This is a genomic window from Clavibacter vidaverae (assembly GCF_047529985.1).
GTDB lineage: Bacteria > Actinomycetota > Actinomycetes > Actinomycetales > Microbacteriaceae > Clavibacter > Clavibacter nebraskensis_A.
Window position 1 is genome coordinate 1,191,115 of sequence record NZ_JBLJAM010000001.1, and the last position, 115,343, is coordinate 1,306,457.

At 73.0% G+C, this 115,343-nt stretch carries 96 protein-coding genes, 3 tRNA genes and 1 other RNA gene (2 of these 100 only partly in view); 21 read left to right on the forward strand and 79 right to left on the reverse strand.

The window, feature by feature from the left end:
- A protein-coding gene (locus tag ACMT9T_RS05505) for an MFS transporter (RefSeq protein WP_414744600.1) crosses the window boundary here: on the forward strand, nt 1-723 show its 3' portion. Its footprint begins 600 nt before the window's first position; only the last 723 of its 1,323 coding nucleotides appear in the window; the start codon falls outside the window, past its left edge; it ends in the stop codon at nt 721-723.
- Here the strand turns inward: ACMT9T_RS05505 and ACMT9T_RS05510 are convergent.
- The 8 genes from ACMT9T_RS05510 to ACMT9T_RS05545 all read right to left on the reverse strand — a co-directional run bounded on the left by ACMT9T_RS05510 (nt 686) and on the right by ACMT9T_RS05545 (nt 7,400).
- Nucleotides 686-1,528, reverse strand: a complete 843-nt coding sequence (locus tag ACMT9T_RS05510; protein ID WP_414744601.1) for an ABC transporter permease — start codon at nt 1,526-1,528, stop codon at nt 686-688. The two genes, ACMT9T_RS05505 and ACMT9T_RS05510, sit on opposite strands and share 38 nt — an antisense overlap.
- Nucleotides 1,525-2,409, reverse strand: coding sequence for an ABC transporter permease (locus ACMT9T_RS05515; protein ID WP_414744602.1), 885 nt, complete (start codon nt 2,407-2,409; stop codon nt 1,525-1,527). Before ACMT9T_RS05515 ends, ACMT9T_RS05510 begins: the two co-directional genes overlap by 4 nt.
- Nucleotides 2,406-3,332, reverse strand: a complete 927-nt coding sequence (locus ACMT9T_RS05520) for an ABC transporter ATP-binding protein (RefSeq protein WP_063072062.1) — start codon at nt 3,330-3,332, stop codon at nt 2,406-2,408. The genes ACMT9T_RS05515 and ACMT9T_RS05520 overlap by 4 nt, the downstream gene beginning before the upstream one ends.
- 71 nt (nt 3,333-3,403) lie before the next feature.
- Nucleotides 3,404-4,150, reverse strand: coding sequence for an ABC transporter permease (locus tag ACMT9T_RS05525; protein ID WP_414744603.1), 747 nt, complete (start codon nt 4,148-4,150; stop codon nt 3,404-3,406).
- On the reverse strand, nt 4,147-4,908 hold the full coding sequence (locus ACMT9T_RS05530) for a hypothetical protein (RefSeq protein ID WP_414744604.1): 762 nt from the start codon (nt 4,906-4,908) through the stop codon (nt 4,147-4,149). Before ACMT9T_RS05530 ends, ACMT9T_RS05525 begins: the two co-directional genes overlap by 4 nt.
- Complete coding sequence (locus ACMT9T_RS05535) at nt 4,905-5,645, reverse strand: ABC transporter ATP-binding protein (RefSeq protein ID WP_414744605.1); 741 nt, start codon at nt 5,643-5,645, stop codon at nt 4,905-4,907. The genes ACMT9T_RS05530 and ACMT9T_RS05535 overlap by 4 nt, the downstream gene beginning before the upstream one ends.
- A 61-nt stretch (nt 5,646-5,706) precedes the next feature.
- The gene (locus ACMT9T_RS05540; protein ID WP_414744606.1) at nt 5,707-6,375 is read right to left on the reverse strand and encodes a response regulator transcription factor; all 669 of its coding nucleotides are present in this window, start codon (nt 6,373-6,375) and stop codon (nt 5,707-5,709) included.
- Nucleotides 6,372-7,400: a sensor histidine kinase gene (locus tag ACMT9T_RS05545; protein WP_414744607.1), complete on the reverse strand. Its 1,029-nt coding sequence runs from the start codon at nt 7,398-7,400 to the stop codon at nt 6,372-6,374. The genes ACMT9T_RS05540 and ACMT9T_RS05545 overlap by 4 nt, the downstream gene beginning before the upstream one ends.
- Before the next feature lie 330 nt (nt 7,401-7,730).
- Here ACMT9T_RS05545 and ACMT9T_RS05550 point away from each other — a divergent pair, with 330 nt between their 5' ends.
- Nucleotides 7,731-9,653, forward strand: a complete 1,923-nt coding sequence (locus ACMT9T_RS05550; protein WP_414744608.1) for an ABC transporter ATP-binding protein — start codon at nt 7,731-7,733, stop codon at nt 9,651-9,653.
- Between the two features lie 3 nt (nt 9,654-9,656).
- On the opposite strand, the gene ACMT9T_RS05555 is transcribed toward ACMT9T_RS05550, so the two are convergent.
- The 15 genes from ACMT9T_RS05555 to ACMT9T_RS05625 form a co-directional block, all read right to left on the reverse strand.
- Entirely contained in the window at nt 9,657-10,025 is a 369-nt protein-coding gene (locus ACMT9T_RS05555) for a DUF2834 domain-containing protein (protein WP_414744609.1), read from the reverse strand.
- Between the two features lie 27 nt (nt 10,026-10,052).
- Entirely contained in the window at nt 10,053-10,871 is an 819-nt protein-coding gene (locus ACMT9T_RS05560; RefSeq protein ID WP_414744610.1) for a TrmH family RNA methyltransferase, read from the reverse strand.
- Nucleotides 10,871-12,346 carry an NAD-dependent succinate-semialdehyde dehydrogenase gene (locus ACMT9T_RS05565; RefSeq protein WP_414744611.1) on the reverse strand — a complete coding sequence of 492 codons (1,476 nt, stop codon included), beginning with the start codon at nt 12,344-12,346 and terminating at the stop codon, nt 10,871-10,873. Before ACMT9T_RS05565 ends, ACMT9T_RS05560 begins: the two co-directional genes overlap by 1 nt.
- A gap of 61 nt (nt 12,347-12,407) precedes the next feature.
- A complete protein-coding gene (locus ACMT9T_RS05570) occupies nt 12,408-12,998 on the reverse strand; it encodes an isochorismatase family protein (protein ID WP_414744612.1) in 591 nt (196 codons plus the stop codon).
- Between the two features lie 64 nt (nt 12,999-13,062).
- The gene (gene dacB / locus ACMT9T_RS05575; protein ID WP_414744613.1) at nt 13,063-14,547 is read right to left on the reverse strand and encodes a D-alanyl-D-alanine carboxypeptidase/D-alanyl-D-alanine endopeptidase; all 1,485 of its coding nucleotides are present in this window, start codon (nt 14,545-14,547) and stop codon (nt 13,063-13,065) included.
- 154 nt (nt 14,548-14,701) lie between these two features.
- A tRNA-Thr gene (locus tag ACMT9T_RS05580) sits at nt 14,702-14,777 on the reverse strand.
- A 109-nt stretch (nt 14,778-14,886) separates the two neighbouring features.
- Nucleotides 14,887-16,461 carry an alpha/beta hydrolase gene (locus tag ACMT9T_RS05585; protein WP_414744614.1) on the reverse strand — a complete coding sequence of 525 codons (1,575 nt, stop codon included), beginning with the start codon at nt 16,459-16,461 and terminating at the stop codon, nt 14,887-14,889.
- A complete protein-coding gene (locus ACMT9T_RS05590; protein WP_414744615.1) occupies nt 16,461-17,690 on the reverse strand; it encodes a DNA polymerase III subunit delta' in 1,230 nt (409 codons plus the stop codon). Before ACMT9T_RS05590 ends, ACMT9T_RS05585 begins: the two co-directional genes overlap by 1 nt.
- Nucleotides 17,687-18,322 (reverse strand): dTMP kinase, encoded by a 636-nt coding sequence (tmk, locus tag ACMT9T_RS05595; RefSeq protein WP_414744616.1) that lies wholly within the window; start codon nt 18,320-18,322, stop codon nt 17,687-17,689. Before tmk ends, ACMT9T_RS05590 begins: the two co-directional genes overlap by 4 nt.
- Nucleotides 18,319-21,300 carry a type I DNA topoisomerase gene (gene topA / locus ACMT9T_RS05600; protein WP_414744617.1) on the reverse strand — a complete coding sequence of 994 codons (2,982 nt, stop codon included), beginning with the start codon at nt 21,298-21,300 and terminating at the stop codon, nt 18,319-18,321. Before topA ends, tmk begins: the two co-directional genes overlap by 4 nt.
- Before the next feature lie 336 nt (nt 21,301-21,636).
- Nucleotides 21,637-21,996 (reverse strand): Rv3654c family TadE-like protein, encoded by a 360-nt coding sequence (locus tag ACMT9T_RS05605; RefSeq protein ID WP_414744618.1) that lies wholly within the window; start codon nt 21,994-21,996, stop codon nt 21,637-21,639.
- The gene (locus tag ACMT9T_RS05610; RefSeq protein WP_414744619.1) at nt 21,986-22,357 is read right to left on the reverse strand and encodes a TadE family type IV pilus minor pilin; all 372 of its coding nucleotides are present in this window, start codon (nt 22,355-22,357) and stop codon (nt 21,986-21,988) included. Before ACMT9T_RS05610 ends, ACMT9T_RS05605 begins: the two co-directional genes overlap by 11 nt.
- A gap of 38 nt (nt 22,358-22,395) precedes the next feature.
- Nucleotides 22,396-22,584 (reverse strand): DUF4244 domain-containing protein, encoded by a 189-nt coding sequence (locus tag ACMT9T_RS05615; protein ID WP_414744620.1) that lies wholly within the window; start codon nt 22,582-22,584, stop codon nt 22,396-22,398.
- A gap of 389 nt (nt 22,585-22,973) precedes the next feature.
- Nucleotides 22,974-23,969: a type II secretion system F family protein gene (locus ACMT9T_RS05620; RefSeq protein WP_414744621.1), complete on the reverse strand. Its 996-nt coding sequence runs from the start codon at nt 23,967-23,969 to the stop codon at nt 22,974-22,976.
- A 17-nt stretch (nt 23,970-23,986) separates the two neighbouring features.
- Nucleotides 23,987-25,234, reverse strand: coding sequence for a TadA family conjugal transfer-associated ATPase (locus tag ACMT9T_RS05625; protein WP_414744622.1), 1,248 nt, complete (start codon nt 25,232-25,234; stop codon nt 23,987-23,989).
- 359 nt (nt 25,235-25,593) lie between these two features.
- Here ACMT9T_RS05625 and acs point away from each other — a divergent pair, with 359 nt between their 5' ends.
- Entirely contained in the window at nt 25,594-27,633 is a 2,040-nt protein-coding gene (acs, locus tag ACMT9T_RS05630) for an acetate--CoA ligase (RefSeq protein WP_414744623.1), read from the forward strand.
- A gap of 74 nt (nt 27,634-27,707) precedes the next feature.
- On the opposite strand, the gene ACMT9T_RS05635 is transcribed toward acs, so the two are convergent.
- Complete coding sequence (locus ACMT9T_RS05635; protein ID WP_414744624.1) at nt 27,708-28,172, reverse strand: RidA family protein; 465 nt, start codon at nt 28,170-28,172, stop codon at nt 27,708-27,710.
- The gene (gene sp36, locus ACMT9T_RS05640; protein WP_116052735.1) at nt 28,172-28,351 is read right to left on the reverse strand and encodes a Sp36 family protein; all 180 of its coding nucleotides are present in this window, start codon (nt 28,349-28,351) and stop codon (nt 28,172-28,174) included. Before sp36 ends, ACMT9T_RS05635 begins: the two co-directional genes overlap by 1 nt.
- Before the next feature lie 105 nt (nt 28,352-28,456).
- Between sp36 and ACMT9T_RS05645 the strand changes: the two genes are divergently transcribed.
- The 3 genes from ACMT9T_RS05645 to ACMT9T_RS05655 all read left to right on the forward strand — a co-directional run bounded on the left by ACMT9T_RS05645 (nt 28,457) and on the right by ACMT9T_RS05655 (nt 32,094).
- A complete protein-coding gene (locus ACMT9T_RS05645; RefSeq protein WP_414744625.1) occupies nt 28,457-31,000 on the forward strand; it encodes a transglycosylase domain-containing protein in 2,544 nt (847 codons plus the stop codon).
- Complete coding sequence (locus ACMT9T_RS05650) at nt 31,000-31,944, forward strand: metallophosphoesterase (protein ID WP_414744626.1); 945 nt, start codon at nt 31,000-31,002, stop codon at nt 31,942-31,944. The genes ACMT9T_RS05645 and ACMT9T_RS05650 overlap by 1 nt, the downstream gene beginning before the upstream one ends.
- Before the next feature lie 76 nt (nt 31,945-32,020).
- Nucleotides 32,021-32,094, forward strand: a tRNA-Pro gene (locus ACMT9T_RS05655).
- Nucleotides 32,095-32,216: 122 nt separating this feature from the next.
- On the opposite strand, the gene ACMT9T_RS05660 is transcribed toward ACMT9T_RS05655, so the two are convergent.
- The 3 genes from ACMT9T_RS05660 to ACMT9T_RS05670 all read right to left on the reverse strand — a co-directional run bounded on the left by ACMT9T_RS05660 (nt 32,217) and on the right by ACMT9T_RS05670 (nt 36,923).
- The gene (locus ACMT9T_RS05660; protein ID WP_414744627.1) at nt 32,217-33,422 is read right to left on the reverse strand and encodes an acyltransferase family protein; all 1,206 of its coding nucleotides are present in this window, start codon (nt 33,420-33,422) and stop codon (nt 32,217-32,219) included.
- 145 nt (nt 33,423-33,567) lie between these two features.
- On the reverse strand, nt 33,568-35,799 hold the full coding sequence (locus ACMT9T_RS05665) for a transglycosylase domain-containing protein (protein WP_414744628.1): 2,232 nt from the start codon (nt 35,797-35,799) through the stop codon (nt 33,568-33,570).
- Nucleotides 35,800-35,891: 92 nt separating this feature from the next.
- Nucleotides 35,892-36,923, reverse strand: coding sequence for an LLM class flavin-dependent oxidoreductase (locus tag ACMT9T_RS05670; RefSeq protein ID WP_414744629.1), 1,032 nt, complete (start codon nt 36,921-36,923; stop codon nt 35,892-35,894).
- Between the two features lie 69 nt (nt 36,924-36,992).
- On the opposite strand from ACMT9T_RS05670, the gene ACMT9T_RS05675 reads away from it, so the two are divergent.
- Nucleotides 36,993-37,544 carry a VanZ family protein gene (locus ACMT9T_RS05675; RefSeq protein WP_414744630.1) on the forward strand — a complete coding sequence of 184 codons (552 nt, stop codon included), beginning with the start codon at nt 36,993-36,995 and terminating at the stop codon, nt 37,542-37,544.
- Nucleotides 37,545-37,583: 39 nt separating this feature from the next.
- Here ACMT9T_RS05675 and ACMT9T_RS05680 read toward each other — a convergent pair whose 3' ends face one another.
- From ACMT9T_RS05680 to ffs, 19 genes are all read right to left on the reverse strand, one after another.
- The gene (locus ACMT9T_RS05680) at nt 37,584-38,126 is read right to left on the reverse strand and encodes a sortase (RefSeq protein ID WP_414744631.1); all 543 of its coding nucleotides are present in this window, start codon (nt 38,124-38,126) and stop codon (nt 37,584-37,586) included.
- A gap of 304 nt (nt 38,127-38,430) precedes the next feature.
- Nucleotides 38,431-39,021, reverse strand: coding sequence for a sortase (locus tag ACMT9T_RS05685; protein WP_414744632.1), 591 nt, complete (start codon nt 39,019-39,021; stop codon nt 38,431-38,433).
- An 88-nt stretch (nt 39,022-39,109) separates the two neighbouring features.
- Nucleotides 39,110-40,930, reverse strand: coding sequence for a DUF4012 domain-containing protein (locus tag ACMT9T_RS05690; RefSeq protein WP_414744633.1), 1,821 nt, complete (start codon nt 40,928-40,930; stop codon nt 39,110-39,112).
- Entirely contained in the window at nt 40,927-41,940 is a 1,014-nt protein-coding gene (locus ACMT9T_RS05695) for a hypothetical protein (RefSeq protein ID WP_414744634.1), read from the reverse strand. The genes ACMT9T_RS05690 and ACMT9T_RS05695 overlap by 4 nt, the downstream gene beginning before the upstream one ends.
- A 294-nt stretch (nt 41,941-42,234) precedes the next feature.
- A complete protein-coding gene (locus ACMT9T_RS05700) occupies nt 42,235-43,629 on the reverse strand; it encodes a tyrosine-protein kinase domain-containing protein (RefSeq protein ID WP_414744635.1) in 1,395 nt (464 codons plus the stop codon).
- 261 nt (nt 43,630-43,890) lie between these two features.
- The gene (locus ACMT9T_RS05705) at nt 43,891-44,565 is read right to left on the reverse strand and encodes a thymidine kinase (protein WP_414744636.1); all 675 of its coding nucleotides are present in this window, start codon (nt 44,563-44,565) and stop codon (nt 43,891-43,893) included.
- Nucleotides 44,566-45,270: a DNA-binding response regulator gene (locus ACMT9T_RS05710; RefSeq protein ID WP_414744637.1), complete on the reverse strand. Its 705-nt coding sequence runs from the start codon at nt 45,268-45,270 to the stop codon at nt 44,566-44,568. It abuts the gene before it with no gap.
- A gap of 78 nt (nt 45,271-45,348) precedes the next feature.
- Entirely contained in the window at nt 45,349-46,527 is a 1,179-nt protein-coding gene (locus ACMT9T_RS05715; protein WP_414744638.1) for an Rv2578c family radical SAM protein, read from the reverse strand.
- Between the two features lie 70 nt (nt 46,528-46,597).
- Nucleotides 46,598-48,076: a malate:quinone oxidoreductase gene (locus ACMT9T_RS05720; RefSeq protein WP_414744639.1), complete on the reverse strand. Its 1,479-nt coding sequence runs from the start codon at nt 48,074-48,076 to the stop codon at nt 46,598-46,600.
- Between the two features lie 86 nt (nt 48,077-48,162).
- Nucleotides 48,163-49,257, reverse strand: coding sequence for an aspartate-semialdehyde dehydrogenase (locus ACMT9T_RS05725; protein ID WP_414744640.1), 1,095 nt, complete (start codon nt 49,255-49,257; stop codon nt 48,163-48,165).
- Nucleotides 49,258-49,289: 32 nt separating this feature from the next.
- Entirely contained in the window at nt 49,290-50,555 is a 1,266-nt protein-coding gene (locus ACMT9T_RS05730; RefSeq protein WP_116052761.1) for an aspartate kinase, read from the reverse strand.
- 102 nt (nt 50,556-50,657) lie between these two features.
- The gene (recR, locus tag ACMT9T_RS05735) at nt 50,658-51,257 is read right to left on the reverse strand and encodes a recombination mediator RecR (RefSeq protein ID WP_012297640.1); all 600 of its coding nucleotides are present in this window, start codon (nt 51,255-51,257) and stop codon (nt 50,658-50,660) included.
- 6 nt (nt 51,258-51,263) lie between these two features.
- Complete coding sequence (locus tag ACMT9T_RS05740; RefSeq protein WP_414744641.1) at nt 51,264-53,756, reverse strand: DNA polymerase III subunit gamma and tau; 2,493 nt, start codon at nt 53,754-53,756, stop codon at nt 51,264-51,266.
- A gap of 45 nt (nt 53,757-53,801) precedes the next feature.
- Nucleotides 53,802-55,013, reverse strand: a complete 1,212-nt coding sequence (locus ACMT9T_RS05745; protein ID WP_414744642.1) for an HTTM domain-containing protein — start codon at nt 55,011-55,013, stop codon at nt 53,802-53,804.
- Nucleotides 55,010-55,846, reverse strand: coding sequence for a DUF5819 family protein (locus ACMT9T_RS05750; RefSeq protein ID WP_414744643.1), 837 nt, complete (start codon nt 55,844-55,846; stop codon nt 55,010-55,012). The genes ACMT9T_RS05745 and ACMT9T_RS05750 overlap by 4 nt, the downstream gene beginning before the upstream one ends.
- Before the next feature lie 179 nt (nt 55,847-56,025).
- On the reverse strand, nt 56,026-60,579 hold the full coding sequence (locus tag ACMT9T_RS05755; protein ID WP_414744644.1) for a choice-of-anchor G family protein: 4,554 nt from the start codon (nt 60,577-60,579) through the stop codon (nt 56,026-56,028).
- A 290-nt stretch (nt 60,580-60,869) separates the two neighbouring features.
- Nucleotides 60,870-62,060: an acetate/propionate family kinase gene (locus tag ACMT9T_RS05760; protein WP_414744645.1), complete on the reverse strand. Its 1,191-nt coding sequence runs from the start codon at nt 62,058-62,060 to the stop codon at nt 60,870-60,872.
- Nucleotides 62,061-62,131: 71 nt separating this feature from the next.
- Nucleotides 62,132-64,249, reverse strand: a complete 2,118-nt coding sequence (gene pta / locus ACMT9T_RS05765) for a phosphate acetyltransferase (RefSeq protein WP_414744646.1) — start codon at nt 64,247-64,249, stop codon at nt 62,132-62,134.
- A 78-nt stretch (nt 64,250-64,327) separates the two neighbouring features.
- Nucleotides 64,328-64,424, reverse strand: an RNA gene (gene ffs, locus ACMT9T_RS05770) — signal recognition particle sRNA small type.
- An 85-nt stretch (nt 64,425-64,509) separates the two neighbouring features.
- On the opposite strand from ffs, the gene ACMT9T_RS05775 reads away from it, so the two are divergent.
- The 3 genes from ACMT9T_RS05775 to ACMT9T_RS05785 all read left to right on the forward strand — a co-directional run bounded on the left by ACMT9T_RS05775 (nt 64,510) and on the right by ACMT9T_RS05785 (nt 68,475).
- A complete protein-coding gene (locus ACMT9T_RS05775; protein WP_414744647.1) occupies nt 64,510-65,163 on the forward strand; it encodes an SDR family oxidoreductase in 654 nt (217 codons plus the stop codon).
- Nucleotides 65,164-65,558: 395 nt separating this feature from the next.
- Nucleotides 65,559-68,342: a helix-turn-helix transcriptional regulator gene (locus ACMT9T_RS05780; protein ID WP_414744648.1), complete on the forward strand. Its 2,784-nt coding sequence runs from the start codon at nt 65,559-65,561 to the stop codon at nt 68,340-68,342.
- Nucleotides 68,343-68,387: 45 nt separating this feature from the next.
- Nucleotides 68,388-68,475, forward strand: a tRNA-Ser gene (locus ACMT9T_RS05785).
- A gap of 82 nt (nt 68,476-68,557) precedes the next feature.
- On the opposite strand, the gene ACMT9T_RS05790 is transcribed toward ACMT9T_RS05785, so the two are convergent.
- On the reverse strand, nt 68,558-68,767 hold the full coding sequence (locus tag ACMT9T_RS05790; RefSeq protein ID WP_414744649.1) for a hypothetical protein: 210 nt from the start codon (nt 68,765-68,767) through the stop codon (nt 68,558-68,560).
- A 454-nt stretch (nt 68,768-69,221) separates the two neighbouring features.
- Between ACMT9T_RS05790 and ACMT9T_RS05795 the strand changes: the two genes are divergently transcribed.
- Complete coding sequence (locus ACMT9T_RS05795) at nt 69,222-69,872, forward strand: hypothetical protein (RefSeq protein WP_414744650.1); 651 nt, start codon at nt 69,222-69,224, stop codon at nt 69,870-69,872.
- Complete coding sequence (locus ACMT9T_RS05800; protein ID WP_414744651.1) at nt 69,869-70,753, forward strand: aminoglycoside phosphotransferase family protein; 885 nt, start codon at nt 69,869-69,871, stop codon at nt 70,751-70,753. The genes ACMT9T_RS05795 and ACMT9T_RS05800 overlap by 4 nt, the downstream gene beginning before the upstream one ends.
- On the opposite strand, the gene ACMT9T_RS05805 is transcribed toward ACMT9T_RS05800, so the two are convergent.
- The 3 genes from ACMT9T_RS05805 to ACMT9T_RS05815 all read right to left on the reverse strand — a co-directional run bounded on the left by ACMT9T_RS05805 (nt 70,750) and on the right by ACMT9T_RS05815 (nt 74,337).
- On the reverse strand, nt 70,750-71,829 hold the full coding sequence (locus ACMT9T_RS05805; RefSeq protein ID WP_414744652.1) for an acyltransferase family protein: 1,080 nt from the start codon (nt 71,827-71,829) through the stop codon (nt 70,750-70,752). The two genes, ACMT9T_RS05800 and ACMT9T_RS05805, sit on opposite strands and share 4 nt — an antisense overlap.
- Before the next feature lie 40 nt (nt 71,830-71,869).
- Nucleotides 71,870-73,105, reverse strand: a complete 1,236-nt coding sequence (locus tag ACMT9T_RS05810) for a multidrug effflux MFS transporter (RefSeq protein WP_414744653.1) — start codon at nt 73,103-73,105, stop codon at nt 71,870-71,872.
- A 131-nt stretch (nt 73,106-73,236) separates the two neighbouring features.
- Entirely contained in the window at nt 73,237-74,337 is a 1,101-nt protein-coding gene (locus tag ACMT9T_RS05815; RefSeq protein ID WP_414744654.1) for an aminotransferase class V-fold PLP-dependent enzyme, read from the reverse strand.
- An 81-nt stretch (nt 74,338-74,418) separates the two neighbouring features.
- Between ACMT9T_RS05815 and ACMT9T_RS05820 the strand changes: the two genes are divergently transcribed.
- The 3 genes from ACMT9T_RS05820 to ACMT9T_RS05830 all read left to right on the forward strand — a co-directional run bounded on the left by ACMT9T_RS05820 (nt 74,419) and on the right by ACMT9T_RS05830 (nt 76,401).
- Complete coding sequence (locus ACMT9T_RS05820; protein ID WP_414744655.1) at nt 74,419-75,375, forward strand: LysR substrate-binding domain-containing protein; 957 nt, start codon at nt 74,419-74,421, stop codon at nt 75,373-75,375.
- A gap of 128 nt (nt 75,376-75,503) precedes the next feature.
- Nucleotides 75,504-75,839: a hypothetical protein gene (locus ACMT9T_RS05825; protein ID WP_414744656.1), complete on the forward strand. Its 336-nt coding sequence runs from the start codon at nt 75,504-75,506 to the stop codon at nt 75,837-75,839.
- A 124-nt stretch (nt 75,840-75,963) separates the two neighbouring features.
- Entirely contained in the window at nt 75,964-76,401 is a 438-nt protein-coding gene (locus ACMT9T_RS05830; protein WP_414744657.1) for a MarR family winged helix-turn-helix transcriptional regulator, read from the forward strand.
- Between the two features lie 42 nt (nt 76,402-76,443).
- Here ACMT9T_RS05830 and ACMT9T_RS05835 read toward each other — a convergent pair whose 3' ends face one another.
- Together ACMT9T_RS05835 and ACMT9T_RS05840 are read right to left on the reverse strand one after the other, a co-directional pair.
- On the reverse strand, nt 76,444-77,010 hold the full coding sequence (locus ACMT9T_RS05835) for a GNAT family N-acetyltransferase (protein ID WP_414744658.1): 567 nt from the start codon (nt 77,008-77,010) through the stop codon (nt 76,444-76,446).
- Complete coding sequence (locus tag ACMT9T_RS05840) at nt 77,007-78,512, reverse strand: GH1 family beta-glucosidase (protein ID WP_414744659.1); 1,506 nt, start codon at nt 78,510-78,512, stop codon at nt 77,007-77,009. Before ACMT9T_RS05840 ends, ACMT9T_RS05835 begins: the two co-directional genes overlap by 4 nt.
- Nucleotides 78,513-78,721: 209 nt before the next feature.
- Here ACMT9T_RS05840 and xylA point away from each other — a divergent pair, with 209 nt between their 5' ends.
- On the forward strand, nt 78,722-79,915 hold the full coding sequence (gene xylA, locus ACMT9T_RS05845) for a xylose isomerase (protein WP_414744660.1): 1,194 nt from the start codon (nt 78,722-78,724) through the stop codon (nt 79,913-79,915).
- Nucleotides 79,916-80,000: 85 nt separating this feature from the next.
- Here the strand turns inward: xylA and ACMT9T_RS05850 are convergent, their stop codons facing one another.
- The 8 genes from ACMT9T_RS05850 to ACMT9T_RS05885 form a co-directional block, all read right to left on the reverse strand.
- Nucleotides 80,001-80,525, reverse strand: a complete 525-nt coding sequence (locus tag ACMT9T_RS05850) for a helix-turn-helix transcriptional regulator (RefSeq protein ID WP_414744661.1) — start codon at nt 80,523-80,525, stop codon at nt 80,001-80,003.
- Between the two features lie 241 nt (nt 80,526-80,766).
- The gene (mmsB, locus tag ACMT9T_RS05855) at nt 80,767-81,954 is read right to left on the reverse strand and encodes a multiple monosaccharide ABC transporter permease (protein ID WP_414744662.1); all 1,188 of its coding nucleotides are present in this window, start codon (nt 81,952-81,954) and stop codon (nt 80,767-80,769) included.
- A gap of 5 nt (nt 81,955-81,959) precedes the next feature.
- Nucleotides 81,960-83,489, reverse strand: a complete 1,530-nt coding sequence (gene mmsA / locus ACMT9T_RS05860) for a multiple monosaccharide ABC transporter ATP-binding protein (protein WP_414744663.1) — start codon at nt 83,487-83,489, stop codon at nt 81,960-81,962.
- Between the two features lie 177 nt (nt 83,490-83,666).
- Entirely contained in the window at nt 83,667-84,794 is a 1,128-nt protein-coding gene (chvE, locus tag ACMT9T_RS05865; RefSeq protein WP_414744664.1) for a multiple monosaccharide ABC transporter substrate-binding protein, read from the reverse strand.
- Between the two features lie 77 nt (nt 84,795-84,871).
- Entirely contained in the window at nt 84,872-86,389 is a 1,518-nt protein-coding gene (gene araA, locus ACMT9T_RS05870) for an L-arabinose isomerase (RefSeq protein ID WP_414744665.1), read from the reverse strand.
- Nucleotides 86,386-87,096, reverse strand: coding sequence for an L-ribulose-5-phosphate 4-epimerase (locus ACMT9T_RS05875; RefSeq protein ID WP_094126168.1), 711 nt, complete (start codon nt 87,094-87,096; stop codon nt 86,386-86,388). Before ACMT9T_RS05875 ends, araA begins: the two co-directional genes overlap by 4 nt.
- Nucleotides 87,093-88,799 carry a ribulokinase gene (gene araB / locus ACMT9T_RS05880; protein ID WP_414744666.1) on the reverse strand — a complete coding sequence of 569 codons (1,707 nt, stop codon included), beginning with the start codon at nt 88,797-88,799 and terminating at the stop codon, nt 87,093-87,095. Before araB ends, ACMT9T_RS05875 begins: the two co-directional genes overlap by 4 nt.
- Nucleotides 88,800-88,977: 178 nt before the next feature.
- Nucleotides 88,978-89,997 (reverse strand): LacI family DNA-binding transcriptional regulator, encoded by a 1,020-nt coding sequence (locus ACMT9T_RS05885; RefSeq protein ID WP_414744667.1) that lies wholly within the window; start codon nt 89,995-89,997, stop codon nt 88,978-88,980.
- A 176-nt stretch (nt 89,998-90,173) separates the two neighbouring features.
- On the opposite strand from ACMT9T_RS05885, the gene ACMT9T_RS05890 reads away from it, so the two are divergent.
- Complete coding sequence (locus ACMT9T_RS05890; RefSeq protein ID WP_414744668.1) at nt 90,174-90,926, forward strand: RNase H family protein; 753 nt, start codon at nt 90,174-90,176, stop codon at nt 90,924-90,926.
- A 42-nt stretch (nt 90,927-90,968) separates the two neighbouring features.
- Here ACMT9T_RS05890 and ACMT9T_RS05895 read toward each other — a convergent pair whose 3' ends face one another.
- Complete coding sequence (locus ACMT9T_RS05895) at nt 90,969-92,141, reverse strand: cystathionine gamma-synthase (protein ID WP_414744669.1); 1,173 nt, start codon at nt 92,139-92,141, stop codon at nt 90,969-90,971.
- Nucleotides 92,142-92,194: 53 nt separating this feature from the next.
- A complete protein-coding gene (locus ACMT9T_RS05900; RefSeq protein WP_414744670.1) occupies nt 92,195-93,559 on the reverse strand; it encodes a cystathionine beta-synthase in 1,365 nt (454 codons plus the stop codon).
- Nucleotides 93,560-93,728: 169 nt separating this feature from the next.
- Between ACMT9T_RS05900 and ACMT9T_RS05905 the strand changes: the two genes are divergently transcribed.
- Complete coding sequence (locus tag ACMT9T_RS05905) at nt 93,729-94,472, forward strand: thioredoxin-like domain-containing protein (protein ID WP_414744671.1); 744 nt, start codon at nt 93,729-93,731, stop codon at nt 94,470-94,472.
- Between the two features lie 2 nt (nt 94,473-94,474).
- The gene (locus ACMT9T_RS05910; RefSeq protein WP_414744672.1) at nt 94,475-95,242 is read left to right on the forward strand and encodes a DUF305 domain-containing protein; all 768 of its coding nucleotides are present in this window, start codon (nt 94,475-94,477) and stop codon (nt 95,240-95,242) included.
- 87 nt (nt 95,243-95,329) lie between these two features.
- On the opposite strand, the gene ACMT9T_RS05915 is transcribed toward ACMT9T_RS05910, so the two are convergent.
- From ACMT9T_RS05915 to ACMT9T_RS05930, 4 genes are all read right to left on the reverse strand, one after another.
- Nucleotides 95,330-97,210, reverse strand: a complete 1,881-nt coding sequence (locus tag ACMT9T_RS05915) for an ABC transporter ATP-binding protein (RefSeq protein WP_414745860.1) — start codon at nt 97,208-97,210, stop codon at nt 95,330-95,332.
- Nucleotides 97,211-97,333: 123 nt separating this feature from the next.
- Entirely contained in the window at nt 97,334-98,320 is a 987-nt protein-coding gene (locus ACMT9T_RS05920) for a carbohydrate ABC transporter permease (RefSeq protein ID WP_414744673.1), read from the reverse strand.
- Nucleotides 98,317-99,288 (reverse strand): carbohydrate ABC transporter permease, encoded by a 972-nt coding sequence (locus ACMT9T_RS05925; RefSeq protein WP_116052823.1) that lies wholly within the window; start codon nt 99,286-99,288, stop codon nt 98,317-98,319. Before ACMT9T_RS05925 ends, ACMT9T_RS05920 begins: the two co-directional genes overlap by 4 nt.
- 124 nt (nt 99,289-99,412) lie before the next feature.
- A complete protein-coding gene (locus tag ACMT9T_RS05930) occupies nt 99,413-100,777 on the reverse strand; it encodes an ABC transporter substrate-binding protein (protein ID WP_414744674.1) in 1,365 nt (454 codons plus the stop codon).
- A 311-nt stretch (nt 100,778-101,088) separates the two neighbouring features.
- Here ACMT9T_RS05930 and ACMT9T_RS05935 point away from each other — a divergent pair, with 311 nt between their 5' ends.
- Nucleotides 101,089-102,108 carry a LacI family DNA-binding transcriptional regulator gene (locus ACMT9T_RS05935; RefSeq protein WP_414744675.1) on the forward strand — a complete coding sequence of 340 codons (1,020 nt, stop codon included), beginning with the start codon at nt 101,089-101,091 and terminating at the stop codon, nt 102,106-102,108.
- 48 nt (nt 102,109-102,156) lie between these two features.
- Here ACMT9T_RS05935 and ACMT9T_RS05940 read toward each other — a convergent pair whose 3' ends face one another.
- Nucleotides 102,157-103,389 carry an MFS transporter gene (locus ACMT9T_RS05940; RefSeq protein WP_414744676.1) on the reverse strand — a complete coding sequence of 411 codons (1,233 nt, stop codon included), beginning with the start codon at nt 103,387-103,389 and terminating at the stop codon, nt 102,157-102,159.
- A 63-nt stretch (nt 103,390-103,452) separates the two neighbouring features.
- Complete coding sequence (locus ACMT9T_RS05945; protein WP_414744677.1) at nt 103,453-103,905, reverse strand: MarR family winged helix-turn-helix transcriptional regulator; 453 nt, start codon at nt 103,903-103,905, stop codon at nt 103,453-103,455.
- Between the two features lie 155 nt (nt 103,906-104,060).
- On the opposite strand from ACMT9T_RS05945, the gene ACMT9T_RS05950 reads away from it, so the two are divergent.
- The gene (locus ACMT9T_RS05950) at nt 104,061-105,698 is read left to right on the forward strand and encodes a helix-turn-helix transcriptional regulator (protein ID WP_414744678.1); all 1,638 of its coding nucleotides are present in this window, start codon (nt 104,061-104,063) and stop codon (nt 105,696-105,698) included.
- A 97-nt stretch (nt 105,699-105,795) separates the two neighbouring features.
- Here ACMT9T_RS05950 and rplL read toward each other — a convergent pair whose 3' ends face one another.
- From rplL to ACMT9T_RS06000, 10 genes are all read right to left on the reverse strand, one after another.
- The gene (gene rplL, locus ACMT9T_RS05955; RefSeq protein WP_012037546.1) at nt 105,796-106,179 is read right to left on the reverse strand and encodes a 50S ribosomal protein L7/L12; all 384 of its coding nucleotides are present in this window, start codon (nt 106,177-106,179) and stop codon (nt 105,796-105,798) included.
- Nucleotides 106,180-106,253: 74 nt separating this feature from the next.
- A complete protein-coding gene (gene rplJ, locus ACMT9T_RS05960) occupies nt 106,254-106,769 on the reverse strand; it encodes a 50S ribosomal protein L10 (protein WP_015489565.1) in 516 nt (171 codons plus the stop codon).
- Nucleotides 106,770-107,070: 301 nt separating this feature from the next.
- Nucleotides 107,071-108,048, reverse strand: a complete 978-nt coding sequence (locus ACMT9T_RS05965) for an aldo/keto reductase (protein ID WP_414744679.1) — start codon at nt 108,046-108,048, stop codon at nt 107,071-107,073.
- Nucleotides 108,045-108,932, reverse strand: a complete 888-nt coding sequence (locus tag ACMT9T_RS05970; protein WP_414744680.1) for an NAD-dependent epimerase/dehydratase family protein — start codon at nt 108,930-108,932, stop codon at nt 108,045-108,047. Before ACMT9T_RS05970 ends, ACMT9T_RS05965 begins: the two co-directional genes overlap by 4 nt.
- Nucleotides 108,933-109,096: 164 nt before the next feature.
- A complete protein-coding gene (locus tag ACMT9T_RS05975) occupies nt 109,097-111,607 on the reverse strand; it encodes an ATP-dependent Clp protease ATP-binding subunit (protein WP_414744681.1) in 2,511 nt (836 codons plus the stop codon).
- Nucleotides 111,608-111,748: 141 nt separating this feature from the next.
- Entirely contained in the window at nt 111,749-111,931 is a 183-nt protein-coding gene (locus ACMT9T_RS05980) for a hypothetical protein (protein ID WP_116052838.1), read from the reverse strand.
- A gap of 21 nt (nt 111,932-111,952) precedes the next feature.
- Complete coding sequence (locus ACMT9T_RS05985; protein ID WP_268745656.1) at nt 111,953-112,078, reverse strand: hypothetical protein; 126 nt, start codon at nt 112,076-112,078, stop codon at nt 111,953-111,955.
- A 7-nt stretch (nt 112,079-112,085) separates the two neighbouring features.
- Nucleotides 112,086-113,621, reverse strand: a complete 1,536-nt coding sequence (gene lysS / locus ACMT9T_RS05990; protein ID WP_414744682.1) for a lysine--tRNA ligase — start codon at nt 113,619-113,621, stop codon at nt 112,086-112,088.
- 128 nt (nt 113,622-113,749) lie between these two features.
- A complete protein-coding gene (gene panC, locus ACMT9T_RS05995) occupies nt 113,750-114,628 on the reverse strand; it encodes a pantoate--beta-alanine ligase (protein ID WP_414744683.1) in 879 nt (292 codons plus the stop codon).
- Nucleotides 114,629-114,670: 42 nt separating this feature from the next.
- Nucleotides 114,671-115,343, reverse strand: partial view of a Rossmann-like and DUF2520 domain-containing protein gene (locus ACMT9T_RS06000; RefSeq protein ID WP_116052842.1) — the 3' portion only. The gene runs 89 nt beyond the window's last position; 673 of the gene's 762 nt are visible here — the last part of the coding sequence; its start codon lies beyond the right edge, outside the window; its stop codon occupies nt 114,671-114,673.

The window sequence follows — 115,343 nt, forward strand, 5'->3', positions numbered from 1 at the left end:
CTGGTGCTCGCGGTGCGCGAGCGCGGGGCGGTGGCGGATGCCGACGCGACGGATGCGCATGGCGCCGTCGCCTCCGCGCGCGCCCGATTCCGCGCCGAGCTCGCCGCCGGGATCCGCGTCGTCCGGGCCTCGCCGCGCCTGCGGGTCCTCGTGGCCGGCCTCGCCGCGTACGGCGTGACCCTGGGCGTCAACAACGCGACCCTCGCCCTCGTCGCCCTCACCACGATGGGCCTGACGGCCGCGGAGTACGGCGTGGTCACGGCCATGTTCGCGGTCGGCGGCCTGATCGGATCCCTCACGGCGCCCGCGCTCGTCACCCGCGTCGGCCCCGAGCGCGCGCTCCCCGCCGCGCTCGTCGCCCTCGGCGTCACCTACGCGACCTACTCGACCGTGCGCGCGTTCCTGCCCGCCGCGATCCTCATGGGCGTCGCGGGCCTCGTCTTCGCGGTCTTCCTCGTCTCGCAGGGCCCGATCCTCCAGGCGGAGGCGCCCGTCGGCACGATGGGCCGGGTCTCGTCGCTCACGTCGACGGTGCTGGCGGGCTCGTCGCTCGTCGCGACCGTCGTCACGGCGCAGGCGCTCGCCCTCGTGCCGGTGGACGCGCAGCCCGTCGCCTACCCGGTCGCGATGGCCGCGGCCGCCGTCGTCATGGGCGCCGCCGGCCTCGCGCTCGTCGCCGGCGGCCTCAGTCGAGGAAGAGGACCCGCAGCCGCCGCGTCGTGAACACCAGGCCGATCGCCGTCATCACGGCGAAGTAGAGCACGTGGCCGAGCACCGCGATCGAGAGCGCGCCCGTCGTGAAGCCGCGCACGAGCTCCACCGCGTGCCAGAGCGGGAGCGCCTGGATGACCGTCTGGATCCACGCCGGGTACACCGACAGCGGGTAGAAGGTCGCGGAGAACAGGAACATGGGCAGCAGGATGAAGTTGATCCAGTCCATCTGCTGGAACGTCTTCATGTAGCTCGTCACCGCCATGCCGAAGCTCGCGAACGCCAGCGCGACGAGCACCACGGACGGCAGCGCGAGGATCGCCCACCACGACAGGTTGAGGCCGAGCACCTGCATCACGACGAGGAAGCCCGACGAGTAGACGACGCCGCGCAGCAGCGCCAGCGAGATCTCGCCGAACGCCACGTCGAGCGGCCCGAGCGAGGTCGCGAGCATGCCCTGGTACAGCTTCGAGTGGTTCATCTTGAAGAAGACGTTCCAGGTGGAGTCGTAGACGGCGCCGTTCATCGCCGAGACCGCGAGGAGCGCCGGCGCGATGTAGGCGGCGTACGGCACGGGCTGGCCGGTGCTCGTGGTCACGTCGCCGACGAGCGAGCCGAGGCCGATCCCCATCGCGAGCAGGTAGAAGACGGGCTCGAAGAAGCCGGAGAGGACGACGGTCCAGTTCGTGCTGCGGGTCGCGAGCAGTCCGCGGGAGAGCACCGAGCGGGCGTTGCCGGCGTAGAGCGCGCGCGGGCCGCCGCGGCTCCGACGGGCGGCCGGCGCGGGGGCGGGCGCGGGCATCGTGGATCCGGTCATGCGCGCAGCCTCCTCGTCGCGACGCGGCGCGAGAGGGTCCAGCCCACCGCGAGCCAGAGCAGCAGGTACGCGACGTGCACGACCGTGAGCCACAGCGGCTCCTGCATGCCGTAGGTGGCGACGCGGCCGAGCTCGGTGCCGTGCCAGAGCGGCGAGATCCAGCCGATCCACTGCAGCCAGACCGGGAACTGGGTGAGCGGGAAGAACGTGCCCGAGAACAGCGACAGCGGGGTGATGACGAAGCGCATCACCATGGCGATCTGGCCGGTGTCCTGCGTGAGGGTCGCGACGTAGGCCATGAGCATCACGCCGATGGCCATGCCCGTGAGCACCGCGGCGCCGATCGCGAGGAAGCCCGTGCCGAGCGGCACCGCGCCGAACAGGAGCATGAACCCGAAGTAGGCGATGCAGGTGGGCGCCATGCGGATCGCGACGCCGATGACCTGGCCGTCGACGATCTGCGCGGGGGTGAGCGGCGACGCGTTCATCGCCTGGAACACGGGGTTCCACTTGAAGCCGCCGAAGATCGGGTAGCTGAACTCCTCGCTGGCGACCGTCATGGCGCTCGTCGCGAGGAGCGCGGGCGCCACGAACACGAGGAAGCTGACGCCGAGGGCCTGGTTCGCGCCGGTCCCCTGGTCGACGACCGTGGCGAGGCCCACGCCGAGCGCGTAGAGGTAGACGTAGGGGCTCGCGATGCCGGTCGCGAGCGCGGTGCCGAGGTAGGCGCGGATCCCGAGCAGGCGGTGCTCGGCGGCGTACCAGCCGCCGAAGCGACGCGGGCGGAGGCCTCCCGCGACGGCGCGGGCGCGGTCGTCCCGGCCGGCGTCGGGCCCCTCGGCCGCGGATCCCCCGGCGGCGGCGCGGTCGACGACGCTCACTCGACCAGGCTCCGTCCCGTGAGGCGGAGGAACACGTCCTCGAGGCTCGAGCGGCGCACGAGCGTCGTGATGGGCTTCAGGCCCTGCTCGAGGATCCGGCTGAGCACGGCCTCGCCGTCGGACGCGTACACGAGAACGCGGTCGGGCAGCACCTCGACGCGGTCGCCGTACCCGGCGATCTCGCGGGACGCGGACTCGTTGCGGTCGGACCCGAAGCGCACCTCGAGCACCTCGCGGCTGGAGTGGTCGCGGATGAGGGACGCGGGCGAGCCCTCCGCCATGATCCGGCCCTCGTCGACCACGACGATCCGGTCGCACAGCTGCTCGGCCTCGTCCATGTAGTGCGTCGTGAGCACGAGCGTCGTGCCCTGCTCCTTGAGGCGGAAGAGGCGGTCCCAGAGGATGTGGCGGGCCTGCGGGTCGAGGCCCGTCGTGGGCTCGTCGAGCAGCAGGATCCGCGGGTCGCTGATGAGGGCGCGCGCGATGGTGAGGCGCCGCTTCATGCCGCCCGAGAGGTCGTCGACCTTGGCGCCCGCCCGGTCGCTCAGCTGCGCGAACTCGAGCAGCTCGTCGGCGCGCGCCGCGACCTGCTTGCGCGGCAGGCCGAAGTAGCGGCCGTAGACGATGAGGTTGTCCCGCGCCTTGAGCTCCAGGTCGAGGTTGTCGGCCTGCGGCACGACGCCCAGCTGCGAGCGGATCTCGGGGCCGTGCGTGTCGGGATCCAGCCCGAGGATGTCGAGCGTCCCGCCCGTGCGCGAGGAGACCGCGCCGATCATGCGCATGGTCGTGGACTTGCCGGCGCCGTTCGGGCCGAGCAGCCCGAAGGACTCGCCGGGCGCGACCTCGAACGAGAGGCCGTCGACGGCGACGTGGTCGCCGTACTTCTTCACGAGGCGGTCGGCGGTGATGACGGGGGTGGGCACGAGAAGCCAGCCTAGGGAGCGGGGCGGGTTTCCACCATGGGCGGGAATGCGCGCAGCGGTCGCCCGACGGCTCAGGCGTCGCGGCGCATCAGGGACAGCGCGGCCGCGGCCCCCAGCACCCCCGTCCACGCGAGCATGACCAGCGCGCCCGGCAGCGGATCGAGCAGCCCCACCCCGGGGTAGGCGGTGAGCAGCTGGATCCCGGCGAGGTCCGGCAGGTACCGCACCGCCGGCACGAGCCCGACGAGCGAGACCGTGAGCCCCAGGACGAGCGGCACCAGGATCACGAGCGGCAGCACGAGCGACCGCGTGAGCACGGTGACCGACGCGGCGATCAGGCCGATGAGCGCGAAGTTCACGACGACTCCGACGAGGTTCCCCGCCATCCCCGCGGTGAAGCCGGACGCGGGCGGGCCGTCGTCGTGGCGCGTCGCGTGCGCGAGGAGCACCGCCGCGCTCGTCCCGACGAGCGCCACGACGGCGGCGAGCGCCGCGACGACCACGGCCTTGGCCGCGAGCACGACGCCGCGGCGCGGGACGGCCAGCAGCGTGGACCGCAGCTGCCCGTCCACGTGCTCGGTGCCCGTGAGGAGGACGGCCGCGAGGATCACGAGCGGCTGCGCGAGGCCCGCCGCGGAGAAGCCGAGGGACTCCACCGGGACCGCACCCGCGGCGCCGGCCGCGGGATCCGCCGCGAGCGCCTGGACGACGGCGACGACGGGAGGGACCAGCACCGCGGCGAGTGCGGTCGCCTGCACGCTGCGGAGAGTGCGGGCCTTCGTGGCCTCCATGCGGATCGCCCGCCCGAGGGCGCTCACGCGTCCCGCCGCACGAAGACCACGAGCGCCACGCCGAGGAGCACGGCGGCCCACGCCGCCTGCACCACCCCGCCGACGGCCGGCGAGAGGTACGCACCCGCAGCCGGGTCGGAGTACATGGCCGCCCCGGCCGTGACCGGGAGGAAGCGCGCGCCCGCCCACGCTCCGGCGAGGAGGTCGCCGATGCCGACCACGAGCGGCAGCAGCAGGATCACCGGGAGGATCGCCGTCCTCGCCAGCGACCCGACCGCGAACGCCGTGAGCGCCGTGAGCACCCACGCGAGGGTCACGCCGCCGAGGTGCGCCCAGATGGCCGGCGTCAGCCGCCACGGGTCGACGTCCCCGCCCGAGGACGCGTGGGTGATGACGATGGCGCCCCACATCGTCAGGAACGCGACGATCGCGGTCACGACGGCCAGCAGAGCGGCCGACACGACGAACACGGGGACACGGCGCGGGGAGGCGAGCAGCGTGCTGCGGATCTGCCGTCCGGCACCGTGCTCCCCGCCCGCCCAGAGCGCCCCGAGCGCCACGATGAGCACGTAGCCGAAGCCCGCCATCTCGAACCCCTGGTACTCGGTCGGGATGGGGACGGAGGAGAACAGGCGCGGGTCGTCCGGCGCGATGTCGGCGCCGGACGCGGCGTTCGTCCACGCCATGGGCCAGGTGGCGAGGACGGCGACCGCCGCGAGGACCGGGATCGCCCGCAGCGTGCGCGCCTTCGTCAGCTCGGAGGCGGCCAGGCCCCGGACGCTCATGCGCGATCCCGGGACGCCACGCCGCCGGACCGGTGGTCGGCCCCGCCCTCGGTGAGGGCGAAGAAGGCGCTCTCGAGCGAGGGGAAGCCGGTCATGATCTCCGCGGACCCGCCCTGCGCGACCACGCGTCCGCGCGCGATGACGACGAAGTCGTCCGCGGTGCCCTCCATCTCGCTCATCAAGTGGCTGGACACGAGCACCGTGCGTCCCTCGTCGGCCATGCCGCGGAGGAACCGGCGGATCCACCGGATGCCGTCCGGGTCGAGGCCGTTGGTGGGCTCGTCCAGCACCAGGATCTCCGGGTCGCCGAGGAGCGCCGCCGCGATGCCGAGCCGCTGCCCCATGCCGAGGGAGAGGCTGCCGACGCGGGTCCGCCGCTCGCCGGGGAGGCCGACGACCTCGAGGACCTCGTCCACGCGGCGACGCGGGATCCCGTTGCTCTGCGCCATCCAGGTGAGGTGCGCGGCGACGGTGCGGCCCCGGTTCGCGCCCGGCCCGTCCAGCATCGCGCCGACCGTCCGCAGGGGATCGCGGATGGCGCGGTAGGGCACGCCGCCGATGAGCGCCGTGCCGGAGGTGGCGGAGTCGAGGCCGAGCAGCACGCGCATCGTCGAGCTCTTGCCGGCGCCGTTCGGCCCGAGCAGGCCGGTGACACGGCCGGGCCGCACGTCGAAGGAGACGTCGTCGACGTGCGTCCTGCCGCGGCGGCGCTTGACGAGGTGCGAGATCTGGATCATGGGCCCAGCCAATCGGCGCCGTGCCTCCCCGTCGTCATGCTGATGTCGACAGAACGCCGGATCAGCTGCCGACGATCCCCCACTCGTAGCCGAGGACCACCAGCTGCGCGCGATCCCGCGACCCGGTCTTGGAGAGCAGGCGGCTGACGTAGGTGCGGACCGTCGCGTGCGTCACGAACAGCTGCGCCGCGATCTCCTGGTTCGACCGCCCGCGGGCGATGAGCTCGAGCGTCATGCGCTCCCGGCGCGTCAACCGGTCCGACCGCGGATCCCGCGGGATCGGGGCGCGTCCCTCCCCCGTCGCCAGCCGCATGACGCGCGCCGTCACCTCCGGGGAGAGGAGCGCGTGCCCGGCGTTCACCAGGCGCACGGCGCGCACGAGCTCCGCGGGCGGCACGTTCTTGAGCAGGAAGCCGGACGCGCCGGCGCGGACGGCGCCCTCGACGTGCGCGTCCTCGTCGAACATCGTGAGGACGACGACGCGCGGACCGTCGGCCTGCTCGCGCAGACGCCGCGTGGCCTCGATCCCGTCGACGCCCGGCATGCGCACGTCCATGAGGACGACGTCGGGTCGCGTCTCGGCGACGACGCGGATGACGGCGGCTCCGTCGGCGGCCTCCCCCACGACGGCCATGTCCTGCTCGGCGTCGATGAGGATGCGGAAGGACGTGCGGAGCGGCTCCTGGTCGTCGGCGATGACGACGCGGACGGGGGCGGGAGGGACGGTCATGGGCGGGACCCGGGCTGACGCGGGGCGGTCGGACGCGGGATCACGGCCTCCACGTGCACTCCGGATCCCTCGGCGTCGCGGACGACGAGGGTGCCGCCGAGCGTCGCCAGGCGTTCCCGGACGCCCCGCAGGCCATCCCCCTCGGTCAGCGGAGCCCGTCCGCTGCCGTCGTCGCTGACGGACAGCCGCACCGCGCCGGCGTCCGCGCGCACCGCGACGGTGCACCGCGAGGCGCCGGAATGGCGGACCACGTTGGTCACGGCCTCGCGCACGACGCGGTGCACGGCGACGCGCTCCGGGCCCCGCAGGCCGTCGAGGTCACCGGTGTCGAGCGTGACGGAGACGCCCGCCTTCTCCACGGCCCGGGCGGTCTCGCGCAACCGGACGGCCAGGACCCCGTCGGGGAACGACTCCTCGGGACCGGCGCGCGTCGCGGACAGGAGGAGACCCAGCTCGGCGATGCCGGACCGCGCCGTCCGCTCCACCTCCGCCAGGGTCGAGCGCAGCGCGGCCGCGTCGAGCGTCGTCACGTGCGCGGCGACGCCCGCGCGCACCCCGATGGTCCCCAGCGAGTGGGAGAGCACGTCGTGGACGTCACGCCCGATCCGGGCACGCTCCACGAGCACGCCGTTCTCGACGGCCAGGTCCTCCGCGCGACGCGACGCGACGCCCGCCGCCTCGGCGGCGCCCAGCACGACGAGGCTGAGGAGCACGGTGCGGAGCCCGTCCTCGAACGCGGGGGCGGCGACGAGCGCGAGCAGTCCCACGACGACGACCGCTCCGGCCGCTCCCGTCCGCAGGCGCCTCGGCCTCCCCGAGGAGCGGGCGGCGGAGTGGAGCGCGATCGCCGCCAGCACGAACGGGTCCCCCGTCACCCCGAGGATCCACGCGGCCACGGTGGCCGCAGCGGCGACGGCGAAGGAGGCGCGGGGCAGGAGGTGCCGCAGCAGCACCCCCGAGGCGGCGGTCACCGCGAGCGCGACCTGCGCCGCGAGGAGCGCACCTCCGCCGCTCGGGACGGTCATCCAGAGCACGAGGACCACGAGGGCCGACCCACCGACGTCCGACGCCAGCCGGACCGCCGGACTCGACGCTGCCGATCCCTGCATGTGCGTCCTCCGGCTCGAGCGGTCCCCTGCCACTGTCCCACGCCCGTCCTCGGCGCGGCAGGCGACGCGCTCCCCGCGGGCAGGCCGCCCAGCGCCCGGGCGAGGGCGGACGCGCAGACATCGGCGCGTAGAGTCCTGGAGGCGGTGCGACACGCCCGATCCCGGGCTCCCGGCCTCGCCGACGACGCCCCCGCGGGAGACCGCGGCCGCCCGTCCCGATCTCGCCCACCCACCGGGAGACCACGCATGAGCACCGCCCGCCCCGAGTCCGCCGCCCCGCGCACCCGCTCCCGCACCCCGTTCGCGCGCCGCGACTCCGCGGACGACGGCCCCCGCGCGCGCTTCTCGGAGCTGCTGCCCTACATCCTCGAGCAGCGCGGGCTCATGGCCTTCGTCGTCGTGCTCAGCGTGCTCGGCGCGGCCGCGAGCCTCGCGCAGCCGCTCCTCGTGCAGCGCGTGGTGGGCGTCGTCCAGGAGGGCGGGGCGCTCGGCGCGCTCGTGTGGACGCTGGTCGGCCTCGTCGTCGTCTCGGGCCTGCTCTCCGGCTACCAGCACTACCTGCTGCAGCGCATGGGCGAGGGCATCGTGCTCTCGTCGCGCCGCACGCTCGTGCGCCGGATCCTCCGCCTCCCCATCTCCGAGTTCGACACCCGCCGCACCGGCGACCTCGTCTCCCGCGTGGGCTCCGACACCACGCTCCTGCGGGCCGTCCTCACGCAGGGCCTCGTCGAGGCGATCGGCGGCGCGGTCACGTTCCTCGGCGCCGTCATCGCGATGTTCATCATCGACCCCGTGCTCCTCGGCCTCACCGTGCTGGTCGTCGCGGTGTCGGTCGTCGCGGTCGTCGGCCTCTCCGGCCGGATCCGCGTCGCCAGCCAGCGCGCGCAGCGCAAGGTCGGCGACCTGGCCGCGAGCGTCGAGCGGGCCATCGGGGCGATCCGCACCGTCCGCGCCAGCAACGCCACCGACCGCGAGATCCGCACCATCGAGGCCGACGCCGAGGGCGCGTGGGAGATGGGCATCAAGGTCGCGAAGGCCTCGGCCGTCGTCGTGCCGATCGCCGGGATCGCGCTGCAGGCGTCGTTCCTCGTGGTCGTCGGCGTGGGCGGCTTCCGCGTCGCGTCGGGCGCCATCGCGGTCGGCGACCTGGTGGCGTTCATCCTGTTCCTCTTCCTCATGATCATGCCGCTCGGCCAGGCGTTCGGCGCCGTCACCGCGGTCAACCAGGCGCTCGGCGCGCTCGGCCGGATCCAGGAGATCGTCAAGTTGCCCGGCGAGACCGACGACGACGCCGGCCTCGCGGACCGCCTCCGCGACGACGCGCCGGCGACGACCGACCGCACCGACGCGCCCGCCGTCGAGCTCGTGGACGTGCGGTTCGCGTACCCCGTCGCGGCCGCGGCCGACGACCAGGACGGATCCGTCGCGAGCGCACCCGCCGACGTCGCCGACGTCGCCGGCGACGCCCCCGGCGCCGACCGCACGGGAGGCGGCGTCCTCCAGGGCGTCAGCTTCCGCGCCGAGCGGGGCACGCGGATCGCGCTCGTCGGGCCCTCGGGCGCGGGCAAGAGCACGATCCTCGCCCTCATCGAGCGCTTCTACGACCCGACGTCCGGCGTCGTGCGCGTCGGCGGCCGCGACATCCGCACGCTCGACCGCGAGGACCTCCGCCGCCAGATCGGCTACGTCGAGCAGGACGCGCCCGTGCTCGCGGGCACGCTGCGCGAGAACCTCACCCTCACCGCCTTCGACGCGACCGACGAGGACTGCGTCCAGGTGCTGCACGCCGTGAACCTCACCGAGGTGCTCGCGCGCAACGAGCTCGGCCTCGACGCGCCCGTCGGCGAGGACGGCATCATGCTCTCGGGCGGCGAGCGTCAGCGCCTCGCCATCGCGCGCACCCTGCTGTCCGCGCCGCCGATCCTGCTGCTCGACGAGTCGACGTCCAGCCTCGACGGCCTCAACGAGCAGCTGCTCCGCAAGGCCATCGACGCCGTCGCCGAGCACCGCACGCTCATCGTGATCGCGCACCGCCTCTCAACGGTCGTCGACAGCGACCTCATCGTCGTCGTCGAGAAGGGCCGCGTGGTCGGCACGGGCACGCACGCGGAGCTCGTCGTGTCGACGCCGCTCTACCGCGACCTCGCGAAGCACCAGCTGCTCGTGTAGCGCTCAGGTCGTCTCCGGGCGTCCCGCCGCGGCCAGGTGCATCTCCCGCGCCGCGAGGAACACCGGCAGCGCGACGGCGAACGCCACGAGCGGCGCGAGCAGCACGTAGATCCACACCCGCCGCATCCGCAGCCGCCGTCCCTCCACGATGATGAAGGTGACGCTCGCGACCGCCGCGATCAGCAGGTCCCACGAGAGCGACGAGACGGCCGGGCCGCCCGCGCCGAGGTCGGCGAGGAAGTCACGGCCCTCCGTCATGACGCGGATGTTCGCCGACCAGGTGAACACGAGGCCGGCCGCCGCGAGGACGAGGTACACGATGGCGAGGCGCGTGGGGCGGCGGCGGCGGCGGCGTGCGGATCGTGCGGGCATCGGGACCTCCTGGTGGCTGACGCCAGGCTAGGCGCTGGCCGCGGGCGCCGTGAGCGCGTACAGCGCGACCGCGCTGGCCGCCGCCACGTTGAGCGAGTCGATGCCGTGCGCCATCGGGATCCGGACGACCGTGTCCGCCGACCGGATCGCCTCCTCCGACAGTCCCGGCCCCTCCGAGCCGAGCACGATCGCGAGCCGCTCGTGCTCCTCGGCCGGGAAGCCGCGGAGCGATACGGCGTCGGGGGTCAGCGCGAGCGCGGCGACGTGGAAGCCCGCGTCCGCGAGCGCCGCCCGGGTCTCGGGCCACTCCCCCGTGCGCGTCCACGGGACCTGGAGCACCGTGCCCATGCTGACGCGGATGGCGCGGCGGTAGAACGGGTCCGTGCAGCGAGGCGTGACCAGCACGGCGTCCGCGCCGATCGCGCCGACCGAGCGGAAGATCGCGCCGACGTTCGTGGGATCCACGACGTCCTCCAGCACCACCACCCGCCGCGCGTCCGCCAGCAGCGACGCGACGGACGGCAGCGGCGGCCGGTCGAGCGACGCCACGACGCCGCGGTGCAGCACGTACCCCGTGAGCTCGGCGAGCAGCTCCCCGGGGCCGGTGAAGACGGGCACGTCGCGGTCGCCGACCAGCGCGAGCGCCTCGTCGACCGTGCCGCCGAGCGCGAGGACCGATCTCGGCGCGTGCCCGGCTCGGAGCGCCCGCTCGAGCACGAGCGCCGACTCGGCCAGGTAGATCCCGTGGCCCGCGCCCTCCGCCTTGCGGAGCGCGACGTCGGTGCGGTGGCTGTAGTCGGCGAGCCGCGGGTCCGCCAGGTCCTCGACGGGGACGACGTGCGCCACTACGACGCGAAGGGGTCGGGCGTGAGCGTGTACTTCGTGTTGAGGTACTCGTGGATCCCCTCGAGCCCGCCCTCGCGGCCGAGCCCGGACTGCTTGACCCCGCCGAACGGCGCCGCCGCGTTGGAGATGACGCCCATGTTGAGCCCGGTCATGCCGGTCTCGAGCCGCTCGATCATGCGCTGGCCCCGCGCGAGGTCGCGCGTGAACACGTAGGAGACGAGGCCGAACTCGGTGTCGTTGGCGAGGCGCACGGCGTCGTCCTCGTCGTCGAACGGCACGATGGCGACGACCGGCCCGAAGATCTCCTCGCGCAGGATGTCGCTGCCCAGGGCGACGCCCGTGACGAGCGTGGGCGGGTAGAAGTGCCCGGCGCCCTCGCGTCGCTCGCCGCCCGCGCGCACCCGGGCGCCGCGATCCACGGCGTCGCGCACGAGGCGGTCGGCCTTGTCGACCGCGCGGCCGTCGATGAGCGGGCCCACCGTCACGCCCTCCTCGGTGCCGCGCCCGATCCGCATGGCGTCGATGCGCTCCTGCAGCCGGTCCGCGAACGCGTCCGCGACGGAGGCCTGGACGATGAAGCGGTTGGCGGCCGTGCAGGCCTGGCCGACGTTGCGGAACTTCGCGGCCATGGCGCCGTCGACGGCCTTCTCGAGGTCCGCGTCGTCGAACACCACGAACGGCGCGTTGCCCCCGAGCTCGAGCGACACCCGCAGCACGTTCTCGGCCGCCTGCGCGCCGAGCTGGCGGCCGACGGGCGTGGATCCGGTGAAGCTCAGCTTGCGCAACCGCGGGTCGGCGATGAGGGGGCCGGTGACGCCCGCGGCGTCCGTCGTGGGGATCACGTTGAGCACGCCCGCGGGCAGCCCCGCCTCCGCGAGCAGCTCGGCGAACCGCAGCGTGGTGAGCGGCGTGAGGTCGGCCGGCTTGATGACGACGGTGCAGCCGGCGGCGAGCGCGGGCGCGATCTTGCGGGTCGCCATCGCGAGCGGGAAGTTCCACGGGGTGATGAGGAGCACCGGGCCGACCGGGTGCTGCGAGACGACCATGCGGCCGGTGCCCTCGGGGTTCACGCCGTAGCGGCCCGTGATGCGCACCGCCTCCTCGGAGAACCAGCGGAGGAACTCGCCGCCGTAGGTCACCTCGCCGAGCGACTCGGCGAGCGGCTTGCCCATCTCCAGCGTCATGAGGAGCGCGAACTCGTCCTTGCGCTCCTGCAGGAGGTCGAACGCGCGGCGCAGGATCTCGCCCCGGACGCGCGGCGCGGTCGCGGCCCACGCCGCCTGCGCCGCGACCGCCGCGTCGAGCGCCCGCACGCCGTCGGCCGGGCTCGCGTCGGCGACGCGCGCGATGGCCTCGTCGGTCGCCGGATCCCGCACGTCGAACGCGGCCCCGCCCTCGGCGTCCACCCGCTCGCCCCCGATGAGGAGGGTGGTGGGCGTGCCCGACAGGAGGTCGGTCTCGGTGGATGCGGTCATGCTGTCCTCGCTTCTTCCGTGCGGTGTCGTGCTCGTGCTCGTGCTCGTGGTCGCGTGGCCGTCAGTCGGCCGGCCCCTCGACGATCTCCGCCCCGGCGTCGCGGAGGCGGTCGAGGGCCGCGGTGCTCGTGGCCGGGGCGACGCCCGCGACGAGGTCGGCGAGGATCCGCACGCGCTTGCCCTGGTGCACCGCGTCGAGCGCCGACGCGAGCACGCAGTAGTCGGTCGCGAGGCCGACCACGTCGATGTCGGTGACGTCGTGCAGCACCAGCAGGTCCGCGAGCGGCACGCCGTCCTCCGTCGTGCCCTCGAAGATCGAGTAGGCGGGCGCGCCCTGGCCCTTGCGCAGGTGGAAGTCGACGGCGGTCACGTCGAGGTCGGGGTGGTACTCGGCACCGTGGGTGCCCTGCACGCAGTGCTCGGGCCAGGTGGTCGAGAAGTCGGGCACGGTGCCGGCCGGCGCGAAGTGACCGCCGTTGCCGCCGGTGGCCTCGTGCCAGTCGCGGGAGGCGAGGACGTGGTCGTAGCGGTACGGCTCCGCGGCGAGGAGCCGGGTGATCCCCCGCGCGACGTCGCCGCCGCCCTCGACGCCGAGCGCGCCGCCCTCCGTGAAGTCGTTCTGGACGTCGATGATGAAGAGTGCCCGCGTCATGCGCCGCTCCTTCCCCGGGCGTGGCCCGGTGCCGTGGGTCCCGCGGCCCGTGCCGGACCGCTCGTCACTCGTCCCCCAGGTCCGCGCCGCAGCGGTAGGTGCCCGCCGCGAGCGCGTCGAGGGCGATCTTCGCGTCCCCCGTCACGTTCCCGATGGCGTAGAACGCGAACGTGAGCTTCGTGCCGTCCGCCGCGTCGACGATGCCGGCGAGCGTGTAGCCCGTGTCGATCCAGCCGGTCTTGGCCACGACGTGCCCGCGGGCCACGGCGCTGTCGCCCGTGAACCGGCTGGCCAGGGTGCCGGTGCGGCCCGCGACGGGGAGCCCGTCGTGCAGGTAGCCGAGCGCCTGCTGCCGCTGGTCGACCTGGATCATCAGCTGGGCGAGCAGCGACGGCGGCACGCGGTTCTCGGGGCTGAGCCCCTGCCCGTCGACGATGGAGAGGGTGGACGTGTCGAGGCCGTAGGCCTGCAGCGCCTTCGGGATGCCCGTGGCGAGCGACTGCTGCGTGCTCCCCGCGCCCACCTGGATGCTCACGAGCCGCGCGAGCGACTCGGCGAGCACGTTGTCGGAGTTGATGAGCGCGGTCTGGATGAGCGACGAGACCGGCTGCGACTCGACCTTCCCGAGGACGGCCGCTCCCGCGGGGGCCTTCCCCTGGGTCACGTCGGCCGACCCGCCGAGCATGGAGCGGAAGGTGCTGCCGACGCGCGCCAGCGGATCCTCGCTGCGCGCCGACACGACGGCGCCCGGATCCGCGCGGTCGGCGTCGAGCTGCAGCGGCGTCATGAAGCTCGAGTACCCGGCCTTGCGCTCGCTGGCCGCCCACGACGGGATCCAGGTGTCGCCGGAGAAGAGCGAGGTGTCGAGCACGATGCGGGTGATGGGCGTGCCCGCCGTGGCGGGATCCGCGGCCCAGGCCGTGCGCACCTGCTGCGCGAGGTCGCTGAGGCGCGGTGCACCGGGGTAGACGGAGCTGCCCGAGGTGAGGCGGGAGAGCGTCGGGTCGCCGCCGCCGACCAGCACGACGGTGCCGGGCTCGGACCCGCGGACGACGGTGGTGGCGATGCGCCGGTCCGGGCCGAGCGCGGCGAGCGCCGCCGCCGACGTGATGACCTTCATGACGCTCGCCGTGCGCTCCGGAGTGCTGCCGTTCCGGTCGAACAGGACGCGACCCGTCGCGACGTCGCGCACCTGGCCCTCGAACGTGGCGAGGCGCGGATCCTTCGCGAGGGAGGAGATGGAGCACATGCGGAGGTCGCGCGCGGCGGCCGGGGCGGCGGGGGCGGGACGCGCGGGATCCGCGGTGGGGGTGGGGCTCGGCGTGGGCGACGGGTCGGCCGTGGCGGCGACGCTCGCCGATGCGCTGCCTGCGCGGCCCGTGAGCGCGCCCGCCCCGACGGCTCCGGCGGCGAGCAGGGCGACGGCGGCCACGGCGGCGGTCACGGTGCGGGCTCGGCGGCGGTCGACGCGGCGCGAGGTGCGGCGGGAGGGGGCCTGGTCCGTGCCGTCGGCGCACTCGTGCGGGGGGCCGTCGGCGGGGGATCGCATGGGGCCATGTTAGACGCCGTCCCCGAACGGAGGCCGGTCCGGCGGGGTGCGCGGGACGCGCGCGCACGAGGCGACCTGGGGAGGAGGCGACCCGGATCGGACGCACGGGTGGGCCGTCCGGATCGGGACCGGACGTGCGACGCGGGTGGCGTGTTGGAGCCGCCTGTCAGAATCGAACTGACGACCTTCTCATTACGAGTGAGATGCTCTACCGACTGAGCTAAGGCGGCCCGGCCCGGACTCAGCGAGTACCGGGCACGAGTAGAGAGCATACCGGATCCCGAGGGCCCTCCCGCACACGGGAGCCGCGCCGTCCGCTGCGCGCCCCTCCCCTCGGCGTCAACCGCAGCTGGTGCCGGCCGCCGGCGGATCCCCGCCGAGCAGGTACCCGTCGACCGCGGCCACGATGCAGGGGTCCCGCTCGTCGTAGGCGATGTGCCCCTCGCCCTCGTAGGTGAGGAGGACGCCCGAGGAGAGCTGCCCGGCGAGCGCCTGCGCCCAGGAGTACGGCGTGGCGGGGTCCCCCGTCGTGCCCACGACGACGATGGGCGCCGCGCCCTCCGCCGACACGGGCGCCGGGGCCTGGCGCGCCGCGTACGGCCACTCGCCGCACAGCGCGTCGGGCTCGCCGTCCCGCGCGGTGTCGTCGTCGGCCAGCTCGCCGCCCGCCGCCCGGATCTCGGCCGCCTCCCGGACGAGGACCGCCGGATCGCGCTCCACCGGGTAGTCGACGCACTGGATGGCGAGGAACGCCTCGTAGAAGTTGCCCGTGTACGTGCCGTCCGGGCTGCGGCCGAAGTAGGAGTCCGCGAGCGCGAACGCGGTGGCGGACTCGCCGCGCAGCGCCTCGGCGAACGCCGTCGTGAGCGCGGGCCACTGCCGCTCGCTGTAGAGGGCGGAGTCGATCGCGCTGCGCATGACCTGGCCGTCGAGCTCCCGCCCGTCGCGGGCGCGCAGCGGGCTCTGGTCGAGGCGCTCGAGGAGGGCGGCCGCGGTCTGCAGGCCCTCGTCGACGGACCCGCGGAACGGGCACCCCTCCCCCGCGAGGCAGGCCGCCATGTACGCCTCGAACGAGGTGCGGAAGCCCTGGGTCTGCGCGAGCACGACGTCGAACGAGCTGGCGGACGGATCCGTCGCGCCGTCGAGCACCATGCGCCCGACGTGCGCCGGGAAGTCCTGCGCGTACTGCGCGCCGATGCTCGTGCCGTACGAGTAGCCGAGGTAGTTGAGCTGCGGGTCGCCCACCAGGGCGCGCAGCATGTCGAGGTCGTGCACGGTGCTCTGCGTGTCGATGAACTCGAGCAGCGAGCCGGACCGCGCGGCGCACGACTGGGCGAACGACCTGGCCGCCTGCTCGAGCTCCTCGTCGTGCTGCGGCGTGCCCGGGGGCGCCTCCGTCTGGCCGTAGAGGAAGGAGTCGAGCTGGGCGTCGTCGACGCAGTCGACCGCGGTCGACGCGCCGACGCCGCGGGGATCCCAGCCGACCACGTCGTACGCGTCCTGCAGGTCGCGCGAGACGGCCTGGTCGACACTGGCCTTCACGAAGTCGACGCCGGACGCGCCGGGGCCGCCGGGGTTGACGAAGAGGGATCCGCGCGGGGCCCCCGATCCGCGCGCGGTGTGCCGTGTGAGGGCGAGCTGGATGTCGGTGGCGGGATCCGGCGCGGACCAGTCCAGCGGCGCGGTCACGCTGGCGCACTGGGCGCCGTCCTCGCACGGGGCCCACGTGATGGCCTGCTCGTAGTAGCCCGCGAGGTCGGGGGCGACCTCCTCGGTGGTGGGGCTCGAGGTGGAGCTCCGCGGCTCGGGCACGGGGATGAGGCCGCAGCCGCTGAGCGCGACCGCGGCGGCGAGGAGGACGGCGCCCAGCGCCCCGGAGCGGCGGAGCGCCGTCCTCCGAGTTGCCCGGCGCATCAGGCGACGCCCGCGGAGCGCGTGCGGGTGATGGACACGAGCATGGCCTCCAGGGCGAGCGCCGGGGAGACGTTGCCGTCGATCCGCCGCCGGGCGACGCCGACCGCGTCGAGGACCGCGAGCGAGGCCGCCGCGGACCCGGCCTCGGCCGCCTCGGCGATGCGCGGCGCGATGGCCTCGTTCACCTGCGGCAGGTCGGCGCGCAGCTGGTGCAGGAGGACGTCGCGGTGGAGGGACATGAGGTCGACGAGGATCCGGTCGATGCCGTCGCGGAGGCTCCGGGTGGCGCGCCGCTTCTGGTCCTCCTCGAGCTGGCGGATCTGCGACCGCAGCTGCGGCGGGATGGACCCGCCCTCCTGCACGCCGAGCGATCGCAGCGCGCGCTCCCGCTCGTCGGCGTCGCGCTGGACCGTGAAGGCCTTGGCGTCCTGGCCCGCGAGCTCGAGCATCGCGGCCGCGGCGCGCACGGCGTCGCCGACCGTGCGGATCCCGAGGGCGAGCTCGAGCGTGCGGCTGCGGCGCTCGCGCGCCTCGGCGTCCGTGGCGAGCCGGTGGGCCATGCCGATGTGGCTCTGCGCCTCGCGGGCCGCGCGCGTCGCGGTGGCCCCGTCGACGCCGTCGCGTCGCTGGATGAGCGCCGCCACGTCCTCCACGGACGGGATCCGCAGGCGGACGCTCCGCACGCGCGAGCGGATGGTGGGGATGAGGTCGGCCTCGCTGGGCGCGCAGAGGATCCAGATGGTGCGCTCCGGCGGCTCCTCGAGCGCCTTGAGCAGCAGGTTGGAGGTGCGCTCGGTCATGCGGTCCGCGTCCTCGACGACCATGACGCGGTAGCGGCCGACCGACGGGGAGTACTGGGACGACGTGACGAGCGCACGCACCTCGTCGATGGCGATGATGACCCGCTCCGTCGCGAGCACGCCGAGGTCGGGGTGGCTCCGGGCCGCGACCTGTCGTGCCGTCGCGGCGTCCCCCTCCGGCGTGCCGTCGCTGAGCAGCGCCGTGGCGAACGCGTAGGCCAGGTTCGAGCGGCCGGATCCGGGAGGACCGGTGATGAGCCAGGAGTGCGCGAGCGCGGTGCCGCTGGCGTCGCGGGCGGTGGCCCGCGGGCTGCTGGCCGCGGCGAGGAGCGCGACGGCCTCGGACTGGCCCGTGAGCTCGTCCCAGATGGCGCGGCCGTCCGGGCTCGCGGGCGTCGCCCGGGCCGGATCCGTCGCGGCGTCGCTCACGCGCGCGCCCCGGCCTCGAGGAGGGCGGCGGCCCGGGTGCGGATCACGCCGGCGATCTCCTCGCGGGGACGCCCGGCGTCGACGACGAGGAAGCGGTCGGGTTCGGCCTCGGCGAGCCCGAGGAACGCGTGGCGCACTCGCTCGTGGAACTCGCCGCGCTCCGCCTCGAGCCGGTCGAAGCGGGTGCGGGAGGCGTCGAGCCGGATCCGGGCCGCCGCCTGGTCGAGGTCGAGCAGGACGGTGAGGTCGGGGAGGAGACCCTCGGCCGCCCAGAGCGACAGCTCGCGGATCTCGCCGGCGTCGAGGACGCGCCCGGCGCCCTGGTAGGCGACGGACGAGTCGAGGTACCGGTCCTGGAGCACGACAGCACCGCGCCCGAGGGCGGGCCGGACGACCGTCTCGATGTGGTGCGCGCGATCAGCCGCGTAGAGAAGCGCCTCCGCGCGGGGGGCGATGTGCCCTCGACGGTGCAGCACGATCTCGCGGATCTCCGCCCCGAGCTCGCTGCCACCGGGCTCGCGGGTGACGACGACCTCGCGGCCCTGCCCCTCCAGCCACTCCCGGAGGAGCGCCGACTGCGTGGACTTCCCCACGCCGTCGCCGCCCTCCAGCGTGATGAAGACGCCGGTCACGTCGCGTCGGACGCCGTCGTCGCGGCGGCGGCCGCCTTGTTGGCGGCCCGCGTGGCGGCGGCCTTCGTGGCGGCGGCCGACCTGGCGGCCGTCGTCTTGGCCGTCGTGGCCTTGGCCGTGGTCGTCTTGGCGGCCGTCGTCGTGGCGGCCGTCGTCTTGGCGGCCGTCGTCTTCGCTGCGGCGGCGGCGCGCGGCTTCGCCGGGGCCTTCGCCTTCGCGGGCGCCTTGGCCTTCGCCTTGGCCGGGGCCTTCCCCTTGGGCTTCGCCGGTCCCTTGGCGCGCTTGTCGGCGAGGAGCTCGACGGCGCGGTCGAAGTCGATGTCCTCGACGGACTCGCTCTTCGGGATCGTGGCGTTGGTCTCGCCGTCGGTGACGTACGGGCCGAAGCGGCCGTCCTTGACCTTGATGCCCTTGCCGCTCACCGGGTCCGCGTCGAACTCCTTGAGCGCGCTCGACGGGCGGCGTGCGCCGTACTTCGGCTGCGCGAACACCTCGAGGGCGCCGGGGAGGTCGATCTCGAAGATCTGCTCCTCGCTCGTGAGCGACCGCGAGTCCGTGCCCTTCTTGAGGTACGGCCCGTACTTGCCGTTCTGCGCCGTGATGGGCGTCGACGTCTCGGGGTCCTCCCCCACGACGCGCGGGAGGTCGAGCAGCCGCAGCGCCGTCTCGAGGTCGACCGTCGCGAGGTCCATCGACTTGAAGATGGAGGCCGTGCGCGGCTTGACCGCTGCCGCCTTCTTCGCGGCGGGCTTCTTCGCGGGAGCCTTCTTCGCGGGCGCCGCCGTGGTGGTCGCGGGAGCGCTCTCGAGGACCTCGCCCGTCGCGGGATCGACGCCCTCGGCGGCGGCCGGCGCCTCCTCGGGCTCGGGGTCGAGCTCGGTGACGTAGGGCCCGTAGCGCCCGTCCTTGGCCACGATGCGCTTGCCGTTGTCGGGGTTGATGCCGATGACGCGGTCGGTGACGACCGGGGCGTCGATGAGCTCGCGCGCCTTGGCGGACGTCAGCTCGTCGGGCGCGAGGTCCTCGGGGAGGTTCACGCGGCGGGGCGTCGCGTCCTCCGCGGCCCCCTCCTCGTGCACCTCGAGGTAGGGCCCGTACTTGCCGATGCGGAGCGTGATGTCGTCCGCGATGCGCAGCGAGTTGATCTCCTTGGCGTCGATCTCGCCCAGGTTGTCGATGGTGGGACGCAGGCCCTTGTGGGCGTCGTTCCCGTAGTAGAAGCCCTTCAGCCAGTCGACGCGCTCGGCCGAGCCGTCCGCGATGCGGTCGAGGTCGTTCTCCATCCCGGCGGTGAAGTCGTACTGCACCAGCTCCGTGAAGAACTCCTCGAGCAGCCGGACCACGGAGAACGCGATCCAGTTCGGCACCAGCGCGGTGCCCCGCGGGGTGACGTAGCCGCGGTCGACGATGGTCGAGATGATGGCGGCGTACGTGGAGGGACGCCCGATGCCGAGCTCCTCGAGCGTCTTCACGAGGCTCGCCTCCGTGTAGCGCGGCGGCGGGCTCGTCTCATGGCCCTTCGCGTCGACGTCGACGAGGCGCAGGTCCTGGCCCTTCTTGAGGTCCGGCAGCTTCGCCTCGCGCGGCTCGGCGGCGCCGTGGCGCTCCTCGTCGCGGCTCTCCTCGTACGCGGCCAGGAAGCCGCGGAACGTGATGACCGTGCCCGAGGCAGCGAACTCGGCGACCTCGCCGGAGGCCGTGGGTCCCGCCGCGATGACGACCGAGGCGGTCGACCCCTTCGCGTCCGCCATCTGCGACGCGATGGTGCGCTTCCAGATCAGGTCGTACAGCTTGTGGTCGTTGCCGCGCAGCGTCGAGGCGAGCTGCTGCGGGGTGCGGAAGGTCTCCCCGGCGGGGCGGACGGCCTCGTGGGCCTCCTGCGCGTTCTTGCTCTTGCCTGCGTAGAGGCGCGGCTTGTCCGGGACGGTCTCGGGGCCGTAGAGCTCGGCCGCCTGCTTGCGGGCCGCGTTGATCGCCTGCTGCGAGAGCGAGGGCGAGTCGGTGCGCATGTAGGTGATGTAGCCGTTCTCGTACAGCGACTGCGCGACGCTCATGGTCTGCCGCGCGGAGAACCGGAGCTTGCGCGCCGCCTCCTGCTGCAGCGTCGACGTGGTGAACGGCGCCGCGGGACGACGCGTGTACGGCTTCGACTCGACGCTCTGCACCTTCAGCGGCACGGACGGGTCGCGCAGGGCCTCGGCGAGCGACTCCGCGGTGCTCGCGTCGAGCGGGCGGGAGTCGTTCTTGAGCGCGCCCTTGTCGTCGAAGTCGCGGCCCGTGGCGATCCGGGCGCCGTCGATCCGCACGAGGCGCGCGTCGAAGGGCAGCTCCTGCTCGAGCGGCGAGAGCGACGCGGTGAGGTCCCAGTACGTGGCGGTGACGAACGCCAGGCGCTCGCGCTCGCGGTCCACCACGAGGCGGGTCGCGGCGGACTGCACGCGACCGGCGGACAGGCCGGGGCCGACCTTGCGCCAGAGCACGGGCGACACCTCGTAGCCGTAGAGGCGGTCGAGGATGCGTCGCGTCTCCTGCGCGTCGACGAGGGCCGTGTCGATGTCGCGCGTGCTGTCGCGGGCGCGCTCGATGGCCTCCTTGGTGATCTCGTGGAACACCATCCGCTTGACCGGCACCTTCGGCTTCAGCACCTGCAGGAGGTGCCAGGCGATGGCCTCGCCCTCGCGGTCCTCATCCGTCGCGAGGAAGAGCTCGTCGGCGTCCTTGAGCGCCCGCTTGAGATCGGCGACCGTCTTCTTCTTCTGGTCGCTGACGACGTAGTACGGCTCGAAGCCGTTCTCGACGTCGACGGAGAACTTGCCGAGCGTGCCCTTCTTGAGCTCGGGCGGCAGGTTCTTCGGCTCGATGAGGTCGCGGATGTGGCCGACGGACGCCTGCACCTCGTATCCGCTGCCCAGGTACTGGGCGATCGTCTTGGCCTTGGCCGGCGACTCGACGATGACCAACTTCTTCGTGCCGGGCACGTGACTCCTTATATATGCGTTCATGGGGGCCGGTGTGCGGCCCGGTGTCCGGGAGGCGTGCCCGCTCGTATGCGCTCCGGGGCGATGTACGGCGGGGTCCCCGACAAGGCACACCATACACACGCGCACCGACCGGCCACCTAATCGCGGTGCCGCCCGGATGCGGCACGGCCTCGGCGTCCTGCGCCGCCCGCCGATGTCGCGACGTCGGGTCCCGGGTGGCCCTCGACCCGAGCGCCCGGGTCGCCTGCGGGGCCGATGTCGGGCGGGCGGCTGCGTCCTCCGGGCGCACGCGCGGTCGCGTCCGTGCGTGCATCCCGACGGGCGCGCCGCCGCTCATCCCGCCGGTGGATCCGGGGGCTGGCCGGCTCTCGCGCGGGCGGTCACCGGGACGCCGAGGGGCGCGTCCCGATCGGCGACCCGGACGGCCGCCGTCGTCCCGCTGACGTCGCAGCCGGTCAGCGATGCCCCGGCGGCGGCGACGACCTCCTCGGCCGCCGCGCAGGGCGTCCCCGTGGCGAAGCCCGCCGCGACGTCCGCGGCGGCGAGCGCGGCCGAGTCCGCCGCCCCCGCCACCGCGGCACGCTCGACGAACATCGTCGACGCGATCACCGTCGCGAGCGCCAGGGACGCGATCGCCCCGACGAGCCCGACCGCGAGCACGGTCCCCGATCCGGAGTCCGGCTCACCCCGCATCGGGGTCCTCCTGCCACGCGCAGCCGCGCGCCGAGACGTGCAAGCCCGCCGCGCCCGCCGGGCCGAAGCGGCTGGGCTCGGTGAGCTGGACGCACACGGCGTGCCCTGACCGGTCCACCGCCATGCTCGCGCCTCCCGCGGCACCCTCGATGCGCGCGGCCGCCGTGCTCGCGTCCTCCCCGCGACCGAGGCTCCGGGCCGCCTCGGCCGCCGCGGAGGTGAGCATGACCTGCTGCCCCACCGTCTGCATCGCGCCCAGGCACAGCCCGAGCACGAGGACGACCGCGGGCAGCACGACGGCGAGCTCCGCGGCGGCCGCTCCGGCGTCCGCCGACGGAGCCGCCTCCGGGCCGGCGCGCACCGACCCCGACGCGCCTCGCCGTGCGGGCTCGACCACGCTCACCGGTCGTAGGTGAGGGCGCGGCGCACGAGGTCGAGCAGCATCCCCCGCACCTCGTCGCTCTGCAGGATCACCACGAGGAGGCCGGCGAACGCGACCGCGGCCATGGTCGCGATGGCGTACTCGGCCGTGGCCGCGCCGCTGTCACCCGATCCGCGATGGACGAGCGCCCGGCGGACTGCCCGCACGGCCCGCACGGCACGAGGCGGCGCGATCCGGGACGGCACGGGGCGGACGCAGCTCACGGAGGCGACGCTCCCCCGCATGGGCGCTCGATCCCCGCATGACCCGGCCGACCCCTCGGGGATGGCCCGCGTCGCCGCCAGCGGCCAGACCGCGCGCCCCTCCGCCGCCACCTCGGCCCCGGACCGCGCAGGCGCCCTCCCGACCGATGACGCCCTCTCCACGCCTCGCCCGGCCATCGCGTCCGTACGCTCCTCGATCCGCTCCATGTCCTCGTCCTCTCCCCGTGGCGGGTGCTCCCGCCGTCCTGTCCTCGGCCGACCGTCGGCCAGGAGGTCACCATGCCCGCGTCGTCCGGTCGGGGACCCCTGGCGATCGCGACCGGTGGAGGCCGTCATCCTCGACCGAGTGTTGAGGACAGGACGGCCAGGAGCATCGGGACGACCCCGACCGCCAGGAACGCCGGCAGGATGCAGACGCCGAGCGGCAGCATCAGGTGCGCCGTGAGACGCGCCGCCGCCCGCTCCGCCCACGTGCCGGCGTCCCGTCGGCTCCGTTCCGCCTCGCTGCGCAGGAGCACGGCGACCGGGGCGCCCGTGCGCGCCGCGACCTCCACGACGGCGGCCGCGGCATCCAGCTCCTCTCCCGCGGGCAGCCCGGCGCGCTCGCACGCCCGGCGCACGACGGCGACGGCCCGCGGCACGGACGCGCCTCCGGTCATCGCCGTCGCCACGAGGTCGAGGACGAGCCCGGGCGCCGGATCCCGCGGCATGGCCTGGCGCACCAGCCGCCGGTTCCACCGCCAGCCGACCGCGACGAGGGCGATCCCGACGACGAGGCACGCGGCGCCGGGGACGGTGGTGGTCAGCACCCGCACCGGGTCGAAGCCCAGACCCGCGGCGAGGAGCAGCCCGGCTCCGGGCATGAGGAGCACGGTGCGCGCGGTCGCCACCGGGCCCGCGAGCGCCGTCCCGGCGTCGCGGCGGACCCGTGCGACGTCCACCAGGGTCTCGGCGAGACGGTCGAGCGATCGAGCGAGAGGCGCGCCCGTGCGGTCGGCGACCTCGAGACCGACGGCGAGGGCCCGCCACGATCCCGCGGCCTCCCCGCTCGTCCTCCCTCCCGGTCCGCTCCCGACGGCGGCCGCGGCGGACGCGACGCGCGCGGCGAGGGGAGCCGTCCCGCTGCTCGCGGCGACCCTCCTGACCACCGCGGGCACGGCGTGCTCGCCGCGACGGGCGCGCCCGCCAGGCGGAGCGAGCTGCGTCCACGCCCGCTCGGGATGCAGCCCCGCCCCGAGCAGCACGGCGAGGCGACGGACGAACGCCGCGACCTCCTCGGCCTGCTCGACGGACGCCCCGGCTCGGGCACCCCGCGGACGCCTGCTCACCCGGAGCGCTCCCCCGATCACGAGCGTCCCCCGCGGCCGCCCCCGACCGGCGCCTCGACCGCGGGTCGATCGCCCCGCGCGTCCGTCGTCACCCAGCGCACGGGCAGCACGCGCAGCCGCCCGCCATCGCCCGTCGCAAGGCGCCCGGCCGCCTGGACCCGACGCCCCTCCGGGGTCCGCGCGAGGTGGACCACCAGGCCGATCGCGCTCACGGCCTGCCGCGCGGTCGTGACGGCGTCCATGCCGGCGAGCGCGCCGAGCGCCTCGACACGGGCCGGGACGTCGGCGACCCCGTTGGCGTGGAGGGTGCCCGCCCCGCCGTCGTGCCCGGTGTTCAGCGCGCTCAGCAGCTCGCGGATCTCGCTCCCCCGGCACTCCCCGACGACCAGGCGGTCGGGCCGCATGCGCAGCGCCTCGCGCACCAGCCGCGGCAGCGGCAGCTCGCCGGCCCCCTCGATGTTCGCCTGCCGCGCCTCGAGCGACACGACGTGCGGATGCCGCACGCGGAGCTCGGCGACGTCCTCGACGAGCACGATGCGCTCCCGTGGATCCGCGCGGGCGAGCAGCGCGCCGAGCAGCGTGGTCTTGCCGCTGCCGCCGGCCCCCGTGATGAGCAGGTTCGTGCGTCGTCGCACGGCCTCCTCGAGCAGCGCCCGGCAGCCGGGCGGGAACGCGCCGGCGGCGTCGAGCGCATCGAGGGTCGGCCGCGCCCGCGACGGGAGGCGGATGGACAGCAGCGTGCCGCGGGTCGAGACCGGCGGCAGCACCGCGTGCACGCGCATCCCGTCGCCCAGCCGCACGTCGACGCACGGCGCCGCCTCGTCGAGGTGCCGCCCGCCCTCCGCCGCGAGGCGCACGGCGAGCGCGCGCACCTCCGCCTCCCCGCCCAGGTCGACGTCCGGTCTCCGCTCGGCCCCGGATCCGCGGTCGACCCACACCTCGCCGTCGCCGTTGACGAACACGTCGGTCGCCCGCGGGTCCCGGACCAGCGCCGCGAGGACCCCGAGGGCCGCGGGCGCGTGCCGCGGAGGCACGACCGAGCCGGCGCCCATCGGTGCGGCGTCCGCGACGGGTCCCGCGGAGGCGAGCCGGAGCGCGACCGCACCGGACCGCCCGTCCGTGCGCGCCCGGGGTACGAAGGCCCCGGGGGCGGGCGGACGCGGATGCGCGCCGTCGCCCGGTCCCGCACCGCCCGTGGAGGGGTGCCGCGACGCCTCGCCGGAGCGGACGCCGCGACCGACGACGGATGCCTGCGACTCGATCATGCGCGGAGGCTAGGGACCGGTCCCGCGCGCCCGAGGCCGGGGGCGGATCATGAGGACGCGCTCGGGCGGGATCCGGCTGGGGAGGAGGACCGCGGGCCGCGCGCCGGGAGAAGAGAGGGGCGGCGCCCATCGGGGGAACGGGCGCCGCCACGTGACGATGGATCGGGGGAATCCAGGACTCGCCACACGTCGGGCTTGACCCGACGGGATGAGCATACGCCGCGTGTCTCCGGCACCGGCAGGGTTGTGCGTGTTCTGGCCGTTCACCCATCGGACTCCCGGCCGCGAGCGACGCGCGGCCCGCGCACGGCCGCCCCTCGCGCCGCGCGGGCCACCCGCTAACGTGGGTCGCGGAGAGGATGACGATGTCCCAGAACCCCGAATCGACCGACCCCGGAACCCCGAGGACCGCCCCGCGCGACCAGGACGAGGAGGGGTCGACGACCGCCTCCCGCCCACCCGAGGCGCACGAGCCCGGACCCGTCCACCCGCCGTCGGAGGCCTTCCGCGCCACCCGCGTCGCCGACGAGTCCCTGGCCGCGAACGCCGCCGCCGACCGCCTCGGCTTCTGGGCCGACCGGGCCCGCGAGCTCGTGACCTGGGAGACGCCGTTCACGACCGTGCTCGACTGGTCCGACGCACCCGTCGCCCGCTGGTTCCCCGACGGCCGGCTCAACGTGGCCTACAACTGCCTCGACCGGCACGTGCTCGCCGGTCACGGCGACCGCGTGGCCCTGCACTGGGAGGGCGAGCCGGGCGACACCCGCGACCTCACCTACGCCGAGCTCACCGCAGAGGTCAAGCGCGCCGCGAACGCCCTGCACGACCTCGGCGTCGTCGCGGGCGACCGCGTCGCCGTCTACCTGCCCATGATCCCCGAGGCCGTCGTCGCGATGCTCGCCGTCGCGCGCATCGGCGCCGTGCACTCCGTCGTCTTCGGCGGCTTCAGCGCGGAGAGCCTCCGCGCCCGCATCGACGACGCCGCGGCCCGCGTCGTCATCACGGCCGACGGCGGCTGGCGCAAGGGCAAGGTCTTCCCGCTCAAGCCCGCGGTGGACGCGGCGCTCGTCGGCTCGGCCGGATCCGTCGAGCACGTGCTCGTGGTGAGGCGCGGCGAGAACGAGGTGGACTGGGACGAGACCCGCGACCTCTGGTGGCACGAGCGCGTCGCCGCGGCCGACGCGGAGCACGAGGCCGAGGCGTTCGAGGCCGAGCACCCCCTCTTCATCCTCTACACGAGCGGCACGACCGGGAAGCCGAAGGGCATCCTGCACACCTCGGGCGGCTACCTGACCCACGTCGCGTACACGCACCGCAACGTGTTCGACCTGCACCCCGAGACCGACGTCTACTGGTGCACGGCCGACGTCGGCTGGATCACCGGCCACAGCTACGTCGCCTACGGCCCGCTCGCGAACGGCGCGACGCAGGTGATCTACGAGGGCACGCCCGACACCCCCGCCCCCGGACGCTGGTGGGACATCGTCGAGAAGCACCGCGTGTCGATCCTGTACGCGGCCCCGACGGCGATCCGCTCCTTCATGAAGACGGGACGCGAGATCCCGGACGCCCGCGACCTCTCCTCCATCCGCCTGCTCGGCTCCGTCGGCGAGCCCATCAACCCGGAGGCATGGCGCTGGTACCGCGACGTGATCGGCGGCGGCGACGTGCCCGTGGTCGACACGTGGTGGCAGACGGAGACCGGAGGCATCATGATCTCCGCGCTCCCGGGCGTCACCGCCACGAAGCCGGGATCCGCCCAGACACCCGTCCCCGGAGTCTCCGTCGCGGTCGTCGACGACGCCGGCGAGCCCGTGGCGCGCGGCGAGAGCGGCCTCCTGGTCGTGACGGAGCCGTGGCCGGGCATGCTCCGCGGGATCTGGGGCGACCCCGAGCGCTACCGCGAGACCTACTGGGACCGCTTCGGCGACCGCTACTTCGCGGGCGACGGCGCACGGCTCGACGAGGACGGCGACATCTGGCTGCTCGGCCGGGTGGACGACGTGATGAACGTCTCCGGCCACCGCCTCTCGACCGCGGAGATCGAGTCGTCGCTCGTCGCCCACCCGTACGTGGCGGAGGCCGCGGTCGTGGGCGCGTCCGACGAGGCGACGGGCCAGGCCGTCGTGGCCTTCGTGATCCTCCGGACCGCCGAGGCGAGCGCGCTCGGCGACGAGGACCCGGACGAGGTGCTGCGCAAGCACGTCGCGGACCAGATCGGCGCGATCGCGAAGCCGCGTCGCGTCTTCGTGGTGCAGGAGCTGCCGAAGACGCGCTCCGGCAAGATCATGCGCCGCCTGCTGCGCGACGTGGCGGAGGGCCGGGCGGTCGGCGACACGACGACGCTCGCGGACACGCAGGTCATGCAGGTCATCTCGGAGCGGATGAACGCGGGCTGATCCGGCCGGGCACGGGAAGAGGAGGAGGGCCGGGTGCGTGCACCCGGCCCTCCTCCTCGTCGTGCGGTGGTCGGCTAGTCGACCAGCGCCACCACGAGCTCGACCTCGACGGGCGACCCGAGCGGCAGCTCCGCGACGCCCACGGCGGAGCGCGCGTGGATCCCGGCGTCGCCGAGGATCTCGCCCAGCACCTCGCTGGCGCCGTTGATCACGCCGGGCTGGCCGGTGAAGCCCTCGGCCGACGCGACGAAGCCCGTGACCTTGAGGACGCGCGCGATGCGGTCGACGCCGCCGGCCGCGGCCGCCGCGGCCGCGAGGCCGTTGAGCGCGCAGGTGCGCGCGTGCGCCTTGGCGTCCTCGGCCGAGACCTCGGCGCCGACCTTGCCGGTCGCGGCGAGCGCGCCGTCGACGAAGGGCAGCTGCCCGCTCGTGTAGACGAGGGCGCCGTGCACCACGGCGGGGACGTAGGCGGCGACGGGCGCCGCGACCGCGGGCAGCTCGATGCCGAGCTCGGCCAGTCGTGCGGAGATCGCGCCCATCAGGCGCCGTGCTCGCCGGCGATCGGGCGCTTCATGTAGGCGACGAGACCGCCTTCGGGGCCGGTGACGACCTGCACGAGCTCCCAGCCCTGCGACCCCCAGGTGTTGAGGATGGCGGCGGTGTTGTGGATCATCAGCGGCGTGGTGAGGTACTCCCACTGCCCGGGCGTTGCGGTCATCTCGGCTCCTTGCCGGTCGGGTCTGGATGCATGACGGGACGGGCGCGGGCAGCCGGCGCACAGGTCTCACGGGTTCCCATACACCCTTCCCGTACTCTGGAGTCTATGTCTGCTTCCAAGAACACGCCCGGCCGCGTCGCCGCCGCGCTCACGGGCGTCCTCGGCATGAGCGTCGTCGCCGGCGTGCTGGTCGCCGCGATGGTCACCCCCGCCATCGCCGTCACGAGCCTCGCGGCCAACGACACCATCGGCATCTTCGACGACCTGCCGGACTACCTGCAGATCGACAACCTCGCGCAGAAGACCGAGCTGTACGCCTCGCAGGGCGGCCAGCCCGTCAAGTTCGCCGAGTTCTACGCGCAGAACCGGCAGGAGGTGAGCTGGGACGAGGTCTCCGACAACGCCAAGGCCGCCGCGGTCGACACCGAGGACCCCCGCTTCTACGAGCACGCCGGCGTCGACGTCCAGTCCACGTTCCGCGCCCTCGCCCAGAACGTCATCGGCGGCGGCGTCGAGTCGGGCGCGAGCACGATCACCATGCAGTACGTGAAGAACGTGCTCGTGCAGAAGGCGGAGACGCTCGCCGAGACGGATCCCGACGCCGGCAAGAAGGCCTACAAGGAGGCGACCCAGGAGTCGACCGCCCGCAAGCTCAAGGAGATGCGGCTCGCGATCGGCCTCGAGAAGAAGTTCTCGAAGAACGACATCCTGCTCGGCTACCTCAACATCGCGAACTACGGCGGCAGCGTCTACGGCATCCAGTCCGCCGCCCGCTACTACTACAACGTCGACGCCAAGGACCTCAGCGTCGCCCAGGCCGCGAGCCTCGTCGCGACCGTCAACTACCCCACCGCGCTCCGCATCGACAAGCCCGAGAACGTCAAGGCGAACCAGGCGCGGCGCGACGTCCTCATCGACAACATGCTCAAGCACCACAGCATCACGCAGCAGCAGCGCGACGAGGCGGTCGCCACCCCCGTCACCCCGGCGATCACGCCCTCGGTGAGCGGCTGCAACGCGGCGCAGCCCACCAGCGCCGCGTACTTCTGCGACGCGGTCAAGTACACCGTCGAGAACTCCAAGGAATTCGGCGACAACCCCGACGAGGCCCGCCGCAACCTCAACCGCAACGGCTACAAGATCTACACGACGCTCAACCTCGACCTGCAGGCCAAGGCCACGGACGACATGCGCAAGCAGATCCCCACGACGATGAACAGCATCAACGTGGGCTCCGCGATGACGAGCGTCGAGGCCAAGACCGGCCGCGTGATCGCCATGGTGCAGAACACCGACTACGGCAACGGCGACCAACGCGGCGTCACGAGCGTCAACTACAACACCGACAAGAACTACGGCAGCTCCGGTGGCTTCCAGGTGGGGTCGACCTACAAGCTCGTCACCCTGCTCGAATGGCTGAAGGAGGGTCACTCGGTCAACGAGGTCGTCCAGTCCTCGAAGGGCACCTGGAGCGGACGCGACTTCCAGGACTCCTGCACAGGCGGCAACCTCGGCTCCGACGTCCTGAAGGTCACCAACGACGGTGCGGCGCCGGGCGCCAACCGCACGGTCATGTCCGGCACCGCGAACTCGACCAACACGGCGTTCATGGCCATGGCGAGCGAGCTCGACATGTGCGGCATCGGCCAGACCGCGAAGGACATCGGCATCCACCAGGCCGATCCCAAGAAGCAGCTCTCCAACTACGTGTCCGACATCATCGGCTCGGGCGGCAACAACATCGCGCCGCTCACCATGGCGCAGGCCTACGCGACGGTCGCCAACAACGGCACGACGTGCACCCCGGTCATGATCGACAAGGTCGTCCTCCCCGACGACACCGAGGTCACGCCGCCGTCGGCGAACTGCCGAGAGACCGTGAGCGCGGACGTGGCCCACACCGCCGCCTACGCGCTCGCCGGCGTCATGGGCGCCACCGGCGCCGCGGGCAACACCAACGACGGCACGCCGCTCATCGGCAAGACCGGCACCACCGACAAGGCGAAGGACACGTGGTTCGTCGGCTCCAGCACGGAGGTCACGACGGCCATCTGGGTGGGCAGCGCCTCGGGCCAGCAGATCGAGCAGCGCAAGACGAAGCTCCCCAACGGCCAGCTCATGTCCACTGCGCGCTTCGCCGTCTGGAAGCCGTTCATGCAGGCCGTCAACGCGGTCTACAAGGGATCGGCGTTCCCCGGCCCGGCAGCCGACCTCACCCGCACGCCCACCGTCCAGGTGCCGGACGTCTCCGGCATGTCGCCGGCCGACGCGCAGGGGGCCATCGAGGGCGCGGGCCTGAGCTTCGCCCAGGGCGGGGCGCGCCCCTCCTCGAGCGTGCCCGCCGGGCAGGTCGCCGGATCCGACCCGGGCGCCGGCGCGAACGCGGCCCGCGGATCCACCGTCACCGTCTTCACGAGCAGCGGCCCCGACCAGAGCCAGCAGCAGCAGGGCACTCCCGGTACCGTCCCGGACGTGCGCGGGCAGGACATGACGGGCGCCCGCCAGACGCTGCGCTCGGCCGGGTTCGACGTGACCATGGCCCAGGAGCAGGTGCAGGACAACTCGCAGATCGGCAAGGCGACCCGCACGGATCCGGCCGCCGGGCAGCAGAGCAGCGGCCCCGTGACGCTCTACATCGGACGCACCTGATGGGCGCCCTGGGGACCATCGCACGCAGCGTCGGCGGGGTCGTCGCGGCCGGCGCCGCCGTCTTCGCCTACGCGTCCTTCTACGAGCGCCGCCGCTTCACCCTGCGGGAGGTGACGGTGCCGGTCCTCCCGGTCGGCGCCGACCCCATCCGCGTGCTCCACCTCTCCGACATGCACATGGCGCCGTGGCAGCACAAGAAGCAGCGCTGGGTGCGCGAGCTCGCGGACCTCAAGCCGGATCTCGTCGTCGACACGGGAGACAACACGGGCCACGAGCAGGGCATCGTCGCCGTCGAGGAGACGCTCGAGGCCTTCCGCGGGATCCCCGGGGTCTTCGTGCACGGCTCGAACGACTACTACGGGCCGATGATGAAGAACCCGTTCAAGTACTTCACCGCCAACACGCACGCCACGCAGCGTCCGGCCGACCTCGACCTGCCCCGGCTCGAGCGGCTCTACGCGTCGCTCGGCTGGGTCGACCTGAACAACGCCGCGGGCGCGATCGAGGTCAACGGCACGCTGCTCGAGTTCTTCGGCGTCGACGACCCGCACCGCGACTTCGACCACCTCGAGGCGCTCCCGGGCGCCCTCGACGCGCTGCGCGAGGACGGGGACGCCTACCAGGGCGCCTCGGACGCGCCCGTCGTCTCGGTCGGCGTCGCGCACGCGCCCTACCGTCGGGTGCTCGACTCCTTCGTGACCAACGGTGCCCGCATGATCTTCGCCGGGCACACGCACGGCGGCCAGGTCTGCGTGCCCGGGTACGGCGCGCTCGTCACCAACTGCGACATCCCGCGCCGCCAGGTCAAGGGCCTCAGCGTGTGGCCGCACGCCGACCGGGCGTCGTTCCTCCACGTGAGCGCGGGCCTCGGCACGTCGATCTACGCGCCCGTGCGCTTCGCCTGCTACCCCGAGGCGACGCTGCTCACGCTCACGGCGGTCTGACCGCCCGGCGCGCGCTGCCCGGGCGTACGCGGGAGCCCGGAACATCGGGTATCGTAGAGCCCGGCCCTCGGGCCATCGGGGTGTGGCGCAGTTTGGTAGCGCGCTTCGTTCGGGACGAAGAGGTCGCAGGTTCAAATCCTGTTACCCCGACACACCGCCTCCTCCGGGAGGCACAGCACGGCAGGCAGCACGATCGAGGGCCGCTCCTCCGGGAGCGGCCCTTCGTCGTCCCCGCTCTCCCGCCTCGGACTGGTGGCAGGGGTCGCGCGCGACTAGCGCGAACCGGGCTTCAGACGCAGCGCCGGCCGCTCGATCGCGTAGTAGGTCGCCGCCGACAGCGCGAGCGTCACCGCGCCCACCACGAGCGTGTTGAGGGCGAATCCCGCGAGCGTGTCCGGCAGCACGAGGCCCGCGCGGCGGAGGAACCGGATCACGGGCAGGTGCCACAGGTAGACGCTGAACGAGATCGTGCCGAGCCAGGCGATCCACCTGAGCTCAAGGAACCGCGTCACGGGCCCGAGGGATCCCCCGCGTCGCGGCAGCGCCACGAGCAGCAGGAGTGCGGCGCACGCGGCCGCGACGATGCTCTCCTCGAACGCGCCGACGGGCGCCTCGGAGGCGATGACGATGAGCGCGGCCGCGGCGATCCCCGCCGGCACGCGCCAGGCCGCCACGCGGTCGCGCAGGCCCTCGTCCGCGGACAGCGTGAGCAGGACGACGGCCGCCGCCATGCCGTACGCGAAGAGGTCGGCGTGCACGAGGACGCTGCGGTTGGCGACCGCCTCCCACGTGACGCCCCACTCGCTCGCGAGACGCCCGCGGTGGCCGAGCGGCGCCTGCGCGACCATCGACCAGACCTTGCCTGCCACGCCGATCAGCAGGAGCACCGCCGCGGGGGCGAGGGCTCGGATCCACGTCGCCCTCCCCCGCAGCAGCCGCGCCGCGAGCAGCGCCACCACGGGCAGCACGACGTAGAAGGACACCTCGACGGCGAGCGTCCAGGCCACCTCGATGCCGCTGCGGAGCGTCCGCGGCGTGTAGCCCTGCAGGAGCAGCGCGTTGACGATCGTGTCGACGGGACCGAGCGTGCCCACCGAGATGCCGGCGTCGCGCGTCTCCCGCGGCAGGATCGCGACGCGGAGCACCAGGCTCACGAGCAGCAGGACGACGACGTAGCCGGGGAAGACCCGGAGGGCACGGTTGGCGGCGTAGCGCGACAGCCGCGGCATCGCCCCGCCGTCGACGAGCCCGCGGGCGAACGGCAGGAACAGCAGGAAGCCGCTCAGCACGAAGAAGAGCGTGACGCCGTGGCTGAAGAAGGCGACCTCGCCGACGAGCGGGATGTCGGTGGTCGGCCGGGCCAGCTGGCGCTGCACGTGGTACAGCAGCACGGCGACGGCCGCGACGCCGCGCAGCCCCTCGATGCCGGGCAGGAGTGTGCGCACGCGCGCGGGCACGGACGTCGGGGTCCCGGTCATGATGGCCTTCCCGGGTCGGTGGAGCGGCGGTCGTCCAGTCTACGAGGCGCCCGCTCCGCGGCATCCGACGGCATCGGCGAGACAGCACGACGGCCGCCGCCCGGAGGCGACGGCCGTCGGCGCGCGCTCCCCATCGAGCGCGGGCTCATCCCTCCGCGGGAGGGGCGGGCTGGGCGGGAGGCGCCGGCGCTGCGGGAGCCTCGGGCGCGGCCGGCGCCGCCGACTGGGTCGGCTTGGGTGCCGGCGGAACGTACGGCCGCTTCGTCAGCGAGCCGCTCGGCGAGGGGAAGCCCTCGGCCGGGTACCGGTCGTCGATGAACGTCTGCAGCGGCTTGAAGATGCGGTGACGCGCGCTGTCCGCGGCCGATCCGTTGAGGACGTTGCGGCGCATGGACGCGAAGCCCTCGACGTTGCCGACCCAGACGGCCGTGGTGACCTCGGTCGAGGATCCGACGAACCAGGTGTCCTTGGAGCGGTCCGTGGTGCCCGTCTTGCCCATGATCTCCGTGCCGTCGCGCGGGTTCGACGCCGCGCCCGTGCCGCCCATGACGGCCTTGAGCGTGAAGGCGGCCGTGTTGGCGACCTCGGGGCTCATGGCCTGCGCGCACTGGCTCTTCGGCGTGACGAGCTCGGAGTCGTCCGGGAGGACGACCTTGTCGATCGCGATGGGCGGGCACATGTTGCCCTGGTTGGCGACGGAGGAGAAGGCGGTCGCCATCTGGAGCGGGGCGACGTTGTTGCCGCCGGAACCGACGACGTCCGGCGGGAAGTTCTGCAGCTCCCGCTGATCGGCGTTGTAGACGCCCATGTCCCGGGCGGTCTGGTTGATGTCGCAGATGTCGAGCTGGCTGGCCATCGCGATGAACGCCGAGTTGACGGACGCCACCGTGGCCGCGAGGACGTTCTGGTTCGCCGTCGCGCCGGTGTTGGTGTCGTTCGTCACGCTGTAGGGCTCCGAGCCCACGCGCTCCCCGCACGCGCGGAACTCCGACTGGTTCCACTTCGTCTTCGACGCGTTCACCGTCTGGTAGATCGACTTCCCGCTCTTGAGCCAGTCGACGAGGGTGAAGATCTTGTACGTGGACCCCACCTGGAAGCCCGCGGATCCGCCGTGCGCCTTGTCGGCCGCGTAGTTGATCTCGGTGACGCCGGGCTGATCGGCCGCGACGCCGTAGTCGGTGTTCTGCGCCATCGCGATGATGCGGCCCGTCTTCACCTCGCGGGAGACGACGGATCCGCCGATCTTCGTGAAGCGCGCGGTGGCGGGCACCTGCTTGCGCATCTGATCCGCGGCGTTGGCCTGGATGTCGAGGTCGAGCGTCGTGTACACCTGCATGCCGCCACGCTTGAGCACCGCGTCGCGGTCGGCCGCCGTGTCGCCGAACTCCTTGTTCGTGAGGATCTCGTTCTTCACGTAGTCGCAGAAGTACGCGGCCGAGATCGGGTCCGCCTGGATGCAGCCGCTCGTGGAGGGCGTGATCGTCGGCGTGATCGGCGCGGCCGCCGCCGCGTCGTGCTGCTCCTGCGTGATCTTCTGCTCCTTGAGCATGTTCGCCAGCAGCAGGTCGCGACGGGCCTTGTTGCGCTCGAGGTTGTCCTTGTTGTCGATCTTGTAGATCTCCGGCGCGTTGACCGTCGCGATGAGGCTCGCCGCCTGCTCGAGGTTCAGGTCCGCCGCCGAGACGTTGAAGTAGTAGCGCGCCGCCGACTCGATGCCGTACACGCGGCTGCCGAAGTTCGCGATGTTGAGGTATGCGAGGAGGATCTCGTTCTTGGAGTACTTCTTCTCCACCCCGATCGCCATCCGCATCTCCTTGAGCTTGCGGGGCATGTCGGGCTGGGTGGCCTCGGTGAAGGCCTTGCGACCCGCGGCCTGCGTCTCCTTGTCGGAGGAGTCGACCATGTTCTGGGCCTTCTGGACCAGGACGTTGCGGACGTACTGCATGGTGATGGTGGAGGCACCGGACTGCACCTCGTCGTTGAGGACGTTCTGCGCGAGCGCGCGGGCGGCCGACAGCACGTCGACGCCGCCGTGCTCGTAGTAGCGGGGGTCCTCGGTCGCGATGGCCGCGTCCTTCGCGTACTGCGAGACGGCCTCCCACGGGACCTCCTCGCGGTCCTGCGAGAAGAACTCGGCGAAGGGCACCTGCTGGTCGCCCTTCTTGGCGAACAGCACGGTCTTCTGCGCGAGGTTGTCGATCTGCAGGTTGTCCGGGATGTCCTCGAACACGCCGATGGTGCTGTTGGCCGCGATGCCCGAGACGGCGATGGCAGGGGTCACCATGGCGGCGACGAGGACGCCGGCGATCGTGCTCATGCCGACGAGTCCGAGGAACGCGCCCAACCGGGTCGAGATGGTCAGGTCAGTTTTCCTCATGGTACGAATCTAACCCGCGCCCGAGGGCGCCACATCCGCCTCAGGGAGGGTCTCAGCTCCCCGTGGCCGAAATGTGATGAGTGCACTCGCGATCACGCCGCGCGGGCCTCCGCGGAGGCCAGTTCGCGCACCGTCCGGAGGGTCCGGATGCGGTGCTCGGCCGTCGTCGAGGACGGCGCCACGATGAGCTCGTCCGCCCCCGTGCTCGTCAGCAGGCGCTCCAGGCCGATGCGCACGGCGTCCGGCGAGCCGATGGCCTGGCGCCGGTCGCGCGCGCCGATGATCTCGCGCTCGAGGTCGCTGAACTCGTAGGCCGCGGCCTCGGCGGGATCCACCGGCTGCGGCTTCCCGCCCTGGCGCATGCGGAGGAAGGTGATGCGGCCGGCGCGCGCCTCGCGCTCCACGACTTCGGGGTCCTCGTCGGCGATGACGCTCACGGCGATGGCGCTGTGCGGCTCCGCGAGGTCGTCGCTCGGGCGGAAGCGCTCGCGGTACATCTCGAGCGCCTGCTCGGTGCGGTCGCCGGCGAAGTGGTGCGCGAAGGCGAAGCGGATCCCGAGGGCGGCCGCGACCTGCGCCGAGTAGCCGCTGGATCCGAGGAGCCACATCTGCGGCACGTCGCCGAGCCCGGGGACCGCCGTGATCCCCCGGAGCGGGTTGTCGTCCGCCATGCCGCCGGTGAAGAACCCGACCAGGTCGACGAGCTGCTGCGGGAAGTCGTCGACGCCGAGGCCCGCCTCGCTGCGACGGAGCGCCATCGCCGTCGCGCCGTCCGTGCCGGGGGCGCGGCCGATGCCGAGGTCGATGCGGTCGCCGTAGAGGGCGCGGAGCGTGCCGAACTGCTCGGCCACGACGAGCGGCGTGTGGTTCGGCAGCATCACGCCGCCGCTGCCGACGCGGATCGTGGAGGTGCGCGCGGCGATGCCCGCGAGGAGCACGGCCGGCGCCGAGCTCGCGATGCCCGGCATGCCGTGGTGCTCGGCCACCCAGAACCGGGAGTAGCCGGCGGACTCGGCGGCCTGGGCGAGGCGGATGCTGCCCGCGACGGCGTCCGCGTTGGTGCCGCCGAACGGGCGCGGGGCGAGGTCGAGGACGTTCAGGGGGACGCGGGCGAGGTGGGTCACCCCGGGGAGAACGGGCCGGATCCGCGGCGCATTCCCGCGCCCGGGCCGCGTTGCTAGGCTGCGGCCCTCATGGACCCCGCCGCCCCCGCTCCCCCGCTGCGCGGCGACGGCGAGGGCGACGGAGAGCCGGGGCCATCGCCGGATCCGGCGGGCCGGTCGCTGTGGGGCGAGCGGCAGGACCGGGCGCGCAAGCGAGCGCACCGTCGGCAGGCGGCAGCGCTCCTCGTGGCCTACGTGGCCCTCATCGGACTCGTGACGCTCACGCCCGACAGCGTCGACCGCGGCCTCTACCCGTACCTGATGCGCGGCGTGCTCTTCGTGCAGCACCACGGGATCCCCGCGTTCCGCTACTCGATGATCGAGGAGGCGGCGAACGTCGCGCTCTTCGCGCCGCTCGGGATGCTCGGCGTCCTGGCGCTCGGGCGGCGGAGGTGGTGGCTCGTCGCGGTCGCGGGCACGACGCTGTCGGCGACGGTCGAGCTGGCGCAGGGCGCCTTCCTGCCCGGACGCGTCGCGTCCCTCCGCGACGTGGCGGAGAACGGACTCGGCGCGCTCGTCGGGGCGCTGGTGGCGGTGCTCCTGGCCCGCCGGACGCGACGACGCGGGCGGATCCGGTCGTGATCGGATCCGCCCGCGTCGCGGGTCATGCGGGGCCGGGCGTCAGGCGGCGCGGCGACGTCGGGCCGTCGCGATGCCGGCCGCCGCGGCGCCCGCGAGGAGCAGGCCGCCGCCGGTGATAGCCAGCCCGGTCGGCAGGGTGCCGCCCGTGACGGGGAGCGAGCCGCCCTCCGACGCCGTGCGCATGCTGGCCGGCACCACGGAGACGAGGCCGCACCAGTGGTCGCCCGACGCGGCGGTCTCGTTGGCGCGCCACGCGCCGGTGGTGGACGCGGGGACGACGAGCGTGCCGGACACGGAGCCGTCCGCCGCCGCGGTGACGGATGCGGCGGGGTCGCCCGCGACGGCGGGGGCGCCGGCCGTAGCGGAGAGGCGCAGGGCGACGGTCTCGCCCGGCTGGAACGCGCCGGCGGCGCCGGTGATCGTGACGGACTCGCCGGGGGCGACGGCTGCCGGCGTGACGGTCATGCCCGCGCACGCGAGGGCGGCGTCCTTGGGGACGTAGTTCTCCGCCTGGGCGGCGAGAGGGGCGGAAACGGTGAGCGCGAGCGCGACGAACGCGCCCGCCAGGGTCTTGGCGAGCATCTCGGGTGTGCCTTCACTGATACGCCCGAGACGGACGTGCGGGGGCACGACGGGTATCGCCTCGGGGCGGTGGTGTCCGCGGCGCTCGATTTCGGGTCGGCGCCTCAGGCGGACAGCGGGTCGGGTAAACCCACATGGGAGATGCTAGCCGCGCCGCGCACCGGGGCGCAGCGGCAGGGGCCGGAAGGACCCCGGACTGGGGTCACCGCCGCCCGGGGACAGCGGAAGGCCCCGAGGCGGATGCCTCGGGGCCTTCCGTCGCACCGCTCCGGAGGGAGTCAGGCGACGCGGGTCGTGATGCGGATCAGACCGTGGTGCGCTGGCGACGGACGGTCGCGAGCACGGCCACGAGGGCGGCGCCGAGCAGCAGCAGGCCGCCGCCGGTCCAGATCAGGACGACGGGCAGCTGGCCACCCGTGACGGGCAGGCCCGCCGAGCCGTCCGCGGCGTTGCCGGAGCCACCGGCCGCGGTGCCGTTGCCGGCGGCCGCGACGACCGAGATGGTCGTCGAGACGGTGTTGCCCTGCGTGTCGGTGCCGGTCAGGGCGTAGGAGCCCGTGGCCGAACCGGCGGGGAGCGTCACGGTGACGCGGAGGCCGCCCGCGGCGGAGGACGTCTTGGTGATGGAGTTGGACGTCACGGCCATGGGGGCCGTGCGGAAGGAGGCCAGCGTGGCGTTGGCCGCGTCCTCACCGGTGATGGTGATGGTGACGGGCACCGAGGGAGCGAAGGAGCCGTCCGCGAAGGACAGGACCGTGCTCTGGCCGGGCGCGACCGTCGGGTCGCTGACGGAGACGCCGCCCTCGGGCGTGTACGGGTCCGCGTTGGCGGCGGTGGCGACGGTGAACGTCGCGGCGAGGGCGATTGCCGCCCCGGCGATGATCTTCTTGAGCATGTGGTTCCCCCTGGGTCAGTCGTACGTGGTGCACAGGGGTCACCGGACGGACTCGGGTCCGCCGTCGATCATTCCCCCACGGGAGACACTAGCGGGTGCCGTCGCAGGAGAGCGAGCGGAATTGTGTTGCGATCGTGTTAATGACCGGGGTCGTGACGATCGAGAGCGGCGTGTCGGTCCTATTGTCCCCCAGCGTGTCCACGGAGATGCGGACCTCCTGGCCCGGCGCGAGGGTGACCTCGACCTGCGCGACGGCGCGGCCGCCGACGATCTCGGGCTGGAACTGCGTCTCCTGGCCGTCGATGTCGACCCGCAGCGGCACCGTGCCGGGCGGCCCGTAGACCGCGACGCGCGTCTTGATGTCGCCGGGCTTCACCCCGTACACCCCGCCTCCCGTCACCACGAACGGCAGCGACGCGGCGTCGGCGGGGGCGGTCGACCTGAGGGTGACCTCCGTGCGGTAGTCCGGGCGCCCGTCGTCGCGGCACATGGCCATGCCCTGCGTGGTCGCCAGCTGCAGGAAGTAGTCCATCTTCGCGCCGGTGGAGTCGTTGAGGAAGACGCCGAAGACGGTGGACTCGGAGTTGTCCTTCGGCAGCGAGCCCTCGAACGTCGTGCCCGCCAGGGTCGCCTGCTCGTCGGCGCGCGAGTTCCAGATCAGGATGCGGCGCTCCTCCGCGGCCCGGCCGAGCGCGGAGACGAGGGCGACCGGATCCACGTCGCCGGACGAGACCTTGGCGAAGACCGAGTCGGCGACGCTCGCGAAGACGGCGTCCTGCACGTCCGGGTCGGGATAGCGCAGGTAGACGTCGTGGAGGAGCAGGTCGACGGCGTCGTCGGAGCGGAGCACGTCGCCCGTGGCGAGCGTGATGGGCCCCGTGGCCTCGAGCAGGTAGGAGAGCGCGACGGGGTCGATGCTGATCACGCCGTCGACGCGGTCGCCGTGCTTCAGCCGCCACATCTCGGCAGCGAGCGGCGCAGCCTGCGGGAACTCGGGCGTCAGCGTGACGTCCTGCATGTAGCGGCCGGTGATGGTGCCGTAGAGGCCGGCGGTCTGCGGATCCAGCGGCAGGGCCGGCTGCGCGAGCCGCGGGAACGCGCGCGCCGAGTCCTGGCCGCTGAGCGAGAAGGCGCCGTCGCCCGTGCGCACCAGCGCGAGGGCGCCGGGGATGCCGCCCGACGAGCGCACCTCGGCGTTGTTCTGGAACATGAGGAGGTAGGAGCGGTCGCCGTCGGCGCCGAGCATGGCGGGCGCCAGGTCGGTGACGTGGCGGACGACCGCGAGGGTCTCCGCCGCCTTGCCGACCGTCTCGCGGAGGCGCGTGACCGCGTCGGTCACGGGGCGGATCGTGCTGCCCGTGTCGATGGCCGTCACGTCGGTGAGCGCCGCGTCGAGCGCGTCGTCGGCCTGGCGGACGGGCTCCTGCGCGGCGACGATCGGGTCGAGGTCGAGCCGGCCGTCCTTCGGGGTGAGCGAGCCGATGTCGAGCGACCCGGCGATGCCGACGACCGGCTGCAGGGCGTCGCCGCCGATGCGGTCGACGATGCCGGAGATCTCGCGGAAGGCGCGGAGGTTCGGGCCGACGAACGGCACGTGCTCGGTGACGGCCCAGACCGGGTCGCCGGTGAGCGACGTCGCGCGCCCGGAGTGCTCGCGGAGCTGGGCGACGCTCGCGGAGGCGCCGGCCGAGTCGCCCTTGAGGAGGTCGCGCTGCACGGACGACGCGAGCGGGACGGCCTGCTCGAGCTCGCCGCGGGCGAGGAGGGCGCGGGCGGCGATCCACACGATCCAGATGAGGAGGAGGGCGGCGACCGCGGCCCCCGTGACCCGGAGGACGCGGCGACGCGTCCAGGGGCGCCGTCGCGAGCGGCGCCGGGACGACCGCGTGACGTGCGAGGCGGAGGTCACCAGGTGGCCCCGCCGTCGGTGGAGATGCTGACGGCGTCGCCGGTGAGGAGCCAGACGTCCCGGCCCGCGGCGGAGATCGCGACGGATCCGCTCGTGGGCACGGCGGGCGCGCAGCCGAGGACGCTGACGGCACCCGAGGCCGGGACGATGCGGCCGACGCTGGTGCCCGCGCAGGACCCGGAGGTGCCCGCGGTGAGGATGCCGTCCGCGCCGAGCGCGAGGGCGAGCGTGCCGGGGGCGTCGATGCGGCGGAAGTCGCCGCTGCCGGAGCGGACGTGCAGCGCGCCCGAGCCGCAGAGCACCGCGGCCGCCTGGCCGCTGTCGACGACCTGGACGGCGTCGGGGCACGGCGCGTCCCGCTGGCCCTGGACGAGCCGGACGGTGCCGGGCTCCGCCGGGTCGACGTACGCGGTGGACGCGGTCTGCGCGGGGGCGTCGCGCCAGAACTCACCGCCCGTGAAGCTCTGCAGCGTGGTGCGGGAGCACGCGGCGGTGACGTCGGCGACGATGCTGCCGACGTCGGGGCTCTCGACCTGGAGCGCGAGGATCCGGCGCGCGTCGAACGTGCCCGTGGAGCGGGTGTCCCACGTGCGGCCCTCGTCGATCGTGGTCTGGATGCGGGCGGGCTCGCCCGTGCAGGACCCGGCCGTGGTGCGCCACGCGACCTCAGCGTTCCCCGCCGCGAGGAAGACGGTGGGCGCCTGCACGGTGGTGCTCGCGGCGGCGCTCGGCGTGGCGGACGAGGTCGGCGTGGGCGACGGCGCAGCGGCCTCCGCGGCGGGGGCGGCGGTGGCGCTGGCGGACGGCGCGGGGGCTCCCGTCCCGGATGCGCTCGGGCCGCCGTCGGTGCGGGTGACGGCGGCGGACACGAGGATCAGGTCGATGACGAGGAACGCGACGACCGCGGTCACGCCGACGCCGGGGACGATGCGGCCGAGGGACGGGCGGCGGCGCTTCGACCGGCCCGTGACGGCCATCGGCTTCCGGCCGTCGGGCGCGGTCCTAGCCACGCGCGGCTCCTGTGGAGCGAGGGGCGCGGTCGTCGGAGGGGCGTCCTCCGGAGCGGCGCGGTGGCGCCTCGGCGTGAGCCGACATGGTGTCTCCCGGTATGGCGGGCATCGTGCGGCGCGCGGACCGCGTCCCCTCGCGGGCAGCCGGTCCCGATCCGCCCCTCGACGACGAGCCCGGACCCGCTCCTCCGGGGGAGAGCGCGTCCGCGGTCCGCGCAGCGGGAGATGCGGGGTCGAGCGGTGGTGTCACCCGGATCGTACAGGCCTCTCCGCGAGCGGCCGGGACGACACGGGTCAGGACGTGGCGGGGCTCGGGCTGTCCGCGGTGTCGGTGCGCTCGTAGGAGTAGCCGTACTGGCCGTATCCGTAGGCGTCCGGTCCCTTGGTGGGCAGCATCGTCAGGACGACGCCGAGCACCTCCGCGCCGACGCTGTTCAGCGACTCGATGGCCGCGTGGACCTGCCCGCGGTGCGCGCGGCCCGAGGAGACCACGAGGATCGCCCCGCCCGCGCTCTTGGACAGCACCGCGCTGTCGGTGACAGGCAGCAGCGGCGGCGCGTCGATGAGCACGGTGTCGAACTCGGCCTCGAGCTCCTTGAGGAGCATGACCATGGTGCGCGACCCGAGCAGCTCGCTGGGGTTCGGCGGGATCTGCCCGGCCGGCAGCACGAACATGTTCCTGTTGCCCCAGGGCTGGAGCACGTCCTTGAGCTGGGCACGGCCGATGAGCACGTCGGTCAGGCCGACGGCGCCCTCGAGGCCGAGGTAGGACGCGAGCTTGGGGCGGCGGAGGTCCGCGTCGATGACGGCCACCCGGGCTCCCGCGTCGCTCAGGGCGATGGCGAGGTTGGCGCTCGTCGTGGACTTGCCCTCCGACTCCACCGCGCTCGTGATGACGAAGCTGCGCGCCCGTCCGCCGAAGTCGAGGAACTGCAGGTTGGTGCGGAGGCTGCGGAAGGACTCGGCGCGCGGGCTGCGCGGGTCCGACTGCACGATGAGCGGACGCTCCTTGGCCTTCGGGTCGAAGGCGATGCCGCCGAGGATGGGGACCTGGGTGACGAGGCGCAGGTCGCGCTCCCCGCGGATGCGGGTGTCGAGGGTCGACCGCAGCACGGCTGCGCCGACGCCGAGGGCCAGGCCCACGAGCGCGCCGAGCGCCAGGTTCAGCGGGACCTTCGGGGAGACGGGCGCTCCCGGGATCCGCGCCTCCTGCAGGGTCGTGATCTTCACCTGGGCCTGGCCGTTGGCGTCGACGGGCGTGAGCTCGGCGACGACGTCGGTGAAGCTGCGGGCGACCGCGTTGGCGATGGTGGCGGCCTGCTCGGCCTCCTCGTCCTGGACCGCGATCTCGATGATGACGGTGTCGGCCGAGGCCGATGCCGTGATCCTCGGTGCCAGCGACTCCGCGGTGGCGTCGAGGCCCAGCTGCGCGATGACCGGCTCCAGCACGACCGGCGTCGACACGACGTCCGCGTAGCTCTTGACCGCCTGCTGCGTGAACGCGCCGCCCTGGCTCAGGTCCTGCACGGTGCCGGCCGACTGCGTCGAGACGAAGACCTTGGACGACGCCCGGTACTCCGGCGTCTGCACCAGCGAGTAGCCCGCCGCGGCGCCCACGCCGAGCAGCAGGACGAGCAGGATCAGGATCCAGGACCGTCGCAGTATCCGGATGTACTCACGCAGTTCCACAGGCGATCCCCCTCGTCGATGGAGCGTCCCCCAGCGGCGCTCGTGCCCATGCTCCCACAGACCCGGGCGCGCTCCCGCCCGCCGGGGCCTGGACGGACGCCCCGCGGACTGCGCCCCCGCATCTGGGGCAGGGTCGCGTCGGGCGCCACCGGCCGGCGTGGATCCGGAGCGCGGCGGCCCGCCGACCCCGCTTCCCGCGCGACCGACGCGCGGCCGGCCGGGCGCGTCGTGCTCGCCCCGGGCGGGGAAGGCACGGGGCGGTCAGGTGAAGTCGGCGTCCGGTCCCGCGGGATAGCCGAATGCCGGCGCGCTCGTCTCCACGGGCCGCCCGCTCGAGAGCGCTCCCCCGCTCTCCGCGAGGTAGCACGCGCCGCAGAGGGACATGTAGGTGACGTCCGCGCCGTCGATCGCGACCTGGTCGCCGTCGAAGATGAACCGGTCGCCGACCTGGCGCGCGTTGAACACGGCCTTCCGCCCGCAGCGGCAGATCGTCTTCATCTCCTCGAGGCTGTGCGCGATCTCCAGCAGGCGCCTGCTGCCGGGGAACGCGACCGTCTGGAAGTCCGTGCGGATCCCGTAGGCGATGACCGGCACGTCCTGGAGGATCGCGATGCGCAGCAGGTCGTCGACCTGGGACTCGCGGAGGAACTGCGCCTCGTCGACGAGCAGGCACGCGGTGGGGCCGCCCATCTCCTGCAGCACCCGCTCGCGATGGATCCCGAACTGCTGCCAGACGTCCGCCTCCGGCTCGAGCAGGAAGTCGACGGGCCGGCGGACGCCCAGGCGCGAGACGATGTCGCGGTCGCCCTTGGTGTCGATGCGGGGCTTGGTGAGCAGCACGTGCTGCCCGCGCTCCTCGTAGTTGTAGGCGGCCTGGAGCATCGACGTGCTCTTGCCGCTGTTCATCGCACCGAAACGGAAGTAGAGCTTGGCCATCTACCGAAGGTAGCCGTCCTCGGCGGCCCTCTCGATCAGGTCGGCGCGGCGCCCGGCCACGCGCCCCACGAGGCGGTACTTCGCGCGGACGCGCCGGAGGTAGGTCTTCGCCGTCTCGTACTGCACGTTCATCACCTGCGCGACGGCCTGCGTCGACCGGCCCGTGATGTAGAGACGGAGCGCCTGCTCCTCGCCCTGGCTGAGCCGCGGGCTCTCGTACGCGCGGGCGGCCTCCGCCGCCTGGTCCGCCGCCACGGCGTCCGCACGGCGGAGAGCCGACCGCGCATCCGCGGCCCCGCGGACCGCCGCGACGATGTCGGCCGCCGGCACGGGACCGACCAGCAGGGCGACCGCACCCGCGCCGAGCACGCGTCGCCGCACGGCCTCGGCGCCGGAGCGCGACAGGACGACGACGACAGCTCCGGCGGCACGGCAGGAGCGGATCCGGCCCTCGATGCTCACGGCGTCCTTCAGGTCGTGGTCGACGACGACGATGTCGGTCGGGAAGCGCGGCGAGCGGACGAGCTGCAGCCAGCCCGTGGTGCTCACGACGACCTCGACCTCCGGCGCCCGGGCTCGGAGGATGGCGCAGACCTCGTCCAGCGCGGACTCCTGGCCCATGAGCACGCCGACGCGCACGGGTCGCGCTGCCTGGCGCCTCGGGGCGCCGCGCGAGCCCGCCCCGGGGTCGCGCAGGGTGGTCATGTGAGAACTGTAGCCACGGCCCCCTCGCCGACCGCATCCGGGACCCTCGGCGGACAGCGGGGCGCCGGAGGCGGGAGGTCAGAACAGCGTCGCCTGCGTCGCCTGGGCTGCGGGCAGCGCCGCGGCGACCAGCGGGCCCGGCGCGGCCGCCTGCGTCCAGCTGCCGCGGCCGCGGCTCGTGACCGCGCGGCTGTCGGCGCCCTCCTGGCTCCAGCCGGGACGGGCCCGGCTCGCCGGGGCGCGGCCCTCGACCCCGGGCAGGTCGGCCCGGGACAGGACGCCGCCGGTGCGCGGATCCACCCGGCCGCCGCCGAGCCCGTGCCGCCGGACCAGCGGATCCATGCGCGCCTTCAGCCACGACCGGTACGCCTGCGGGGCGTAGGCGCCGCGCGCGTAGAGGTCGAGGTAGCGGCCGACGAGCTCCGGACGCTCGCGCTCGAGCCACTCGAGGTACCACTCCTTCACGCCCGGCTTGAGGTAGAGCGCGGAGTAGAGGACGCGGGTGCCGCCCGCCTCGCGGATGCGCGCGAGGGCGTGGTCGAGGTGCTCCACCGAGTCGGTGAGCATCGGGAGGATCGGCATCATGAACACGGTGCAGTCGAGGCCCGCCTCGCGGATCGCGGTGACGGTCGCCAGGCGCGCCGCGGTGGTGGGCGTGCCCGGTTCCACCGACTGCTGGAGGTCGTCGTCGAGGACGGCGATGCTCATCGCGAGGTCGACCGGCACGCTCTGCGACGCCTCCTGCAGCAGCGGCAGGTCACGCCGCAGGAGCGTGCCCTTCGTGAGGATGGACAGCGGCGTCCCCGACGACGCGAGCGCCGCGATGATGCCGGGCATGAGGGCGTAGCGCCCCTCGGCCCGCTGGTACGGGTCGGTGTTGGTGCCGAGGGCGACGGCGTCGCGGGTCCACGTGGGCTTCGCCAGCTCGCGCGCGAGCACCTCGGCGACGTTGACCTTCACGACGATCTGGTCGTCGAAGTCGCGGCCGCCGTCGAGGTCGAGGTACTCGTGCGTCGGCCGCGCGAAGCAGTAGACGCACGCGTGCGTGCACCCGCGGTACGGGTTGATGGTCCAGCCGTACGGCATGACCTTGGACTCCCCCGGCACCCGGTTGAGCGCCGACTTCGCGAGCACCTCGTGGAACGTCACGCCCTGGAACTCCGGCGTGCGCACGCTCTGCACGAGGTTGCTCAGACGGGCGAGCCCGGGCAGCGCGTCGGCGCTCGCGTCGGACAGCCTCTGCGCGCTCCATCTCATGCGCCCATTCGAACACACATTCGAACGGATGGCGAGCGGGCGACCGCGGGTGATGCGGCCGCTCGGACCGTCAGTGCTGGAGCTCCAGGACCTCGGCGGTCTCCGCGATGATCTTCGGCGTCTTCTTGGGGTCCGACGCTACGGGCGTGCCGTAGTTCGGGATCATGCGCGTGAGGGGCTTCTTCCAGCCCGCGATGCGGTCGGGGAAGCAGCGCTCGAGGACGTCGAGCATGATCGGGACGGCCGTGGACGCGCCGGGCGATGCGCCGAGGAGGCCCGCGATGCTGCCGTCGGCCGCGGCGACGACCTCGGTGCCGAACTGCAGCACGCCGCCCTTCTCCGCGTCCTTCTTCATGACCTGGACGCGCTGGCCGGCCGTGACCTGGTACCAGTCCTTCCGGTCGGCCGTGGGCATGAACTCGCGGAGCGCGTCGAACTTCGTCTCCTTCGAGGCGATGAGCTGGCTGACGAGGTACTTGATGAGGCTCAGGTTGTCCTTCGCCACGGCGAGCATCGGGACGATGTTGTGCGGCCGGATGGACGTGAAGAGGTCGAGCAGCGAGCCCTTCTTGAGGAAGCGCGGGCTGAAGCCGGCGTAGGGCCCGAAGAGGAGCGAGGTCTCGCCCCCGACCACGCGGGTGTCGAGGTGCGGCACCGACATGGGCGGGGATCCGATGGCGGCCTTGCCGTAGACCTTCGCCCGGTGCTTCGCGACGATCTCGGGGTCGTCGGTGCGGAACCACTCGCCGCTGATGGGGAACCCGCCGAAGCCCTTGATCTCGGGGATGCCGGACTTCTGCAGGAGGTGGAGCGCGCCGCCGCCGGCACCGATGAAGACGAACTTCGCGTCCACCTCGACGGTCGAGCGACCCACGTCGTTGCGGATGCGGAGGTGCCAGCTGCCGTCGGCGTTCTTGGACAGGCCGCGGACCTCGTGGTTGAGGTGCAGGGCAGCGCCGTGCTCGGTGAGGTAGTCGACGAGCTTGTTGGTGAGGGCGCCGAAGTCGACGTCGGTGCCGCCCTCGAAGCGCGTGGCGGCGATGACCTCGGACTTGTCGCGCTGCAGCACGAGGAGCGGGGCCCAGGAGTGGATGACCGCGGGGTCCTCCGTGTACTCCATGGCCTCGAAGAGCGGGTGGGCGCGCATGGCGTCGAAGCGGCGGCGCAGGTACTTCGCGTTCTCCTCGCCGCGCACGAACGTCATGTGCGGGGTGGGGTTGATGAACTCCTTGGGCTCCGGCACCGCGCCCGCGGTGACGAGGTGCGCCCAGAACTGGCGGGAGAGCTGGAACTGCTCGTTGATGCGGGTCGCGGACCCGATCTCGATCTTCCCGTCCTTCTCCGGCGTGTAGTTGAGCTCGCAGAGGGCCGCGTGGCCCGTGCCCGCGTTGTTCCACGGGTTGCTCGACTCCATCGCGACTTCGCCCAGGCGCTCGAAGATCTGCATGGTCCAGTCCGGCTCGAGCTGCTTGATGAGGGCTCCGAGCGTCGCGCTCATGATCCCCCCGCCGACGAGGACGACGTCTACGGACTCCGCTGATTCACTCACCGGATCAGTGTACGCCCGACACTGACGGCCCCTCCGGGGGCGCCGAGGAGTGGTACGGGCACCCTCACGCGCGCGGCTGGGGAGGGTCAGCGTGCGGCCGCGACGACCTCGGCGATCTGCACGGCATTGAGCGCCGCGCCCTTGCGGAGGTTGTCGTTGCTGATGAACAGCGCGAGCCCGCGGCCCTCCGGGGCGCCCTCGTCGGCGCGGATCCGGCCGACGTAGCTGGGGTCGGTGCCGGCGGCCTGGAGCGGCGTGGGGATGTCGGAGAGCTCGACGCCCGCGGCCGTGGAGAGCAGCTCGGTGGCGCGCGCGACGCTCAGCGGCCGCGCGAACTCGGCGTTGACCGAGAGGGAGTGGCCCGTGAAGACGGGCACGCGCACGCACGTGCCGCTGACGAGGAGGTCGGGCAGCCCGAGGATCTTGCGGCTCTCGTTGCGGAGCTTCTTCTCCTCGTCGGTCTCGAACAGGCCGTCGTCGACGATGCTGCCGGCGAGCGGGATCACGTCGAACGCGATGGGCCGCTGGTAGACCGCGGGCGCGGGCAGCTCGACGGCGCGACCGTCGTGCACGAGCCGGCGGAGGGCGTCGGGCCCGGCGGCGACGGCGGCCTCGGCCTGGCGCGCGAGCTCCTCGGCGCCGACGAGGCCGGATCCGGAGACGGCCTGGTAGGTGCTCACGACGAGGCGGGTGAGCCCGGCCTCCTCGTGCAGCACCTTGAGCACGGGCATGGCCGCCATCGTGGTGCAGTTCGGGTTCGCGATGATGCCGCGTCGGGCGTCGGCGATGGCCTCGGGGTTCACCTCGGAGACGACGAGCGGGACCTCGGGGTCCATGCGCCAGGCGCTCGAGTTGTCGATGACGAGCACGCCCGCCTCGGCGAATCGCGGCGCCTGCGCCCGCGACGTGGTGGCGCCCGCGGAGAACAGCGCGATGTCGAGTCCCGTGGGATCCGCCGTGGCCGCGTCCTCGACCGTGATCTCGCGGCCCGCGAACGGGAGCGTGGTGCCGGCCGAGCGGGCCGAGGCGAAGAAGCGGATCTCGGCGATCGGGAACGCGCGCTCCTCGAGCAGGCGGCGCATGACGGCGCCGACCTGGCCGGTGGCGCCGACGACGCCGACGCGGAGGCCGGCGGTCTCCGGGGCGGGGGTGGCGGATCCGGCGGGTGCGGTGTCGGTCACGGGTGTCTCCTCCTGCGGTGCGGGCGTGCGGGTCAGCGGCCGGTGCCGGCGTGGACGACGGCGACGTCGTCCGCGTCGAGCCCGAAGGCGTGGTGGACGACGCGGACGGCCTCGTCGATGGTGTCGGCCCGGGTGACGACCGAGATGCGGATCTCACTGGTGGAGATCATCTCGATGTTGATGCCGGCGTCGGACAGCGCGGTGAACAGCTGCGCCGAGACGCCCGCGTTGGTGCGCATGCCGGCGCCGACGAGCGCGAGCTTGCCGATCTGGTCGTCGTGCTGGAGGCCGGTGAACCCGACGGCGTCCTTCTCGGCGGCGAGCACCGTGAGCACGCGCTGGGCGTCCGACTTCGGGAGCGTGAACGAGATGTCCGTGAGGCTCGTGGCGGCGGCCGACACGTTCTGCACGATCATGTCGATGTTGGCGCCGGTCTTGGCGACGATGGTGAAGATCTGCGCGGCCTTGCCCGGCACGTCGGGGACGCCGACCACCGTGACCTTGGCCTCGCTGAGGTCGGCGGCGACGCCGACGATGACGGGCTCTTCCACATTCTCTCCATCCGTGGGGTTGTAGACGATGGTGCCCTCGTTGTGCGTGAACGAGGAGCGGACGTGCAGCAGGACGCCGTGCCGGCGGGCGTACTCGACGGCGCGGATGTAGAGGACCTTCGCGCCGGACGCCGCGAGCTCGAGCATCTCCTCGCTCGTGATGCGGTCGATCTTGCGCGCGAGCGGCACCACGCGCGGGTCGGCCGTGAAGATGCCGTCGACGTCGGTGTAGATCTCGCAGACATCGGCGCCGAGGGCCGCCGCGAGCGCGACCGCCGTGGTGTCGGATCCGCCGCGGCCGAGGGTGGTGATGTCGCCCGTGCCGCGGTTGAAGCCCTGGAAGCCGGCGACGATGGCGATGGCGCCCTCGCCGAGCGCGTCGCGGACGCGGCCCGGCGTGACGTCGACGATGCGGGCGGCGCCGTGCTGGGCGTCGGTGATCATGCCGGCCTGGCTGCCCGTGAAGGAGCGGGCGTCGTAGCCCATGCTCTTGATGGCCATGGCGAGCAGCGCCATGGAGATGCGCTCGCCCGCGGTGAGGAGCATGTCGAGCTCGCGCGGCGCGGGGATGGGGGTGACCTCGTGCGCCAGGTCGAGCAGCTCGTCGGTCGAGTCGCCCATGGCGGAGACGGCGACGACCACGTCGTTGCCGGCCTTGCGCGTGGCCACTATGCGCTTCGCGACGCGCTTGATGCTCTCGGCATCGGCCACCGACGATCCGCCGAACTTCTGCACGATGAGGCTCACGGGCGACTCCTGGGGTTCGGGTGGGCGCGGGCGGCCCGGTTCACGATCATAGGGCGGGGGTGCTCGGGGATCCGGTGCATGACGCCGGGTGCAGTCGGCCGGTCACTCCCCCACGAGGCGCCGGCCCTCGAACGCGCGGCCGAGGGTGACCTCGTCGGCGTACTCGAGGTCGCCGCCGACCGGGAGGCCGGACGCGAGGCGCGTGACGCGGATGTCGAAGGTGGAGAGCAGCCGCGAGAGGTAGGTGGCGGTCGCCTCGCCCTCGAGGTTCGGATCCGTGGCGATGATGACCTCGGTGACCGTGGCGTCGGCGAGGCGCTGCATGAGCTGGCGGATGCGGAGGTCGTCCGGTCCGATGCCGTCGATGGGGCTGATGGCCCCGCCGAGCACATGGTAGAGCCCGCGGAACTCGCGCGTGCGCTCGATGGCGACGACGTCCTTCGCCTCCTCGACCACGCAGATGGTGGCGGGACTGCGACGGGGATCCCGGCAGATGCCGCAGGTCTCCTCCTCGCTGACGTTGCCGCAGATGGCGCAGAAGCGGACCTTGTCGCGGACGACGGTGAGCACCTCGGCGAGGCGCGAGACGTCGAACGTCTCCGTCTGGAGGATGTGGAACGCGATGCGCTGGGCGGACTTCGGCCCGATGCCCGGCAGGCGGCCGAGCTCGTCGATCAGCTCCTGGACGATTCCCTCGTACATGCGGCGCTAGTCCTGACCTGTGGGGCGGATGGTGGGGCGGGCCTTGCGCTCGACGGGCTTCTCCTCGATGAAGCTCGCCTGCAGGATCTCGCGGACGACGGACTCGCCGTAGCGCTGCGGGGCCGCGGCTGGCGGGGTCTTCGCGGCCGGGGCGGCCGGGGCGGCGTCGACCCGCGCGGTCCCGGACGCGGCTGCCGGACGCTGCGGCGCGGCGGCCGGGCGGGAGACCGGCGGGGCCGAGTCGGGGGACGCGGCCCCCGTGGCCCAGCCGGGCTCGGCGGGGCCGAACTCGTCGGGCTCGGGCTCCTCGAAGTCGGGGACGTGCGCGTCCGGGATCGCGGCGGATGCACGGGCGGGCGCGGTCGGGGTCGCCGCGCGCGGGGCGGCCGGCGGGGCCGTCGGTGCGGACGCGGGAGCCGCCGCAGCCATCGGCGCGGAGCGCTCGGGACGGGAGGCGGGAGCCCGGACGGCAGGGGCCTCGGACGCGCCGGGGTCGGATGTGGGGATGGCCACGGTGGCCCACCCGCCTCCGGCCGGGGTCGTCTTCGCGGGCGGCGTCGACTTCGCCGCGGCAGCGGGGGCCGACGCGGTCGCGCTCGGTGCCGTCGGACCGGCGGGAGCGGAGGACGCGACGGGCGATGCGGGCGCGGTGCCGCCGCCCGTGGTGCCCGTGCCCGTGGTTCCCGTGCCGGTCGTGGCCGTGCCCGAGGACGACGGCCGGGCGGCGTCGGGCGCGGGCGACGCGGATCCGCCCCCGGTCGGAGCCGCGGGACCCGTGGGGGCGGCGCTGCCGCCGTGCGGCTCGACGCGCGCGATGAACTTCACGCGGAGGCCGAGCACGTCGAGGATGGCGGTGCGCAGGATGTCGCTGACGCCCTGCCCGGGGGCACCCCGCTCCTTGAACCGCTCCGCGTCGTTCGCGCTGACGAAGGAGAGGGTGAGCACGTCGCCGGCGAGCGCGCGGGGCGTGGCCGTGACGGCCACGAGCCACGCGCTCCGCTTGGCCTTCTCGACGGCCTCGACGACCGACGGCCAGGAGTCGCGCAGCTGCTCGAACGTGACGGGGCCGACGGGAGCGGCGGGGGCCGCCGGTGCGGCCTTCGCGGGTGCGTCCGGCGCGGTCGGGCGCGTGGCCGGCGCCTCGGCGGCCGGAGGTCGCGCCGCGGCCGGCGCCTCGACGGGAGCCGCGGCCGGGGCGGGCTCGGGCGTCGGCGCGGCAGCAGCAGCAGCAGGCGCAGCGGCGGGCGCCGGCGCGGCGGCCGGAGCAGGGGCCGCGGCGGAGCGGACGGGAGCCGCGGGCGCGACGGCGGGCGCCGGATCCGCTCCCCCGTCGGCCACGCCGACCCGGCGCTCGAGGCGCTCGACCCGGGCGAGGGCGCCGCGATGCGTGTCGTCGCTGGCGGGCACGAGCACGCGGGCCACGAGGAGCTCGAGGTGGAGGCGGGGCGACGTGGCGCCCGTCATCTCGGTGAGGGCGGCGTTGACCACGTCCGCTGCGCGTGACAGCTCGACCGCGCCGAACGCGACGGCCTGGGCGCGCATGCGCTCGAGCTCGTCCTCCGGGGTGCCGCGCAGCACGGCGGCCGCGCCCTCGACGGACGTGGCGCCGACGATGATGAGGTCGCGGAGGCGCTCGAGGAGGTCCTCGACGAAGCGGCGCGGATCCTGCCCGGTCTGGATGACCCGGTCGACCCCGGCGAACGCGGCGGCCGCGTCGTGGCGGGCGACCGCGTCGATGACCTCGTCGAGCAGGGCGGCGTGCGTGTAGCCGAGGAGCGCGACGGCGCGCTCGTACTCCACGCTCTCGTCCTCGGATCCGGCGATGAGCTGGTCGAGCAGGGACAGGGTGTCGCGCACGGAGCCGCCGCCGGCCCGGACCACGAGCGGCAGGACGCCGGGGGCGACGCCCACGTGCTCCTCCTTCGCGAGGTGCTCCACGTAGTCGAGCATCTGCGCGGGCGGCACGAGGCGGAACGGGTAGTGGTGCGTGCGGGAGCGGATGGTGCCGATGACCTTGTCGGGCTCGGTGGTGGCGAAGATGAACTTCACGTGCTCCGGCGGCTCCTCCACGATCTTCAGCAGGGCGTTGAAGCCCTGCGGCGTGACCATGTGCGCCTCGTCGAGGATGAAGATCTTGTAGCGGTCCCGTGCCGGCGCGAACACCGCGCGCTCGCGGATGTCGCGCGCGTCGTCGACGCCGTTGTGGCTCGCGGCGTCGATCTCGACCACATCGAGCGACCCGCTGCCGTCGCGGCTGAGCTCGACGCAGCTCGGGCAGACGCCGCACGGGGTGTCCGTGGGACCCTCCGCGCAGTTGAGGCAGCGCGCCAGGATGCGCGCCGACGTGGTCTTGCCGCAGCCGCGCGGCCCGCTGAACAGGTACGCGTGGTTGACGCGGTTGGTGCGGAGGGCGGTGCGCAGCGGATCCGTCACCTGCGTCTGGCCGATGAGCTCGGCGAAGTTCTCTGGCCGGTAACGGCGATACAGGGCGGTGACCACGGTCCTGAGGATACCGGGGACCCCCGACCGTCCCGCCGCCGGTCGTCAGCCCTCCGCGGGGACCTCGGCCGGCTCGGCTGGGGAGGAGCGGCGGTCGCGCAGCGCGCGGAGGCGTCCCGGCGCCTCGGTCCGGACGCGACGCGCGAGCGCGAGCCCCTCGCGCCAGGTCGCGTCGCGGATGAAGAGGAAGTCGAGCGCGATCATCGCGAGGGAGAAGGGCCAGAGCCCGAGCAGGATCCCGATCATGACGTGCATGCCCGTGATGACGACGAGCGCGACGACGCGGGTCGGCCGCCACAGGATCAGCAGCGGGAACAGGCCCTGGAACGCGACGGCCAGGAAGCTCGCGAGCACCACGCCGACGGTCGCCTGGGCGAGCAGGTCGCTCAGCCACGGCCAGGGCCGGTAGCCGTCGATCACGAGCGAGTAGTAGGTCGCGGATCCGTCCCGCCACTCCGGCCCCTGCAGCTTGAGGACGGCCGAGTTCACGTACACGAGCATGATCTGGTACGCGCAGAGCACGAGGGCGGTGTTGTGGAGGAGCACGGGCACGAGCCGCGGGATCCGCTGCACGAGCGTGCGCACCGCCTCGACGTGACGCCCGGCGGCGCGCCGCGACGCACCCGCCTCGAGACCGCGCCGGCGCCGGACCGCGTCCAGCGACAGGTGCCGCGAGAGGTCGGCGAAGAGCGCGAAGAAGAGGGTGAGGCGGAGGACGGTGTCGCCGCCGTTGGTGAGCAGCGAGCTGTTCGTCGACAGGCCGACCCAGAGGAGGAGGAGGAACGGCGTGACGACGCGCGTCCGCCAGCCGAGGGTGAACAGCGCGGCGAGCACGACGAGCGCGAGGTAGGCGAGGTCGAAGAGCGTGGCGTCGGTCTTCGAGAAGAGGCCCGTGAAGACCGGGAGCCAGCCGCGGCGGGACGCCTCGGGGTCGATGAACCGGGATCCGACGCCCCAGAGGTAGTGGCGGTCGGCGAAGCACGTGACGAGCACCAGGAGGATCACGGCGCCGAGCGTGATGCGCAGCGCGGCGAAGCTGAAGGTGGCGTGCTCGCGCTCCGTCATCCAGGTGGCGACGCCGCGGGGCCAGGTCGCCGGGTTCCGCAGCGCGGTGAGGAGCTCGCGGTCCTGCAGCAGCCGGCGCACGCGGGCCGCCCGCGCGGAGGGGACGGCCGGGGCGGACGAGCGGCGGCCCGACCACGATCCGGCGGCGGACGCCCTCGGGGTCGGCGTGGGCTCGTGCGTCCTCGCGGTCATCGTGCGTACCTCTCCACGACCCCCCGGTAGACGCTGAGCGCCTGGGGGTCGATCACGTCGTCCGCCTCGCGCCAGCCGAAGGTGCGCGTCGAGGGGGCGAACTGCTGCTGGTCGTCGGACCGGTGGGCGAAGTCGTTGGGCCGCTCGGTCGCCACGCGCCAGCGGACGCGCTCGATCTCGCGCCCGAACCACGCGGTCGCCCAGTAGGTCGTGTACTCCTTCATCACGTAGTCGGCCCGGAGCATCGTGATCACGCGGCCGCGGCTGTCGTCGTCGAGGGCGCTGAGCTGGTCGATCAGGGAGACGGCCGTCTTGGCCGCGAATCCCGAGTCGGTGTCGGCCCGGCGGATGAAGGTGTCCTGCACGATCGTGCGCTGCTCCGGCGTGAGCGCCTGGAACCTGGCGGTGTACGTCTTGAGCAGGTTCGCGCTCTGCTTCACGGTGCGCGAGCCCTGGATCCGGCCCTCCCCCGCCTCGTACTCGGCGCGGGTGATGTCCACCCACTCGCTCTTCACGAGGGCGCCCGACCCGTCGCGCCACTGCGCCTGCATCTCGAGGTAGCGGTTCGTCTTCTGGATCGACGGCGCGAACACGTTCCACTGCTGGCTGAAGTAGGGGCGCGCGGCGGCGGTCAGGGCGCGGGTGGCATCGCCCTGCGGGACGACCATGAGGATCGAGGTGGCCACGTAGACGGCGACCACGAGGGCCGCGACGGCGCTGCCGATGCGGGCGCCGCGGGTGAGCGCGGGCGGGGCGGGGCGCCCCGGCGATGCGGGATGCGGGGAGGTCGCGGCGTCGAGGTCGACGGCCCTGTCCTCGGTCGTGTCGGTCATCGTGCGCCGTCCCCCTCGTGCGTCGGGTGGGTCCTCGTGGTGCGGGTCGTGCGTCGTGCAGGTACTGGGTCGTGCGGGTCGTGCGTCGTGCGTCGTGCGGGTCGGGCCGGGGAACGGATCCGGCGGGCGGCCCGGCTCTCGCCGGACCGCCCGCCCTCCCCGCTCTCAGCCCGGGTGGATCACGCCCGTCGGCTGCGGCCGCGGTGCAGGGCACCGGCGCCGGTCAGCATCATCAGGAGCGCGATGCCGCCGAGCAGGAGCATCCCGTCGCCGTCGCCGCCCGTGACCGGGAGGAAGCCGCCGCCGTAGCCGCCGCCTCCGATCGGCGTGCCGGGCTGGCCTGCGGGGACGGTGGATCCCAGCACCCGGAACCGCGTGATCATCTCGTCGGCCATGCCGGACTGGACGCCGATCACGTCGACCCGGTGGTCCCCGAGCTCGAAGTCGGGGCCGACCTCGAACATGAACGTCGCGCGGCCCTGGGCGTCCGCGACCATCGGCGCGAGCAGCTTCGGCGTGGAGAACACCGTCGCGTTGAGCGTCTCACCGGGGATGAATCCGACGGCGTCGACCATCTGCATCGTGCCGCTGCCGCGGACGAGCTCCGTGAATCGCACGACCGCCCGGGTGGGGGCGTCCGTGCCGTCGGTGGATCCGTCGGTCGCGTCGGCGGCGTCGGTCGCGTCGGCGGCGTCGGTCGCGTCGGTGCCGGCGGCATCCGCCGCGTCAGTTCCTGCAGCATCCGTCGCGTCCGCACCATCAGCGTCCGCCGCGTCAGTTCCTGCAGCATCCGTCGCGTCCGCGCCAGCAGCATCCGTCGCGTCGGTACCAGCAGCATCCGTCGCGTCGGTACCGGCAGCGTCCGTCGCGTCCGCGCCAGCAGCATCCGTCGCGTCCGCGCCAGCAGCATCCGTCGCGTCGGTACCAGCAGCATCGGTCGCGTCAGCACCAGCAGCATCCGTCGCATCCGTATCAGCGGCATCAGTCGCGTCCGTACCGGCAGCGTCCGTCGCGTCAGCACCAGCAGCATCAGTTGCGTCGGCGTCAGCCGCGTCAGCGCCAGCAGCGTCCGTCGCATCGGTGCCAGCGGCATCCGTCGCGTCGGCGCCAGCGGCATCGGTCGCGTCCGTGTCGGCAGCATCCGTCGCGTCGACACCAGCGGCATCGGTCGCGTCCGTGTCGGCAGCATCCGTCGCGTCGACACCAGCGGCATCCGTCGCGTCGACACCATCGGCGTCCGTCACGTCCGAGCCAGCAGCATCCGTCGCATCAGCGCCAGCGGCGTCCGTCACGTCCGAGCCAGCAGCATCCGTTCCGTCAGTACCGGCAGCATCCGTCCCGTCCGCGTCGGCGGCGTCCGCACCAGCAGCATCGACAGCACCGTCGGCGTCGACCGCGTCGGCGTCCGTGCCGCCGTCCGCGTCCACGCCGCCGTCGACATCAGCGCCGTCGCCGTCCACGTCCACCGCGGCGACGGCGTCCGAGTCGGTGCCCTCCTCGCCGTCGACGCCGACGTCGAAGACCACCGTGTCCTCGCCAGCGGGGGCGTCCCCGATGGTCTGGGTGGCGGTCGCCGAGTAGGAGCCCTGCTCGAGGCCGAGGAAGGTCACCGAGTAGTTCCCGGCGTCATCCACCTCCGTGGTGATCGGGTCGATCCCCTCGATGGTGACCGTGACCGTCCCCAGCGGGTCGGCCGTGCCGGAGATCGGCACGTCCCGTGTGTTCGCCCCGCCGGTGAGCGGGAAGACCTGGAAGTCGAACGGCGAGTCGATGACCACCGGCACGCCGATCGTGAAGGTCACGGTGTCGGTGCCGACGTCCACGCCGTCGATCGTCTGCGTGACGATGCCCGTGTAGGTGCCCGAGGGCAGGGCGGGCGTTGCGAGCGTGAAGTCGCCGTCGTCGTCCACGGCGACGGGGTCCGTCGTCGTGCCGCCGACCATGAGCGTCACGGTGGCGTCGGAGTCGGCCGTGCCCGTGACCGGCACGACGGTCGTCGTGTCGCCCTCGGGGAGCGGGATGAAGTCGCCGTCGTCGGGCGTCTCGATGACGACCTGGTCGACGCCGACGATGGAGACGGTGAAGTCCGCCGTGTCGCTGCCGGCCGCGGCCTCGCCGACGGTCTGCGTGACGGTCACGGTGTACTCCGCGGCCGTGAGACCGGGGAAGGTCGCCTCGAAGCGGCCGTCGGGACCGACGACCTGCGTGATCGGCTCCTGTCCGTCCACGGCGATGACGACGGTGCCGCGCGGGTCGGCGCTGCCGGTGACGGTCACGTCGACCTCGGTGCCTCCGGCGGGGACCGTGAAGTCCTGGCCGTCGGTCGGGGCGTCGATGACCACGGCCACCGCGGGGGCGACGACCGAGAAGTCCACCGTCGCGGTCCCGGAGGGGACGCCGCCGATGGTCTGGGTCGCGGTCGCGGTGTAGTCGCCGACCGGGAGGTCGGGGAACAGCACGTCGTAGATCCCGTCGTCGCCCACGGGCTCGGACTGCGGGTCCTGGCCGGGGATCGTGACGGTGATGACGGCCCGCGGGTCGGCGGCGCCTGTCACGGGGACGTCGGCCGTCGGCACGGTGCCGGCGCTGAGGATCTCGTCGCCGTCCTCCGGCGCGGTGATGGTCACCGCGGCGGCGGGGGCGCCGACCGTGAAGGTCACCGTCTCCGTGCCGCGGACCACGCCGTCGATCGTCTGGGTGGCGGTCGCGGTGTAGGTGCCGACGGGGAGGTCGGCGAACGACACGTCGTAGAGGCCGTCCGGGCCGACCGGCTCGGACTGCGGCTCCTGGCCGGGGATCTCGACGGTCACCGAGGCGCGGACGTCCGCCGTGCCCTCCACGGGCACGTCGACCGTCGGATCCGCCGCGGTGGTCAGGAAGACCTGGCCTTCGGTCGGCGTCGTGATCGTGAGCGCGGTGGCGGCCGCGGCGATGGTGAAGGTCACCGTCGCGGAGCCCGCGGCCTGTCCGTCGATCGTCTGGGTGACGGTCGCCGTGTAGGTGCCGGCCGGGAGGGCGGCCGGGGTGAGGGTGTACTCGCCGTCGGTGCCCACCGCGACCGGTCCGACCGTCTCGCCGCCGACGGTCAGCGTGACCTCGGCGTCGGGGTCGGCGGTGCCGGTGACGGGGACGACCGCGGTCGTCTCCTCGGCGGGCAGCTCGAACACCTGGTCCGGCGTCGGCGACGTGATCGTCACGTCGTCGGCGATGGGCGCAGGCACGGCGCGCACGGTGGAGCGTGCCAGGTCGATGGTCGGCCCGTCCCCGAGGAGCGTGATGCGCAGCGCGGTCACGGAGAAGGATCCGGCGTCCACTCCGTCTCCGTCGACGAAGGAGTCCGGCGTCTGCTCGTTGACCGTGAGGCTCACCACCTGGTCGACGACCGGGAAGGCCGGGGCGAGCGCAGTGATGACGCCCGTGCTGACGCCGGTGAGGGCGGTGCCGACGGCCGGCAGCAGGTCCGTGTCGGCGTTCTCGCCGAGGAGCCCGGTGACGAGGTCGTCGAACAGCGGTGCGAGCACCGTGAGGTCCACCGTCGCGTTGAGCGGCGGGAGCAGCGCGGTGCGGGCGAGGCTGATGGTGGGCGCCGTGCCGGTCGTGCCGCCGAGGAGGCGGTCGAGGGACAGGTTCACGTCGACGCCGAGCGTTCCGGCATTGAGGTTCAGGAGGCCCGTCGTGAGCGGCGCCGTGATCGCGACGTCCACCGTGGTGGAGGCGCGGAGCGCGGTCACCAGGCGGTTCGGCAGCACGTCCGTGAAGATGTCCGTGATCGCCGAGTCGACGACGCTCGAGAGGAGCTCCGACGTGAGGACCGACGTGCCGGGAGCCCGGTCGTTGAGCACCTGGATGCGGTCGAGGTCCACGGTGATGGTGCCGGTGGACACGTCGATGGAGACGGTGCCGTCCTCGTTCGTGAGGGGCTCGGCGAGCGCGGCCTGCACCACGGCGGCCGTGTTCACGTTCGCCGTGGCGGTGACCGTGGGGGTCCCGACCTGGAGCGCCGCGGTCAGCACGTTCTCCCCGAGGATGTCCTCGAGGAGCGGGCCCGTCGCGGCCGAGACGTCCACCGAGCCGGCGATGCCGGGGGCGATCCCGTTCACCGCCGTGGTGAGCCGCGAGCTGATCTCCGCGACGAGCGGGCTCGTGAGCACTGCGTCAGCCGACGCGATGTCGTAGTCCGAGGTCGGCGCGCCGGTGCCCGTCGACGTAGTGGTGGAGGAGATGGCGCCGAAGCGCAGCGAGAGGTCGGAGAGGACGTCGTCCGCGCCGATGGAGGCGATGGTCGAGCCGAGGTCGACGACCGTCTGCTGGCCGCCGCCCTGTCCGACCTCGATGGCTCCGTCCTCCGCCACGGCTCCGGCGGCGCCCGTGGCACCCTCGGGTCCCGCGGACGCGTACTGCTCCAGCACGCCCGCGGTCGCAGCCTGGTCGAGGTCGAGCAGCGAGCCGAGCGTGACGCCCGCGGCGAGCTGCGCGTTCGCGAGCCCGTTCAGGACGTCCACGTCCAGCGGCGCGTCCTCCACCTGCTCGTCGGTGTCGCCGGGCCCGTAGGACGCGTACGCGCCGTCGAGGGCGATCACCTGCGGGACGTTCGTCAGGGTCAGGAAGCGGCCCTCGGCCTCCGCCGTGTCCCCCGGTGCGGCGTTCGCGGGCGCGGTGCCCCCGAACGCGACGATCGCCGCGGCGAGCCCGAAGGCCGTCGCGGTCGCCAGGCTGCCTCTGCGCCTGGGCATGTGTAGAGCCATGTGCGTTCCCCTCGATTGCATGGCCGGCCGCGATCGTGGGCGCGGCCGTGCGTCCCGCGGGGCGGCCCCCACCACACCCACGGTCGTCTGAGGCTCGCATCCGCCCCGGGGACCGACAACACTGCGGGGCACTGGTCTGCGCACGGGCGGACCACGTGGTCGCACCAGTAGTCGCCCCAGTGGCGCTACTGGGACGCGCGGGGTCACGGGACGCGGACGGGGCCCGGGATCCGATCGGATCCCGGGCCCCGGTGGGCGCGCGCGGAGGGGAGGGCGGCTCAGCCCGCGGTGGCCTCGAGCGACTGCCGGGCGATCTCCAGCTCCTCGTCCGTGGGGATCACGAGCACCGCGACGGGCGAGCCGTCGGGGCTCACGAAGCGCGGCTCGGAGCTGATGAGCTCGTTGCGGTCGTCGTCGATCCCGATGCCCATGAACTCGAGCCCGGCGAGCGACCGGCGGCGCACGAGCGGGTTGTTCTCGCCCACGCCCGCGGTGAACACGACCGCGTCCACTCCCCCGAGCTGCGCCGCGTACGCGCCCACGTAGTGGCGGATCCGGTGCCGGTACACGCCGAGCGCCGTCTGCGCGGCCTCGTCGCCGTCGGCCGCGGCGCGCTGCACGTCGCGCATGTCGCCGAGCCCCGTGAGCCCGAGCAGGCCGCTCCTCCGGTTGAGCAGCGTCTCCAGGTCGTCGAGCCCGAGGTCGGTGTGGCGGGCGAGGTGGAACAGGATCGCGGGGTCGATGTCGCCGGAGCGCGTCCCCATCACGAGGCCCTCGAGCGGGGTGAGGCCCATTGACGTGTCGATGGAGCGCCCGCCCTGCACGGCCGCGGCGGAGGCGCCGTTGCCGAGGTGCAGCACGATGATCCGCGTCTCCTCGAGCGGCTTCCCGAGCAGCCGGGCGGCGGCCTCGGACACGTACTTGTGGCTCGTGCCGTGGAACCCGTAGCGGCGGATGCGGTGCGCGGCCGCCAGCTCGCGGTCGATCGCGTACGTGTACGCCTCGGCCGGCAGCGTCTGGTGGAACGCCGTGTCGAAGACGGCCACGTGCGGCACGTCGGGGAACGCGGTCTGCGCGGCCTCGATCCCCTGCAGCGCGCCCGGGTTGTGCAGCGGCGCGAGCGCGGAGAGGTCGTCGATGTCGGCCTTCACCCGGTCCGTGACCACCGTGGGCTCGACGAACACGTCCCCGCCGTGCACGACGCGGTGCCCGACCGCGACGGGCGGGGCCTCGTCCAGCGACGGGCCGTGCTCGGCGAACGCGTCGAGCATCGCCTGGAAGCCGGCGGTGTGGTCGGCGATGGGCAGCTCGCGCTCCGAGGAGTCGCCGCCGGCCCGGTGCCGGGTGGATGCGGTCGGCTCGCCGATGCGCTCCACGAGGCCGGAGGCGAGCACGGTCTCCGTGCCCATCTCGATGAGCTGGTACTTGAACGACGACGATCCGGAGTTGACGACGAGGACGACGGGCACGGGGTTCTCCTGGGGGTGCGGGCGGGACGGGATGTCGGACGGAGCGGACGGCTGACGGGACGCGCGGGCGCTCAGCCCGCCTGGATCCCCTCGGCCTGGATGGCGGTGATGGCGACGGTGTTGACGATGTCCTGCACGAGCGCGCCGCGCGACAGGTCGTTGATGGGCTTGCGCAGCCCCTGCAGCACGGGTCCGATGGCGACCGCGCCGGCCGAGCGCTGCACCGCCTTGTAGGTGTTGTTGCCCGTGTTGAGGTCCGGGAAGATGAAGACCGTCGCGCGGCCGGCGACCTGCGAGTCGGGCATCTTCGTGGCCGCGACCGCCGCGTCCGCCGCCGCGTCGTACTGGATGGGGCCCTCGACCGCGAGGTCGGGCCGCAGCTCCCGCACGCGCGCCGTGGCCTGGCGCACCTTCTCCACGTCGGCGCCCGCGCCCGACTCCCCCGTCGAGTACGACAGCATCGCGATGCGCGGCTCGATGCCGAACTGCGCCGCGGTCGCGGCCGACGAGATGGCGATGTCGGCGAGCTGGTCGGCCGTGGGATCCGGGTTCACGGCGCAGTCGCCGTAGACGAGCACGCGGTCGGCGAGCGCCATGAGGAAGACGGACGAGACGACGGAGACGCCCTCGGTGGTCTTGATGATCTCGAAGCCCGGCCGGATGGTGTGCGCCGTCGTGTGCGCGGCGCCCGAGACCATGCCGTCGGCGAGGCCGAGCTGCACCATCATCGTGCCGAAGTAGGAGACGTCGGTGACGGTCTCGCGCGCGATGTCGAGCACCATGCCCTTGTGCGCGCGGAGCTTCACGTACTCCTGGGCGAAGCGCTCGCGGAGCACGGCGTCGAAGGGGCTGAGCACGGTGGCGCGGCCGATGTCGATGCCGAGGCCGATGGCGCGCGAGCGCACCTCGATCTCCTCGCCGAGGATCGTGACGTCGGCGATGCCGCGGCTGAGGATCGTGCCGGCCGCCCGCAGCACGCGGTCGTCGGTGCCCTCGGGCAGCACGATCCGCTTGCCGGCCTTCCGGGCGCGCTCGATGAGGCCGTACTCGAACATGAGCGGCGTGACGACGTCGGACCGGCTGACGTCCAGCAGCTCGAGGAGCCGCGACGTGTCGACGTGCTGCTCGAACGCGGCGAGCGCCGTGTCCATCTTGCGGGCGGACGCGGGCGAGAGCCGGCCGCGCGTCTGCGTGATGCGCTTCGCCGTCTCGTAGGTGCCGAGCTCGGTGGAGATGATCGGCAGGGTCTGGTCGAGCCCGCAGACGAGCGTCTCGATGGTGGGCGACAGCGCGAACCCGCCGTTGAGGACGATGCCCGCGACCGTGGGGAAGGTCTCGGAGGCGTGCGCCGTGAGCACGCCGAGGAGGACCTCGCTGCGGTCGCCGGGGATCACGACGATGGCGCCCTCGGTGAGGCGCGCGAGCACGTTCTCCATCGACATGGCGGAGACGACCACGCCGAGCGCCTCGCGGCTGAGGAGCGCCGGGTCGCCCTTCACGAGCTCGCCGTCGACGGCCGCGAGCAGCTCGGCGACGGTCGGCGCGACGAGGAACGCGTCCTCGGGGATCGCCCACACGGGCACGTGCGGGGCCTGCGCCTGGAGCGACGCGGGCACGGCGGCGGGGATCGCGGCCGTGATGGCGTCGAGCTGGTCGGGATCCGCGCGGTTCACGACGACGCCGAGCAGGCCCGCGTGCGCCGTGACGAGCTCGGGGACGGCGAGGTCGGCGATCTGGCGCATCTCGTCGGGGCTGCGGCCGCCGGACTCGTCGGTGCGGCGGCCGGTGAGCACGAGCAGCACGGGCGCGCCGAGGTTCGCGGCGATGCGCGCGTTGAAGGACAGCTCGGTGGGGCTGCCGACGTCGGTGTAGTCGCTGCCGACGATGACGACCGCGTCGCACTTCGCCTCGACGGCCTTGTAGCGCTCGACGATGCGGGAGAGGGCGGCCTCGGGATCCGCGTGCACGTCGTCGTAGGTCACGCCCACGCACTCGTCGTAGTCGAGGTCGACGCCGTCGTGCGAGAGCAGCGCCTCGAGGACGTAGTCGCGCTCGACGATGGAGCGCGCGATGGGACGGAACACGCCCACCCGCTGGATCTGGTGGGTCAGGGTGTCGAGCACGCCCAGCGCGACCGTCGACTTGCCCGAGTGCCCTTCGGCGGACGTGATGTAGATGCTCCGAGCCATGCTCGCCAGCCTATGGGCGTCGCCTGCGCGGCGGCCGGGTCCGGGCTGCACGGACGCGGGCTCATGCACGGGTTAAAAGGAGAAGACCCCTCGCGCACCTGCCAGAGCCCGGCTGCCCTTGCTGCGTCTCCGCCCTGGGGGAGTTCACCTGGATGGCACCACGCGAGGAGCCGACACCGAGTGTACCCGACGCCGGGCCCCCGCTCGTCGGCGCCGGCCCGCCCAGGAGCCGGTCACGAACCGCGCGTACCGTGGAGACCATGCGCATAGTCATCGCCGGAGGACACGGCCAGATCGCCCGACTGCTCGAACGACGCCTCGCCGACGCGGGCCACCAGCCCGTCGGCATCGTCCGCAACCCGGACCACGCGTCCGACCTCGCCGACGCGGGCGCCGAGGCGCTCGTGCTCGACCTGGAGGAGAGCGACGTCGACCAGGTCGCCGAGGCGCTCCAGGGCGCCGATGCCGTGGTCTTCGCGGCCGGCGGCGGACCCGACTCCGGCCCCGAGCGCAAGCTCACCATCGACCGCGACGGCGCGATCCTCCTGGCCGACGCCGCCGAGCGCGCCGGCGTCACCCGCTACGTCATGATCTCCGCGATGGCGGTCGACGGCTTCGACCCCGACAGCGACGACACCTACGAGATCTACCAGCGCGCGAAGTCCGAGGCCGACGCCGACCTGCGGGCGCGCGACATCGACTGGACCATCGTCCGCCCCGGCGGCCTCACCGACGACGCCGGCACCGGCCGGATCCAGGTCGGCTCGTCGACCGGCCGCAGCACCATCCCCCGCGCCGACGTCGCCGAGATCGTGGCGACCGCGCTCATCGACGGCACGGGCGTCCGCGTCCAGTTCGAGGCGATCTCGGGCGAGGAGCCCGTCGCCGAGGCCATCGCGGGCCTCCGCTACTAGGCGCTCCCCCTCGGCGCCCGCGGCGCCGCCCTGGATGACGGTCCCCTCCTCCCCGGAGGGGGCCGTCATCCGCTTCCGGGCACTGGGGGCACCCGGGTCGTGCCGCGGCGACGATTCGGGCCGACGACACCCGAAGTCGTCGGTCGTCCGCTGTCGCCGCAGGGTGCGCCGGAGCGCACCTGTCCGGAGCATCCCCATGCCCGGACGTGATGGACACGCTAGGAGCATCGGATCGGGTCCCCCACAGTGCCGACTACTTATTTCCTCGCCCATCGGGATAAGTAACAGCCGGTGTCCCTGGTCCGAGCCCCGCATTCCGCGCAAGATGGATCCACAAGGACCGCGCAGCCTCGGGGGACGCCGCGCGGACCACCGCTTTCCGCGACGGGGGTCACATGAAGCAGATGACGCGCGACCACAGCAGGGCGAGCACGCGATCCGCGAGCGCGCCTCCGGGACGCGCGAGCCGCGCCCGCGACCTGGAGACCCTCGAGCGCTGGCTCACGGCGGGGACGAGCGCCGTCGTCACGGGCAGCGTCGGATCCGGCCGCAGCCACGTCGCGGGTCGCGTCGCCGACGCCCTCACCCGCGGCGGCCTCACCGTGATCCGGGCGCACGCGTCCACGCCCGACCTCGCGGACGTGCTCCGTCGCGTCATCGACCCCGTGCCCGGCCTCCGCTCGCCGCACCCGCTCCCCGCCGCGAAGCCCGTCGTCGTGGTCGACGACGCCCACCTCATGCCGGCCGAGCTGCGCACCGCCCTGGCCGACGCGCGCGCGGGCGACCGCTGCACGCTGCTCGTGACGGTGGACGACACCGCGGGCGACGCCCGCCAGCTGCGCGGACGCGACGCCGACGGCGGCCCCGCGTCCGCACGCACGGCGCAGGCGGCCCACGAGATCCTCGGCCTCTGGCGGAACGGCTATGCCGAGCGGCTCGACCTGGCGCCCCTCGACCCGGCCGAGGTCGACGCCATGATCGACTCCATCGCGGGATCCGTGGCGCTCGACCAGGCCACGCGCGTGCAGATCCAGCGGCGCAGCGGCGGCCGGCCGTTCCTCGTCCGCGAGCTGGCCTTCGAGGCGCTCGAGGCCGGCGGGACGGCCCGCACGGTGACGGGGTACGCGTTCCCGAGCCCGCACGCGCCGCGCGCCCGGATCCTCGACCTCGTCTCCTCGCGCGTGTCGATGCTCGGCGACGACGAGCGCAGCACGCTCATCCTCCTGGCGCGCCTCGACGGCGTCCCGTACCAGCGCGCCGCGCGCCTGTTCGGCGAGACGATCCTCCGGGTGCTCGGCGCCCGCGGGCTCGCGCGCGTGCAGGGGCAGGGTGACATGATCCTGCGCGCCGACCTCCTGGAGGCCGAGGCGGCGCTCGCCCGCACCGACCCGGACGCGGTCGACGGCCTCACCCGCCGCGTCGTCGGCTCGCTCCTGCAGGAGGCCGCGCACGGCGTGCCGCTCAGCCCCAAGGAGAGCCTGCTGATCGCCCGCACGCTCACCGACGACGGCCGGCGCGAGGCCGCGGAGCGCTTCGGCGCGGGCACGCTCGCGGCCGTGCACCTGGTGGCGGCGCGGCTGGCGAACGACGTCGGCATGACGCACGACGCGCTCGCCTTCGCGGAGATCGCCCGCGACGGCGGATCCGTCGCGTACGCCGCCTGCGAGCAGGCGCGCGCCCTGACCGTGCTCGGCAACCCCTCCCGCGCGACCGAGGTGCTCGAGTCGCTGGATCCCGCTGGCCTCACCCCGGCCGAGCGCGTGGAGACGCTGCACCGGCTCGTGCTCTCGACGCACGCGGCGATGCCCGGCACCGACCGCGTCCGCCGGCTGCTCGACGGGATCCTGCGCGGACCGGACGCCCACCCCGACGCGCGTGCGCAGGCGGCCGTCATCGGATCCGCCATGTCGCTCGGCCTGATGGAGTGGAAGGCCGCGCTGGTCGCCGCCCGCGACGCGGCCGCGCTCACCGCGTGCGCGCTCGTGCGGCTCCGGGCGCAGCGCTCGGTCGTCATCGCCCTCGGCCACCTCGGCCGCGGTGCCGAGCTCGGCGACGAGATCGACGCGGGGCTCGGGCTCGTCTCGCAGCACGCCGACCGCCGCGGCACCTACGACGACATCCTGCTCGAGGAGGCCCGCCTCGAGCTGCTCTCGGCGAGCGCCTTCAGCCGGCGCCTCTGCCGCCTCGACCTGCCGGACCTCGAGCGCGAGCTCGACGCCTGGGTCGAGTCGGCGATCGCGCAGGACGCGCAGTGGTTCATCCCCGTGCTCGGGGCCATCACGGGCGGCGTGGCCCTCGACCTCGGCCGGCTCGACCGCGCCGAGGCCGAGCTGACCCTCGCCGACGACCGCCTCATCGGACCCGACATCGGCACCTGGCGCCTGTGGATCGGGATGCAGCGCGCCCGCGTGCTCGCGCTCCGCGGCCGCGTCGACGAGGCCGAGCGCCTCGCCGCGACCATCGCGCACCGCGCCGACCCGCGCTACCCGTACCAGCGGATGCTCGCCGAGGGCGTGCGGGTCGAGATCCTCGTGGCCCGCGGCCGGCCCGACGAGGCGGCGACGCTCCTCCTCGACGTCGGCGACCTGAGCGGCGACGCCCACGCGCTGCGGGCGGGCATGCTGTTCCGGGCCTGGGCGCTCGGATCCACCGACCCCCGCCTCGTCGAGGGCGCACGCCGGGTGCGCGAGCACACCGACGTCCCGGCGCTGCACGGCATGGCCGAGGTGGTCGAGGGATCCCGCACGGGCGACGCCGCGCTCGTGGAGCAGGGCGTCCGCACGCTCGAGGAGGCGGGGCTGCACCACCAGGCGCGCACCGCGTGCGAGGACCTGCTCCGCCTGCTCGCGGGCGACGACCCCGCCGCCGCGCCGACGCAGGCGCGGGCGGCCCTCGCGCGCATCCAGGCCCGCATCGACCGCGGCGCGCCCGCGACCGCGACGACGCCCGTGGCACCCGTCCTCGACGTGAGCACGCTCACCCGGCGGGAGCTGGAGATCGGCGTGCTCGCGGCGCAGGGGCTGACCAACCGGGAGATCGCCGGGCGCCTGTTCCTGTCCGTGCGCACGGTCGAGTCGCACCTCTACCAGGCGCGCGCGAAGCTCGGCGCGCCCTCGCGTCGGGCCCTCGCCGGGCTCCTCGACAGCCCGGGTGCATCGAGCCTCGTCGCGGGCAGGTAGTATCGACGGGTGCCGCCGCGTTCCTGACGCCGTGGCACGAGTCCTGGAGGATTCGCCTAGTGGCCTATGGCGCACGCTTGGAAAGCGTGTTGGGTGAAAGCCCTCAGGGGTTCGAATCCCCTATCCTCCGCCAGACAGACGAGAGCCCCGACGGACCAGCGGTCCGCCGGGGCTCTCCTCGTACGGGAGCCTCCTCGAGGTCCTCGCTCGGCCAGCTACCGCTGGCCGTCCCCCCGCGCCCGACGCCTGCGTCGCGCGGACCAGGCCACCCACGACGCGGCCAGCACGACCTGCACGAAGAAGATCACCGGAGCGTCGCCGCTCGCGGCGGCGAGCGGGATGAGCAGGAGCGGCAGGAGCACCAGCACCGCCAGGCCCGTGCGGAAGACCCGTGCTCCGTGCTTCGACTCGTCCATGGCCATCATCCACACCACCCTCCGGTCAGTCGCGCTGTCCACCGTCATAGCCGGAAGGATCTCCAGCCCAGGGAGCCTGGACGAAGTCCACGAGACGGCCGGACGCATCGGTGATGATGACCTCTCCGCTGGGCTGGAGCGCGAGCCGCTCGCCCCGGCTGCCGATCGGGAGAGCGTGATCCTCGGGTGCCCCTGGGACATGGGCGAGAGCCCTCAGCAGCCGACGTCATCCGTCCTCGCAGGCTCCGTCGTCAGATCCTGCTCGCGACCCGCCCTATCCGCGGAGCGCTGTACCCCGACCAGCCCGCCGTGTCCCCCATTGCGCCCCTGCCCGCGGGGCCGACGCACACCTAGGCTGGGACGGTCGTCCCGTCCGCACCCGCGGGCGCCGCCCGTCCCCGGACGCGCGCGGCACGCGGACGACGCAGGGCGCGGACGGCGTCGGGCGACGACCGGAGGCGACGTGCACCACGACGACGACGCGCCGCTCGAGGGCCCGAGCACGCTGATCCGCCCCCGCACGGCCCTCCTCCGGCAGCTCGCCCTCGCCGCGCTCGCGCTCGTGGTGCCGCTCGGGGCCGCGCTCCTGGTGCTCGCCATCCCCACGGGGAACGCGGCGGCCGTGATCCTCGGCGTCGTCGTGGTCGTGCTCCTCGGCGCCCTGCTGGCCGCGCTCTACCTCAGCTCCTACGTGCGCATCTGGGACAGGACGGGTGACGTCGAGACCCGCTTCCTCGGGCGCCGCACGCGCTTCCGCCGCAGCTCCATCCACGACCTCCTGGTCGTGCACGTGTACCAGGGCCTCACGCTCGACACGCAGCCGCGCCTGTTCGTCCTCGACGCCGAGGGCCGCCTCCTCCTCCGCCTCAGCGGGCACGTGTACGACCTGTGGACCATGCGCGCCATGGCCGCCGACCTCGACCTGCCCCTCACCGAGCAGGCGAAGGTGCTGACGATGTCGGAGCTCCGCGGGACGCGGCGCGGGATCCTGCCCTGGTACGAGCGGTCGCGCACGTCGCTCGCCGCCGTGCTCGTGCTCCTCGGGGTCGGCGTGATCGCCGCGATCGTGGGCATCATGGCGCTCACGGACGTGCCGCTCGGCATCCGGCTGTGACGTCCGCCGACGCCGGGCTCGGCGGGTACCTCGCGCGGTGGGGCCTGGATCCGGACGGCCCGGCCCGGCGCACCCCCAGCAGCGTGCTCGCGCCCGTGCGCCGGGGCGGCGCGCGCCTGATGCTCAAGGTCCCGCTCGTGGAGGAGGAGCGCCGCGGCGGTCGCCTCATGCGCGCGTGGGACGGCCGCGGGGCGGCTCCCGTCCTCGCGTCCGACCCCGACGGCACGCTGCTCCTGGCCCGCGCGGACGACCCCGGGATCCTCGTCCGCCAGGCGTCCGCGGACGGGCCCGACGCCGACGCGCGCGACGACGCGGCCACGCGGATCCTCGCCCGGGCCGCCCGCCGGCTGCACGCGGTGCCGCTGGATCCCCGGGTCGTCGCCGAGGCCGTGCCCCTCGCGACGTGGTTCCGCGAGCTCGTCGACCCTGTGCGCCCGCTGCCCGCCGACCTCGACCGCGGCGCCGGCGTCGCCCGCGACCTCCTCGGCGGATCCGGTGCGCGCGTCGTGCTGCACGGCGACGTCCACCACGGCAACGTCCTGCGCTTCGACGGCGCGGACGACTGGCGCGCGATCGACCCGAAGGCCCTCGTGGGCGATCCCGGGTTCGACACCGCGAACGTCCTCGCGAACCCGAGCCCCGCGATCGCGCTGCGACCGGGGCGGCTCGCCCGACGCGCGCGGATCGTGGCGGAGGAGACGGGCGCTGACGTCGACGCCGTGCTCGCGTGGACGGAGGCGTGGTGCGCGCTGTCGGCCGCCTGGGACGTGGGCGACGCCGCGCAGGCCCCGCGGGTCGCCGCGCTGGCGCGCCTCGGCGAGGCGGCCCGCGCCGCCCGAAGCGGCCGCAGCGGCGGCAGCGGCAGCGGCAGCGCGAACTAGCGCGCCGCCTCGCCCTCGCGGGCCGCGACACCGCGCGGCGCGAGGTCCGCCGTCCGCCCCGCGACCGCCCCGAGCGCGCGCTCGAGCGGCCCGCGCCCGAGGATCCGCGTCCAGAGCAGGCAGAGCACGACCGTCACCGCGACGAACGCGAGGTACGCGCCGTCGTCCGCGATGAGGTCCCCCTCCGGCGCGAGGAGGTCGATCACGACGATGTGCACCGCGTAGACCGTGAGCGCGAGCTGCCCGACGGCCTCGAACGGCGCGAGCACGGCGGGCAGGAGCGCCGCGGCGCGCAGGCACAGGCCGATGACCGCGATCGCGAACCCGCCGGATCCCACGACCTCGAACGGCGACCCCTCGTGCGGCGTCGTCGACAGGATGTACTCCCACCCGGGCGGCGGCGCGGGCAGGGCCGCCTCGACGAGCGCCGAGCCGCCGTACGCGAGGACGGCGAGGCCCGCGCCCACCGTCACGAGCAGCAGCTGCACGCGGACCGAGCCGAGCGCGAGCCGCCCGATCCCGAGCCCCGCGACGGCGAAGACCACCCACGTGAGCGCCGGGTAGTGGCCGGTGACGAGGAGGATCACGAACGGATCCGGCCGCATGAGCGCGGCGTCGAAGTGGATGGTGAGCGCGGTCGTGGCCACGGGCAGCGCCACGGCGGCGACCGCGGCGAGCGCGAGCAGCCGCGACGCCCGCCACCGCAGCAGCGGCAGGAGGGCGACGAACAGCACGGCGTAGACCTCGAGGATCACGGCGACGTACGTCTGCAGCGCCGCGAGCAGCCCGCCGAGGAGGAACACGCACGCGGCGCGCACGAGGATCCGGAGCCGGGCCCGCGCGAGGTCGCTCCCGTCGGCCGGCCGCTCGCGCCCCGACATGAGCGCGATGGAGACGCCCGCGAGCGTCGCGAAGAGGATGGAGGAGCGGCCGTCGGCGATCGCGAGCCACGTGGACGGGTCGTCGATCTCGAGGGTCCGCGGCGCGGCCACGTGCGCGGCCATCATCCCGAGGACCGCGAGCCCGCGCGCGGCGTCGATCCCCCGCAGGCGGGCCGGGTCGCGGGCGGGGCTCATGGCCTCACCCTACCCAGCCGCCCCGGCGGTCCCGCGGGCCTCAGTTGGTGAGGGCGGGCACCGTCCGCGGCTGCACGATGAGCCACATCGCGAGGATCGAGACCACCGCGCACGCGCCCATGACCGACGCCATGGGCACGCCCGAGGTGATGCCGAGGACGCCCACGATGGGCGAGATCGCGCCCGCGAGGCCGAAGTTGACGGCGCCGAGCAGCGACGCCGCGGTGCCCGCCTCGTGCCCGTGGTTGACGAGGCCGAGCACCTGCACGCAGGGGAAGCCGAAGCCGCAGGCGAGGATGAAGAAGAACAGCGGGATCAGCGTGCCGAGGAGGCCCGCGTCCGTGAAGGTGCCGAGCAGCACCATGAGGGCGCTCGAGACGAACTGCACGACGACGACGCCCGCGAGGATCCACTGCGGCCCGACGTGCCGGGTGAGGCGCGCGGCCACCTGGTTGCCGATCACGATGCCGAGCGAGTTGACGCCGAACAGGATGCCGAACTGCTGCGCGTCGAACCCGTACACGTCCTGGAACAGGAACGAGGAGCTGGAGAGGTACGAGAAGAGCCCGGCGAACTGCATCCCGCCGATGATCGCGACGCCCACGAACACGCGGTCGCGCAGCACGTTGCGGTAGCGGCGCAGGAGCGCGCCCTTCTCCTCGACGACGACCTCCTCGCGGGGCAGGGTCTCGACGATGAGGAAGACCACGGCGACCACGACGGCGATCCCGTACGCGGCGAGCGCGTAGAAGACGCCGCGCCAGTCGACGATGCGGAGCAGCTGCGAGCCGATCACGGGCGCGAGGATCGGCGCGAGGCCCGTGACGAGCGCGAGGCGCGACAGCATCCGCACGAGGGGACGGCCGCCGAAGAGGTCGCGCACCATGGCCATGGCGACGACGGCGCCGGCCGCGGCGCCCGCGCCCTGGAGCACGCGGAAGACGAGCAGCATCGTGACGTCGGTGGACAGCGCCGCGCCGAGCGACGCGAGGATGTGGCCGCTCGATGCGACGATGAGCGGCAGGCGGCGCCCGACCCGGTCGCTCCAGGGCCCGACCACGAGCTGGCCGAGCGCGAAGCCGATGGTCGTGCCGGTGAGGGTGAGCTGGATCGCCGCGTCCGAGACGCCGAACTCGTCCTTGAGCACCGGGAAGGCCGGCAGGTAGAGGTCGATCGTGAAGGGACCGAGGCCGACGAGGGCGCCCAGCACGATGATGTAGACGATGCGCTCCCGGCGGGAGAGCGCGTCGCCGGGGTGGAGGACGGCAGACGACACGGGCGTTCCTTCGGGATTCGCGGGGGCGCGGGGCGCCGCGGACGGGGGCGGCCGGCGTGGACCGACTCGATGTCCAACTGGCGCGCCCTCGGCGTATTCCCAGCCCGAAGAATTTCGTGGGTGGGGATGCGTCAGCGCCGGAGCGCCGCCACGACGCGCTCGACGTCGTCCTCGTCGTTCCAGAGGTGGAACGCGATGCGCGCCCGGCCCGCGCGGCCCGAGGCGACGATCCCCGCGGCGCCCAGCCGCGCGAGGTCGGCGCCGTCCGCGTCCGGCCAGGTCACGATCGCCTGCCCGCGCGGCTCGATCCCGAGGCCCGCGCTCACGAGGTCGCCGAGCTCCGCGTTCCTGCGGTGCACGGCGTCGAGGTCGAGCCGGGCGAAGAGGGCGATGGCCGGGCCGGCCCCCACCCATGCGCCGAACGCGGGCGACACGTCGAAGGCGCGCGCGTCCTCGGCGAGCGCCATCGCGGGTCCGTAGCAGGACGCCCACACGTCGGCGCCCGCGTACCAGTTGGCCTGCACGGGCACGAGCGTGCGGCGGTAGCGGTCGGACAGCGTGAGGAACGCGGCGCCGCGGGGCGCGCACAGCCACTTGTAGGCGTGGCACGCGGTCGCGTCGAAGAGCGTCGCGTCGATGGGCATGGCGCCGGCGGCCTGCGTGGTGTCGCAGAGGGTGAAGGCGTCGTGGATCCGCGCGGCCTCGCGGATCGCCGCCACGTCGGCCACGCGGCCGTCCGCCGACTGCACGAGCGAGAACGCGACGAGGTGCGTGCGCGGCCCGATCTCCCCCGCGAGCTCCTCGAGCGGCACGTGGCGCACGACGACGCCGCGCGCCTCCGCCACGACGAAGGGGTAGGTGAGCGAGCTGAAGTCGCCCGCGACGCAGAGCACCTCGGCGCCCGCGGGCACGGCGGCGGCGAGCACGCTCACGAAGGAGGCGGTCTGCGAGCCGATGGCCACGGATCCCACGTCGACGCCCACGAGCGACGCGTACGACGCGCGCACTCCCTCGACGACGCCGCCGTAGCCGTGCGCGGTGGATCCGCCCGCGGACCACGTCGTGAGGTCGGCCCGGAGCCGCTCCACGGTCGCGCGCGTGGGCAGGCCCATCGTGCAGGCGGAGAGGTAGCCCGGGCCCGCCTCGAACAGGTCGCGCAGGTCCGCGGGGAGCGGGGCGGACGCGTCGTCCGCGGAGGCGGCGGGGGCGGAGGTCGGGGGCGGGGTCGGCATGCGTCCAGCGTGGCGAGCGAGGGAGGGTGGAGCAAGCCCGGTCTCGGCATGTGACGCATAAGCCCGCGTTATGCTCCGCGCATGACGGATGCACCGGCCACCGCCCGCGACCTCGACTCCGCGTCGCTCCAGGCCGTGCACGCGCTGGCCGTCCGCGGGTCGATCACCGCCGCTGCGGCCTCCCTCGGCGTCACGCAGCCCGCCCTCTCCCAGACGCTCCGCCGCCTCGAGGCCCGGATCGGCGTCCCCGTCACGGCCAGGGCCGGCCGCGGCGTCGTGCTCACGGAGGCCGGACGCGTGCTCGCGCGGCACGCGGAGACGGTGGTGCACGCGATCGACGCGGCCGCCGACGAGCTCGACGACCTGCGCGGCCTCCGCTCCGGCATCGTGCGCGTCGCCGCGTTCCCGTCCGCGTCGTCCACCGTCGTGCCGCGGCTCCTCGGCGGCCTCGCGTCCGCGCATCCGGGCCTCGGATTCGGCTACCTCGAGGCCGAGCCGCCCGAGGCCGTCGCGGCGGTCCGCGCGCGCGAGGCCGACGTCGCGGTGACCTTCGCCTACCCGGACGACCCCGACGATCCGGCCGCGCGCGCCCTCGAGGGCCTCGAGGCGCGGCCGCTGTGGCGCGAGACGCTCTGGGCGGTGCTGCCCGAGGCCCGGGCGCTACGCCACCGGGGCCCGCTCGCGCTCCGCGACCTCGCGGACGACCGGTGGATCGCGGGCTGCGTGCGCTGCCGCCGCCACCTCGTGAGCGCGTGCGCGCGTAGCGGCTTCGCCCCCGCGACGTCGTTCGAGACCGACAACGCGGCCGCGGCCGTCGGCATGGTGCACGCGGGCCTCGGGGTCGCGCTCCTCCCCTCGCTCGCGCTCGCGACCGCGCCCCTCCCCCGCGGCGTCGTCCGGCGGCGGATCTCGGGCGTCGGCGAGCGCGTGGTCCACGTCGTGACGGCGCCGGGCGGATCCCGGTCGGCCGCCGTGCACGCCGCCGTCACGGCGCTCGCCCGGCTGCGCGTGGGCGACTGGGAGCTCCGCCGCGCCTGACCGAGGGCACCGCCCGCGCATGCCCCGCGTACCCCGGCGCTGGCGCGATGTCGGTGGCGCTCCGTAATGTCTGAGTGGTCTGCCCCGGCGCCTGCCGGCGGCCCCCTGACGCGGAGGAACGAGTGCGCATGTCGGACCAGCACGGCGACGAGCTCCAGGACGAGGTCCAGGCCTCCGGCGGATCCACCGAGCGCCTGAACCGCCACCTGCAGCGCAGCCACTCCGAGCAGGCCAGGTACCTGTCCGCGTACTTCGGCTGGAGCCTGCACGGCGACCTCATCCGGTCCCAGGGCACGACCGTGGCCATGTTCGTCGAGGACCTGGCCGACACCATGCTCGCCCTCGGCTGGATGGACCGCTCCGGCATCCTCTGGGAGGCCGTGCCGGTGGACGCCGACAGCGCCGTCACGGCGGTGCGCCGCCACCAGATGGAGCAGGGCTGGATGCCTCCCGGCACCGAGTGATGACGACACCCTCCGCGCGCGCTGTGCGTGCGACCCCCGGTCGCGACGCTCCTCCATCTCGGGAGTAGCGTCCGAAGGGATCAGGCCGTCGGGGGACGAGTCCCGCGGACGGCCAGGAGGACACATGACGGACCACGACGGAGCGCTGCTCGACCGCGACATGGGCCTGCTGCTCGCAGCGGCGTCCCGAGCGGTGATCTCGCTCTATCGACCGTTGCTGAAGCCCTACCACCTCACGCATCCGCAGTACCTCGTGATGCTCGCCCTGCACGAGCAGGACCCGCGTCGCGCCGGCGACCTGAGCGACGCCGTGCAGCTGACGCCCGGCACGCTGTCGCCGCTGTTCAAGCGCCTCGAGCTCCTCGGCTACATCACCCGCCAGCGCGACCAGGCCGACGAACGGCGCCTCCTCATCGCGCTCACGGAGCGCGGGCGCGGGATCCTGCCCGACCTCCTCCGCGTGGCCGACACCGTGCACGACGAGATCGTCACCCGCAGCGGCACCGACACGAGCGCCCAGGCGCGCCTGCGCAGCATGACGGACCTGCTGCTCGACGCCTGACCGGGCGCCCGTCGGGGTCGCCCGGCCCGCCGCGAGCGCCGCTCAGCGCGCGCCGTCGACCACGCGCTGCCAGAGCGTGTGGTCGCTCCACGCGCCGTCGATGCGGAGGTAGGCCGGCGCCACGCCGATCGCGACGAAGCCGGCCCGCCGGAGCACCTCCTCGGATCCGCCGTTCCCCACGAGCGTCGACGCCTCCAGCCGGTGCAGCCCGGCGGCGCGCGCGATGCGGACCGCCTGCCGCGCGGCGGCCGTGGCGAGCCCGATCCCCTGCCGGTCCCGGTCGATCCAGTAGCCGAGGCTCGCGCTCTGCGCCGCCCCGCGCTTCACGGCGAACAGGTCGCAGCGGCCGATGACCCGGTCGCCCTCCACGACGAGGTACGGCAGCCCGGATCCGGCCGCCCGCTCGGCGACCCGGCCCGCGAGCTGCGCCCGCTGCCCCGCCGAGGTGAAGAACGCGTCGGTGCGCGCCGGCTCGAACGGGCGGAGGTGCTCCCGGTTCGCGCGGTACGCCTCGGCGAGCGCGGCCGCGTCGGTGATCCGCGCGGGCCGCATCCAGATGCCGTCGGCGAGCGCCGCGCGCTCGTCCGTCCCGGGCGGCGGGCCGCTCACGCCCCGGGTCGCACGTCGCGCTCGGGGCGCGCGTCGGCGGCGGGGATGGCGCGGTCGGCGATGAGCCGGGCGTACCAGAGCGCGCTGTCCTTGGGCGTGCGCTCCTGCGTGGCGTAGTCGACGTGCACGATCCCGAACCGCTTCGAGTACCCGAAGGCCCACTCGAAGTTGTCCATCAGCGACCACACCTGGTAGCCGCGGAGGTCGACGCCGCGCTCGATCGCGCGGTGGGCGGCGGCGAAGTGCCGGCTGAGGAAGTCGATCCGCTCGACGTCGTGCACGGCGCGCACGCCGTCCTCCCCCACGGTCACCTCGTCGTCGAACGCGGCGCCGTTCTCCGTCACCATCAGCGGCAGGCCGGGGAACTCCTCGTGCAGCGACACGAGCAGGTCCTCGAGGCCCTGCGGCTCGATGTTCCAGCCCATGGCCGTGTACGGGCCCGGCTGCTCCAGGAACTCGACGTCGTCGGTCCCGGGGAAGGGCGTCGCCGCGACGTCGCCGTGGATCGAGGTGCCGCCGCCCGCGGAGGACGCGTCCCGCATCCGCACCCGGCTGGTGTTGTAGTAGTTCACGCCCAGCAGGTCGAGCGGCTGGCGGATGAGCGCGGTGTCGCCCGGGAGCACGAACGACCAGTCGGTGATCGCCCGGGTGTCCTCGATCACGTCGGCCGGGTACTCGCCGTGCAGCAGCGGGCCGAGGAACACGCGGTTGCCGACGCCGTCGACGCGGCGCAGGGCCTCGGGTCCGGTCTCGCCCTCGGGACGGATCACGTGCAGGTTCAGCGTGATGGAGAAGCGCGCGTCGGCCGGCACGACCTCCTTCAGCGCGGCGACCGCGAGGCCGTGCGCGAGGTTGAGGTGGTGCACGGCGCGGAACGACGCCTCGGCGTCGGTGCGGCCCGGCGCATGCACGCCGGCCGCGTAGCCGAGGTACGCCGAGCACCACGGCTCGTTGAGCGTGGTCCACGTGCCGACGCGGTCACCGAGGGCCTCGCCCATGATCCGCGCGTAGTCCGCGAACGCGTACGCGGTCTCCCGGTTCGTCCAGCCGCCCTCGTCCTCCAGCGCCTGCGGCAGGTCCCAGTGGTAGAGCGTCGCGATCGGCGTGATCCCGCGGGCCACGAGGCCGTCGACGAGCCGCCCGTAGAACGCGAGCCCCGCCGGGTTCGCCGGCCCGCGCCCGGTCGGCTGGATCCGCGGCCACGCGATCGAGAACCGGTACGCCTCGAGGCCCAGCGCCTGCATGAGGTCGAGGTCGGACTCGAGCCGGTGGTAGTGGTCGTCGGCGACGTCGCCCGTGTCGCCGCCCAGGACCTTGCCGGGCGTGCGGCTGAAGGTGTCCCAGATGGAGGCGCCCCGGCCGCCCTCGTCGGCCGCGCCCTCGATCTGGTACGCGGCGGTGGCGGATCCGAACAGGAAGCCGGGCGGGAAGGCGAGCCCCGCGCCCCGGTCGTCCGTGGGATCCCCGGATGGGCCGGCTGCGGTGGGCGATGCGTCGGTCATGGCGTTCGGGGACCTCTCCGTCGGGGTGGGCGGCCGCCCGACCCGCGCTCGCGCGCCCGATCGGCCACGGCCTCCCGCCATCCTGCCCGGGCGGCGCCGCGAGCGTCCACCCGGGCCGCCGCGGCGGCCGTGTCGGCGTTGTGCCGCCGCCCCGCGCCGGTTAGGTTGTAGCTAGCAACAAATCATCGACGACGCTGACAGGAGACACCATGGCGCTCACCCCCACCCGCGAGGACAAGTTCTCGTTCGGACTCTGGACCATCGGATACACGGGGGCCGACCCCTTCGGCGGACCCACCCGCTCCGACCTCGACGTGGTCGAGGGAGTCGAGCGCATCTCCGAGCTCGGCGCCTACGGCCTCACGTTCCACGACGACGATCTCTTCGCCTTCGGATCCACCGACGCCGAGCGCCAGAAGCAGATCGACCGCCTCAAGGGCGCGCTCAGCGACACCGGCGTCGTCGTCCCGATGGTCACCACCAACCTCTTCTCCGCGCCCGTCTTCAAGGACGGCGGCTTCACCTCGAACGACCGCGCCGTCCGCCGGTTCGCGATCCGCAAGGTCCTCCGCAACATCGACCTCGCCGCCGAGCTCGGCGCGCAGACGTTCGTGATGTGGGGCGGCCGCGAGGGCGCCGAGTACGACTCCGCCAAGGACGTCCGCGGGGCGCTCGAGCGCTACCGCGAGGCCGTCAACCTCCTCGGCGACTACGTCACCGACAAGGGCTACGACATCCGCTTCGCGATCGAGCCCAAGCCCAACGAGCCCCGCGGCGACATCCTGCTGCCGACCCTCGGCCACGCGCTCGCCTTCATCGAGACCCTCGAGCGCCCCGAGCTCGTCGGCGTGAACCCCGAGGTCGGCCACGAGCAGATGGCGGGCCTCAACTTCACCGCCGGCATCATGCAGGCGCTGTACCAGGGCAAGCTCTTCCACATCGACCTCAACGGCCAGCGCGGCATCAAGTACGACCAGGACCTCGTCTTCGGCCACGGCGACCTGCAGAACGCGTTCTCGCTCGTCGACCTGCTGGAGAACGGCGGCGTGGGCGGCGGCCGCTCCTACGACGGCCCCCGTCACTTCGACTACAAGCCCAGCCGCACCGAGGACATCACGGGCGTGTGGGACTCCGCCGCCGCGAACATGCGCATGTACCTGCTCCTCAAGGAGCGCGCGCAGGCGTTCCGCGCCGACCCCGAGGTCCAGGAGGCGCTCGCCGCCGCCCAGGTCCAGGACATCTACACGCCGACGCTCAACGAGGGCGAGTCCTACGACGACATCCTCGCGGACCGCTCCTCCTACGAGGACTTCGCGGCCGACGAGTACTTCGACGGCAAGGGCTTCGGCTTCGTCCGCCTCAACCAGCTGGCGCTCGAGCACCTGATGGGCGCGCGCTCCTAGCGCTCCCCCGTACCACCGGAGGGCCCGGCATCCACGTGGATGCCGGGCCCTTCGCCGTCCTCGTGCCCGCCTACTCGGGCAGGCGTCACCCGGGTGGGAAGAGCCTCTCCACCGGCGCCTCCACCTCCCGGGCGAGCGCCACCGCCAGATCGACGCGCGGACGGTGCCACCCGGCTTCGATCGCCCGGATCGTGCGCGTGCCCACGCCGACGCGCGCGGCCAGCTCGTCCTCTGCGAGTCCGAGGCGCGCCCGGTGCTCCGCGAGCCGGCAGTCCGCCCCTCCCCCGCGCTCGGTCGCGCGACGGCCGGACGATCGCCGGAAGCCCTCGTCCACGAGCGCGGCGACGAACACCGTCACCGCCAGGAGGACGGGGCTCGTGGTCGGGCTCGCGACGAGCACGAGGACAGCGGCCGGGAGGATGACCAGCAGGTCACGGAAGACCGCCGCTGCCGCCCGGGCGGCGATCGCCCGCTCGACGCCGTCCGCCGCGGCGCTCCGAGTGGCGATCTCGCGCCGCCGCCGGATCATGAAGGTCAGGGGACCGGCGGAGGAGACGAACAGCGGGCTCGCGAGCGCGCCCCACGGAGCCCGGTGCTCGGATGCGGTCACGGACAGGACCACCGCCGTCACCAAGACGGCCGACGCCGTCCACATCAGGATGACCCGTCCCACGTCCTGCACTCCCTCGGGCTGGCGGCGGCGTCACCGCCCGGCGAGGCAGCGCGGGGCGAGGGTACGCGCTGGGACCGTCGACCGTCCCGTCCGGACCACAGCTCGCACGACGAGGGGCCCGGCATCGTCTCGGATGCCAGGCCCCTCGGTGCGCGTCAGCGCGGGTGCTGCGGGTGGATCAGCTCGCGGACTTGGATCCGCGGCTCTTGTTGAACACGTCGAACGCGACGGCCAGGAGGAGCACGAGGCCCTTGATGAGCTGCTGGTACTCCGTGCCGAGGCCGAGCAGCGACATGCCGTTGTTGAGCACGCCCATGATCAGACCACCGACCATCGCGCCCGTGACGGTGCCGATGCCGCCGGTGACGGCCGCACCGCCGATGAAGACCGCCGCGATGGCGTCGAGCTCGAAGCCGTTGCCGGCGCTCGGGAGCGCCGTGTTGCTGCGCGCGGTGAAGGCGATGCCCGCGAGAGCCGCGAGGAAGCCCATGTTCACGAAGAGCAGGAAGTCGACCCGCTTCGTGTTGATGCCGGACAGCTGCGCCGCGTTGAGGTTGCCGCCTCGGGCGTAGATGTGACGGCCGAAGATGCTGCGGTTCATCACCGCGGTGTAGACGAGGACGAGGACCGCGAGGATCACGAGGACGATCGGGGTGCCCTGGTAGCTGGCCAGCAGGTACGTGATGCCGAGCACGAGGACGGCGATGAAGGCGATCTTCGTCAGGAACCACGCGAGGGGCTCGTCCTCGAGGTTCAGCTTCACGCGGGCACGACGCTCGCGGAGCTGCTGCGCGACGAGGAACACCGTCGCCAGGACGCCCAGCGTGACGGTGACCCACTCGAGGACGGACGTGCCGTTGGAGGGATCGGGCAGGAAGCCCGCGCCGACCGCCACGTACTCGTCCGGGAAGGGGGTGATCGGGCGGCTCTGCAGGACGATCTGCGCCAGGCCACGGAAGGTGAGCATGCCCGCGAGGGTCACGATGAAGGCGGGGATGCCGACGTACGCCACCCAGAAGCCCTGCCAGGCGCCGATGAGTCCGCCGATCACGAGGCTGGCGAGGATGGCCGCCCACCAGGGCCAGCCCCAGTTCACGGCGAACACGCCCGACACGGCGCCGACGAGGGCGACGACCGATCCGACCGACAGGTCGATGTGGCCGGCGATGATGACCATCACCATGCCGATCGCGAGGATCAGGATGTAGGCGTTCTGGACGACGATGCTCGTGACGTTGCGGGGCTCGAGGAGCGTCCCGTCGGTGAGGATCTGGAACAGCACCACGATCGCGATCAGCGCGATGAAGATGCCGATCTGCCTGAGGCGGCTGACGAGGAACCCCGCCACGTTGCTGAGACTGGACATGGTGACTATTCCTTTTCCTTGGTCATGTAGGTCATGAGGCTCTCGGGGGTCGCCTCGGAGATCGGGAGCTGCCCCGTGATCCGGCCGGCCGAGAGCGCGTAGATGCGGTCGCAGATGCCGAGCAGCTCGGGCAGCTCGCTGGAGATGACGATGACGGCCTTCCCCTGCGCGGCGAGCGCGTTGATGATCGTGTAGATCTCGTACTTGGCGCCGACGTCGATGCCGCGGGTGGGCTCGTCGAGGATCAGCACGTCGGGGTCGGAGAACATCCACTTGGAGAGGACGACCTTCTGCTGGTTGCCGCCGGAGAGCTTCCCGGTGATGGATCCGACGCTCGGCGCCTTGATGTTCATCGACTTCCGGTAGCCGTCGGCCACCACGTACTCCTGGTTCGCGTCGACCCAGCCGGCCTTCGCGAGCTTGTCGAGCGCGGCGCCGGAGACGTTGCGCTTGATGTCGTCGATGAGGTTGAGGCCGTAGTGCTTGCGGTCCTCCGTGGCGTACGCGAGGCCGTTCTTGATGGCCTCGCCCACCGTGCGCGCGGTGATCTCCTTGCCGCGCTTGTAGAGCTTGCCCGAGATGTTCGCGCCGTAGGAGCGGCCGAACACGCTCATCGCGAGCTCGGTGCGGCCCGCGCCCATGAGGCCGGCGATGCCGACGACCTCTCCCGCACGGACGTTGAGGTTGGCGTGGTCGACGACGACGCGGGAGTGCTCCTGCGGGTGGTGGACCGTCCAGTCCTCGATGCGCAGGATCTCCTCGCCGATGTCCGGCGTGCGGTCCGGGTAGCGGCTCTGGAGGTCGCGACCGACCATGCCCTTGATGATGCGCTCCTCGCTGATGGAGTCGCGCTCGAGGTCGAGGGTCTCGATGGTCTTGCCGTCGCGGATGATGGTCACCGCGTCGGCGATCGCCTTGATCTCGTTCAGCTTGTGGCTGATGATGATGCTCGTGATGCCCTGGCCCTTGAGGTGCTTGATCAGGTCGAGCAGGTGGGCGGAGTCCTCGTCGTTGAGCGCCGCGGTGGGCTCGTCGAGGATGAGGAGCTTCACCTCCTTGGAGAGCGCCTTCGCGATCTCCACGAGCTGCTGCTTCCCCACGCCGATGTCGGCGATCTTGGTGGCCGGGTTGTCGCTCAGCCCGACGCGGGCGAGGAGCTTGGCGGCCTCCACGTTGGTGGCGTTCCAGTCGATGAAGCCGCCCTTGGAGATCTCGTTGCCGAGGAAGATGTTCTCCGCGATGGAGAGGTAGGGGCTGAGCGCGAGCTCCTGGTGGATGATCACCACGCCCGACTTCTCGCTGTCGCGGATGCTGGAGAACTTGACGACCTCGTCCTCGAGGACGATGTCGCCGTCGTAGGAGCCGGCCGGGTAGACGCCGGAGAGGACCTTCATCAGGGTCGACTTGCCCGCGCCGTTCTCGCCGCAGATCGCGTGGCACGTGCCGCGCGTGACCTCGAGAGTGACGTCCTGCAGCGCCTTGACGCCGGGGAACGTCTTGGTGATGCCGCGCATCTCGAGAATGTGGTTGGCCATGGCCTGCCTCACTTGTGTGGATGGTGGTGCCGGGTTCCCGGCGGTGGTGCTGCGGGCGGCGGATAAGGGGGCCGCCCGGAGGCGGGCCGGCCGTGGTGAACGGCCGGCCCGCCCGGTGGACGGCCGGTCGACGCGAACGCCGACCGGCCGGGTGCGCCGCCTGGGCGACGCGGAGGGCTACTCGCCCTTGTCGATCTCGTCCTGCGTGTAGTAGCCGCTGTCCACGATGACCTCGACGAGGTTGTCCTTCGTCACGGTCACGGGGGCGAACTGCTTGGTCGGGACGTCCTTCACCTTGTTGTTGTAGGTGTCGGGCGCATCCGGGGTGCCGCCGGTGAGCAGGTCGTCGACCATCGTGACGGCCTCCTTGCCGAGCAGGCGCGTGTCCTTGAAGATCGTCGAGTACTGGACGCCGTCGAGGATGAGCTTGTCGGACGCCTTCTCCGCGTCCTGGCCGGTGATGATCGGCATGGCGTCGTTGGCGACACCGGCCGAGGTGAGGGCCTGGAGGATGCCGCGCGAGAGACCGTCGTAGGGCGAGAGCACGCCGTCCAGCACCTGGCCGCTGCCGTAGTTGCCCGAGAGCAGGTTCTCCATGCGGGCCTGCGCGCCCTCCTGCTTCCACTGCTGGATCGCGACCTGGCTGAACTCCGTCTGGCCGGAGCCCACGGTGATCTGGCCGGACTCGAGGAAGGGCTTGAGGACGCTCATCGCACCGTCGTAGAAGAACGTGGCGTTGTTGTCGTCGGGGCTGCCCGCGAAGATCTCGATGGTCTTCTTCTCGTTGCTGCCGGTCGGCTTGCCGTCCGCGTCCACGAGGCCCATGCCCTGCAGGAGGGAGTTCCCCTGGAGCACGCCCACCTGCTGGTTGTCGAACGTCGTGTAGTAGTCGACGTCCTCGGTGCCGTTGATCAGGCGGTCGTACGCGATGACCTTGACGCCGTCGTCGGCCGCGGTCTTGAGGACCTGGGTCAGCGCGGTGCCGTCGATCGACGCGACGATGAGGGCCTTGGCGCCCTTGTTGAGCATGGTCTCGATCTGCGAGATCTGCTCGGGGACCTTGTCGTTCGCGTACTGCAGGTCGACCTTGTAGCCCAGGTCGGTGAGCTGCTTCTCGACGTTGTTGCCGTCGTCGACCCAGCGCTCGCTCGTCTTGGTGGGCATGGCGACGCCCACGAGGGCGCCCTTGTTGTCCTCGGTCCCGCCGGCGCTGCCGCCGCGGCCGCCGCCGCCGCCCGAGCAGGCTGCGAGGGAGAGGGCGATGCTCGTGGCGGCGATGCCGACGAGGACCTTCTTCATCTTCACGGTCGTGTTCCTTTCGTACTGCTGCTGTGAGGCGCGGGGTCGGCATCTGCGCCGACCCGCTCCCCCGGTGTGGGGTGTTACAGGCCCTGGGCCAGGCGGTGGTACGCCTGGTTCCAGCGGACTTCCTTGGTGAAACCCTTGAGGGTCGTGTCCTCGTCGATGACGAGGAGCTCGGTGCGCGCGATCTCGGCGAAGTCCTCGAAGACCTCGACGCCGACCTGCGTGCTCATGACCGTGTGGTGGGCGGCGCCGGCCGTGAGCCAGGCCGCGGCGCTCGTCGCGAGGTCCGGCGCGGGCTTCCACACGGCGCGGGCGACGGGCAGGTTCGGGAGCGGCTCGTCGAGCGGCACGACCTCCACGACGTTCGCGACGATGCGGAACCGGTCGCGCATGTCCGACATGGCGACGACGACGGCGGGGCCGGGGTCGGTGTCGAAGACGAGGCGCACGGGGTCCTCGCGGCCCCCGATGCCGAGCGGGTGGATCTCGAGGCTCGGCCGGCCCGTGGTGAGCGTGGGGCAGATCTCGAGCATGTGCGCGCCGAGGATCTTCTCCTCGCCGGGGACGAGGTGGTACGTGTAGTCCTCCATGAGGCTCGCGCCCCCGGGGAGGCCTGCGCCCATGACCTTCGCCGCGCGGATCAGCACGGCCGTCTTCCAGTCGCCCTCGGCGCCGAAGCCGTAGCCCTCGGCCATGAGCCGCTGGACGGCGAGGCCGGGGAGCTGGCGGAGGCCGCCGAGGTCCTCGAAGCTCGTGGTGAAGGCGCCGAAGCCGCCCTCCTCGAGGAAGGAGCGCAAGCCCACCTCGATGGCCGCGCCGTACCGGAGCGACTCGTGGCGCTCGGCACCGCGTCGCAGCTCGGGCGCGATGTCGTAGAGGCGCTCGTACTCGTCCACCAGCGCGTCGATCTCGGCGTCGGTCGCCGCGTCCACGCGCTCGACGAGGTCGTTGACGCCCCAGGTGTTGACCGAGACGCCGAACTTGAGCTCGGCCTCCGTCTTGTCGCCCTCGGTGACCGCGACGTTGCGCATGTTGTCGCCGAAGCGCGCGACCTTGAGCTCGTGCACGGCGGCCCAGCCGGCGGCGGCGCGCATCCACGTGCCGATGCTCGCGCGGACCGACTCCGTGCTCACGTGGCCGACCACCGTCTTGCGGGTGACGCCGAGGCGCGACTGGATGTAGCCGAACTCCCGGTCGCCGTGCGCGGCCTGGTTGAGGTTCATGAAGTCCATGTCGATGCTGCTCCACGGCAGCGCGACGTTGGCCTGCGTGTGCAGGTGGAGGAAGGGCTTCTGCAGGGCGTCGAGGCCCTGGATCCACATCTTCGCGGGGCTGAACGTGTGCATCCACGCGATGAGGCCGATGGTGCGGTCGCTCGCGTTGGCCTCGAGGGCCATGCGACGGATGCTGTCGGAGTCCTTCAGGACGGGCTTCCACACGACGCGCACGGGCACGTCGGACGCCTCCTCGAGCTGCCGGGCGATCTCCCGCGACTGCTCGGCGACCTGCTGGAGCGTCTCCTCGCCGTAGAGGTTCTGGCTGCCGGTGAGGAACCAGACCTCGTAGTGGTCGAGGGACGTGGTGATGCGGGTCACTTCAGGGCTCCTTGGGGTGCTTGTCCGTAGACGTTCTGGTAGCGGTCGAACAGGGAGTCGACGGCCTCGGCGGGCAGCGGCGCGGGCTCGCCGAGCTGGCGGGAGATGTGCACGGTGCGCGCCACGTCCTCGACCATGACGGCCGCCTTCACGGCGTCCTTCGCGTCCTTGCCGATGGTGAAGGGACCGTGGCCCGCCATGAGCACGGCGCGCGAGCGGTGCCCGGTGAGGGTCTCGACGATGCCGCGGCCGATCGAGTCGTCGCCGATGATCGCGAACGGGCCGACGGGGATCTCCCCGCCGAACTCGTCCGCCATCGCGGTGATGACGCACGGGATGGGCTCGCGCCGCGCCGCCCACGCCACCGCGTAGGTGGAGTGCGTGTGGACCACGCCGCCCACCTCGGGCATGTTGCGGTAGACGTACGCGTGGGCCGCCGTGTCGCTCGAGGGGGCGTTGCGGGAGCCCGGGGTGTCCGGGATCACGTTGCCGTCGAGGTCGCAGAGGATCATGTTCTCGGGGCTCAGGTCGTCGTAGCTGACGCCCGACGGCTTGATGACGAAGAGGTCGGCGCCGGGGACGCGGCCGGAGACGTTGCCGCCGGTCCAGACCACGAGGCCGTAGCGCACGAGCTCGCCGTGCAGGCGGGAGACCTCGGAGCGGACGCGGGCGACCGCGACCTCGATCTCGGGGGCGAAGCCGCTCACGCGCGGGCCTCCCTCTTGAGCGACTTGAGCCGCTTCATGACGTCGTTGGCGCCGCGGCCGAAGTGGTCGTGCAGCGTGGAGTACTCCTCGTACAGGCGGTCGTAGGCGAGCGCGCGCTCCTCGCTCGGCTGGTACTTCCCGCGCTCGACCTTGCCCATCGCGTCGCCCGCGACGCGCACATCCGGGTAGGCGCCCGCGGCGACGGCGGCGTGGATCGCGGATCCGAGCGCCGGGCCCTGCTCGCTCGTGATGACCGAGATGGGGAGGCGCAGGATGTCGCTGTACGCCTGCATGAGGAACGCGTTCTTCAGCAGGCCGCCCGCGACGATGAACTCGGTGACGGGCACGCCCGAGGCGTTGAACGTCTCGACGATCTTGCGCGTGCCGAACGCGGTGGCCTCGAGCAGCGCCCGATAGACCTCCTCGGTGCGCGTGGTGAGCGTGGTGCCGACGACGAGGCCGGAGAGCTCGTGGTCGACGAGCACCGAGCGGTTGCCGGAGTGCCAGTCGAGCGCGACGAGGCCGTGGCCGCCGACGGGCTGGTCGGCCGCGAGGTCGGTGAGGTGCTGGTGGACGCTCTTGCCGGCGGCCGCGGCCTCCTCGGCGTAGCGCGCGGGCACCTGGTTCTTGACGTACCAGGCGAAGATGTCGCCGACGCCGGACTGGCCGGCCTCGTAGCCGTAGAGCCCCGCGACGATGCCGCCGTCGACGACGCCGCACATGCCGGGGACCTCGGTGAGCACGTCGCTGTTCATGACGTGGCAGGTGCTGGTGCCCATGATCGCGACCATCTGGCCGGGCTCCACGGCGCGGGCCACAGGGGCGGTGACGTGCGCGTCGACGTTGCCGACCGCGACGGCGATGCCCTCGGGCAGGCCCGTCCAGGCGGCGGCCTCGGCGGAGAGCGTGCCGGCCGCGGCTCCGAGCTGGCCGATCTCGTGCGCGACCTTGTCCTCGGCGAAGGAGGCGAAGTCGGGGTTCAGCGCGCCCAGGAACTCGGACGTCGGGTACTCGCCGTCCTGCAGGATGCCCTTGTAGCCGGCGGTGCAGGCGTTGCGGACGTAGCTGCCGGTGAGCTGCCAGACGATCCAGTCGGCCGCCTCCACCCAGTGCTCCATCATCGCGTAGAGCTCGGGGTCCTCCTCGAGGAGCTGGAGGCCCTTCGCGAACTCCCACTCGCTGGAGATGAGGCCGCCGTAGCGTGCCAGCCACGCCTCGCCGCGCTCCTCGGCCAGCGCGTTGATGCGGTCGGCGTGCGACTGCGCGGCGTGGTGCTTCCAGAGCTTGACGTAGGCGTGCGGGCGGTCGGCGTATCCCTCGACCTCGTTGAGCGGCGTGCCGTCGGCGAGCGTGGGGACCATGGTGCAGGCGGTGAAGTCGGTGCCGATGCCGATGACCTGCGCGGGGTCGATGCCGGCCTCGCGGATGGCGGCGGGCACGGCCTGCTTGAGCACGTCGACGTAGTCGCTCGGGACCTGCAGGGCCCACTCGGGCGGGAGCTGCGCGCCGGTGGCGGCGAGCGTGTCGTCCATCACCGCGTGCGGGTAGTCGAGGACGCCGGAGCCGAGCTCGACGCCGTCCGAGACGCGCACGACGACGGCGCGGCCGGAGAGGGTGCCGTAGTCGACCCCGATCACGTACCTCTCGGCCGACGCTCCGGCCTTCTCGGCGGGGGCTTCGCTGCTCGTGGGGGCGCTGGGCACGGGATCGACTCCTTCGTCTGATGCACCGCGGCCCGGGGGGACCGCGTGGGATGTGAACGGTCACATCGGCGGATGTCACTCTACACACGCGCACGATCGACCTGTCAACCCGGGACGACCCACCCCCTCGAAGTGGGGTCGCGACGCCGTCCGGTGAGGACCGGGGACCCGCGGCGGGTCAGTACGAGGGCGGCCCGGCGGACGCGCGCACGACGAGCTCCGGCGTGATCGTGCCGCGGTAGGTGTCGCCCGTCCCGCCCATGCCGTCGAGCAGGAGCGCGACGCAGCGGCGCCCGACCTCGGCGAAGTCCTGGCGCACGGTGGTGAGCGGCGGCCAGAAGTGCGCGGCCTCGGGGATGTCGTCGAAGCCCACGATGCTGACGTCGCGCGGCACGTCCAGCCCGGCGTCGCGGACCGCGTGGATGAGCCCCAGGGCCATCTGGTCGTTGCTGGAGAAGATCGCGGTGAAGTCGCGCAGGCGGAGCATCTCGCGGCCCGCGTAGTAGCCGAACTCCGCGGTCCAGTCGCCGAGGATCGGCGCGGTCGTGGGCATGTCAGCCGCGGACATGGCGTCGAGGAAGCCGCGCATCCGGGCCTCCGCCTCGATCCAGTCCTGCGGGCCGGCGAGGTGGTAGATGTCGCGGTGGCCGAGGTCGATCAGGTGCCGGGTGGCGAGCCGCGCCCCCGCGATCTGGTCCACCGAGAGGTCGTGCGCGTCGCCGCTGCCGTCGCTCTGCATGGTCACGTACGGGACGTCGAGCGACATGCTCGCGATCACCTCCCGGACGCGCACCTGCGGTGCCACGACCACGAGGCCCTCGACGGCCTGGTCGAGCAGGTGGCCGAGGGCGACCTGGATCGACGCCTCGTCGGAGGAGGCCAGGTTCGTGGTGATGACGAGGTAGCCCGCCTCGCGCGCGGCCGCCTCGATGGCGGCGATGGAGGACGCCGGACCGTACTGCGAGCTCTGCGAGGTCAGCACCCCGATGGTGCGGGAGCGGCTGGTGACGAGGGCCCGGGCCGCGCGGTTCGGGCGGTACTGGACCTGCTCCATCACGTCGAGCACGCGCTGCCGCGTCTCCGCGCGGAGCGACGGCGAGTCGTTGAGCACGCGCGAGACGGTCTGGTGCGAGACCCCGGCGAGGCGCGCGACGTCGCGGATGCTGGGCGCCCTCCCCCGTGGCGTCTCCGTCGTCATCGTCGACCCCGTCCTCGTGCGGGCCGCGGCCCGTGCGTCGTGCGACGCAGGTGTCACATTGTCACATGTGACTGTCACACGGGCGCGGATCCGGGAGCGGTCCGCCCGGGAGGGGCGGCGCGGTCCGTCGGACGGCTGCGGCAGACTGGTCGTCCACCCGACGAGAGGCACCACCTGTGACGATCACCGCCGCGGCAGACGGATCCGCGCTCGGCAACCCCGGCCCCGCCGGCTGGGCCTGGTACGTGGACGACGAGCACTGGGCCGCGGGCGGCTGGCCGCACGCCACGAACAACCAGGGCGAGCTGAAGGCGGTGCTCGAGCTGTTCCGCGCGACCGCGCACCTCGACGACGACCTGCTCGTGCTGTGCGACAGCCAGTACGTCATCAACTCGGTCACCAAGTGGATGCCCGGCTGGAAGCGCAAGGGCTGGCGCAAGGGCGACGGCAAGCCGGTGCTCAACGTGGAGCTGCTGAAGGAGATCGACGCCGAGATCCAGGGCCGCCGCTACCGCTTCGAGTGGGTCAAGGGCCACGCGAACCACCCGCTCAACGAGGCGGCCGACGACCGGGCGCGCGCCGTCGCGACAGCGTTCCAGGGCAAGCGGCCGATCCCCGAGGGACCGGGCTGGGCCGGGCACGCGAGCGGCGGATCCGCGGCGCAGGCGACCGAGGAGGCCGCGGCCGTGGAGGACGACGCCGAGCTCGCCGCGGATCCCGCGCTCGTCGAGGCGGAGGCCGTCGAGGCCCAGGCGCCCGCGCAGCCGGGCCTGTTCGACTTCGACGCGTTCGACGAGGAGGTCGCGCCGGAGCCCGGCGACACCACCCTCACGATCGCGCTCGACCGCGACGCCATGGCGCGCCTCAGCGCCCTCGCGCGCGACCGCGGGGTCAGCGTCGACGAGGCCGTGCGCGAGCTGCTCCCCTGACCCGCGCGGGAGGTGCGGCGACCCGCGCCGCACCCTCCGCCGCTAGTGCTTGCCCTGCTTGAGGGCCTTGCCGAGCGCGCGCTCGAGGTCGACGACGAGGTCCTCGACGGCCTCGATGCCGACCGACAGGCGCACCAGGTCGTCCGGCACCTCGAGCGGCGTGCCCTTGACCGACGCGTGCGTCATCTCGGACGGGTAGCTGATGAGCGACTCGACGCCGCCGAGCGACTCGGCGAGCTGGAACACGCGCGTGCCCTCGACCACGCGGCGCGCGGCCTTCGCTCCCCCGCGCACCTGGAACGAGATCATGCCGCCGAAGCCCGTCATCTGGGCCTTCGCGATGTCGTGGCCCGGGTGCTCCGGGAGGCCCGGGTAGTGCACGGCCGTGACGTCGGGGTGGCTCTGCAGGAAGGCCGCGATCTCCTCGGCGTTCGACGAGTGGCGCTCGACGCGGACGGCGAGCGTCTTGATCCCCCGCGTGGTGAGCCAGGCGTCCATGGGGCCGGAGACGGCGCCGATCGCGAACTGCAGGAAGCCGACCTGCTCGGCGAGCGCGTCGTCGTCGAGGATGACGGCGCCGCCGAGCACGTCGGAGTGGCCGCCCAGGTACTTGGTGGTCGAGTGCACGACCACGTCGGCGCCGAGCGTCAGCGGCTGCTGGAGGTACGGCGAGGCGAAGGTGTTGTCGACGACCACCGTGGCGCCGACCGCGTGACCCAGGTCGGCGAGCGCGCGGATGTCGCTGATCTTCATGAGCGGGTTGCTCGGCGTCTCGACCCAGAGCACCTTCGCGGGGCCGGAGCCGAGGACGCGCTCGACCGCGGCGAGGTCGCTCATGTCGACGGTCTCGACGACGATGCCCCAGTCGCCGAGCACGCGCGTGAGGAGGCGGTAGGTGCCGCCGTACACGTCGTCGCTCAGCACGATGCGGTCGCCCGGACGCGTGATGGCGCGCAGCAGCGTGTCCTCGGCGGCGAGGCCGGAGGCGAAGGAGAACGCGTGCTTCCCGCGCTCGAGCGAGGCGAGCAGCTCCTGCAGGCCGGTGCGGGTGGGGTTGGCGCTGCGCGCGTACTCGTAGCCGCCGCGCAGCCCGCCGATGCCGTCCTGCACGAAGGTGCTCGTGAGGTACAGGGGCGGGATGACCGCGCCCGTGGTCGGATCCGGGTCCTGGCCGGCGTGGATCGCGCGGGTGTCGAAGTCGTGCTTGTCGCTCACGGTGCTCGTCTCTGTGGGTCGGGAGGGATGCGCGGGCCGGGCCGGTCGGCGGATCAGTCGGTGAGGTAGGTGAGGAGGTCGTGCCGCGTGAGCACGCCCACGGGCTTGCCGCCGTCGCTCACCATGAGGGCGTCGGCGGATCCGAGGGCGCTCCACGCCTCGGGCACGGTCTCGTTCACGCCGATGAGGCCGAACGCGTCGCCCGTGAACGGCCCGACCTGGTCGGACAGCTGCGCGCGACCGCTGAACACGAGCTCGAGGAGGCTGCGCTCGTCGACGGCGCCCGCGACCTCGCCCATGACGACGGGCGGCTCGGCGGAGAGGACGGGGAGCTGCGACACGTCGTACTCGGTCATGATCCGGATGGCGTCGCGGATGGTGTCGTTCGGGTGCGCGTGCACGAGGTCGGGGAGGCTGCCGGTCTTGGCGCTCATCACGTCGGCGACCGTGCGCTGGCCGTTGACGCGGGCGAAGCCGTACGACTGCATCCACTTCTCGTTGAAGATCTTGCCGAGGTAGCCGCGGCCGCCGTCCGGCAGCAGGATCACCATCACGTCGTCCGGGCCGAGGTGCTTCGCGGCCTTGAGCGCGGAGACGACGGCCATGCCGCTGGATCCGCCGACGAGCAGGCCCTCCTCCCGGGCGAGCCGCAGGGTCATGTCGAACGACTCCTGGTCGCTGGACGCGATGACCTCGTCGACCACGTCGGGGTCGTACGCGGCCGGCCAGAAGTCCTCGCCCACGCCCTCGACGAGGTAGGGACGGCCGGTGCCGCCGGAGTAGACGGAGCCCTCGGGGTCGGCGCCGACGATGCGCACGCGCCCCTCCGACACCTCCTTGAGGTAGCGGCCGACGCCCGAGATGGTACCGCCGGTGCCGACGCCCGCGACGAAGTGGGTGATCTCGCCCTCGGTGTCGCGCCAGATCTCGGGACCCGTGGTCTCGTAGTGGCTGAGCGGCCCGTTCGGGTTCGAGTACTGGTCGGGCTTGAAGGCGCCGGGGATCTCGCGCGCCAGCCGATCGCTCACGGAGTAGTAGGAGTCGGGGTGGTCGGGCGCGACCGAGGTGGGCGTGACGACGATCTCCGCGCCGTACGCCGTGAGCACGTTCCGCTTGTCCTCGCCGACCTTGTCCGGCAGCACGAAGACGCAGCGGTAGCCGCGCTGCTGCGCGACGAGGGCGAGGCCGACGCCCGTGTTGCCCGAGGTCGGCTCGACGATGGTGCCGCCGGGCTTCAGCTTGCCCTCGCGCTCGGCCGCGTCGATGATGCGCGTCGCGATGCGGTCCTTGGCGCTGCCGCCGGGGTTCAGGTACTCGACCTTCACCAGGACGGTCGCCGAGATCCCCTCGACCACCTTGTTGAGCTTCACGAGCGGGGTGTTCCCGATGAGGTCGAGGATCGTGTCGGCGTACTTCACGTGAGGTGGCGCTCCCGGTGTCAGGTGTGCGGTCCGGTGGGCCCCGCTCATCCAGTGTAGGCGCGCCTCCGGCCCGTGTTACGGGGGCGGGAGGCCGCGCGCGGGCAGGGTGCGCCCAGGCCGGACCGGTACCCTGGGCGCACATTCCCCCAGCAGAGAAGGACCCTCCGTGGCGCGACGCGACGACACCACGCCCTCCGGCGACACGAGCGGACGGCCCGTCCCGCCGACCGCCAAGCAGGCCCAGAAGGACCTCACGGTCAAGCAGCAGCGCGAAGCCCGCCGCGCCGAGAAGGTCGCGGCCCTCAAGAAGCAGCAGGACCGTGCGCGCCGCAACCGCCTCGTCGGCATCATCACGGGATCCGTGGCCGCCGTCGCGGTCGTCGGCATCGTGATCGGCGTGGTCGTCTCCAGCGGCACGCCGAAGCAGGACCCGGCCGACATCTCCATCGAGGGCCTCCGCACCTGGGACTCGCTCCCGAGCACGCACGTGCAGGGCACGGTCGACTACGCCGCCAAGTACGACGGCATGAACCCGCCCGCCGGCGGCGAGCACAACGCCATGTGGCTGAACTGCGGCATCTACGACCAGCCGCAGCCGAACGAGAACGCGGTGCACGACCTCGAGCACGGCGCCGTGTGGATCACCTACGACGCCGCGAAGATCACGGGCGACGACCTCGCGAACCTGCAGAAGTACGCGGAGTCGTTCGGCGGCTACGTCACCATGTCGCCGTACGAGGGCCTCGAGACCCCCATCGCCATGTCGGCGTGGGGCGCGCAGATCACGGTCGACTCGGTCGACGACCAGCGCATCAAGGACTTCATGGCCAAGTACTGGAAGAGCCCGAACGCCCCCGAGGCCGGCGCCGCGTGCACCGGCGCGCTCGAGGGCGAGGGCCGGGTCGGCTGACCGTGGCCGACCACGACCGCGACGCCTCCGACCCGCGCCCCGACGACGACCTCGTCGTCGACCACGTGCCGGACGACGACATCCGCGAGGAGGAGCTCGAGGGCCTCGTCGCGCACGGCGAGGCGCAGCGCGCCCGCGGCCGGCGGATCCGCATCGGCCTCGCGGCGGGCATCGTCGCGGTCGCGCTCGTGGTCGCCGGGCTCCTCGTGGGCCGCGTCACCGCGCCCGTGTCCGCCCTCACGCCCAGCACGAACAGCGCCGAGGCCGGCTTCTCCCGCGACATGCAGGTGCACCACGAGCAGGCCGTGCAGATGTCGCTCATGATCATCGACCGCACGGACGACCCCGAGGTCAAGCTCATCGCTCAGGACATCGCGCAGGCGCAGTCCCAGCAGGCCGGCCAGATGTACGCGTTCCTCACCTCGTGGGGCCTCGACCAGGCGCCGTCGCAGCCGCGTATGACGTGGATGACGCTGCCGACGCTCGACGGCAAGACCGACCACTCGTCCATGGACATGACGCCGGGCGCCACCATGCCGGGCCTCGCGTCGCAGGCCGACCTCGACGAGCTGCGGTCGCTCACGGGCGTCGAGGCCGAGAGGAAGTACCTGACGCTGATGATCGCCCACCACCGCGGCGGCGTCGAGATGGCCCAGGCCCTCCTCGACCGGTCGCGGAACCCGATGGTCACCGGCATCGCCAGCGGCATGGTCATGGTGCAGGAGAAGGAGATCCTCTACATGCAGCAGCTCCTCGACGCGCGGTCCTGAGCCGTCCTCCCCGCACCGCCCGTCCGCCCCGCGGGCGGGCGGTCGTCGTCTACGGGGCCATGCGCGGGAAGGCGATGCGGATCCGGGTCAGGCGGCCTCGGTGCGCTGGTCGCTGTACAGCCGCGCGTACTCGCCGCGGCGGGCCAGCAGCTCGACGTGCGTGCCCTGCTCGACGATGCGGCCGGCGACGACCACGAAGATGACGTCGGCGTCGACCACGGTCGAGAGCCGGTGCGCGATGGCGATCGTCGTGCGCCCGCGCGACGCGGTGTCGAGGGCCTGCTGCACGACGCGCTCCGAGATCGCGTCGAGCGCGCTCGTGGCCTCGTCGAGGATCAGCACGGCCGGGTCCTTGAGCAGCACGCGCGCGATGGCGATGCGCTGCTTCTCGCCGCCGGAGAGCCGGTAGCCGCGCTCCCCCACGAGCGTGTCGTACCCGTCGGGGAACGACTCGATGGTCTGGTGGATGTTCGCGGCCCGCGCCGCCTGCTCGATCTGCTCCTGCGTGGCGTCGGGCCGCGCGTACCGGAGGTTCTCGCCGATGGTCGCGTGGAACAGGTACGTCTCCTGGCTCACGATGCCGATGTTCTCCAGCAGCGACTCCTGCTCGAGGTCGCGCACGTCCTCGCCCGCGAAGAGCACGCGGCCGCCGGTCACGTCGTGGAAGCGCGGGATGAGGTACGAGACCGTGGTCTTGCCCGCGCCCGAGGGGCCGACGAACGCGGCGAACTGGCCCGGCTGGATCTCGAACGACATGCCGTCGAGCGTCGGCCGCTCGCCGGGCCGCGTGTCCGGGTAGGAGAAGCGCACGTCGTCGAACGCGACGCGGCCGAGCGCCGGACCGGCCGCCACGGGGCGCGCGTCGTGCCGGTCGCGGATGGCGGGCTCGAGGTCGAGGTACTCGAAGATGCGGGCGAAGAGCGCCCCCGAGGTCTGGAGGTCGAGCGCGACGCGCATCAGGCCGATGAGCGGCCACATGAGGCGCGCCTGCACGGTCGTGAACGCGACGATGGTGCCCGCGGTGACGCTCACGCCGCCCGTGATGAGGAAGCCCGCGACCACGTAGACGATGGCCGGGATGATCGACAGGAAGATCTGCACGAGCGCGAAGAACCACTGCCCGCTCATCTGCTGGCTCACCTGCAGCCGGATCTGCGTGCGGTTCTCCGCCTCGTAGCGCGCGGTCTCGGCGGCCTGCCGGTTGAAGCTCTTCGACAGCAGGATGCCGGAGACCGAGAGCGTCTCCTGCGTGATGGCCGTCATGTCCGACAGCGACTCCTGCGTCCTCGACGCGATCCGCGCGCGCACCTGCCCCACGCGCCGCTGCGCGACGACGAGCACGGGCATGAGCACGACGGCCACGAGGGTCAGCTGCCAGTTGAGCACGAGCATGGCGACGAGGGCCGCGATCACGGTCACGGTGTTGCCGAGCACGCTCGAGACGGTGTTGGTGAGGACGGCCGCGACGCCGCCGACGTCGTTCTGCAGGCGGGACTGGATCACGCCCGTCTTGGTGCGCGTGAAGAAGCCGAGCTCCATGCTCTGCAGGTGGCGGAACAGGTCGACGCGCATGGATCCCATGACCCGGTTGCCGACCGTCGCCGTGAGGTAGGTCTGCCAGACGCCGAGGCCGGCGCCCGCGATCCAGATGGCGATCATGACGGCGACGAGCTCGACCAGCACGGGGATGTCGGGGCCGCCGGTCGGCGGGAACAGCCCGCGGTCGAACGCCTGCTGCGTGAGCAGCGGCGGCACGACCGTGAGGCCCGCGCCGACCAGGACGAGCGCGATCGTGAGGATGAGGGCTCGGCGGTGCGGCTGGAACAGCTCCGCGATCCGGCCCAGCAGGTTCTCGACGCGCGGCGCCTCGGCGTTGGCCTTGCGCTGGGCCTCGGCGTCGGCCGCGCTCACCCGTCCGCGGCGTCCGCCGCCTCCGCGCATCCCGCCGCCCGCGGCGATGTCGCCCATCCTCGTCATTCCGGCGATTTTACGCCCGTGGGGGATCTCCCCCGACCACGTGGCGCCGGGCGGACGACGACGGCCCGGCCGCCCGCGTGAGCGGACGACCGGGCCGCGGTCGGCGGGCGCGGATCAGCCCTTCGTGGATCCCGCCAGCAGGCCCCGCACGAAGTAGCGCTGCAGGCTGAAGAACACGATCAGCGGCACGATGAGCGAGACGAACGCCGCCGCCGTGAGCCGCTGCCAGTCCTGTCCGCGCGTCCCCGTGAGCTCCGCGAGGCGCTGCGTGAGCGGCGCGACGTCGGCCGTGCCGCCCGAGAAGATCAGCGCCACCAGCAGGTCGTTCCAGACCCACAGGAACTGGAAGATCGCGAACGACGCGATGGCCGGCAGGGCCAGCGGCAGCACGATGCGGAAGAACACCTGGCCGTGGCTCGCGCCGTCGACGCGGGCCGCCTCGATGACCTCGCCCGGGATCTCCGAGATGAAGTTGTGCAGCAGGAAGATCGCCAGCGGCAGCGCGAAGATCGTGTGCGCCACCCACACCGGCAGGTAGCCCTGGTCCGGGATGATCGGGATGACGGCGTGCACCGCCTCCTGCAGCGGGCGGAGCGTGCGCGTGAACATCTGCAGCAGCGGGATGAGCGCCATCTGCAGCGGCACGATCTGCAGCGCGAAGATCAGCACGAACAGGAAGTTCGAGCCCTTGAACTTGATCCACGCGAACGCGTACGCGGCCATCGACGCGATGACCAGCGGGAACAGCGTCGCCGGGATCGCGATGGCGAGCGAGTTCACGAAGTACGAGCCCAGCTGCGGCGACGACTGCGAGGTCGAGAGCAGCACGTCCTGGTAGTTGTCGAGCGTGAATCCCGGGTTCTGGAAGATCGTCCACCAGCCGGTGGTCTGGATCAGGCCGGCCGGCCGGAACGACGAGACGAACAGGCCGAAGGTCGGCAGCGTCCAGAGCACCGCGATGATCAGCGCGGCGACCGTCGCGCGACGCGAGGTGAGCCGGTTCTTCACGCGGCGGCTCTTCGCGCCGACCGTGGCGGCCTGCTCGATGGTGCCGCGGCGGGCCCCGTCCGCGACGGGAAGGTCGGCGGGTGCGACGCTCATCGGATTTCCCTCTGCTTGCTCATGACGCGGACGTTGTAGATGACGATCGGCAGCACCATGAGGAACAGCACGATCGCGAGCGCGGAGCCGCGGCCCTGCTCGCCGGCGCGGAACGCCTGCGTGTACATCTCGTTGGCGATGACGCTCGTGTCGAAGTTGCCCGCCGTCATCGTGCGGACGATGTCGAAGACCTTGAGCGTCGCGATGGAGATGGTGGTGACGACCACGACGAGCGACCCGCGGATGCCGGGGAGCGTCACGTTCAGGAACCGCTCCCACGCGTTCGTGCCGTCGAGCTGCGCGGCCTCGAGCTGCTCGGTGGGCACGCCCTTGATGCTCGCGGAGAGGACGACCATGGCGAAGCCGGTCTGGATCCAGATCATCACGATGATGAGCAGCGCCGTGTTGACGGGTTCGGTCTGCAGCCACTGCACGGGCTCCTGGCCCATCCACACGAGGATCTGGTTGAGCAGGCCGATCTGCGCGTTGTCGCCCGACTTGTAGTCGTAGACGAAGCGCCAGATGATGCCGGCCCCGACGAACGAGATGGCCATCGGCATGAACACGAGGGCCTTGAAGTACTTCTCGCCGCGGGACTTGTCGATGAAGACCGCGTACGCGAGGCCGATGGCCGTCGACAGCAGCGGGACGAAGACCACCCAGATGACGGTGTTGAGCAGCGTGCGGAGCGCGGACGGCTGGGTGAACATCCAGACGAAGTTGTCGAGGCCCGCCCACTCGCCGCTGTTGTCGCGGAACGCGAGCAGCGTCGTGCGGAACGCGGGGTAGATGAGGCCGACGGCCAGCAGGATCAGCGCGGGGAGCACGAAGGCGCCGAGCTGCACCCAGTCCTTGCCGCGCTTCGGCGCCTTGTCGATGAGGAACAGGATCAGCCCGATCACCACGGCGAAGACGGCCAGCGCGGCCACCACCTGCAGGATCTTGCCGATCAGATCAGCGGTCGTCATGGACGTCTCGCCCTTCGGGTCGGGGTGGGTGTGGGAGCGGGGCCGCCGCGCGTGCGCGGCGACCCCGCCGGTTCCCGCGTGCGTGCGGGGGACGGTGGCCGGCCCGGTCAGGGCCGGCCGTCGATCAGGACGCGGGCCAGCTCGACTCGATGGCGTCGACCGTCTTCTGGGTCGAGTCGCCGCTCAGCCAGCCGACGATCCCCTTCCAGAAGGAGTCGGTGCCGACCGCGCCGGGCATGAGGTCCGAGCCGTCGAAGCGGAACGTGGCGTTCGGGTCCTGGAGGATCTCGATGCTCTGCTTGAGGATGTCGCTCGTCGCGTTCGCGGGGTCGAGCCCCTTGTTCGCGCTGATGACGCCGCCCAGCTTCACGCGGTTGTTCGCCCAGGTGTCGCTCGAGAGGTAGGAGAGCACCGCGGTGATCTCGTCGCTCGTCTTGAACGCGCCGACGAGCTCGCCGCCGCCGGTGACGGCCGTGGAGTCGCCCGCGTCCGTGGGCGGCAGGAGGAACGCGTAGACGTCGCCGTCGGGCGAGACCTTCGCGTCGGTGCCGTCGGCCTTCTTCCAGAAGCCCTCGTAGAACGAGGCCTGGTGGTGCAGCGAGCACTCGCCGTCGAGGATCGGGAGGCCGGCGTCGCCGAACTCCGTGGAGATGATCGACGAGACGTCGCCCAGGCCGCCGTTGACGTAGTCGGGGTTCTTGATGATCTCGCCGACGTCGTCGAACGCCTTGGCGATCGCGGGGTCGTTGAACGGGATCTCGTGCTTCACCCACTTGTCGTAGGTCTCCGGACCGGCCTCGCGGAGGACGTAGTCCTCGATCCAGTCGGTGCCCGACCAGCCGGTGGCGTCGCCGGATCCGATGCCGACGCACCAGGGCTTGTGGTCGCCCTCGGCCGCGATCTTCTCGGTGAGGGCCATGAGCTCCGCGGTGGACTTCGGGGTCTCGTAGCCCTTCTCCGTGAACTCGCTCGGCGAGTACCAGACGTAGCCCTTGACGCTCGCCATGAGCGGCGCGCCGTAGAAGGTGCCGTCGACGGTGCCGTAGCCCTTCCAGTCGGTGGACCAGCCCTTGTCGACGTTCTCCTCGACCGCGGCGGGCGCGGCCTGCAGGTAGCCCTTCGACGCGAGCACGTTGAAGAGGCCGGGCTGCGGGATGATGCCGATGTCGGGAGCCGAGTCGCCCTCCGCGAGGACCGCGATCTGCGCCTCGAACTCCTTGGTGCCCTGGTAGTTCACGGTGATGCCCGTGCAGGTCTGGAAGTCCTTCCAGGACTCCACGAGGCGGTCGGCCTCGTCGTCCTGGATCGTGCCGCCGATGCTGACCTCGGGGCTGCCCTCGAACTCGCCGTACGACGAGTAGGGCGAGCAGTCGGTGTCTGCCTTGTCCTCGGCCGCGATGTCGCCCGTGCATCCCGTGAGCGCGAGGCCGGCGATGCCGACCGCTGCGAGGGGTGCCGCGAAGCGACGTCGGAATAGGGCGTGGCCCATGTGCGTCTCCTCTTCATCGAGTGGATGCGGGCTGCCCCGCCGTCCTGTGCTGCGTGCGTCGGCGGGTGAGGCGCCGTCGCCCGGAACCTTTTCCTCCGTATGGGGAACCGGTTCCACAGGTCAACGTAGGGGAGCTCGCAGGTCACGGCAAGGCGGATCAGGTAACGAAACGGTCTACCTCGGGGCCGCGACGGGTGCGCCGCCGTCTCCGATGCGCCATCATCGGACCAGACCCCGCGCATCCTGGAACCGCTTCCAGTGCGCGCGTCCGGCGCGACGGTGCGCCGCGGGACCCGATGAGAGGGAGCGCGATGAGCGCCATCGCCGACGTCGCCCGGCTCGCCGGGGTCTCGAAGGCCACCGCCTCCCGCGCCCTCAGCGGTCGGGGCTACGTCTCCCCCGCCACCCGCACCCGGGTCTCCGAGGCCGCGGCCGAGATCGGCTACGTCGTCTCCTCGAACGCGTCGAGCCTCGTGACCGGGCAGTCGAAGAACGTGGGCGTCGTCCTGCCGTACATCAACCGCTGGTTCTTCGCCGAGCTGCTGGAGGGGATCGAGGAGGCGCTGATCGAGGCCGACTACGACCTCACGCTCTACCGCCTCACCGCCGACCCCGAGCAGCGGCGGAAGGTGTTCGAGTACTTCCTCGTGCGCAAGCGCGTGGACGCGGTGATCGCGGTGAGCGTCGCGCTCACGCCCGCGGAGGTCGTGCGGCTGCGCTCGCTCGACAAGCCGCTCGTCGGCATCGGCGGCCCGGTCGAGGGCATGAGCACGCTCAGCATCGACGACGAGGCCGCCGCGCGCCTGGCGACCGAGCACCTGCTGAGCCTCGGCCACGCGCGCGTGGTGCACCTCGGCGGCGACCTGCACGCGCAGATGGCGTTCTTCGTGCACGCGAAGCGGCTGGCGGGCTACCGGGCGGCGATGGACGCGGATCCGCGCGGGCTCGAGGCGCGCTTCGCCACGGCCGAGTTCACGATCGACGGCGGCTTCCGCTCCGCGATGGCGCTGCTGGCGGATCCGCGGACCCGCCCGACCGCGGTCTTCGCGGCCTCCGACGAGATCGCCATCGGGACGATCCTCGCCGCGCGGCAGCTGGGGATCGCGGTGCCGGCCGAGCTCTCCGTCGCGGGCATCGACGGGCACGCGCTCGCGCCGCTGTTCGGGCTCACGACCGTCGAGCAGCACCCGCGGCAGCAGGGCCGCACCGCGGTGGGCATGGTGCTCCAGGGGCTCGCGCCGGGCGGGGCGCCGGAGCGGACGTGCACGATGCCCGTGGACTTCGCCGCCCGCGCGAGCACGACGGCGCCCCCGGCCCCGGCCGCGCCATGAGCGCTGTCGGGGCCGGGGGCGGATGACGGGGATCCGACCGACCGGGCGTCAGGCGTCGCCGGCGGTGACCGCCTGCGCCTCCTCGAGGGCGTCGACGGGGGCGTCGTCCACGCGGCGGAGCCAGCGGTGGCCGGCGACGACGATCACGAGGGCGACGAGCACGGATCCGGCCGCGGCGTAGTACGGCGCGGCGTCCGAGAACAGGCGCGCGAGCTCGGTCGCGGCGGGCGGGGCGATGGCGCCGCCGAGGAACCGCACGGACGAGTACGCGGAGGACGCGACGCTGCGCGGGTGGTCGGTGGCCTCCATCACGCACTCGGTGAGGACCGTGTTCAGGACGCCGAGCAGGAGCCCGCCCACGATCACGCAGATCACGAGCCCGGTCGCCGAGCGGACCACGAGGCCGGCCGCGGCGAGGTCGGCGGCGAGGAGCGGGAGCACCAGCCGGAGGACCGAGGTGCGCGCCATCCGCCGGGTGAGCAGCGGCGCCACGAGCACCGACGTGATCGCGAGGCCCACGCCCCAGCCGAAGAAGGTGAGGCCGAGGCCGATGGCGTCGAAGCCGAGCGGGAACGGCGTGTAGGCGAGCAGCACGAAGAAGCCGATGTTGTAGAAGAGCGCGGCGGCGGCCAGCACCGCGAGCGCGGGGGTGCGGAGCGCGCGCAGCGGGGCGGACAGGCGCATGGGCGCACGGGGGCCGTCGTCCTTGCCGAGGAGGGCCAGGATCGCGATGAAGCCGACCGCCATGAGCGTCGCCGTCCCGAAGAACGGGCCGCGCCAGCTCCAGCTGCCGAGGAGGCCGCCGAGGAGCGGGCCGATCGCGATGCCGAGGCCGAGGGCCGCCTCGTAGAGCATGATCGCGGAGGCCGTGCCGCCGGACGCGGATCCGACGATGGTCGCGAGCGCCGTGGAGATGAAGAGCGCGTTGCCGAGGCCCCAGCCGGCGCGGAAGCCGATGACGGACTCGACGTCGTGCGAGAGGCCGGCGGCCGCCGCGAACACGACGATCACGGCGAGGCCGATGAGCAGGGTGCGCTTGGCGCCGATGCGGCTGGAGATCCAGCTGGTGACGAGCATCGCGAGCCCGGTGACGAGCAGGTAGCTGGTGAAGAGGAGCTCGGCCTGGGTGGCGGTGGCGTCGAGGCTCTCCGCGATGGCGGGGAGGATCGGGTCGACGAGGCCGATGCCCATGAACGCGATGACGCACGCGAAGGCGACGGCGAAGACGGAGCGGGGCTGGCGGAAGATGTCGCGGAACGACGCGTGCTGCTGGGTGGACACGGGTGCGGTGTCGCCTCCTGGATTCGGTGCGGATGGGGTGGGGTGCGGGGAGGGCCGGCGGGCTCAGGCCGCGCCGGGCGGGTCGCCGTCGATGCGCGCCATGACGAGCTCGACGGCCCGGGCGAGCACGGCCACGTCGTCGGCGGGCAGGTCGGCGAAGCGCGGCACGAGCGCGGTCGCGAGGCGGTCGCGCCAGTCGTCGAGGGCGGCGCGGCCCGCGGGCGTGATCTCGAGCAGGGTCGCGCGGGCGTCGGAGGGGTCCGTCACCTGCGCGATCCAGCCCTGGCCGACGAGCGAGCGCACGATCTTGGTGGTCGTGGGCTGCGAGACGCGGCTGCGGTCGGCGAGCACGCCGAGGCGCATCCCGCCCGGCCAGGTCACCAGCACGGAGAGGGTCCGCCAGATGGCGGGCGAGCTCGTGCCGCCGACCTCGTGGGCGGCGAGGCGGGTGAGCCGGTGGCCGGCCGTCACCAGGTCGCCGAGGACGGCGCGGAGGTCCGGATCGGTCGAGGTCATGCCCCAATCGTATAGCTGAGCTATCGATATGTCGAGCCGGATCCGCTCCCCGGGCCGGTCGGCCGCCGCGATCCGATCGCACCGAGGGGCCGAGACCGTCCTAGCCTGAGATGCACCCGGCCGGATGCAGGCCGGCAGCGGCCGCAGGAGGTGCGATGGCCGACGCGCAGACCGTCGAGTCCCTGGAGCACGCCGTGGACGAGGCCCTCGATCGCGGCGACGCGGCCGCGGCGGCCCGCGCGATCGCCCGGGCCTGGCCGCACCACGTCGACCTGCACCCCCACCGGATCCGCGCCCTCTACGACCGCCTCCCGCCCGCGGCGTGGGAGGACGACGCCTGGATGGTCGCGGGCATCGCCGCCACCTACCGCGGCACGTCGGAGTCCGACCGGCGGGCCTCGTTCCCCTACCGCTCCGCCGTCGAGCTGCTGCTCACCGCGGATCCGCCGCCCGCCCCCGTCGTGCGCGCCGCCGTGCTCGTGCACCGCGCCGCCGGCGACCGGCGCACGGGCCGGCTCGCCGACGCGCGCGGCGCCCTCGCCGACGCGCGCCGGCTGCTCGATTCGGAGCGCGGCATCGCCCTGTCGGCCCGCATCTCCCTGCAGGCCGCGGTCGCGCTGCAGGAGGGGCTGGTGCTCGCGCACCTCGGCGCGTTCACGGCGGCGCGCGACGAGCTGCGGATCGCCGAGGCGCTGGCGGCGCGACACCTGGTGCTCGCGGACCGGCTGGAGTGCCGCGGCGCGCTCGCCTACGTGGCCTATTGCTTGGGCGAGATGGAGGAGGCGCGCGAGCTCGTGGATCAGGCGCGGGAGCTCCTCGCGGCGGACGGCGCCGGGCCGGAGCTCGCGCGGAGCGGCTTCCGGGCGCCGACCGAGATCACGGCCGCGCTCATCGCCGTGGACGAGATGCGCCGGGATGCCGCCCGCTCACTGCTCGACGACCTCCGCCCCCTGTGCGCGGGCACCGACTGGGAGCTGCTCGGCCTCTACGCGGAGGCGACCGTCGCGGCCATCCGCGGACTGCGGCTCGACGCGCTCGACCACCTCCGCCGCCTGCACACCCGCGGGACGGCCTGGCAGGAGCAGGGGCCGGTGCCGACCATGCGCGACTCCCTGCGCGCGTCGCTGCTCATGCACCTCGGGCAGACGGCGGCGGCATGGGATCTCGTCCGCACGCTCGCGCCGACCGAGCACCACTCCACGTGCCCGGCCATGGTCGCCGGACGACTGCGCGTGCTGGCCGGCGACCACCAGGGCGCCCTCGCGGAGGTCGCCGACTGCCTGGCGCTCGACGACGCCCACGCCGGGCGCACACTCGGGGACGTCCTGCTCGTCGTCGCGGCCGCGCACAGCGGGCTCGGCGACCACGCACGGGGCGACCACGCCTACGACCGCGCCGCGCGGCATGCGGCCACGTCGGGCATCCGCCGACCGTTCGCGGTCTTCCCCGCCTCCGCCGCCGCGGCGCTGCGGGAGCGAGCGCTGGAGCGCGAGCAGCCGCCGGACGTGCGCCGGATGATGGAGGGGATGCGCGTCGAGTCCGCGCCGGGCGCGCCGACGGTGCCGGCGCCGGCCCGCGCCGAGCCGCTGAGCGAGCGCGAGCGGGCCATCGTGGCGTGCCTCGCCGACGGGCTCACGGTCGCGCAGATCGCCGGCCGGCTGTTCATCTCGCCGAACACGGTGAAGTCGCACGTGCGGAGCGTCTACCGGAAGCTCGACGCGTCGTCCCGCGCCGAGGCGGTCGACCGGGCGCGGGCCCTTGGCCACGACCTCCGACGGGGCTCCGGGGCCTGATCCCGCCGGGGCCTGGTCCTGTGCCGCCCCGGATACGACGCAGGGCGCCGACCCCCGGAAGGGGATCGGCGCCCTGGGCGCTGTGCGGTGGTACGAGCTACTTGACGGTGACCGTCGCGCCCGCGGCCTCGAGCTGGGCCTTGGCCTTGTCGGCGGCCTCCTTGTTGGCGCCCTCCAGGACGGCCTTGGGGGCTCCGTCGACGAGGGCCTTCGCCTCACCGAGGCCGAGGCTGGTGAGGGCGCGCACCTCCTTGATGACCTGGATCTTCTTGTCGCCGGCGGCCTCGAGGATGACGTCGAACGCGGTCTTCTCCTCGACCTCCTCGGCGGGGGCAGCGGCGCCGGGGGCGGCGGCAGCGGCGACGGGCGCCGCGGCGGTGACCTCGAAGACCTCCTCGAACTTCTTGACGAAGTCGCTGAGCTCGATGAGCGTGAGCTCCTTGAAGGCCTCGATGAGCTCGTCGTTAGAGAGCTTTGCCATGATGTATCTCCTTGGGTTGGTGTGGTGTCTCGTGGATCAGTGCATCGCGCCCCGGGGATGGGACCCGAGGGGTGCTACTGAGCCGATTCCTGCTTCTCGCGCAGCGCCTCGACGGTGCGTACGGCCTGCGAGAGCGGTGCGTTGAACAGGTACGCCGCGCCGAAGAGCGAGGCCTTGAAGGCGCCGGCGAGCTTGCCGAGCAGCACCTCCCGCGACTCGAGGTCGGCGAGCTTGTTCACCTCGTCCGCCGTCAGGGGGTTGCCGTCGAAGTAACCGCCCTTCACGACGAGAAGAGGGTTGGCCTTGGTGAAGGCACGCAGCGCCTTCGCGACGGCGACGGTGTCGCCGTGCACGAACGCGATCGCGGACGGGCCGACGAGCTCGTCGTCGAACGACGAGATCCCCGCCTGGTTCGCCGCGATCTTGGTCAGCGTGTTCTTCACCACGGCGTAGGTCGCGTCTGCACTGATGCTCTTCCGCAGCTGCTTGAGCTGGGCAACGGTGAGACCGCGGTACTCGGTGAGCAGTACGGCGTTCGAGCTGCGGAACTTCTCCGCGAGCTCGGCGACCGAGGCTTCCTTGTTCGCCATGGCACTCCTTATCACGTGGTTCCCCGACACCGCGGAAGCGGTGCGAGGTGCTGGCAGCCCCCGGCTGCACACATGAGAAACGCTCCGGCACAGGAGGCCGGAGCGGGAGTGACGCGCAGGCCCTCGGGGCGTGCGCGGTTCTTGCTTCGATCACCTGCGCGGGCCTTCACCTGAGTGAACCTTCGTCCGGCGATTCCCCTTGCGGAGGCACGCCGACGACCAGCGGTCTGTGGCTCCGTTCAGAGTAGGGGACGAAGGACCGCCCGCGCAAGTCGGACCTGCGCGGGCGATCCCGGTGCGACTAGTAGCCGACGACCGCGTGCGGCACGTAGTGCTCCTCGAGCAGGGCCACCTCGTCGTCCGTGAGCTCGAGGTCGAGCGACGCGACCGCGTCCTCGATGTGCGCGACCTTCGTGCCGCCCACGATGGGCGCGGTCACGACGGGGTTCCGCGACACCCACGCGAGGGCGACCTGCGCGCGCGGCACCCCGCGCGCCTCGGCGACCTCCGCGACGCGCGCGGCGACCCGGCGGTCCGAGTCCTCCTGCGCGGCGTACAGCGTCGACCCGAACTCGTCGGTCTCGCTGCGGGCGGTCCACGCATCCCAGTCGCGCGTCAGGCGCCCGCGGGCGAGCGGGCTCCACGGCAGGGATCCCACGCCCTCGTCGGCGCAGAGGGGCAGCATCTCGCGCTCCTCCTCGCGGTTGACGAGGTTGTAGTGGTCCTGCATCGTGACGAACCGCGACCAGCCGTTCGCCCGCTGCAGGTGCAGCGCCTTCGAGAACCGCCAGGCGTCCATCGACGAGGCGCCGAGGTAGCGCACCTTGCCCGCCTTCACGAGGTCGTCGAGCGCCTCGAGGGTCTCCTCGAGCGGCGTCGCGGGGTCGTAGCGGTGGATCTGGTACAGGTCCACGTAGTCGGTCCCGAGCCGGCGGAGGCTCTCGTCGATCTGCCACATGATGTGCTTGCGCGACAGCCCGCGCGAGTTCGGCCCCTCCCCCATGGCGCCGTGCACCTTGGTGGCGATGACCACCTCCTCGCGCCTCGTCAGCTCCTTCAGGGCGCGGCCGGTGATCTCCTCGCTCGACCCGTCGGAGTACACGTTCGCGGTGTCGAAGAAGGTGATCCCGAGCTCGACCGCGCTCTGGATGAGCGGCCGCGAGTCCTCCTCGGAGAGCGTCCACGCGTGGCCACCGCGCGTCGGCTCGCCGTAGCTCATGCAGCCGAGGGCGATGGCCGACACCTCGGTCCCGGTGCTGCCCAGGCGGACGTACCTCAAGAAGGGTGCCCCGCGACCAGGTCCTCGCCCGTGGTGGCCGGCGCGTGGTCGCGCCAGGTGTGCTCGGGCTCGTAGCCGAGGATCCGCCGAGCCTTGTCGATGGACAGCAGCGTCTCGTGCTCGCCGAGCTCCTTCGTGACCTCGACGCCGGGGAAGACCTCGGCGGCGAGCTCCGCGGAGGAGCGGCTCATGACGGTGTCGGCGTTGGCGACGATGAAGCGGTCGAAGCCGGTCCCGTCGTGCTCGAGCGCCTTGCGGACGGCTTGCGCGCCGTCGCGGCCGTCGATGTAGCCCCACAGGTTCCACTTGCGCGCGAGCGCGTCGTCGTCGAAGCCCGGGAACGCGTCGTAGTCGTCGACGTCCATGACGTTGGAGAAGCGGAGCGCGGTGACCTGCAGCTCGGGATCCCAGCGGCACAGCTCGATGGCCATCTGCTCCTCGAGGTGCTTCACGAGCGAGTACGTGCTGTTGGGCTGCGCCGGGTACTCCTCATCGACGGGGATGTACGGCGGCGGCACGTCGAACGGCAGGCCGAGCACGGTCTCGCTCGACGCGTAGACCACCTTCGTGATGCCCGCCCGGCGCGCGGCCTGGAAGACGTTGAAGCTCGTGAGCATGTTGTTGTGGAACGTGGCCACGTCGCTCAGGATCGCGGGGGCCGGGATCGCGGCGAGGTGCACGATCGCGTCGAACCCGTCGTGCAGGTCCTGGACGCCGAACAGGGCGTCGACCACCTGCCCGTAGTCGGTGGTGTCGACGCGGACGTAGCCGGATCCGCGCTCCCCCACCTGGTCGATGTTGGTGACTTCGTGTCCGTGGGCGCGCAGGTCGGCGACGACGTGGCGGCCGAGCTTCCCCGAGCCCCCGGTGACGGCAATTCTCATCAGCGAGCATCTCCTTCGTGGGGCGGTTCCGCCCCCGTCCATCCTGGCCCGGGGCACGCGGCGGCGACAGCGGCTCGGAGCGCACCCGCAGCCGCGACCCGCGGACACGGCGACGGCCCGCCGCCCCCTTCTCGGGGACGACGGGCCGTCGTGGTCGTGCGGGACTACTCGCTGGTGATGGCGAGGTCCGGGGTGCCGGGACCGGTGCCGATGCCGGCGCCGACCGTGAGCCCCTCGCGCTGCGTGGTGACGAACGTGAACTGGCCGTCCACGTAGTCCACGTGCACGTGGTCGCCCGCGTTGAGGTCGCCCTGCAGGATGCGCTCCGACAGGCGGTCCTCGATCTCGTGCTGCACCGCGCGGCGCAGAGGCCGGGCGCCGAGCGACGGGTCGAAGCCGACCTCGATGAGGCGCTCCTTCGCGGCGGTCTCGAGCGTGATCGTGAGGTCGCGGTCCATCATGCGGTCCGACAGGCGCTTCACGAACAGGTCGACGATCTGGAGCAGCTCGGGCTTCGACAGCTGCGGGAAGACGATGGTGTCGTCCACGCGGTTGAGGAACTCGGGCTTGAAGTTCTTCTTCAGCTCCTCGCTGACCTTGCCCTTCATGCGCTCGTAGGAGTTCGCGGCGTTGTTCTCGACCTGGAACCCGACCGGGGCACCAGTGATGTCCTTGGTGCCGAGGTTGGTGGTCATGATGATGACCGTGTTCTTGAAGTCGACCACGCGGCCCTGGCCATCCGTCAGGCGTCCCTCCTCCAGGATCTGGAGCAGCGAGTTGAAGATGTCCGGGTGGGCCTTCTCGATCTCGTCGAAGAGCACCACGGAGAACGGCTTGCGGCGCACCTTCTCGGTGAGCTGGCCGCCCTCCTCGAAGCCGACGAATCCGGGAGGGGCGCCGAAGAGGCGGCTCACGGTGTGCTTCTCGCCGTACTCGCTCATGTCGAGCGAGATGAGGGCGTCCTCGTCGTCGAAGAGGAACTCCGCCAGGGCCTTCGCGAGCTCCGTCTTGCCGACGCCCGTGGGGCCGGCGAAGATGAACGATCCCGAGGGACGACGCGGGTCCTTGAGGCCGGCGCGCGTGCGGCGGATGGTCTTGGACAGGGCCGAGATGGCCTCCTCCTGGCCGATGACCCGCTGGTGCAGGGCCTTCTCCATGAAGACGAGCCGCGAGGACTCCTCCTCCGTGAGCTTGAAGACCGGGATGCCCGTGGCCTGCGCCAGCACCTCGGCGATCAGGCCCTCGTCGACCTCGGCGGTGGTGCGGACGTCGCCCGAGCGCCACTGCTTCTCGAGGCGGAGCCGCTCGCCGAGGAGGTTCTTCTCCTCGTCGCGCAGGCTCGCGGCCTTCTCGAAGTCCTGGTCCTCGATGGCCGTCTCCTTGGCCACGCGGACCACGGAGATCTTCTCGTCGAACTCGCGGAGCTCCGGCGGGGCCGACAGGATCGAGAGGCGCAGGCGCGCGCCGGCCTCGTCGATCAGGTCGATGGCCTTGTCCGGCAGGAAGCGGTCGGCGATGTAGCGGTCGGCGAGGTTCGCCGCCGAGACGATGGCGCCGTCGGTGATGGACACCTTGTGGAACGCCTCGTACTTGTCGCGCAGGCCCTTCAGGATGTTGATCGTGTGCGGCAGCGAGGGCTCCTGCACCTGGATCGGCTGGAAGCGGCGCTCGAGGGCCGCGTCCTTCTCGAAGTGCTTGCGGTACTCGTCGAGCGTGGTGGCGCCGATGGTCTGCAGCTCGCCGCGCGCCAGGAGCGGCTTGAGGATGCTGGCCGCGTCGATCGCGCCCTCGGCGGCACCCGCGCCGACGAGGGTGTGGATCTCGTCGATGAAGGTGATGATGTCGCCGCGGGTGCGGATCTCCTTGGTGACCTTCTTGAGGCGCTCCTCGAAGTCGCCGCGGTAGCGGGAACCGGCGATGAGCGAGCCGAGGTCGAGCGTGTAGAGCTGCTTGTCCTTCAGCGTCTCCGGGACGTCGCCCTTGACGATGGCCTGCGCCAGGCCCTCGACGACGGCGGTCTTGCCGACGCCGGGCTCGCCGATGAGGACGGGGTTGTTCTTGGAGCGGCGCGACAGGATCTGCATCACGCGCTCGATCTCCTTCTCGCGCCCGATGACGGGGTCGAGCTTGCCGTCGCGCGCGGCCTGCGTGAGGTTGCGCCCGAACTGGTCGAGGACCGTGGAGCCCGCCTGCTGGCTCTGCTGGGCCTCGCCGCCGACGGCGACCGCCTCCTTGCCCTGGTATCCGGACAGGAGCTGGATGACCTGCTGGCGCACGCGGTTGAGGTCCGCGCCGAGCTTGACGAGCACCTGCGCGGCGACTCCCTCGCCCTCGCGGATCAGGCCGAGCAGGATGTGCTCGGTGCCGATGTAGTTGTGGCCGAGCTGGAGGGCCTCGCGGAGCGACAGCTCGAGGACCTTCTTGGCGCGCGGCGTGAACGGGATGTGACCCGTGGGCTGCTGCTGGCCCTGGCCGATGATGTCCTGGACCTGTTCGCGGACGGCATCGAGGGAGATGCCGAGCGACTCCAGGGCCTTGGCGGCCACGCCTTCGCCCTCGTGGATGAGGCCGAGCAGGATGTGCTCGGTCCCGATGTAGTTGTGGTTGAGCATCTTGGCCTCTTCTTGGGCCAGGACGACGACGCGACGAGCGCGGTCGGTGAATCTCTCGAACATCTGTATCTCCCTGGGCACCGGGGCAGGGGGCCGGCGCCGATATGTAGAGAGTAACGACGGGTTCGAGCAGTGCATGCCCCTGTTCGCCGTGGGCGTGACGCGATGCGCCAGGCGGCGGATCGGGCTCCTCGGCGGCGGGCGCTAGCGGTCGGCGTCGGGCGCGGGGACGCCCATGCGGGCGCGCTCCTTCGCCTCGATGGCGGCGTAGGCGCGTCGCTCCTGCTTGTCCGCCTGGATGACGGCTCGCATGATGAACCAGAAGATCAGCCCCACGCCGAGGGTGGGGAGGATCGACCAGATCGCGCTCGCCCAGAAAGCATCCATGCGAGAAGGATACGCCGCGCTCTACGTGAGGATGCCCGCGATGCCCTGGCCGATCATGACGACGGCGATGCCGCCCACGATGATCCAGAGGGCGTAGCGCGCGGTGGTGGGCTTCTTGGGGTCGGTGCCGTTGGGGCCGAGGGGCATGGGGTGCCTACTTCACTAAGGGGAACAGGATGGTCTCGCGGATGCCGAGGCCGGTGATGGCCATGAGGAGCCGGTCGACCCCCATGCCCATGCCGCCCGACGGCGGCATGCCGTGCTCGAGCGCGCGGAGGAACTCCTCGTCGAGCGGCATGGCCTCGTCGTCGCCGCGCGCCGACTGGCGCGCCTGGTCGACGAAGCGCTCGCGCTGGACGACGGGATCCACGAGCTCGGAGTAGCCGGTGGCCAGCTCGAAGCCGCGGATGTAGAGGTCCCACTTCTCGACGACGCCCTCGATGGAGCGGTGCGCGCGCGTGAGCGGCGAGGTCTCGACGGGGAAGTCGAGCACGAAGGTGGGGCGCTCGAGGCCGCCCTTGACGAAGTGCTCCCAGAGCTCCTCGACGAGCTTGCCGTGCGTGCTCAGCGGCACGACGACGCCCTCGCGGTCGGCGATGGCCTGCAGCTCGTCGACGGTGGTGGCGGGGGTGATCTCGACGCCGGCGGCCTCGCTCAGCGAGCCGTACATGGAGATGCGGTCCCACTCGCCGCCGAGGTCGTACTCGGTGCCGTCGGCCCACGTGACGACGTGGCTGCCGGCGACGGCCATGGCCGCGTCCTGCACCAGCGTCTGCGTGAGCTCGGCGATGGAGGTGTAGTCGCCGTAGGCCTCGTACGCCTCGAGCATCGCGAACTCGGGGCTGTGCGTGGAGTCGGCGCCCTCGTTGCGGAAGTTGCGGTTGATCTCGAAGACGCGGTCGATGCCGCCGACCACCGCGCGCTTGAGGTACAGCTCGGGCGCGATGCGGAGGTACATCTCCGTGTCGAAGGCGTTGGAGTGCGTGACGAACGGGCGGGCGGATGCGCCGCCGTGCATCACCTGGAGCATGGGCGTCTCGACCTCGACGTAGCCGCGCTGGCGGAACGTCTCGCGCATGGAGGCGTTGACCTTCGCGCGGTCGAGCACGTTCTTCCTGGCCTGGTCGCGGACGATGAGGTCGAGGTAGCGGCTGCGCACGCGGGTCTCGTCGGAGAGCTCGGAGTGCAGGTTGGGCAGGGGCAGCAGGGCCTTGGACGCGATGCGCCACTCGGAGGCCATGATCGACAGCTCGCCCTTGCGGCTCGCGATGACGCGGCCGGCCACGAAGACGTGGTCGCCCAGGTCGACGAGCTCCTTCCACGCGGCGAGCGCCTCGTCGCCGACCTCGGCCAGCGAGATCATGGCCTGGATGCGCGTGCCGTCGCCGGCCTGGAGCGTGGCGAAGCAGAGCTTGCCGGTGTTGCGGAAGTGGACGACGCGGCCGGCGATGCCGACCACGTGGTCGGTCTCCTGGCCGGGCTCGAGGTGGCCGAACTCGGCGCGGACCGCGGGGATGGTTGTCGTGACGGGGACCTGCACCGGGTACGCGCCCTCGCCGGGGCCGCCCTGGGCGTTGAGGCGGGCGCGCTTGGCGAGGCGCACGGCCTTCTGCTCGGCGATGTCCTCGGCGGACTCCTCCACGGCGGCGGGCGTGGCGGTGGTCGCGGGCGTTCCGGGGCTGTCGGTCATGTGCGGACGGATCCTCGCGGGTCGAAGGGGCTTCTCGGCCGAGCGGCCTCCCGTCGATTCTCGCAGGTGCGGGCGGGGGCCGGGCACGGCCGGTCGGACGGGCGCCGGACGCGGCGCCCGCACGCGGATCAGGCGATGACGACCGTGTCGTTGTCGATGAGGCGCGTGCTGCCGACGCGGGCCGCGACGACGGCGAGGGCCACGCCGCGGTAGCCGTCGTCGACGGGCTCGAAGGTCGCGGGATCCACCACCTGGAAGTAGTCGAGCGCGACGGCGGGCTCGCCCATGACGACCGACTGCGCGGCGGCGATGACGGCGTCGATGCCGCGGGATCCCGCGCTCTGGGCGGCCTCGAGCGCGGCCGGGATGACGCGGGCGGCGCGGCGCTCGCGGTCGTCGAGGTAGCGGTTGCGGCTGGAGAGGGCGAGGCCGTCGGGCTCGCGCACGGTGGGCAGCTCCTCGATGACGACGGGCAGGTCGAGGTCGCGCACCATGCGGCGCACGAGGTGCAGCTGCTGAGCGTCCTTGCGGCCGAACGTGGCGACGTCGGGCGCGCAGATGTGGAGGAGCTTCGCCACGACGGTGAGCATGCCGTCGAAGTGGCCGGGGCGGGAGCGACCCTCGAGCGCGAGGGCGACGGATCCGCCGGTGACGCGGATGCGCGCCGGGCCGTCCGGGTACATCTCGGCGGCGGACGGTGCGAAGACGAGGTCGACGCCGGTGGCGGCGAGCGCCTCGACGTCGGCGTCGAGCGTGCGCGGGTAGGCGTCGAGGTCCTCCCCCGCGCCGAACTGCAGCGGGTTGACGAAGATCGAGACGACCACGAGGGATCCGAGCTCGCGGGCGCGGCGGGCGTGCGCCAGGTGGCCCTCGTGCAGCGCGCCCATCGTGGGGACGAGGACGACGACGGCCTCCTCGCCGGCGGCGGCGCGGGCGGCGCGGTGGTCGCGGACGCGGGCGCGCAGCTCGGCGATGCCGGTGACGACGGTGGGCGCGGGGATCGTCATGCCGTGGTGCTCCTCGGGTGCTCGGGACGCGGACGCACCAGGTTAGTGCGCGTCCGGATCCTCGTCCGCCGGCAGCGGGACGTCGCCCGTGGTGAGCCGCGCGCCGCCTGCTGCGGAGGAGCGGCGGAGCGCGTCGTCGACGGCCGAGCGGATCAGCGGGCCGAGCACGCGCCCCGGCTCCTCCACGCCGATGCCCGCGAGGAGGCCCGCCGCCTGGTCGACGATCGCGGTGGAGAACGTGGTCGCGGTGGCGATGGCCTCCGCGTAGGCCGCGCGGTCCCGCTCCTCGACGACGACGGGCTCGCCGCCCATCTCCACCACGAGCACCTGGGCGATGGGGAGCACGGGCGCGGGGGCGGTGACGGCGAACCAGCTGTCGAGCATGCGGCTGAGGTCCATGCTCGTGCCGGTGAACGACATCGCCGGGTGGATGGCGAGCGGGATGATGCCGGCGGCGAACGCGGGCGCGAGCACCTGGATCCCGTGCGCGGCCGACGTGTGCATGACCAGCTGGCCCGCCTGCCAGGCGCCCGTGGCGGCGAGGCCGGACACGAGGCCGGGGAGCTCGGCGTCGGGGACGGCGAGGATCACGAGCTCGCTGCGCTCGACGATCTCGGGGATGTCGAGCACGGGCACGTCGGGCAGCATCGCCTCGGCGCGCTCGCGGCTCGCCTCCGAGACCGCGGAGATGCCCGTGATGGCGTGGCCGGCGCCC

Excerpts from the sequence above, each read along its gene's own strand:
- ACMT9T_RS05715 (WP_414744638.1), bottom strand. The coding sequence starts at position 46,527 with ATGAGATGGAGCGCGCAGAGGCTGTCCGACGCGAGCGCCGACGCGCTG.
- ACMT9T_RS05945 (WP_414744677.1), bottom strand. The coding sequence starts at position 103,905 with ATGACCTCGACCGATCCGGACCTCCGCGCCGTCCTCGGCGACCTGGTG.
- ACMT9T_RS05565 (WP_414744611.1), bottom strand. The coding sequence starts at position 12,346 with ATGACCGCATCCACCGAGACCGACCTCCTGTCGGGCACGCCCACCACC.
- pta (WP_414744646.1), bottom strand. The coding sequence starts at position 64,249 with ATGGCTCGGAGCATCTACATCACGTCCGCCGAAGGGCACTCGGGCAAG.
- ACMT9T_RS05915 (WP_414745860.1), bottom strand. The coding sequence starts at position 97,210 with ATGGGCGACATCGCCGCGGGCGGCGGGATGCGCGGAGGCGGCGGACGC.
- ACMT9T_RS05605 (WP_414744618.1), bottom strand. The coding sequence starts at position 21,996 with ATGCGGGGTGAGCCGGACTCCGGATCGGGGACCGTGCTCGCGGTCGGG.
- panC (WP_414744683.1), bottom strand. The coding sequence starts at position 114,628 with ATGACGATCCCCGCGCCCACCGTCGTCACCGGCATCGCCGAGCTGCGC.
- ACMT9T_RS05970 (WP_414744680.1), bottom strand. The coding sequence starts at position 108,932 with ATGAGAATTGCCGTCACCGGGGGCTCGGGGAAGCTCGGCCGCCACGTC.
- rplJ (WP_015489565.1), bottom strand. The coding sequence starts at position 106,769 with ATGGCGAACAAGGAAGCCTCGGTCGCCGAGCTCGCGGAGAAGTTCCGC.
- ACMT9T_RS05660 (WP_414744627.1), bottom strand. The coding sequence starts at position 33,422 with ATGACCGGGACCCCGACGTCCGTGCCCGCGCGCGTGCGCACACTCCTG.
- lysS (WP_414744682.1), bottom strand. The coding sequence starts at position 113,621 with ATGACCGACAGCCCCGGAACGCCCGCGACCACCGCCACGCCCGCCGCC.
- mmsB (WP_414744662.1), bottom strand. The coding sequence starts at position 81,954 with ATGTCCAGTCTCAGCAACGTGGCGGGGTTCCTCGTCAGCCGCCTCAGG.
- dacB (WP_414744613.1), bottom strand. The coding sequence starts at position 14,547 with ATGCGATCCCCCGCCGACGGCCCCCCGCACGAGTGCGCCGACGGCACG.
- ACMT9T_RS05750 (WP_414744643.1), bottom strand. The coding sequence starts at position 55,846 with ATGACCGACACGACCGAGGACAGGGCCGTCGACCTCGACGCCGCGACC.
- mmsA (WP_414744663.1), bottom strand. The coding sequence starts at position 83,489 with ATGGCCAACCACATTCTCGAGATGCGCGGCATCACCAAGACGTTCCCC.
- ACMT9T_RS05925 (WP_116052823.1), bottom strand. The coding sequence starts at position 99,288 with ATGACGACCGCTGATCTGATCGGCAAGATCCTGCAGGTGGTGGCCGCG.
- ACMT9T_RS05745 (WP_414744642.1), bottom strand. The coding sequence starts at position 55,013 with ATGACCGCGAGGACGCACGAGCCCACGCCGACCCCGAGGGCGTCCGCC.
- ACMT9T_RS05675 (WP_414744630.1), top strand. The coding sequence starts at position 36,993 with ATGGACCCCGCCGCCCCCGCTCCCCCGCTGCGCGGCGACGGCGAGGGC.
- ACMT9T_RS05535 (WP_414744605.1), bottom strand. The coding sequence starts at position 5,645 with ATGATCCAGATCTCGCACCTCGTCAAGCGCCGCCGCGGCAGGACGCAC.
- ACMT9T_RS05825 (WP_414744656.1), top strand. The coding sequence starts at position 75,504 with ATGTCGGACCAGCACGGCGACGAGCTCCAGGACGAGGTCCAGGCCTCC.
- ACMT9T_RS05625 (WP_414744622.1), bottom strand. The coding sequence starts at position 25,234 with ATGATCGAGTCGCAGGCATCCGTCGTCGGTCGCGGCGTCCGCTCCGGC.
- ACMT9T_RS05570 (WP_414744612.1), bottom strand. The coding sequence starts at position 12,998 with ATGACGCGGGCACTCTTCATCATCGACGTCCAGAACGACTTCACGGAG.
- ACMT9T_RS05705 (WP_414744636.1), bottom strand. The coding sequence starts at position 44,565 with ATGGCCAAGCTCTACTTCCGTTTCGGTGCGATGAACAGCGGCAAGAGC.
- ACMT9T_RS05645 (WP_414744625.1), top strand. The coding sequence starts at position 28,457 with ATGTCTGCTTCCAAGAACACGCCCGGCCGCGTCGCCGCCGCGCTCACG.
- ACMT9T_RS05555 (WP_414744609.1), bottom strand. The coding sequence starts at position 10,025 with ATGCCCGCACGATCCGCACGCCGCCGCCGCCGCCGCCCCACGCGCCTC.
- rplL (WP_012037546.1), bottom strand. The coding sequence starts at position 106,179 with ATGGCAAAGCTCTCTAACGACGAGCTCATCGAGGCCTTCAAGGAGCTC.
- ACMT9T_RS05635 (WP_414744624.1), bottom strand. The coding sequence starts at position 28,172 with ATGGGCGCGATCTCCGCACGACTGGCCGAGCTCGGCATCGAGCTGCCC.
- ACMT9T_RS05665 (WP_414744628.1), bottom strand. The coding sequence starts at position 35,799 with ATGAGGAAAACTGACCTGACCATCTCGACCCGGTTGGGCGCGTTCCTC.
- ACMT9T_RS05685 (WP_414744632.1), bottom strand. The coding sequence starts at position 39,021 with ATGCTCAAGAAGATCATCGCCGGGGCGGCAATCGCCCTCGCCGCGACG.
- acs (WP_414744623.1), top strand. The coding sequence starts at position 25,594 with ATGACGATGTCCCAGAACCCCGAATCGACCGACCCCGGAACCCCGAGG.
- ACMT9T_RS05780 (WP_414744648.1), top strand. The coding sequence starts at position 65,559 with ATGAAGCAGATGACGCGCGACCACAGCAGGGCGAGCACGCGATCCGCG.
- ACMT9T_RS05830 (WP_414744657.1), top strand. The coding sequence starts at position 75,964 with ATGACGGACCACGACGGAGCGCTGCTCGACCGCGACATGGGCCTGCTG.
- ACMT9T_RS05935 (WP_414744675.1), top strand. The coding sequence starts at position 101,089 with ATGAGCGCCATCGCCGACGTCGCCCGGCTCGCCGGGGTCTCGAAGGCC.
- ACMT9T_RS05540 (WP_414744606.1), bottom strand. The coding sequence starts at position 6,375 with ATGACCGTCCCTCCCGCCCCCGTCCGCGTCGTCATCGCCGACGACCAG.
- ACMT9T_RS05985 (WP_268745656.1), bottom strand. The coding sequence starts at position 112,078 with ATGCCCCTCGGCCCCAACGGCACCGACCCCAAGAAGCCCACCACCGCG.
- ACMT9T_RS05930 (WP_414744674.1), bottom strand. The coding sequence starts at position 100,777 with ATGGGCCACGCCCTATTCCGACGTCGCTTCGCGGCACCCCTCGCAGCG.
- ACMT9T_RS05775 (WP_414744647.1), top strand. The coding sequence starts at position 64,510 with ATGCGCATAGTCATCGCCGGAGGACACGGCCAGATCGCCCGACTGCTC.
- ACMT9T_RS05650 (WP_414744626.1), top strand. The coding sequence starts at position 31,000 with ATGGGCGCCCTGGGGACCATCGCACGCAGCGTCGGCGGGGTCGTCGCG.
- ACMT9T_RS05805 (WP_414744652.1), bottom strand. The coding sequence starts at position 71,829 with ATGAGCCCCGCCCGCGACCCGGCCCGCCTGCGGGGGATCGACGCCGCG.
- ACMT9T_RS05510 (WP_414744601.1), bottom strand. The coding sequence starts at position 1,528 with ATGACCGGATCCACGATGCCCGCGCCCGCCCCCGCGCCGGCCGCCCGT.
- ACMT9T_RS05585 (WP_414744614.1), bottom strand. The coding sequence starts at position 16,461 with ATGCGCCGGGCAACTCGGAGGACGGCGCTCCGCCGCTCCGGGGCGCTG.
- ACMT9T_RS05820 (WP_414744655.1), top strand. The coding sequence starts at position 74,419 with ATGACGGATGCACCGGCCACCGCCCGCGACCTCGACTCCGCGTCGCTC.
- ACMT9T_RS05975 (WP_414744681.1), bottom strand. The coding sequence starts at position 111,607 with ATGTTCGAGAGATTCACCGACCGCGCTCGTCGCGTCGTCGTCCTGGCC.
- ACMT9T_RS05545 (WP_414744607.1), bottom strand. The coding sequence starts at position 7,400 with ATGACCGTCCCGAGCGGCGGAGGTGCGCTCCTCGCGGCGCAGGTCGCG.
- ACMT9T_RS05755 (WP_414744644.1), bottom strand. The coding sequence starts at position 60,579 with ATGCCCAGGCGCAGAGGCAGCCTGGCGACCGCGACGGCCTTCGGGCTC.
- ACMT9T_RS05885 (WP_414744667.1), bottom strand. The coding sequence starts at position 89,997 with ATGACGACGGAGACGCCACGGGGGAGGGCGCCCAGCATCCGCGACGTC.
- ACMT9T_RS05950 (WP_414744678.1), top strand. The coding sequence starts at position 104,061 with ATGGCCGACGCGCAGACCGTCGAGTCCCTGGAGCACGCCGTGGACGAG.
- ACMT9T_RS05920 (WP_414744673.1), bottom strand. The coding sequence starts at position 98,320 with ATGAGCGTCGCACCCGCCGACCTTCCCGTCGCGGACGGGGCCCGCCGC.
- xylA (WP_414744660.1), top strand. The coding sequence starts at position 78,722 with ATGGCGCTCACCCCCACCCGCGAGGACAAGTTCTCGTTCGGACTCTGG.
- ACMT9T_RS05840 (WP_414744659.1), bottom strand. The coding sequence starts at position 78,512 with ATGACCGACGCATCGCCCACCGCAGCCGGCCCATCCGGGGATCCCACG.
- ACMT9T_RS05790 (WP_414744649.1), bottom strand. The coding sequence starts at position 68,767 with ATGATGGCCATGGACGAGTCGAAGCACGGAGCACGGGTCTTCCGCACG.
- ACMT9T_RS05680 (WP_414744631.1), bottom strand. The coding sequence starts at position 38,126 with ATGCTCGCCAAGACCCTGGCGGGCGCGTTCGTCGCGCTCGCGCTCACC.
- ACMT9T_RS05550 (WP_414744608.1), top strand. The coding sequence starts at position 7,731 with ATGAGCACCGCCCGCCCCGAGTCCGCCGCCCCGCGCACCCGCTCCCGC.
- ACMT9T_RS05710 (WP_414744637.1), bottom strand. The coding sequence starts at position 45,270 with ATGACCACCCTGCGCGACCCCGGGGCGGGCTCGCGCGGCGCCCCGAGG.
- ACMT9T_RS05980 (WP_116052838.1), bottom strand. The coding sequence starts at position 111,931 with ATGGATGCTTTCTGGGCGAGCGCGATCTGGTCGATCCTCCCCACCCTC.
- sp36 (WP_116052735.1), bottom strand. The coding sequence starts at position 28,351 with ATGACCGCAACGCCCGGGCAGTGGGAGTACCTCACCACGCCGCTGATG.
- ACMT9T_RS05815 (WP_414744654.1), bottom strand. The coding sequence starts at position 74,337 with ATGCCGACCCCGCCCCCGACCTCCGCCCCCGCCGCCTCCGCGGACGAC.
- recR (WP_012297640.1), bottom strand. The coding sequence starts at position 51,257 with ATGTACGAGGGAATCGTCCAGGAGCTGATCGACGAGCTCGGCCGCCTG.
- ACMT9T_RS05530 (WP_414744604.1), bottom strand. The coding sequence starts at position 4,908 with ATGAGCGTCCGGGGCCTGGCCGCCTCCGAGCTGACGAAGGCGCGCACG.